General features: G+C 60.8%; 90 protein-coding genes and 6 tRNA genes. 47 read left to right on the forward strand and 49 right to left on the reverse strand.

The annotated features are described in order from the left end of the window. Nucleotides 1-415, reverse strand: a 415-nt coding sequence (locus ACYP2A_RS11385; protein WP_459745096.1) for a universal stress protein, incomplete at its 3' end; no start/stop codon positions are given. Between the two features lie 138 nt (nt 416-553). On the opposite strand from ACYP2A_RS11385, the gene ACYP2A_RS11390 reads away from it, so the two are divergent. From ACYP2A_RS11390 to ACYP2A_RS11420, 7 genes are all read left to right on the forward strand, one after another. Continuing rightward, nucleotides 554-994, forward strand: a complete 441-nt coding sequence (locus tag ACYP2A_RS11390; protein WP_459745097.1) for a hypothetical protein — start codon at nt 554-556, stop codon at nt 992-994. A gap of 551 nt (nt 995-1545) precedes the next feature. Further along, a complete protein-coding gene (gene fadB, locus ACYP2A_RS11395) occupies nt 1546-3702 on the forward strand; it encodes a fatty acid oxidation complex subunit alpha FadB (RefSeq protein WP_459745098.1) in 2157 nt (718 codons plus the stop codon). Nucleotides 3703-3706: 4 nt separating this feature from the next. Next, nucleotides 3707-4882, forward strand: coding sequence for an acetyl-CoA C-acyltransferase FadA (gene fadA, locus ACYP2A_RS11400; protein ID WP_459745099.1), 1176 nt, complete (start codon nt 3707-3709; stop codon nt 4880-4882). 120 nt (nt 4883-5002) lie between these two features. Next, the gene (locus ACYP2A_RS11405; RefSeq protein ID WP_459745100.1) at nt 5003-5239 is read left to right on the forward strand and encodes a DUF1653 domain-containing protein; all 237 of its coding nucleotides are present in this window, start codon (nt 5003-5005) and stop codon (nt 5237-5239) included. Between the two features lie 213 nt (nt 5240-5452). Next, nucleotides 5453-8065 carry a type I DNA topoisomerase gene (topA, locus tag ACYP2A_RS11410; RefSeq protein ID WP_459745101.1) on the forward strand — a complete coding sequence of 871 codons (2613 nt, stop codon included), beginning with the start codon at nt 5453-5455 and terminating at the stop codon, nt 8063-8065. Nucleotides 8066-8143: 78 nt separating this feature from the next. Further along, nucleotides 8144-8665: a DUF6586 family protein gene (locus tag ACYP2A_RS11415; RefSeq protein ID WP_459745102.1), complete on the forward strand. Its 522-nt coding sequence runs from the start codon at nt 8144-8146 to the stop codon at nt 8663-8665. Between the two features lie 209 nt (nt 8666-8874). Further along, nucleotides 8875-9111, forward strand: a complete 237-nt coding sequence (locus tag ACYP2A_RS11420) for a hypothetical protein (RefSeq protein ID WP_459745103.1) — start codon at nt 8875-8877, stop codon at nt 9109-9111. Between the two features lie 18 nt (nt 9112-9129). On the opposite strand, the gene sulA is transcribed toward ACYP2A_RS11420, so the two are convergent. Together sulA and lexA are read right to left on the reverse strand one after the other, a co-directional pair. Beyond that, on the reverse strand, nt 9130-9600 hold the full coding sequence (gene sulA, locus ACYP2A_RS11425) for an SOS-induced cell division inhibitor SulA (protein ID WP_459745104.1): 471 nt from the start codon (nt 9598-9600) through the stop codon (nt 9130-9132). A 14-nt stretch (nt 9601-9614) separates the two neighbouring features. Then, nucleotides 9615-10226, reverse strand: a complete 612-nt coding sequence (gene lexA / locus ACYP2A_RS11430; protein WP_459745105.1) for a transcriptional repressor LexA — start codon at nt 10224-10226, stop codon at nt 9615-9617. 230 nt (nt 10227-10456) lie between these two features. On the opposite strand from lexA, the gene ACYP2A_RS11435 reads away from it, so the two are divergent. Beyond that, entirely contained in the window at nt 10457-11182 is a 726-nt protein-coding gene (locus ACYP2A_RS11435) for a TetR/AcrR family transcriptional regulator (protein WP_459745106.1), read from the forward strand. Nucleotides 11183-11269: 87 nt separating this feature from the next. Further along, entirely contained in the window at nt 11270-12268 is a 999-nt protein-coding gene (gene nagZ, locus ACYP2A_RS11440; RefSeq protein ID WP_459745252.1) for a beta-N-acetylhexosaminidase, read from the forward strand. Nucleotides 12269-12274: 6 nt separating this feature from the next. Here nagZ and pssA read toward each other — a convergent pair whose 3' ends face one another. Together pssA and ACYP2A_RS11450 are read right to left on the reverse strand one after the other, a co-directional pair. Beyond that, nucleotides 12275-13618, reverse strand: coding sequence for a CDP-diacylglycerol--serine O-phosphatidyltransferase (pssA, locus tag ACYP2A_RS11445; RefSeq protein ID WP_459745107.1), 1344 nt, complete (start codon nt 13616-13618; stop codon nt 12275-12277). Nucleotides 13619-13694: 76 nt separating this feature from the next. Further along, entirely contained in the window at nt 13695-14840 is a 1146-nt protein-coding gene (locus tag ACYP2A_RS11450; protein WP_459745108.1) for a glycerophosphodiester phosphodiesterase, read from the reverse strand. A 167-nt stretch (nt 14841-15007) separates the two neighbouring features. Between ACYP2A_RS11450 and ACYP2A_RS11455 the strand changes: the two genes are divergently transcribed. The 6 genes from ACYP2A_RS11455 (at nt 15008) to ACYP2A_RS11480 (ending at nt 23233) form a co-directional block, all read left to right on the forward strand. Then, nucleotides 15008-16279, forward strand: coding sequence for a diguanylate cyclase domain-containing protein (locus tag ACYP2A_RS11455; protein ID WP_459745109.1), 1272 nt, complete (start codon nt 15008-15010; stop codon nt 16277-16279). A 52-nt stretch (nt 16280-16331) separates the two neighbouring features. Next, nucleotides 16332-17270: a 2-hydroxyacid dehydrogenase gene (locus tag ACYP2A_RS11460; protein ID WP_459745110.1), complete on the forward strand. Its 939-nt coding sequence runs from the start codon at nt 16332-16334 to the stop codon at nt 17268-17270. Nucleotides 17271-17390: 120 nt separating this feature from the next. After that, nucleotides 17391-19013 carry a methyl-accepting chemotaxis protein gene (locus ACYP2A_RS11465; RefSeq protein ID WP_459745111.1) on the forward strand — a complete coding sequence of 541 codons (1623 nt, stop codon included), beginning with the start codon at nt 17391-17393 and terminating at the stop codon, nt 19011-19013. 260 nt (nt 19014-19273) lie between these two features. After that, complete coding sequence (locus tag ACYP2A_RS11470) at nt 19274-19678, forward strand: TraR/DksA family transcriptional regulator (RefSeq protein WP_459745112.1); 405 nt, start codon at nt 19274-19276, stop codon at nt 19676-19678. A gap of 577 nt (nt 19679-20255) precedes the next feature. Next, complete coding sequence (locus ACYP2A_RS11475) at nt 20256-21476, forward strand: methyl-accepting chemotaxis protein (protein WP_459745253.1); 1221 nt, start codon at nt 20256-20258, stop codon at nt 21474-21476. A gap of 275 nt (nt 21477-21751) precedes the next feature. After that, nucleotides 21752-23233 carry a T6SS phospholipase effector Tle1-like catalytic domain-containing protein gene (locus tag ACYP2A_RS11480; protein WP_459745113.1) on the forward strand — a complete coding sequence of 494 codons (1482 nt, stop codon included), beginning with the start codon at nt 21752-21754 and terminating at the stop codon, nt 23231-23233. Between the two features lie 54 nt (nt 23234-23287). Here the strand turns inward: ACYP2A_RS11480 and ACYP2A_RS11485 are convergent, their stop codons facing one another. Continuing rightward, a complete protein-coding gene (locus tag ACYP2A_RS11485) occupies nt 23288-23530 on the reverse strand; it encodes a DUF2789 domain-containing protein (protein ID WP_459745114.1) in 243 nt (80 codons plus the stop codon). A gap of 283 nt (nt 23531-23813) precedes the next feature. On the opposite strand from ACYP2A_RS11485, the gene ACYP2A_RS11490 reads away from it, so the two are divergent. Then, nucleotides 23814-24281, forward strand: a complete 468-nt coding sequence (locus ACYP2A_RS11490; RefSeq protein ID WP_459745115.1) for a hypothetical protein — start codon at nt 23814-23816, stop codon at nt 24279-24281. A gap of 3 nt (nt 24282-24284) precedes the next feature. Here ACYP2A_RS11490 and ACYP2A_RS11495 read toward each other — a convergent pair whose 3' ends face one another. The 8 genes from ACYP2A_RS11495 to ACYP2A_RS11530 all read right to left on the reverse strand — a co-directional run bounded on the left by ACYP2A_RS11495 (nt 24285) and on the right by ACYP2A_RS11530 (nt 32772). Continuing rightward, a complete protein-coding gene (locus ACYP2A_RS11495; protein ID WP_459745116.1) occupies nt 24285-24662 on the reverse strand; it encodes a Na+/H+ antiporter subunit G in 378 nt (125 codons plus the stop codon). Next, complete coding sequence (locus tag ACYP2A_RS11500) at nt 24659-24937, reverse strand: K+/H+ antiporter subunit F (RefSeq protein WP_459745117.1); 279 nt, start codon at nt 24935-24937, stop codon at nt 24659-24661. The genes ACYP2A_RS11495 and ACYP2A_RS11500 overlap by 4 nt, the downstream gene beginning before the upstream one ends. Next, nucleotides 24934-25422: a Na+/H+ antiporter subunit E gene (locus ACYP2A_RS11505; protein ID WP_459745118.1), complete on the reverse strand. Its 489-nt coding sequence runs from the start codon at nt 25420-25422 to the stop codon at nt 24934-24936. Before ACYP2A_RS11505 ends, ACYP2A_RS11500 begins: the two co-directional genes overlap by 4 nt. Beyond that, nucleotides 25419-27101, reverse strand: coding sequence for a monovalent cation/H+ antiporter subunit D (locus ACYP2A_RS11510; protein WP_459745119.1), 1683 nt, complete (start codon nt 27099-27101; stop codon nt 25419-25421). The genes ACYP2A_RS11505 and ACYP2A_RS11510 overlap by 4 nt, the downstream gene beginning before the upstream one ends. After that, a complete protein-coding gene (locus ACYP2A_RS11515) occupies nt 27098-27442 on the reverse strand; it encodes a Na+/H+ antiporter subunit C (RefSeq protein WP_459745120.1) in 345 nt (114 codons plus the stop codon). Before ACYP2A_RS11515 ends, ACYP2A_RS11510 begins: the two co-directional genes overlap by 4 nt. Beyond that, nucleotides 27443-30397 (reverse strand): monovalent cation/H+ antiporter subunit A, encoded by a 2955-nt coding sequence (locus ACYP2A_RS11520; RefSeq protein WP_459745121.1) that lies wholly within the window; start codon nt 30395-30397, stop codon nt 27443-27445. It lies immediately after the preceding gene. Between the two features lie 229 nt (nt 30398-30626). Next, nucleotides 30627-31574, reverse strand: a complete 948-nt coding sequence (locus ACYP2A_RS11525) for a hypothetical protein (RefSeq protein WP_459745122.1) — start codon at nt 31572-31574, stop codon at nt 30627-30629. A 274-nt stretch (nt 31575-31848) separates the two neighbouring features. Then, nucleotides 31849-32772: a DMT family transporter gene (locus ACYP2A_RS11530; RefSeq protein ID WP_459745123.1), complete on the reverse strand. Its 924-nt coding sequence runs from the start codon at nt 32770-32772 to the stop codon at nt 31849-31851. 99 nt (nt 32773-32871) lie between these two features. Between ACYP2A_RS11530 and ACYP2A_RS11535 the strand changes: the two genes are divergently transcribed. Together ACYP2A_RS11535 and ACYP2A_RS11540 are read left to right on the forward strand one after the other, a co-directional pair. Next, on the forward strand, nt 32872-33438 hold the full coding sequence (locus tag ACYP2A_RS11535; RefSeq protein WP_459745124.1) for a helix-turn-helix domain-containing protein: 567 nt from the start codon (nt 32872-32874) through the stop codon (nt 33436-33438). A 31-nt stretch (nt 33439-33469) separates the two neighbouring features. Next, complete coding sequence (locus tag ACYP2A_RS11540; RefSeq protein WP_459745125.1) at nt 33470-34885, forward strand: FAD/NAD(P)-binding protein; 1416 nt, start codon at nt 33470-33472, stop codon at nt 34883-34885. Here the strand turns inward: ACYP2A_RS11540 and soxR are convergent. Further along, nucleotides 34876-35337: a redox-sensitive transcriptional activator SoxR gene (gene soxR, locus ACYP2A_RS11545; RefSeq protein WP_459745126.1), complete on the reverse strand. Its 462-nt coding sequence runs from the start codon at nt 35335-35337 to the stop codon at nt 34876-34878. The genes ACYP2A_RS11540 and soxR overlap by 10 nt on opposite strands. Before the next feature lie 96 nt (nt 35338-35433). Between soxR and ACYP2A_RS11550 the strand changes: the two genes are divergently transcribed. After that, nucleotides 35434-35748: an antibiotic biosynthesis monooxygenase gene (locus ACYP2A_RS11550; RefSeq protein WP_459745127.1), complete on the forward strand. Its 315-nt coding sequence runs from the start codon at nt 35434-35436 to the stop codon at nt 35746-35748. 11 nt (nt 35749-35759) lie between these two features. On the opposite strand, the gene ACYP2A_RS11555 is transcribed toward ACYP2A_RS11550, so the two are convergent. Beyond that, nucleotides 35760-36848, reverse strand: coding sequence for a sigma-54 interaction domain-containing protein (locus ACYP2A_RS11555; RefSeq protein ID WP_459745128.1), 1089 nt, complete (start codon nt 36846-36848; stop codon nt 35760-35762). Beyond that, complete coding sequence (gene ssuD / locus ACYP2A_RS11560; RefSeq protein ID WP_459745129.1) at nt 36848-37993, reverse strand: FMNH2-dependent alkanesulfonate monooxygenase; 1146 nt, start codon at nt 37991-37993, stop codon at nt 36848-36850. Before ssuD ends, ACYP2A_RS11555 begins: the two co-directional genes overlap by 1 nt. 321 nt (nt 37994-38314) lie before the next feature. Between ssuD and ku the strand changes: the two genes are divergently transcribed. The 3 genes from ku to ACYP2A_RS11575 all read left to right on the forward strand — a co-directional run bounded on the left by ku (nt 38315) and on the right by ACYP2A_RS11575 (nt 42669). Beyond that, entirely contained in the window at nt 38315-39181 is an 867-nt protein-coding gene (ku, locus tag ACYP2A_RS11565; protein ID WP_459745130.1) for a non-homologous end joining protein Ku, read from the forward strand. Nucleotides 39182-39205: 24 nt separating this feature from the next. Then, nucleotides 39206-41650 (forward strand): DNA ligase D, encoded by a 2445-nt coding sequence (ligD, locus tag ACYP2A_RS11570; RefSeq protein ID WP_459745131.1) that lies wholly within the window; start codon nt 39206-39208, stop codon nt 41648-41650. Nucleotides 41651-41850: 200 nt separating this feature from the next. Then, nucleotides 41851-42669, forward strand: a complete 819-nt coding sequence (locus ACYP2A_RS11575) for an aldo/keto reductase (RefSeq protein ID WP_459745254.1) — start codon at nt 41851-41853, stop codon at nt 42667-42669. Between the two features lie 9 nt (nt 42670-42678). Here the strand turns inward: ACYP2A_RS11575 and ACYP2A_RS11580 are convergent, their stop codons facing one another. The 3 genes from ACYP2A_RS11580 to mfd form a co-directional block, all read right to left on the reverse strand. Then, on the reverse strand, nt 42679-45393 hold the full coding sequence (locus ACYP2A_RS11580) for a DEAD/DEAH box helicase (RefSeq protein ID WP_459745132.1): 2715 nt from the start codon (nt 45391-45393) through the stop codon (nt 42679-42681). A gap of 74 nt (nt 45394-45467) precedes the next feature. Beyond that, a complete protein-coding gene (locus ACYP2A_RS11585) occupies nt 45468-46004 on the reverse strand; it encodes a CsiV family protein (protein WP_459745133.1) in 537 nt (178 codons plus the stop codon). Between the two features lie 11 nt (nt 46005-46015). Further along, entirely contained in the window at nt 46016-49468 is a 3453-nt protein-coding gene (gene mfd, locus ACYP2A_RS11590) for a transcription-repair coupling factor (protein ID WP_459745134.1), read from the reverse strand. Nucleotides 49469-49657: 189 nt separating this feature from the next. Here mfd and ACYP2A_RS11595 point away from each other — a divergent pair, with 189 nt between their 5' ends. After that, the gene (locus tag ACYP2A_RS11595) at nt 49658-51121 is read left to right on the forward strand and encodes a glyceraldehyde-3-phosphate dehydrogenase (RefSeq protein WP_459745135.1); all 1464 of its coding nucleotides are present in this window, start codon (nt 49658-49660) and stop codon (nt 51119-51121) included. Between the two features lie 100 nt (nt 51122-51221). Here ACYP2A_RS11595 and tcuC read toward each other — a convergent pair whose 3' ends face one another. Beyond that, nucleotides 51222-52505, reverse strand: coding sequence for a tricarballylate/proton symporter TcuC (gene tcuC / locus ACYP2A_RS11600; RefSeq protein ID WP_459745136.1), 1284 nt, complete (start codon nt 52503-52505; stop codon nt 51222-51224). Nucleotides 52506-52843: 338 nt separating this feature from the next. Between tcuC and sthA the strand changes: the two genes are divergently transcribed. Beyond that, nucleotides 52844-54238, forward strand: coding sequence for a Si-specific NAD(P)(+) transhydrogenase (gene sthA / locus ACYP2A_RS11605; protein ID WP_459745137.1), 1395 nt, complete (start codon nt 52844-52846; stop codon nt 54236-54238). Between the two features lie 42 nt (nt 54239-54280). Here sthA and ACYP2A_RS11610 read toward each other — a convergent pair whose 3' ends face one another. Then, a complete protein-coding gene (locus ACYP2A_RS11610) occupies nt 54281-55003 on the reverse strand; it encodes a glycerophosphodiester phosphodiesterase (RefSeq protein ID WP_459745138.1) in 723 nt (240 codons plus the stop codon). Nucleotides 55004-55024: 21 nt separating this feature from the next. Continuing rightward, a complete protein-coding gene (locus ACYP2A_RS11615) occupies nt 55025-55603 on the reverse strand; it encodes a PilZ domain-containing protein (protein WP_459745139.1) in 579 nt (192 codons plus the stop codon). Between the two features lie 101 nt (nt 55604-55704). On the opposite strand from ACYP2A_RS11615, the gene ACYP2A_RS11620 reads away from it, so the two are divergent. The 3 genes from ACYP2A_RS11620 (at nt 55705) to ACYP2A_RS11630 (ending at nt 58954) form a co-directional block, all read left to right on the forward strand. Continuing rightward, nucleotides 55705-56955 (forward strand): lipoprotein-releasing ABC transporter permease subunit, encoded by a 1251-nt coding sequence (locus tag ACYP2A_RS11620; protein WP_459745140.1) that lies wholly within the window; start codon nt 55705-55707, stop codon nt 56953-56955. Nucleotides 56956-56962: 7 nt separating this feature from the next. Then, entirely contained in the window at nt 56963-57646 is a 684-nt protein-coding gene (gene lolD / locus ACYP2A_RS11625) for a lipoprotein-releasing ABC transporter ATP-binding protein LolD (protein ID WP_459745141.1), read from the forward strand. 63 nt (nt 57647-57709) lie between these two features. Continuing rightward, nucleotides 57710-58954 carry a lipoprotein-releasing ABC transporter permease subunit gene (locus ACYP2A_RS11630; RefSeq protein WP_459745142.1) on the forward strand — a complete coding sequence of 415 codons (1245 nt, stop codon included), beginning with the start codon at nt 57710-57712 and terminating at the stop codon, nt 58952-58954. Nucleotides 58955-58958: 4 nt separating this feature from the next. Here the strand turns inward: ACYP2A_RS11630 and ACYP2A_RS11635 are convergent, their stop codons facing one another. Continuing rightward, a complete protein-coding gene (locus ACYP2A_RS11635; protein ID WP_459745143.1) occupies nt 58959-60296 on the reverse strand; it encodes a heavy metal sensor histidine kinase in 1338 nt (445 codons plus the stop codon). Continuing rightward, nucleotides 60293-60970, reverse strand: coding sequence for a heavy metal response regulator transcription factor (locus tag ACYP2A_RS11640; RefSeq protein ID WP_459745144.1), 678 nt, complete (start codon nt 60968-60970; stop codon nt 60293-60295). The genes ACYP2A_RS11635 and ACYP2A_RS11640 overlap by 4 nt, the downstream gene beginning before the upstream one ends. Nucleotides 60971-61126: 156 nt before the next feature. Here ACYP2A_RS11640 and queF point away from each other — a divergent pair, with 156 nt between their 5' ends. Continuing rightward, entirely contained in the window at nt 61127-61957 is an 831-nt protein-coding gene (gene queF, locus ACYP2A_RS11645; RefSeq protein ID WP_459745145.1) for an NADPH-dependent 7-cyano-7-deazaguanine reductase QueF, read from the forward strand. Nucleotides 61958-62018: 61 nt separating this feature from the next. Here queF and ACYP2A_RS11650 read toward each other — a convergent pair whose 3' ends face one another. Together ACYP2A_RS11650 and ACYP2A_RS11655 are read right to left on the reverse strand one after the other, a co-directional pair. Continuing rightward, complete coding sequence (locus ACYP2A_RS11650; RefSeq protein ID WP_459745146.1) at nt 62019-62288, reverse strand: DUF4404 family protein; 270 nt, start codon at nt 62286-62288, stop codon at nt 62019-62021. Between the two features lie 105 nt (nt 62289-62393). Beyond that, nucleotides 62394-63005: an HAD family phosphatase gene (locus ACYP2A_RS11655; RefSeq protein ID WP_459745147.1), complete on the reverse strand. Its 612-nt coding sequence runs from the start codon at nt 63003-63005 to the stop codon at nt 62394-62396. A gap of 179 nt (nt 63006-63184) precedes the next feature. On the opposite strand from ACYP2A_RS11655, the gene ACYP2A_RS11660 reads away from it, so the two are divergent. After that, nucleotides 63185-63886, forward strand: coding sequence for an MlaA family lipoprotein (locus tag ACYP2A_RS11660; protein WP_459745148.1), 702 nt, complete (start codon nt 63185-63187; stop codon nt 63884-63886). Between the two features lie 57 nt (nt 63887-63943). Here the strand turns inward: ACYP2A_RS11660 and ACYP2A_RS11665 are convergent, their stop codons facing one another. Next, nucleotides 63944-64423, reverse strand: coding sequence for an N-acetyltransferase family protein (locus tag ACYP2A_RS11665; protein WP_459745149.1), 480 nt, complete (start codon nt 64421-64423; stop codon nt 63944-63946). 89 nt (nt 64424-64512) lie between these two features. Here ACYP2A_RS11665 and ACYP2A_RS11670 point away from each other — a divergent pair, with 89 nt between their 5' ends. Next, nucleotides 64513-65442, forward strand: a complete 930-nt coding sequence (locus tag ACYP2A_RS11670; RefSeq protein ID WP_459745150.1) for a LysR family transcriptional regulator — start codon at nt 64513-64515, stop codon at nt 65440-65442. 4 nt (nt 65443-65446) lie between these two features. On the opposite strand, the gene ACYP2A_RS11675 is transcribed toward ACYP2A_RS11670, so the two are convergent. Further along, entirely contained in the window at nt 65447-65746 is a 300-nt protein-coding gene (locus tag ACYP2A_RS11675) for a PilZ domain-containing protein (RefSeq protein WP_459745151.1), read from the reverse strand. Nucleotides 65747-66017: 271 nt separating this feature from the next. Here ACYP2A_RS11675 and rssB point away from each other — a divergent pair, with 271 nt between their 5' ends. Both rssB and rssC read left to right on the forward strand, forming a co-directional pair. Beyond that, entirely contained in the window at nt 66018-67199 is a 1182-nt protein-coding gene (gene rssB, locus ACYP2A_RS11680; protein WP_459745152.1) for a two-component system response regulator RssB, read from the forward strand. Next, nucleotides 67199-67684 (forward strand): anti-sigma factor antagonist RssC, encoded by a 486-nt coding sequence (gene rssC / locus ACYP2A_RS11685; RefSeq protein ID WP_056840091.1) that lies wholly within the window; start codon nt 67199-67201, stop codon nt 67682-67684. The genes rssB and rssC overlap by 1 nt, the downstream gene beginning before the upstream one ends. 64 nt (nt 67685-67748) lie before the next feature. On the opposite strand, the gene tal is transcribed toward rssC, so the two are convergent. Then, nucleotides 67749-68675: a transaldolase gene (gene tal, locus ACYP2A_RS11690; protein WP_459745153.1), complete on the reverse strand. Its 927-nt coding sequence runs from the start codon at nt 68673-68675 to the stop codon at nt 67749-67751. Between the two features lie 200 nt (nt 68676-68875). Between tal and ACYP2A_RS11695 the strand changes: the two genes are divergently transcribed. Then, the gene (locus ACYP2A_RS11695) at nt 68876-69511 is read left to right on the forward strand and encodes a LysE family translocator (RefSeq protein WP_459745154.1); all 636 of its coding nucleotides are present in this window, start codon (nt 68876-68878) and stop codon (nt 69509-69511) included. A 6-nt stretch (nt 69512-69517) separates the two neighbouring features. Here the strand turns inward: ACYP2A_RS11695 and ACYP2A_RS11700 are convergent, their stop codons facing one another. The 4 genes from ACYP2A_RS11700 to ACYP2A_RS11715 form a co-directional block, all read right to left on the reverse strand. Beyond that, the gene (locus tag ACYP2A_RS11700) at nt 69518-69850 is read right to left on the reverse strand and encodes a type II toxin-antitoxin system RelE/ParE family toxin (RefSeq protein ID WP_459745155.1); all 333 of its coding nucleotides are present in this window, start codon (nt 69848-69850) and stop codon (nt 69518-69520) included. A gap of 2 nt (nt 69851-69852) precedes the next feature. Then, nucleotides 69853-70113 carry a type II toxin-antitoxin system Phd/YefM family antitoxin gene (locus ACYP2A_RS11705; RefSeq protein WP_459745156.1) on the reverse strand — a complete coding sequence of 87 codons (261 nt, stop codon included), beginning with the start codon at nt 70111-70113 and terminating at the stop codon, nt 69853-69855. An 88-nt stretch (nt 70114-70201) separates the two neighbouring features. Then, nucleotides 70202-70525: a type II toxin-antitoxin system RelE/ParE family toxin gene (locus ACYP2A_RS11710; RefSeq protein ID WP_459745255.1), complete on the reverse strand. Its 324-nt coding sequence runs from the start codon at nt 70523-70525 to the stop codon at nt 70202-70204. Between the two features lie 2 nt (nt 70526-70527). Further along, a complete protein-coding gene (locus tag ACYP2A_RS11715; RefSeq protein WP_459745157.1) occupies nt 70528-70992 on the reverse strand; it encodes an antitoxin PaaA2 family protein in 465 nt (154 codons plus the stop codon). A gap of 212 nt (nt 70993-71204) precedes the next feature. Between ACYP2A_RS11715 and relB the strand changes: the two genes are divergently transcribed. Continuing rightward, nucleotides 71205-71399 (forward strand): type II toxin-antitoxin system RelB family antitoxin, encoded by a 195-nt coding sequence (relB, locus tag ACYP2A_RS11720; RefSeq protein ID WP_459745158.1) that lies wholly within the window; start codon nt 71205-71207, stop codon nt 71397-71399. A gap of 344 nt (nt 71400-71743) precedes the next feature. Here the strand turns inward: relB and ACYP2A_RS11725 are convergent, their stop codons facing one another. Then, the gene (locus ACYP2A_RS11725) at nt 71744-72013 is read right to left on the reverse strand and encodes a pyocin activator PrtN family protein (protein WP_459745159.1); all 270 of its coding nucleotides are present in this window, start codon (nt 72011-72013) and stop codon (nt 71744-71746) included. A 439-nt stretch (nt 72014-72452) separates the two neighbouring features. On the opposite strand from ACYP2A_RS11725, the gene dusA reads away from it, so the two are divergent. Beyond that, on the forward strand, nt 72453-73451 hold the full coding sequence (gene dusA / locus ACYP2A_RS11730; protein ID WP_459745160.1) for a tRNA dihydrouridine(20/20a) synthase DusA: 999 nt from the start codon (nt 72453-72455) through the stop codon (nt 73449-73451). A 107-nt stretch (nt 73452-73558) separates the two neighbouring features. Next, nucleotides 73559-73990: a universal stress protein gene (locus ACYP2A_RS11735; RefSeq protein ID WP_459745161.1), complete on the forward strand. Its 432-nt coding sequence runs from the start codon at nt 73559-73561 to the stop codon at nt 73988-73990. Nucleotides 73991-73998: 8 nt separating this feature from the next. On the opposite strand, the gene ACYP2A_RS11740 is transcribed toward ACYP2A_RS11735, so the two are convergent. The 4 genes from ACYP2A_RS11740 to ACYP2A_RS11755 are packed head-to-tail and all read right to left on the reverse strand — an operon-like array spanning nt 73999 to nt 78627. After that, nucleotides 73999-74463, reverse strand: coding sequence for a response regulator (locus ACYP2A_RS11740; protein WP_459745162.1), 465 nt, complete (start codon nt 74461-74463; stop codon nt 73999-74001). Continuing rightward, a complete protein-coding gene (locus tag ACYP2A_RS11745) occupies nt 74460-76787 on the reverse strand; it encodes an ATP-binding protein (protein ID WP_459745163.1) in 2328 nt (775 codons plus the stop codon). The genes ACYP2A_RS11740 and ACYP2A_RS11745 overlap by 4 nt, the downstream gene beginning before the upstream one ends. Continuing rightward, nucleotides 76784-77443 (reverse strand): response regulator, encoded by a 660-nt coding sequence (locus ACYP2A_RS11750; protein ID WP_459745164.1) that lies wholly within the window; start codon nt 77441-77443, stop codon nt 76784-76786. Before ACYP2A_RS11750 ends, ACYP2A_RS11745 begins: the two co-directional genes overlap by 4 nt. Next, nucleotides 77440-78627: a sensor histidine kinase gene (locus ACYP2A_RS11755; protein ID WP_459745165.1), complete on the reverse strand. Its 1188-nt coding sequence runs from the start codon at nt 78625-78627 to the stop codon at nt 77440-77442. The genes ACYP2A_RS11750 and ACYP2A_RS11755 overlap by 4 nt, the downstream gene beginning before the upstream one ends. Before the next feature lie 177 nt (nt 78628-78804). Between ACYP2A_RS11755 and ACYP2A_RS11760 the strand changes: the two genes are divergently transcribed. Beyond that, nucleotides 78805-79344: an SgcJ/EcaC family oxidoreductase gene (locus ACYP2A_RS11760; RefSeq protein WP_459745166.1), complete on the forward strand. Its 540-nt coding sequence runs from the start codon at nt 78805-78807 to the stop codon at nt 79342-79344. Nucleotides 79345-79349: 5 nt separating this feature from the next. On the opposite strand, the gene ACYP2A_RS11765 is transcribed toward ACYP2A_RS11760, so the two are convergent. The 9 genes from ACYP2A_RS11765 to ACYP2A_RS11805 all read right to left on the reverse strand — a co-directional run bounded on the left by ACYP2A_RS11765 (nt 79350) and on the right by ACYP2A_RS11805 (nt 87005). Continuing rightward, on the reverse strand, nt 79350-80270 hold the full coding sequence (locus ACYP2A_RS11765) for a metal ABC transporter solute-binding protein, Zn/Mn family (protein ID WP_459745167.1): 921 nt from the start codon (nt 80268-80270) through the stop codon (nt 79350-79352). After that, entirely contained in the window at nt 80271-81170 is a 900-nt protein-coding gene (locus tag ACYP2A_RS11770; protein ID WP_459745168.1) for a metal ABC transporter permease, read from the reverse strand. Further along, nucleotides 81170-81922, reverse strand: a complete 753-nt coding sequence (locus ACYP2A_RS11775; RefSeq protein WP_459745169.1) for a metal ABC transporter ATP-binding protein — start codon at nt 81920-81922, stop codon at nt 81170-81172. The genes ACYP2A_RS11770 and ACYP2A_RS11775 overlap by 1 nt, the downstream gene beginning before the upstream one ends. Continuing rightward, a complete protein-coding gene (locus ACYP2A_RS11780) occupies nt 81919-82860 on the reverse strand; it encodes a metal ABC transporter substrate-binding protein (protein WP_459745170.1) in 942 nt (313 codons plus the stop codon). Before ACYP2A_RS11780 ends, ACYP2A_RS11775 begins: the two co-directional genes overlap by 4 nt. A 35-nt stretch (nt 82861-82895) precedes the next feature. Continuing rightward, nucleotides 82896-83480: a DUF6162 family protein gene (locus ACYP2A_RS11785; protein ID WP_459745171.1), complete on the reverse strand. Its 585-nt coding sequence runs from the start codon at nt 83478-83480 to the stop codon at nt 82896-82898. Beyond that, the gene (locus ACYP2A_RS11790) at nt 83477-83800 is read right to left on the reverse strand and encodes a hypothetical protein (protein ID WP_459745172.1); all 324 of its coding nucleotides are present in this window, start codon (nt 83798-83800) and stop codon (nt 83477-83479) included. The genes ACYP2A_RS11785 and ACYP2A_RS11790 overlap by 4 nt, the downstream gene beginning before the upstream one ends. Further along, on the reverse strand, nt 83797-84336 hold the full coding sequence (locus tag ACYP2A_RS11795) for a thiamine pyrophosphate-binding protein (RefSeq protein ID WP_459745173.1): 540 nt from the start codon (nt 84334-84336) through the stop codon (nt 83797-83799). Before ACYP2A_RS11795 ends, ACYP2A_RS11790 begins: the two co-directional genes overlap by 4 nt. Then, nucleotides 84333-85559: a PepSY-associated TM helix domain-containing protein gene (locus ACYP2A_RS11800; protein WP_459745174.1), complete on the reverse strand. Its 1227-nt coding sequence runs from the start codon at nt 85557-85559 to the stop codon at nt 84333-84335. The genes ACYP2A_RS11795 and ACYP2A_RS11800 overlap by 4 nt, the downstream gene beginning before the upstream one ends. Before the next feature lie 249 nt (nt 85560-85808). Next, nucleotides 85809-87005 (reverse strand): amino acid aminotransferase, encoded by a 1197-nt coding sequence (locus tag ACYP2A_RS11805; protein WP_459745175.1) that lies wholly within the window; start codon nt 87003-87005, stop codon nt 85809-85811. 310 nt (nt 87006-87315) lie between these two features. On the opposite strand from ACYP2A_RS11805, the gene uvrB reads away from it, so the two are divergent. From uvrB to ACYP2A_RS11855, 10 genes are all read left to right on the forward strand, one after another. Next, nucleotides 87316-89331, forward strand: coding sequence for an excinuclease ABC subunit UvrB (gene uvrB / locus ACYP2A_RS11810; protein WP_459745176.1), 2016 nt, complete (start codon nt 87316-87318; stop codon nt 89329-89331). Between the two features lie 159 nt (nt 89332-89490). After that, on the forward strand, nt 89491-90972 hold the full coding sequence (gene gltX, locus ACYP2A_RS11815; RefSeq protein ID WP_459745177.1) for a glutamate--tRNA ligase: 1482 nt from the start codon (nt 89491-89493) through the stop codon (nt 90970-90972). A gap of 178 nt (nt 90973-91150) precedes the next feature. After that, a tRNA-Ala gene (locus ACYP2A_RS11820) sits at nt 91151-91226 on the forward strand. A 67-nt stretch (nt 91227-91293) separates the two neighbouring features. Beyond that, nucleotides 91294-91369 (forward strand) — tRNA-Glu (locus ACYP2A_RS11825). A 52-nt stretch (nt 91370-91421) separates the two neighbouring features. Then, a tRNA-Ala gene (locus ACYP2A_RS11830) sits at nt 91422-91497 on the forward strand. A 44-nt stretch (nt 91498-91541) separates the two neighbouring features. After that, nucleotides 91542-91617, forward strand: a tRNA-Glu gene (locus ACYP2A_RS11835). A 52-nt stretch (nt 91618-91669) separates the two neighbouring features. Further along, a tRNA-Ala gene (locus tag ACYP2A_RS11840) sits at nt 91670-91745 on the forward strand. 44 nt (nt 91746-91789) lie between these two features. Continuing rightward, nucleotides 91790-91865: transfer RNA gene (locus ACYP2A_RS11845), tRNA-Glu, on the forward strand. Between the two features lie 171 nt (nt 91866-92036). After that, entirely contained in the window at nt 92037-92498 is a 462-nt protein-coding gene (locus tag ACYP2A_RS11850) for an acyl-CoA thioesterase (RefSeq protein WP_459745178.1), read from the forward strand. 29 nt (nt 92499-92527) lie between these two features. Next, the gene (locus ACYP2A_RS11855) at nt 92528-93490 is read left to right on the forward strand and encodes a tRNA dihydrouridine synthase (protein WP_459745179.1); all 963 of its coding nucleotides are present in this window, start codon (nt 92528-92530) and stop codon (nt 93488-93490) included. Nucleotide 93491: 1 nt separating this feature from the next. Here the strand turns inward: ACYP2A_RS11855 and ACYP2A_RS11860 are convergent. Further along, a partial coding sequence (locus ACYP2A_RS11860; protein WP_459745180.1) for a putative bifunctional diguanylate cyclase/phosphodiesterase occupies nt 93492-95482 on the reverse strand: 1991 nt, incomplete at its 5' end.

A 95482-nucleotide genomic window follows, 5' to 3' on the forward strand; every position in this document is an offset into this window, starting at 1 on the left:
CCAGCACATCGCAGGGCGCACCGTGCAACACATCGTTGGCAGTCGAACCCAACAGCAGCGCCAGGCCATGGCGGCCGTGGCTGCCGACCACGATCAGGTCGCAGTTCTGCTTCTTGGCCAGTTCGTGGATTTCCTGACGCGGTTGGCCGTAGACCAGATGGCTTTCGCCGGCCTGGATCTGCGGGTACTTGATTTTGATTTTCTCGAGCTTTTCCTTGGCCTGGTCGATCTGCTGCTGTTGCAGTTGCGACAGGTCCATCGGTACATCGCCGCCGAATGCCATGGCCATCGGCTCGACGATATGCACGGTCGACAGCTTGGCGTCGCTGGCCAGGGCAATCTCGCGAGCGCGACGGATCACCGGATCGCACTCATCGGTGAGGTCAATGGCGACCAGAATGTGTTGATACGGCATGAGGGTATCCTCCGGAACATTGCATGAGACCAGTATGACCCTTTCGCGCCCTTCTGGGCAGGCCGTTGTGGGCCGGCGTTTTAATGATTTTTGTAGTGGCTGTTTTTGTAGTGCCTGGGTAAGGCGGGGGCAAGAAATATGACGGGCTGGATCATTCTGTCAATCATTTGTGTGATGTTGAGCCCTTTGGTGTGGATGATGCCCTCGCGTCGGCAGAGCGGCAGAATGGCTCTGCGCCTTGAAGCACGGCGCCTGGGGCTGGGCATGCAGTTGAGTCGCGAGGAGTGGCCGCACTGGCTGTTGCGCGAGCCGCCGGGCTCCTGCGCGCAGTACCATCGCCCGCGTTCCGAGGGGCAGACGGTCTGCTGGGCCTACTGGCAGACAGAGCCTGGGGCGTGGGTCAACCGTTGGCGCGAGCCCTGCGTGGACGAACGGTTGATGAACCATTTCAGGGCGTTGCCAGCGGATGTCTACAAGGTCGAGGCCGACACGCAAATGGTCGCCCTGTACTGGGGGGAGCGTGGCGATGAAGAAGTGTTGCGCAATATTAACGAGGCGCTCAAGGCGCTATCGGTCTGAACGACGCGCATAAAAAAGCCCGATAACAACATCGGGCTTGGGGTGTGGCCAGGCAGGCCGGTAATTCCATGGGGTTTGACGGTGCAATGCCGTAAAACCGAAAATTTTCATGCTTGAAGCAATGGGCAGAACTCTAGCTGCTTTGCTCTTTTTTGTCGCTTTTTTTCTTCAATATTTCTGTTTGTGATCCGCCACGGTGCACGGCAGCGGACGTACTTTGACCCATACTTTGCATTGTCGTCGCAATCTGTGGCGCGGGTTTGAGCCTGCGCGTGCAGATTTTGCCGATAGAAAAGCGTCAGTGCCGACCCGGTTTCGCAGGTTTTTTCCGTGAATTGACAATTGTCCGGTTTTGGATGAAGGTGTGTGACCCAAATCAAACGGGCGTATGAAATGATCGTTTGGTGTCAGACGGCTCTGACAGAATCCTGACTACCACGTCGGCGGGTTTGCCTTTGATTTGGCGTGTTCATTGACGGCGACGTCGTAGTCTCGTCGGGCTTTCATGTCCGGCGTGTATTGTTCAGCTTCCATATCGTGGAGATCAGTTGATGATTTACGAAGGTAAAGCCATCACGCTTAAGGCTCTTGAAAGTGGCATCGTCGAATTGAATTTCGATCTCAAGGGTGAGTCCGTCAACAAGTTCAACCGCCTTACCCTCAACGAGTTGCGGCAGGCGGTCGACACTCTCAAGGCCGATGCGTCGGTCAAGGGCGTGATCGTTACCAGTGGCAAGGACGTGTTCATCGTCGGTGCCGACATCACCGAGTTCGTCGAGAACTTCAAGCTGCCCGATGCCGATCTGGTAGCCGGTAACCTGCAGGCCAATCGTATCTTCAGTGACTTTGAAGACCTTGAGGTGCCTACCGTCGTGGCAATCAACGGCATCGCCCTGGGTGGCGGTCTGGAGATGTGTCTGGCAGCGGATTATCGCGTCATGTCCAGTGCTGCGAAGATCGGCCTGCCCGAAGTCAAGCTGGGTATTTACCCCGGTTTTGGCGGTACGGTGCGCCTGCCACGCCTGATCGGTGCCGATAACGCCATCGAGTGGATTGCCTCCGGCAAGGAAAACGGCGCTGAAGATGCGCTGAAAGTCGGTGCGGTCGATGCCGTGGTCGAGCCCGGCAAGCTCCAGGCGGCCGCCCTTGACCTGGTCAAGCGTGCGATTGCCGGCGAGTTCGATCACAAGGCCAGGCGCCAGCCCAAGCTCGACAAGCTCAAACTCAATGCCATCGAACAGATGATGGCCTTCGAGACGGCCAAGGGTTTTGTTGCAGGCCAGGCGGGCCCGAACTATCCGGCCCCGGTCGAAGCGATCAAGACCATCCAGAAGGCGGCCAGCTTCGGTCGTGACAAGGCGCTGGAAGTGGAAGCTGCAGGTTTTGCCAAAATGGCCAAGACCTCGGCGGCACAAAGCCTGATCGGCCTGTTCCTCAACGATCAGGAGCTCAAGCGCAAGGCCAAGGCCTATGACGCCCAGGCGCGTGAAGTCAAACAGGCTGCCGTGCTCGGCGCCGGCATCATGGGCGGCGGCATTGCCTACCAGTCGGCGGTCAAGGGCACGCCGATCCTGATGAAGGATATCCGCGAAGAAGCCATTGAACTTGGTTTGAGCGAAGCGGCCAAGCTGCTTGGCAACCGCGTTGAAAAAGGTCGCCTGACCCCGGCCAAGATGGCCGAGGCGCTCAATACCATTCGTCCGACCCTGTCGTATGGCGATTTCGGCCATGTCGACCTGGTGGTCGAGGCGGTGGTGGAAAACCCCAAGGTCAAACAGGCCGTACTGGCCGAGGTTGAAGCGCAGGTGGGTGAAAACACCATTCTGGCGTCCAACACGTCGACGATTTCCATCAGCCTGCTGGCCCAGGCGCTCAAGCGCCCGGAAAATTTCGTCGGCATGCACTTCTTCAACCCGGTGCACATGATGCCGCTGGTCGAAGTCATTCGCGGTGAAAAATCCAGCGAAGAGGCGATCGCCACCACCGTTGCCTATGCCCGCAAAATGGGCAAGAACCCGATCGTCGTCAACGACTGCCCGGGCTTTCTGGTCAATCGCGTACTGTTCCCGTATTTCGGCGGCTTTGCCCGTCTGGTCAGTGCCGGTGTGGATTTTGTGCGCATCGACAAGGTCATGGAAAAATTCGGCTGGCCGATGGGCCCGGCCTACCTGATGGACGTGGTCGGCATCGACACTGGCCACCATGGCCGCGATGTCATGGCCGAAGGTTTCCCGGACCGCATGAAGGACGATCGTCGCTCGGCCATCGATGCCCTTTACGAGGCCAAGCGCCTGGGGCAGAAGAACGGCAAGGGCTTCTACGCCTACGAAACCGACAAGAAGGGCAAGCCGAAAAAGGTCACCGATGCCACCGTACTCGATGTCCTCAAGCCGGTCATCTACGAGCAGCGTGAGCTGAGCGACGATGACATCATCAACTGGATGATGATTCCGCTGTGCCTGGAGACCGTACGCTGCCTTGAAGACGGCATCGTCGAAACGGCTGCCGAGGCCGACATGGGCCTGATCTACGGTATCGGTTTCCCTCCGTTCCGTGGTGGTGCGCTGCGCTACATCGATTCCGTCGGCGTTGCCGAATTCGTCGCCCTGGCCGATCGCTATGCCGAGCTGGGTGCCCTGTATGAACCGACCGCGAAGCTGCGTGAAATGGCCCGTAACGGCCAGAGCTTCTTCGGCGCCAAGGAGTGAACCTATGAGCCTGAATCCGAGAGACGTGGTGATTGTCGACTTCGGTCGCACGCCCATGGGCCGCTCCAAAGGCGGCATGCACCGCAACACCCGCGCCGAAGACATGTCGGCGCACCTGATCAGCAAGCTGCTGGAGCGTAACGCCAAGGTCGATCCGGGCGAAGTCGAGGACGTGATCTGGGGCTGCGTCAACCAGACCCTGGAGCAGGGCTGGAACATCGCCCGCATGGCGTCCTTGCTGACCCAGATCCCGCATACGGCTGCTGCACAGACCGTCAGCCGCCTGTGCGGCTCGTCGATGAGTGCACTGCACACCGCAGCGCAAGCGATCATGACCGGCAACGGCGACGTGTTCGTGGTCGGCGGCGTCGAGCACATGGGCCATGTCGGCATGATGCACGGCGTCGACCCCAACCCGCACCTGTCGCTGCATGCTGCCAAGGCCTCGGGCATGATGGGCCTGACCGCCGAGCTGCTGGGCAAGATGCACGGCATTACCCGCGAACAACAGGATGCCTTCGCCCTGCGTTCTCATCAGTTGGCCCACAAGGCCACTGTCGAGGGGCGCTTCAAGGACGAGATCATCCCGATGCAGGGCTATGACGAAGACGGTTTCCTCAAGATGTTCCACGAGGACGAAACCATTCGTCCGGATACCACCCTTGAAGGCCTCGCTGCGCTCAAGCCGGCGTTCAACCCCAAGGGCGGCACCGTCACTGCCGGCACCAGTTCGCAGATCACCGACGGTGCCTCGTGCATGATCGTGATGTCTGCCCAGCGCGCCAAAGACCTGGGTCTTGAGCCGTTGGCGGTCATCCGCTCGATGGCGGTGGCAGGTGTCGATCCGGCCATCATGGGCTATGGTCCAGTACCGGCGACGCAAAAAGCCCTCAAGCGCGCCGGTCTGTCGGTGGCCGATATCGACTATTTCGAGCTTAACGAAGCCTTTGCTGCACAGGCCCTGCCAGTGCTCAAGGACCTGAAGGTGCTCGACAAGATGAACGAGAAGGTTAACCTGCACGGCGGCGCCATTGCTCTGGGGCATCCTTTCGGTTGCTCCGGTGCGCGGATCTCGGGCACGTTGCTCAATGTCATGAAGCAGCGTGAGGGCCGTCTGGGCGTGGCGACCATGTGTATCGGTCTGGGACAAGGTATCTCTACAGTGTTCGAACGCGTCTGATTTTTACGTGTCCGACACCGGCCGGGGCCTTGTGCCCCGGCTTTTGTATTTTCCAGAGACTGTATTTTCCGGATACGTTTTTTCAGGGGCGTGTATGCCCCGTTTTTCAAGGACAGCACCATGCAGTTGCAACCAGGTCTTTATCGCCACTACAAAGGCCCCGAATACCGGGTGTTCAGCGTTGCACGCCATTCGGAGACGGAGGAGTACGTGGTTTTCTACCAGGCGTTGTACGGTGACTACGGCATGTGGGTAAGGCCGCTGACAATGTTTGAAGAGACAGTCGAGGTTGACGGCAAGCCTGTGCCGCGCTTTGCTTTGGTCCAGGCCGAGGAAAGTCTTTTCTCGAGGCCGTGAGTCAAAAGGGCGCATGAGGCTGTCTTGAAAGTCGCCATTTTATGGGCGTAAAGCGCGAGCCAAGGCTGGTTTTGTGCATCAGGTGATCGACCCGGCAACGCTTTTGCGGCACAGTCCCGTGCTTGACCTCACCTTGTAGCCACTATATATAGCGGTGCCTTTACAGGTTCGCGTCTGTATTTCATTTTTCGTTTTTCAGGAATTTACTGATCCATGGGCAAATCGCTGGTCATCGTGGAATCCCCGGCTAAGGCCAAGACCATCAACAAGTATTTGGGCAACCAGTACGTGGTGAAGTCGAGTATCGGCCATATCCGTGACTTGCCCACCAGCGGTTCGGCCAGTGCCAGCAAAGAGCCGGCTGCCAAGCGTGGCAAGGCTGCTGCAGGCGATGCGCCGGCCCTGAGTCCGAAGGAAAAGGCCCGCCGTCAACTGGTGGCGCGCATGGGCGTCGACCCGGATCAGGGCTGGAAAGCCCAGTACGAGATCCTGCCGGGCAAGGAAAAGGTCATCGAAGAGCTGCGCAAGCTGGCCAAGGATGCCGACACCATCTACCTGGCAACGGACTTGGACCGCGAAGGGGAAGCCATTGCCTGGCACCTGCGCGAAGCCATCGGCGGCGACGACGATCGCTTCAAGCGCGTGGTCTTCAACGAGATCACCAAGAAAGCCATTCAGGAAGCCTTCTCCCAGCCGGGCGAGCTGGACATTGACCGCGTCAATGCCCAGCAGGCACGTCGCTTCCTCGACCGCGTCGTGGGTTACATGGTCTCGCCGCTGTTGTGGCAAAAAGTTGCCCGTGGCCTGTCTGCCGGTCGCGTACAGTCGGTCGCCGTGAAGCTGGTGGTCGAGCGTGAGCGTGAGATTCGTGCGTTCAATCCTGAAGAATACTGGGAAGTGCACGCCAATCTCGGCACCGCCAAAGGTGCCCAGGTGCGCTTCGAGGTTGCCCGCCACAAGGGTGAAGCGTTCAAGCCGCTGAATGAAGCCCAGGCCACTGCCGCGCTCGCCGCCCTCAAGGCCTCCAGCTACAGCATCGTCAAGCGTGAAGACAAGCCGACCAGCAGCAAGCCGTCGGCGCCGTTCATCACCTCGACCCTGCAGCAGGCTGCGAGCAACCGTCTGGGGTTCGGCGTGAAGAAGACCATGATGATGGCCCAGCGTCTGTACGAGGCCGGCTACATCACGTACATGCGTACCGACTCGACCAACCTGTCGGCCGATGCGGTCGAGATGGCGCGCAGCTTCATCCAGAGTGAATTCGGCAAGAAGTACCTGCCCGAGGCGCCGATCGTCTACAGCAGCAAAGAAGGCGCTCAGGAGGCGCACGAGGCGATCCGCCCTTCGGATGTCAATACCCATCCGAGCAAGCTGACCGGCATGGAGCGCGACGCAGAGCGCCTCTACGAGTTGATCTGGCGCCAGTTCGTGGCCTGCCAGATGCCACCGGCGCAGTACCTGTCGACCACGGTCAGCGTCAGTGCCAGCGATTACGAGCTGCGCGCCAAGGGCCGCATCCTCAAGTTCGACGGTTACACCAAGGTGCTGCCGCAGATCGCCAAACCGGGCGACGACAGCGTGCTGCCCGACATGGCCGAGGGCGAAGCGCTTGAGCTGCTGGCGCTGGAGCCAAGCCAGCATTTCACCAAGCCGCCTGCACGCTTCTCCGAAGCCAGCCTGGTCAAAGAGATGGAAAAGCGCGGTATCGGTCGTCCTTCGACCTATGCGGCGATCATTTCCACGATCCAGGACCGTGGCTATGTTGCCTTGCATAACCGCCGTTTCTATTCAGAGAAAATGGGCGACATCGTTACCGAGCGCCTGGCCGAGAGTTTCTCCAACCTGATGGACTACGGCTTCACTGCCGGCATGGAAGAGAACCTCGACGATGTGGCGCAAGGCGAGCGCGACTGGAAAAATGTGCTGGACGAGTTCTACGGTGATTTCCGCAAAAAGCTCGAAGTCGCCGAAGCGGCTGAAGGCGGCATGCGCGCCAACCAGCCGGTCATGACCGATATTCCGTGCAAGACCTGCGGGCGTCCGATGCAGATCCGTACAGCGTCTACCGGCGTGTTCCTCGGCTGCTCGGGCTACAGCCTGCCGCCCAAGGAGCGCTGCAAGGCGACCATCAACCTCACGCCCGGCGACGAAATTGCCGAGGACGACGAGGGCGAATCGGAATCTCGTGTACTGCGTGGCAAGCATCGCTGCCCGATCTGCAGCACGGCGATGGACGCTTACCTGCTCGATGAAAAGCACAAGCTGCACATCTGTGGTAATAACCCCGATTGCACCGGCTACGAGATCGAAGAGGGCACTTATCGCATCAAGGGCTACGAAGGTCCGAGCCTTGAATGCGACAAGTGCGGCAGCGAGATGCAGCTCAAGACCGGCCGGTTCGGCAAGTTCTTCGGTTGCACCAATCCTGACTGCAAGAACACCCGCAAGTTGCTCAAGAGCGGTGAGGCGGCCCCGCCGAAAATGGACCCGGTGAAGATGCCGGAGCTCAAGTGCGAAAAGGTCGATGACACCTACATCCTGCGCGACGGTGCCTCCGGGTTGTTCCTGGCTGCCAGCCAGTTTCCGAAAAACCGTGAAACCCGCGCACCGCTGGTAATCGAGCTGCAGCCGCACCGTGAAGAGATCGATCCCAAGTACCACTTCCTGTGCGATGCACCGGCAAAGGACGCCGAAGGCCGTCCGGCGGTTGTGCGTTACAGCCGCAAGACCAAAGAGCAATATGTGCAGACCGAGGTAGAAGGCAAACCCACTGGCTGGCGTGCGTTCTACGACGGCAAGGCGTGGAAGGTCGAAGACAAGCGTTGATCGGCTCAGCCCTTGCCTGAGGGTTCAGGCAGGGGCCTGGTCAGTGCCGGTCATTTGTGACTCAGGGGAGGTAGCAGCATGGCTCAAGAGCGTTACACCCGTACCAACCAGAAAATCTACTTCGCGGGCCTGGCCCTCGAAGCATTGGGCAAGGCCGAACAAGGTCAGGCCATCAATGCCCAGGCGCAAGTCCAGGCAGGTCGTGAGGCGGTGCTGTTTCATTTATATGGTGCGCTGCTGGGTTTGTGCCATGAAATCGCCGGTTACTATCGCTTGCCCCAGGCCAATGCGCCGCGTGCCGAGCAGTTGCTGACCCCGCAGGTGCTGGAAAGCGTGGCAATTCCTGAGCTGGGCGAGCTGATAGAGCTGGCGCAGAACTCCCACACCTGGGTAGCCCGGTTATTGGCGGCCTATGGTGCGTTGTTCGAGCCGCCACGCGAAGTTGCCAAGCCCAAGGGTGATGTCACTCAGCCGATGATCGTGGCGGTCAATCTGGACCATGAGCCTGAGCCGGAACTGAGTCGTGACGAGCTGGAAAGCTGGCGACAATCGCTTAAATTACTGGCCGTGCGGTTTCGCGAAGGCCTGAACGAGTTCTGAAGGGCGCCTCTAAAAACTACCTGCGTTGCCATCGCTGCGTTAAAAACAGGCTCGGAATGCTCATTTACAACCTGTAGACTCCGCTTCCTCGCCTGTTTTTGCCTTGCGCTGACTGCCTCGCCAACGTTTTTAGAGGCACCCTGAAACCTGTGATGTAAGCGACGGTGCGGACTGTTACACTGTCCGCCTTTCGCGGAGTATTTGTACTGATGCCTACTTCTTTTCTTGAAATTGTCGAACTTCCTGATGGCCGCATCGAGCTGCGCCGCGCCGATGACGAAGGTTCACTGGTCACTCTGAATTTTTCCGAGGACGCCAAGGTCTTCTTGCAAGGTCAGCATGTGGAAGTCGCCAAGGCCATGTTGAGCGTAGGCGTGCAGATGGCAGGACGCCTCGCAGAAGGCGTGCTGGAGAAAGAAGAAGATGGGCCTCGCGTTCTGCATTGAGACCCTGCTTCATCATCTTCAGCCCAATCGGATATTCAGGCTCTGCGCATCACCGATGCGTGCGGCAGCCGTCAATTGCTGACGTGCCGCCGGGCTGAGTGGATTGAACCAGCTCACCACCGTGTGGCTGTGCCCCAGGCGCAAGACTTCGCGGGCCAGTTGCAACGTGCTCTGGTTGCCACTGGGCTGCAACAACAGAATCCGCTCTCGATTCAATCCTGCATCGCGCAGCCAGGCTTGGGTCAGGCTGGCCGGCGGTGCGACCAGAGTCAGCCAGCGTGCGTTTGGCTCCTGGCTCAATTCCCTGAGCACCGGTGCCAACAGATTCAGGCAGTTCCCGGCCGCACCACGCAACGATAATTCGCTGAATACTTCCTGGGCAGGCTCCTGGAGCGCTACCGGCAACTGCTGAAAGGGCGTTGGCATAGGCTGCGCCAGGAACGCCTCGAACAGGTGTAATTGGGTATTGGGGGCCGATTGGAACTGCATGGTGATGTTCTCCCTTAGCGGCGAATCACGCCGACGCTCAAGCCTTCGATGACCAGCTCCTGCTCTTTGAGGTCGATTTCGATAGGGGCGAAATCGGGGTTCTCGGCAATCAGCCAGACCTTGCTGCCTTCACGCTTGAAGCGCTTGACCGTGACTTCATCACCGATACGTGCAACGACAATCTGCCCGTTACGCGCTTCACGTGTGGTGTGCACGGCCAGCAGATCGCCGTCGAGAATGCCGACGTTCTTCATGCTCATGCCGTGGACACGCAGCAGGTAATTGGCGCTGGGGTGGAAAAAGGCCGGGTTGATGTTGCACGACTCTTCAATGTGCTGCTGGGCGAGGATAGGTGCGCCCGCAGCGACCCGGCCGATGACCGGCAGGCTGTTGTTGTCGTCGGAGCGGGCTTCGAAGCCTGGGATGCGTATACCCCGTGAAGCACCGGGAGTCATCTCGATGGCCCCCTTGCGAGCCAGTGCCTTGAGATGCTCTTCGGCGGCGTTGGGTGACTTGAAGCCCAGCTTCTGGGCGATTTCCGCACGGGTAGGCGGGTAGCCGTTGTCTTCGAGGCATTGCTTGATGAAGCCCAGGATTTCGGCCTGGCGTGGCGTCAGTTTGATCATGATGGGCGCTCTGGATTCTTGTACAGTGACTGGGATTATATACAGTGAAGGCGTCTTGGCAATCATCCTGTTTATTTTTTCGCCAGATGGCCGTCTATATAACGTGCGGCAACACGCTGGTCGGACCCGCTTGAATACGTGACTGTTCGGCCACAAAATGAACCGCTTACTTGACAACCTACCTCCCTGAAACGTATGTTTCAAACGATTGTTTTGTCAGGCAGAGAGCCATGGCCCAGTCGGAAACCGTTGAACGTATTCTTGATGCTGCCGAGCAATTGTTTGCCGAGCGCGGCTTTGCCGAGACTTCGCTGCGGCTGATCACCAGCAAGGCGTCGGTCAACCTGGCGGCCGTGAACTACCATTTCGGCTCCAAGAAGGCTCTGATTCAGGCCGTGTTCTCGCGTTTTCTCGGGCCATTCTGTGCCAGTCTCGACCGTGAGCTGGAGCGCCGCCAGACCCGCCCCGAGCACAAACCGAGCCTTGAAGAACTACTCGAAATCCTCGTCGAGCAGGCCATGGCCGTGCAGCCGCGCAGCGGTAACGACCTTTCGATCTTCATGCGTCTGCTGGGCCTGGCCTTCAGTCAGAGTCAGGGGCACCTGCGCCGCTATATGGAAGACACCTACGGCAAGGTATTTCGTCGCTACATGGTGCTGGTCAATGAGGCCGCGCCGCGAATCCCGCCCATCGAGCTATTCTGGCGTGTGCACTTCATGCTCGGCGCTGCCGCGTTCAGCATGTCGGGTATCAAGGCGTTGCGCGCCATTGCCGAAAACGATTTTGGCGTACACACCTCGATCGAGCAGGTCATGCGCCTGATGGTGCCGTTCCTGGCAGCCGGCATGCGTGCCGACAGCGGGCTGACCGATTCGACGATGATCGCCGCCCAGCTCAAGCCGCGCCTCAAGTCCACTATCGCCGCTACCAGCTCGGCAGGCGCCGCCAAGGCCTGAGCGCCTGCATTGCGCCAGGCCTCAGGATCAAGCACCATGCCGCCCTGATCCACGGCAATGGTATGAAGGTTTCTTATGAGTTCTGGCCTGCAAGGCTCCTTGATGGTCGACGTCGCCGGTACCTGGCTGACCGCTGAAGACCGCAATTTCCTGCGCCATCCCGAAGTGGGTGGCCTGATTATCTTTGCACGCAATATCGAGCACCCGCGTCAGGTGCGTGAGCTGTGTGCGTCGATTCGTGCGATTCGTCCCGACCTGCTGCTGGCGGTCGATCAGGAGGGCGGGCGCGTGCAGCGCTTGCGCCAGGGCTTCACCCGCTTGCCGGCGATGCGCTCGATTGCCGAGTGCCCTGAAGCGCCAGCACTGGCCCGCCATTGCGGCTGGCTGATGGCGGCCGAAGTGCTGGCGGTGGGCCTGGACCTGAGCTTTGCTCCGGTGCTGGACCTTGACCACCAGCGCAGTGCAGTGGTCGGCACCCGTGCCTTCGAAGGCGACCCGGAGCGTGCCGCGCAATTGGCCGGTGCGTTTATCCAGGGCATGAACGAGGCGGGCATGGCGGCTACCGGCAAGCACTTTCCGGGGCACGGTTGGGCCGAAGCCGATTCACACGTGGCCATCCCTACCGACGAGCGTACGCTTGAGAGCATTCGTGCCCAGGACCTGGTGCCTTTCGCCCGCCTGAGCCAGCAACTGGCGGCGGTGATGCCGGCGCATGTCATTTACCCGCAGGTCGACGCTCAGCCGGCCGGCTTCTCGCGGCGCTGGTTGCAAGACATTCTGCGCGGCGAGTTGCAGTTCGATGGGGTTATTTTCAGCGATGACCTTTCCATGGCCGGTGCCCATGTGGTCGGCGATGCAGCCAGTCGCATTGAAGCGGCGCTCGGCGCCGGGTGCGACATGGGGCTGGTGTGCAACGACCGCGGTGCCGCAGAGCTGGCTCTGGGCGCCGCACAACGCTTGAAGGTAAAGCCGTCGCCACGCTTGGCGCGCATGCGCGGCCAAGCCCATGCCGCCACCGATTACCGTCAGCAGCCGCGCTGGCTGGAGGCGCTGCAGGCCTTGCGCGCAGCGCAGTTGATCGACTGATCCGGCTTAAAGAATCCGGTACAGCAATCGCTCAATGCGTACCCGACTGACCCGACGCAGGAATTTGTGCACACCTTCAGGGTAATCGGCCAGGGTCTGCAACTCTTCGAAGTTGCCGACCCGCTGAGTGTGTTGCATCAGTTGGGCAATTTCTGCTGTGCGGGTTTCGCTCCATTTGCCCTGCGGGTCGTCGATGAGCAGGGCATTTTCCAGATCAAGGTTGAATGCTCGCGGGTTGAGGTTATTGCCGGTCAGCAAGGTGTAGCGCTGATCGATCCACAGGCCCTTGAGGTGGAAGGTGTTGTCGCCGTCTTTCCACAGGTGCACGTTCAGGCGCTGGCGAGCGATGGCGGCCTGATGCTTGCGGGCAAAGCGACGCAGGCTGATCTCGTACAGGTATGGCAGTGCCGAAATGACCTTGAACGGCTCTTGCGGTGGAATGAAAAAGTCGTTGGCAGTCTTGTCGCCAATAATGATATCGACCTTGACCCCACGCTTGAGCGCCCGATTGATTTCGCGCGTCACGGCCACTGGCAGGTTGAAATACGGGGTGCAGATCGTCAGCTGGCTTTCGCTGCTGGCAATCAGTTCGCAGATCGTGCGGTTGAGGGTATTGCGCGGTCCGACCCCCAGCAGCGGGGTGATGCGCAGTTCGCCATTGTCGGCAACGCCCGTTGAGGTGTCATAGGCCGCCCGCTTGAGCTGCCCGCGAAACGCACGAATCTCGCCGCGCAGGCTGCGCGAACTGGGTGGTTGCGGCAGGTCGAGGCGGTGTACGGCAGGCGAGTCGATGATTTCGCGCTGCACCAGATCGACAAAGCTGTCGGCCAGTGCCGGACTGTGGATCAGGTGGTAGCGATCAAGCCGGTACTTGTCCTGTTTGTGCAAATAGACATTGTTGATGCTCGCGCCGGTGTACAGCACGTTGTCGTCGATCACGCTGCCCTTGAGGTGCAGCACGCCGAACAGCTCGCGGGTTTGCACCGGCACGCCATAGATCGGCACCTCTTGCTCGTATTCCAGATGCTGCGCTTGATACCAGGCACTGTTGCCAGGCTGGCGGCCAGCGCCGATCAGCCCGCGCTGGGCGCGAAACCAGTCGACCAGTACGCGGATATCCAGGTGCGGGCGCGCCTGTTTGGCCGCATACAGGGCATCGAGCACTTCCTGCCCGGCTTCATCCTGTTGCAGGTACAGGGCGATGATATAGATGCGCCGGGTGGCCGAGGCGATCTGCTCCAGCAGGCGTTGACGGTAGTTGGCGGCGTCAGGGATCAGGGTGATTGCCTGGTCTTGCAAGACAAAACCGCGAAGCGTGTCCAGGGTCGAGCGTCTGAAGGGGGACTGCATAAGCCTCTCGTGGGGTGTGCGCAACAGCTTGCGAGCTTACACCAGATTGGGCACCACAACAGGTGCCCGCCCATGTTCAATAACCGTGGCGCTTGAGAAGCGCGTCACTGCCTTCGCCGCCAGGGCGCTGGTAGAAGTGCAGCAGCTCGGCCGGTCGGTTGGTGAAGAAGCCGTCGACATCGGCGTCGCCAATGGTCTTGAAGTCCACCGCATCGTCCACGGTATAAGGATGAATGATCAAGCCTTGTTCATGCGTCAGGCGGTTCATCCACGGTTTGACCAGGTCTGCATAGCTTTGACTGCCGCCTTGGGCAAGCCGCGCAGAAGGGCCGGTGCCGATGGCGCCGTTGGCCTTGGCCCAGTCGATCCAGGCCTTGAAGTCGGCCTCGGACCTGACCTCCTGGGCGCCATAGTAACTGGCCCTGTCCTTGAACCCCGAGTCCTTGAACTCGACGTCGGACTTGGGGGGGATCGAGCCCTTGCCAATCCACAGCAGCAATACTTTGGGCACCTGCGGCATTTCCTTGTGCAGCAATTGCAGGCTGTTTTTCTCGAACGTTTGCAACACCACCCGGCCTGGCAGGTGCGCGACATTGACCTTGCCGGCTGCCGCCGCAGGTCGTTCGCTGAGCCAGCCGCGTTTATCCAGTGCCTTTTTCAGGTCGGCCTCGATGCCCGGAAACTGGCCGGGCGCCTTGGTTTCGATGTACAGCCCGGGCTTGTTCGCGCCGCCCTCGGCGATGTCGATCACCTCATCCAGGGTCAGGATCTTCAAGCCGGCGTAACCGTTGCGAGCGCGCTCCGGGTAAGCCTTGTTGAACCAACTGCCGGCGTCGAGCTGTTTGAGTTCGGCCAGGGTAAAGCGGTTGACCGGCTCATCGGCGCGAGTGGCAAATACCTCGGCAACGTTGGTGGTGCGTCGCAGGTTGTCGTCGTGCAGGGCGATCAATACGCCGTCCTTGGTACGCTGCAGGTCCAGCTCAAGATAGTCGGCGCCCAGATCGCGGGCCAACACATAGGCCGGCACGGTTTCTTCGGGAGCGTCGAACGATGCACCCCGATGCGCAATCACTGCAGGCCACGGGATGCCGGCTTTTTCACTCAAGGCCTTGCCGGTCGGCTCGCTGGCAATGGCAGGGTTGGCGGCCAGCATCAGGCCGGCCAGGACCGGTGTAAGCAGGTGCCTAGCCAATGGCAAACTACGTGCTAAAAATCCATGCATATCCAGGTTTCCTTTCAGTGTAAAAATGATGCTATCCGGCAAGCGGTGATGGCCTGAAGCCTTCAATGCATGCAATAGTAGAACCATGATGGGCAGTATCGTGCCCGCTCAGTTTGTGTGGCAAATGAGTCGAGCGCGTGAACGTCCCACTTTCCCAGGTATGTCCTATGGAAAACAACGCTTGCCGGGCTCTGGAAGGTTTCGTCGATATGCTCATGGACGCGATCTGCGTAGTAGACACAGAGGGACGCTATGTCTACGTCAGCGCCGCGTGCGAGCGCATCTTCGGTTATACCCCCCAGGAACTGATTGGTACCCAAATGTTGCGTCTGGTTCATCCCGACGATCGCCAGCGCACAGTGGCGGCCGCGCGGGAAATAATGTCGGGCCAGCCCAAGCTGCATTTCGAGAACCGCTACCTGCACAAGAACGGTCAGGTGGTGCACATCATGTGGTCGGCGCGCTGGTCGGAGGTCGATCACTTGCGCATTGCCGTGGCCCGCGACATCACCGAATTGAAGCGCGCCGATAACTTGCGTGTGAGCCTGTTGCAGATTTCCGAAGCGGCCAATGGCTGTGATGAGCTGCCGTGCCTGTTTCAGCGTATCCATCAGGTGCTGGAGGCTCTGCTGCCGGCGCGCAACCTGTCGATTTCGTTGTATGGGCCGCGCCGCGATGTGTTGACGTTCGCCTATCACGTCGATGAGCAGGACGATCATTCCAGTGTTCAGGCGTTGGCTTATGAAGTGGTGCGCAGCGGTGAGCCGTCGTTGTCCGGTGCCGATCAAACGCCGGCCTGGCTGGGTGTTCCTTTGCAGACGGCCGGCGGCATCATCGGTGCACTGATGGTCAAGGGTACGCCTGAGAGTCCGGCCTACACCGCGCACGATCAGGCGCTGCTGCAGTTCGTTTCCGGTCAGGTGGCGGCAGCTATCGAGCGCAATCAGTTGCACGAGCGGCTGCAATCGATGGCGCGCTACGACCAGCTCACCGGCCTGGCCAACCGCATGCTGCTACAGGAGCGCCTGCAAGGCGCGGTCGAGCATGCGCAGCGCCATGGCGACAAACTGGCGGTGCTGTATCTGGACCTCGACAAGTTCAAGCAGGTCAACGATACCCTCGGCCATGCTGCCGGCGATGCACTGCTGCAAGAAGTCGCCAGGCGTCTCAAGGCCAGCGTGCGCAGCAGCGATACGGTGGCGCGTATCGGCGGCGACGAGTTTGTGGTGTTGCTGGAGCGGGTGCAGGCCGACACCGATGCCGCACGCGTGGCGCAGACCATTCAGAGCGCCCTGCAAGTGCCGATGCAACTGGAGGGGCGGCGCTGGACTATTTCTTCGAGCATCGGCATTGCCCGCTATCCGCAAGACGCCACTGACCTTGCGCAGTTGTTCCGCCATGCCGATCAGGCGATGTACCGCGCCAAGCGCCAAGGCTGATCAGCATCAGTGGTATTGTCGGCGTTTTCTCAGGGCATAAGGACAACTCCCCATGACAACGACAGTGCTGGTGCTGGTCGAAAACCTCAACGAATACCTGCCGATTCTGGAAGACAGCGGGTTTCGCTTGCTGCGCGCACCGACCGCCGCCCTGCGCGCCGACACCATCGCCCGGCATGCCGATGAGATCGAGGCGGTGGTGACCCGTGGGCCGTTGGGTTTCTTTGCCGAAGAAATGGACGCTTTGCCAAAGCTGCGCATTATCTGTGTCAGCGGTGCCGGTTATGAAAAGGTCGATGTTCCGGCCGCCGAAGCACGTGGTATCCAGGTCACCAATGGTGCCGGGGTCAATGCGCCGACCGTGGCCGACCATGCGTTGGCCTTGTTGCTGGCCGTGGTGCGCGACATCCCGCAAGCTGATGCCTCAGTGCGCCGCAGCGAGTGGCGCAAGGCAATGTGCCCGTCACTGGCCGGCAAACGCCTGGGCATTGTCGGTCTGGGTGCGGTGGGGCTGGCGATTGCCCGGCGCGCCGCGGCCTTCGATATCCGTATCGGCTACCACAACCGCCGCCCGCGCCAGGACTGCGAATACGCCTGGTACGCCTCGGTGCTGGAACTGGCCCGAGACTCCGATTTCCTGTTGCTGGCCACGCCGGGTGGCGCCGATACCCGGCATCTGGTCGATGCCGAAGTGCTCAAGGCGCTCGGGGCGCAGGGTTATGTGGTGAATATCGCCCGCGCCAGCGTGGTCGATACCGCGGCGCTGCTCGATGCCTTGCAGGCGCGCAGCATTGCCGGTGCGGCGCTGGATGTGTTCGATGACGAGCCCTCGGTGCCCGATGCCTTCAAGATCCTCGATAACGTGGTGCTGACCCCGCATGTCGCCGGGCTTTCGCCGGAGGCGTCGCATGACTCGGTGCGCCTGGTGGCCGACAACCTGCTGGCGTTGTTCGCAGGCTTGCCGGTGCTGACGCCGGTGTCGTCCCGTTAAATTGCAGTACTGGGCGGTGTTCGCACAAAACCGCCTTTATACAGTCATCTCCTGTTAAAGCCCGGTCAGCCGCTCCCGATAATAAAGGCATCTTCCCTCTGTGCTTCACAAGGATCTGCCATGCGCCTCAACCACATGAGCATCGCTACCCGGGCGTGCCTGAGTTTCGGTCTTATCGCTGCCCTGGTCGTATTTCTCGGCCTGTTCGGTATGCACAATGCTTCAAGTATCCGCAGTGCGCTGGTGCATACCGAAGAGGTCACCCTGGCTGGTAGCCGTTCGCTGGCGCAGATTCGCGATAACCAGTTGGGGATCCGGGTCATTACCCTGCGCATGATGCTCAATCGCGAACCTGCGGTGCTGACCCCGACCCTGGCGCGTCTTGAGGTGCTGATCGGGCAACTGGACACCTCGATGCAGAATTACCAGAAGGTCGTGACCGAGCAGGGCAAGCCCGCGTTCAACGACATGCTGACCACGCTGGGCAACTACCGGCGTCTGCTCGACGAATACCGCAACCTGTCCAGCCAGAACCGCCTGGACGAGATGCGCAACCTGCTCAATGGCGGCATTCAGGATGCCTCGAACAAGACCGGCGAGCTGTTTTCCGAGCTGCTGCGGATCAATATCGAAGAAAGCGCAGCGTCCAATACCCAGGCCACCGAGCGTTACGAGAGCACCCGGCTGTGGTCTGCGCTGGTGCTCGGCCTGGCATTGGTGCTGACCTGCGTGCTGGCCTGGGGTTTGATCCGCAGTATCGTCAGGCCGCTGCGTGAGGCCATCGATCTGGCCCGCGCGGTGGCCGACGGCGATCTCACCCATCGCTTGCAGGCGCAAGGCAAGGACGAGCCGGCGCAACTGATCGAAGCGCTGGCGCGTATGCAGCACAATCTGCGTGAGGCCTTGGGCCTGATCAACCAGACTGCCGTGCAATTGGGCCAGTCGAGCAATGACGTCGGCCAGATTACCCAGCGCAGCCTGAGCGAAACGGCGCAGCAGCACGACGAGATCGAACAGGCCGCCACGGCGGTCAACGAGATGACCGCCGCGGTGGAAGAGGTGGCCAGCAATGCGGTGTCCACCTCGCAGGTCTCCGATGACTCGCAACGCATTGCCGAGCGCGGCAATCGGCAGGTGCAGCACACCCTGTCGACTATTCGTACGCTGGGCGAGGGCATGCAGCAAGCGTCCACCAACATCGGCGAGCTGGCTCAGGAGTCGCAAAAAATCGGCAAGGTGCTGGATGTGATTCGTGCCATTGCCGAGCAGACCAACCTGCTGGCGCTCAATGCTGCCATCGAGGCGGCGCGGGCCGGTGATGCCGGGCGTGGCTTTGCGGTGGTTGCCGATGAAGTTCGGGCACTGGCCGGGCGCACCCAGGCCTCGACCCTGGAAATCGAGCAGATGGTCTCGACCATCCAGAACGGCACGCAGCAGGCCGTGCAAGCCATGCAGGGCGGCACTCGCCAGGTGGATGACACGCTGCAAAGTGCGCAAGCCACCGGCCAGGCGCTGGAAGAGATCAACCTGGCCATCGTCGCCATTCATGAGCGTAATCTGGTGATCGCCAGTGCCGCCGAAGAACAGGCCCAGGTGGCGCGTGAAATCGACCGCAATCTGGTCAATATTCGTGATCTGTCGGTGAAAACCTCCGAGGCGTCCAGCGAAACCGGGCGCTCGGTCAATGCCTTGCGCGGTACGGTGGGCGCTTTGCAAGAGATGCTGGGGCGTTTTCATTTATAAGCGGGAACCGCATTGCCTTAATCGGGTCTGAGGCGTGCCTCCCGGTTTGGCAACGGCAAAAACCCTTTGTTTATTCGGGTTTTTGCCGTAATTGTTCGATATTCAGGCCTGCGGTGGGTTGCCGAGTCTTGAAGGCGGCCTTAGACTGCCGCCCCTCGTGAATAGAGTGCGCGGCAGCGCCTGACAGCCAGGGCGCTTGAAACGCTCGCGGCAAGCACTCTCCTTACCGGCTAAATGCACGTTTTTTATTAGAGAAATCAATGACAAAGGAACAGTTGCTGGCCATGCCGGCCGATGACTACATGAACGCCGAGCAGCAAGCTTTCTTCGTCAAGCTGTTGCAGTCCATGAAAGTCGACATCCACGAGCGCATCGAGAAGAGCCGTATCGCTATCGAGAGCCTGGACACCCCGGCGGACCCTGCCGATGCAGCTTCCGTCGAAGAAGAGCGTCACTGGCTGGTGAATTCCATCGACCGTGACCAGCGCATGCTGCCACAACTGGAAATGGCCCTGACGCGCATTACCGAAGACAGCTTTGGCTGGTGCGACGACAGTGGCGAGCCTATCGGCCTCAAGCGCCTGCTGATCAGCCCGACCACCCGCTACTGCATCGAAGCGCAAGAGCGCCACGAGCAGATCGACCGGCACCAGCGCCAGGTCTGATTTTTGTAGAGCGCGTCAGGCGGTGTGCGGTACTCCGACCGGGAGGCAAGCAATTGCCTCCCGGTTTTGTTGTGCCTGAAATTTGTCGACGGTTGATGCCCGTGTACGGCCAATGGCTGATAGCAAATAGCTGCTAGCTGGCGTTAAATGCCCCTGATAAAAAAAATATCAGCAGGGGTTAGGGATCATGACCGACAGCGTATCGTCTGCAGGGAAGCTGGCAATGTCCGGCGCGCAGGCTTCAGTTTCATCTTTCATGCATTGGGTTGCGCTTGGCCAGAGCCTGGGCATCGGCTTGTTACTGGCCGCTGTCGCTCTGGCAGGTCTGGCGATCTGGCTGGCTGTGCCCTTGGCACTGGCGCTGATCTGGTGGCCGCGCCTGGCGGCGCGCAAGCCTGTGACCACTCCCCTCGAGGCGAATGACGGCGATATCTCGCAATTGACCCGCGACCTGTCGTTTACCACCAGCCATAACGCCTTGTCGGCCGCCAGCGTAGCCTTTTCCGTGCGACAGTTGTCGGCCAGGGTTCAGTCGCAGCTTCAGGCGGCCGAACAGGTGGTCGGCAATGCCGAAGTGATGATCGCCACCGAGCAACAAACCGCCCAGCTGAGTCAGCAGGCGCTGTCGGCCGCCAGCCGGGCACGCCAAAGCAGCGAGGCGGGGCGCAGCGTGCTGGTCGAGTCCATCGAGCGCATGCACCGCCTGAGCAGGAGCGCGGTCGACAGCCGTCAGGTGATCGAAGCGTTGAGCCAGCGCAGCGAAGAAATTCAGCGTGTGGCCCAGGTCATTCAGTCGATTGCCAGCCAGACCAACCTGCTGGCGCTCAATGCCGCCATCGAAGCGGCGCGGGCCGGTGAGCACGGGCGTGGCTTTGCAGTGGTCGCCGATGAAGTGCGCAACCTGGCCAAGCGTACCGCCAGCGCCACTGATGAGGTCGGGCAGATGGTTGCCGATATCCAGCAGCGTACCGCTCAGGTGGTCGAGCAGATTCGTTCGCTCACCGACGACCTGAACAGCGGCGTGCAACAGGTCGAAGACACAGGCTCCCACCTTGAACAGATCGCCCGGCTGGCCGTCGGCGTCGAAAGCCAGGTCGGCGAGATTGCCCAGGGTGCGCAAATCAACCAGGAGCAACTGGCCAGCCTGTTCGTGGCAGTGGAGCAGATGCGCGGCGATCTTGCGGTCAGTGACCAGCAGACCCGGCACCTGGCCCAGGCCGCCGTGCAGATGGAGGGCCAGGCCGAAACCATCAGCCAGCGTCTGGCCGAAGTGGGGCTGGACGATTATCACCAGCGTATTTATGACCTGGCCCGCGAAGGCGCGCGGCAGATGAGTGCGCGCTTTGAGGCCGATATCGAGCAAGGTCGGGTCAGTCTCGACGATCTTTTCGATCGCCACTATCAGCCAATCGCCAATACCGTGCCGCCACGCTTCAATACCCGTTTTGACCGCTACACCGATCAGGTCTTGCCCGAGATTCAGGAACCGTTGCTCAAGCGCCACGAAGGCCTGGTGTTCGCCATTGCCTGCACCCAGCAGGGCTACGTGCCCACGCATAACAACGCGTTCAACCAGCCGTTGACCGGCGACCCTGTCATCGACACCGCCCACAACCGCAGCAAGCGCAAGTTCGACGACCGCACCGGTATTCGTTGCGGCAGCCACCAACAGCCGGTGCTGCTGCAGACCTACACCCGCGATACCGGCGAATTGATGCACGACCTGTCGGTGCCCGTGATGGTCAAGGGTCGGCATTGGGGTGGTTTGCGTCTGGGGTATCGGCCAGAGCAGGTGTAAGCCACTGATGGCTATAAGGCATTGGGACTACAAGGCAATGTGTACAATGTTTGCCAAAAGTTACGCCGGATCGCTATAACATGTTGATTAGTGGGTGTTATAGGCATTCATGGCTTTTTAAAAGTGAGTTTATATAATATTTCCTGCGCTGTAGGAAAAGTCTGAAATATCCATCGCCTATTGACTGTCGTCTTCGGTTGAGCAAGCTGTTTATAAAGCGCCTTGACAGCGCTTATCAATAGTCTGGAGTTTACGGCATCTAGGGATGGATAAGGATGAGCAAGAAAGAGCATAACAGGGCCGGTTCTGCGACCCCTGAAACCTTACAAAGACGGGTGATCGTGCGAGTCGGCCTGTTTTTCGACGGCACCGGTAATAACCGGATCAACACCCGGATCGGCAGCGAGTGCAGGGCGACCATGGCCAGCGGCGAGGCTGGGCACAGTCGTGAATGCGGCGGGCGCCATGCGCGTGCCGACAGCAGTTACAGCAATGATTTCAGTAATATCGCCTGGTTATCCGAGTTGTACCGCGAGCAAAAAGTGGCCTGCCTGGACAGCGGTATATGGCGCGCGAGTTGGCCGCTGTATGTCAGCGGTGTCGGCACTCATTCCGGCGGGCGCGATTCATTGTGGCCGGGTCTGAGTTTCGGGCGCGGCAATACCGGCGTGCTGGCCAAGGTCGAGCGTGCGCTGGACAAGCTCGGTGCCGGGCTCAAGGCATTTGCCGTTGATAACCCCGATTGCGTCATTGATGCCCTGGAGCTGGATGTCTTTGGCTTCAGTCGTGGCGCGGCTTCTGCCCGGCATTTGGTCAATGAAGTGCTCAAGCAGGCCAAGGGCGATCTGCAACCGTTGCTGGCCAGCCTGAAACAGAGCCTGAGCGCTGACTTTTCCTGGGCACGCGGCAGTGTGCGGGTCAAGGTGGTCGGCCTGTTCGATACCGTGACGGCCGTTGGCAGCCTGCGCGACCTGGGCAATCTGCGCGATGCCAATAATCGTCGGGTCAACCTTTACCTGCCGCCCGAATGTGCCCAGCAGGTATTGCACCTGGTGGCTCGCGATGAATCACGGCGCAACTTTGCCCTCAACAGCATCGCACCCGTGTGGTCGCGCGAGATCTTGCTGCCCGGCGCACACTCGGATATTGGCGGCGGCTACCCGGCGCACATGCTCGAAGACGTGCTGATTACCCGGCCGCGCACCAGTGTGATCGGCCGTGACGTGGCGTTTGAGGACTGTGCCGCCTGGCAGCAAGCCTCGGATGAGATGCTGGCCATGGACCGCGATGAATGGATCGATCCGCAGGACCCCGATGCCTGGCTGGGCGTAGAGGGTACTCAGGTGTCGCGCTCGGGGTGCGGCAGCGGGTTTGGCGGTCGACTGGTGATGGTCGCGGTCTGTTTGCGCCGCCCGGTGTCGGGGCATTTGTCTCGTGTGTATCTGCGCATCATGCATGCACTGGCGTGTGATGAGGGGGTACCGTTAGTACCGATCGAGACAATCGATGAGCTCGGGCTGGTACCGGAGCTTGCAGATATCGCACAGCGGCTGCTGGCACAGGCGCGTGGTGAAACTGTTGCCCTGACGACTGAGCAGGAGCGCCTGCTGCGCTGGCACTATATTCATCATTCAGCGCACTGGAATCCGATTGTCGGAACGCTCGGCAGTCTGGGCAAGGGCCTGTTCGTTCATGCACCCCAGCCTGGGGGAAGGACGGTACACGCCAATGTGGCACAAGCGGGTTATCCGCATTGAGCGCTGGGTTGAAACTGATCTGGCCGGCATCGCCACACGATGCCGGCCACAGGATCAAGAGGTGGGCTTTTCGTGCAGGCGCTCGTTCAGTTCATCGACGACAGGTGCCCATTCCGCGTCGAAGCGCAATTCTTCCTGAAGAAATTTTGCCTGCTGCGGGGTCCAGAATTCGGCATCGATCAGTTTGGTTTCATTGGGTAACCGATGTTTTTCAACGAACTCATCTATGCTCGCCTCATCCGACTCAAGGCCTAATTGATCAAACAGGTCTTTCAAGCTGTGATTGCCCGGTTCCATGTGATTTCCTCAGGTGGTGCAGTGGCTGTTGATTATCGGAGCGCAGGGGCCTGCGGGAGTTCGATCTATCTGCCGTCCGGTTGCAGAGTAGCCAATTGCTATGAACTGCCTGCAGGCTCAGGATGTCATTGCTTCACGGAGTCGGTAGAATCGCCGCCGGTATCATCAGAGGCCATGGCCTCGACCAGGAGTTTCAGCCGTCGCGCATCAGGAGTGATAACAACATCGTTGGCTGGTGGGTTCTATCCGGCCGGTCCATTTTCATTTGGTGAGGGTTTGTACTTTGGCTGTAAGTAACCTGGATACGCACGCTTTATTCGTGCTCGGTGATCTTCGTGCAAAGTTGGTAAAGCAATTTCAATCACGCTTCGTTTATATCGCCGAGCAATCGCCCGATGGCGTTTACATGGCCGAGATCGACACTGAAAGCAATCTGGTGGTCGACGACAAGCCGCGCCTGGAACTCAAGGTGGGCGATCATTTTCGGGCAGCCGTATTGCCCAGCCGTGAAGGTGGCAAGTTCGAGCTGCGTTTTCGCGATATTAAAGTGACGATTTACGGACTGGGCGAATATGCCTTTGTCGAAGTGCCCGAGGGGCGCGGCATTGTGTTCAAGCAAGGGCACGGTGTGCTGTTGGTGTTTGCGGCCAATGAGCAAGTGCAGACCGGCCTGTCGAAAGTGCTCAAGGCCGCCGTCGGCAAGGCCGCCAAGTGGCGCAAAGGCGAGTTGACCTTCCGCGCCAGCGAGTGAGGCTCAACGGTCTGCCGGCTGGTGCTCCGGCCGGTCGCCACTGACCTCGGGCGGGACGTCTTCACCTGCCATGCGCTTGCGAAACAGGCTGGTGCGTGCCAACAGCAAGGTGGTGACCGGCACCGTGATTGCCAGGAGGATGGGGATCAGCCAGGCATGCAGTACCGGCCCTTGCTTGAGGGCCGAGAAATACAGGATCGAGGCCAGCGCCACGCACCAGGCGCCGATGGTCGACGCCAGTGCTGTGGGGTGCATGCGCTGGAAGAAGTCCTTGAGGCGTAGCAGGCCCAGTGCACCGGTCAGGGTGAACAGGCTGCTGATCAGCAACAAGCCAGCGGTCAGAATCTCGACCCACAGGGGCAACTCTTGCAGGTTGGTCATTCGATCACCTCTCCGCGAAGCAGGAATTTGGCCAGGGCGAACGAGCCGACGAAGCCGAACAGGGCAATCAACAGTGCTGCCTCGAAATAGGTGTCGCTGGCATAACGAATGCCCAGCACCAGCATCATCAGCATGGCAATGATGTACAGATAGTCCAGCGCCAGTACCCGGTCCTGAGCCGAAGGGCCCTTGAACAGGCGCACCAGCGTCAGCACCATCGCCAGGGCGAAGATCGACAGGCTGATCAGAATGGCAAGGTTGAGCAGGGCACTCATTGGAAAATCTCCATCAAGGGGCGCTCATAGGTGTGCTTGAAGTGGTCGATGAATTGCGCTTCGTCTTCCAGATCGAACACATGCATCAGCAAAATACTGCGGTCCAGTGCCAGCTCCGACCACACGGTGCCGGGCACTACGGTGCAGACCATGGCTAGCGCCGCCAGGCCCTGGGCATCACGCATGTCCAGCGGCACGCTGACAAAGGCCGAGCGTGGCGGCCGGCTTTTCAGTGTCCACACCGAGCGGGCCACCTGCAGATTGGAGCGCAGTACATCCACGCCCACCTGCAGGATGAAGCGCACGATAGTGCCCGGCTTGCTGATGCGTACCGGCATGGGCCGCAATGAGGCGAACATCAGTGGTGCCAGAAAGCCCAGAAGCGCACCAAGCAGAATGTGCCCGGCGCTGAGCGACAGGTTCAGCACCAGCCACAATGCCCACAGGGCCAGAGAAAACCACGGGGCGGGGAAAAGGCGTTTCATGGCGTCACCCCCTGCGCGGTCTCGACCAGCGGGCCCGGTACCGGACGGGTCGCCATCACCGACTGTACGTATTGCAGCGGTTCATGCAGGGCCGCTGCAGTGTCCTGGGTGTAGCGCAGCAACGCTTCTGCCTTGAAGGTCAGGGCGATACACAGACCCAGCAGCACCACGATAGGCAGGTATTCGCTGTGGCGCAGCATCGGTGGCGAAACCTCGTACGGGGTCCAGAAGCGCTGTACACCAAGCCGCACGAACGACATCAGCGAGGCCAGCCCGGAGAAAATCAGTAGCGCGATCAGCATCCACGCCTGAATCGACAGCGGCTCGTCCTGCGCGACGTTCAGGCCCAGTGGGTTGAGCAGGGCGCTAAGCAGGGTCAACTTGCCGATAAAGCCCGACAGCGGCGGCATGCCGATCACCAGCAGGGCGCAGGCGACAAAGCACAAGCCCAGGAAGGCCATGGTCATCGGAATCACCTGGCCGACCACGATATTCTCTTCTTCGTCGAGGTTGCTGCCGCGTGGCGGGTGCAGGGATTCAAGGTTATGCGGTAGCTGGTCGGCTTCTTCGTCCTCACCGAACTGGTTGGCCGAGCGCGAGCGCTCGATCAGTTCGCCCAGCAAGAACAACGCGCTGAGCGCCAGGGTCGAGCTGACCATATAGAACAGCGCGCCGCTGGTCAGGCTCGGCTGGGCAAAGCCGATGGCCGACAGCAGGATGCCTGCCGAGACCAGAATGCTCAGGCTGGCCATGCGCTCCAGGCGCTGGGCGGCGATGACCGCAACGGCGGCCGTGAAAATGGTCGCCATGCCGCCGAAGATCAGCCAGTCACCGCCAAAGTACGCCGAGTCGTCGGCGTGGCTGGAAAACAGCAACGTCCACAGGCGCAGCAGGGTATAGATGCCGACCTTGGTCATGATCGCGAACATCGCCGCCACCGGTGCGCTGGCCGCCGAATAGGCAGGCACCAGCCAGAAATTCAGCGGCCACATGCCGGCCTTGGCCAGAAACGCCGTGGCCAGGATCGCCGCGCCCGCATGCAGCAGGCCGCGATCGGCCTCGGGCACTTGCGGAATCTTGATTGCCAGGTCCGCCATGTTCAGCGTGCCGGTGACGCCGTAGATCAGCGCGGCGCCGATCAGAAACAGTGAAGAGGCCAGCAGGTTGATCGCAATGTAATGCAGGCCTGCCGACACCCGTGCGCGTCCCGAGCCATGCAGCAGCAAACCGTAGGACGCGGCCAGCAGCACTTCGAAGAACACGAACAGGTTGAACAGGTCGGCAGTCAGGAACGCGCCGTACAAGCCCATCAACTGCATCTGGAACAAGGCATGAAAGCTGGCACCGGCCTTGTCCCAGCGCGCCAGGGCAAACAGCAGGGCGCAGACCGCGATGATGCCGGTGAGTACCAGCATCAGGGCCGACAGGTGATCGACCACCAGCACGATGCCGAACGGCGCTTCCCAGTTGCCCGGCATGTAGACGCCGATCGAGCCCATGCTGCCGGTGGCCTGGACCTCCATCAGCAGCCGGATCGCAACGCCCAGGCCGATCAGGGTCGACAACAGGTTGATGCGTGCCTTCAGCGGCCGGTGCTTTTCGCCCAGCCAGAGCATCAGACCGGCGGTCAGCAGCGGCAGCAGGATCGGGATGACGATCAGTTGGTTCAGCACACTCATGCCTTGGGCTCCCGACCGTCCACATGGTCAGTGCCGGTCAGGCCGCGCGAGGCCAGCAGCACCACCAGAAACAATGCGGTCATGGCAAAGCTGATGACAATGGCGGTCAGCACCAGCGCCTGGGGCAACGGATCGGTGTAATTGAGCAGGTCTTGCGGCACACCGTCCTTGATGATCGGCTCCTTGCCGATAAACAGGCTGCCCATACTGAAAATGAACAGGTTGACCCCGTACGACAGCAGGCACAGGCCCATGATTACCTGAAAGGTCCTTGGTCGCAGGATCAGCCAGACCCCTGAGGCGGCCAGCACGCCGATGGCTACGGCAATGACTTCTTCCATTTACAGGGCTCCCTCTGTCGGTGAAGCGGGTGTTGAAGGTGCAGGTTCTGATTTGGCAACCGGCTTGGGCAACAGCGTCGGGCGATGGCTGCGCACCGACTGGTGCGCCAGTGCGGTGAGGATCAACAGTGTCGAGCCAACCACCACGGCGTACACGCCGATGTCGAAGAACAGTGCGCTGGCGACATGAATCTCGCCCAGAATCGGCAGGTCCAGATGCGCGGTATGGGTGGTCATGAACGGATAACCCAAGGCCATCGCGCCCAGGCCGGTCAGTACCGAGCACAACAGGCCGGTGCCGATCCAGCGCTGTGGCCGCAGGCTCATGTGCGCCTCGACCCACTGGGTGCCGGCGACCATGTATTGCAGGATGAACGCCACCGACATCACCAGGCCGGCGACAAAACCGCCGCCCGGCTGGTTGTGGCCGCGCATGAACAGGTACATCGAGACCATGAAGGCCACCGGCAACAGCAAGCGCACCAAGGCTGCCGGTACCATCATGAAGCCCAGCGCGGTGTCGCTGGCGCTGCGCGGGTTGACCAGGTCGGTGACCACATCGCGAGCCAGCAGGCGCTGCTGGGCCGGCAGCGCGATGCTCTCTTTGGGTGGGCGGAAGCGGCGCAGCAGGGCGAACACGGTCAGTGCCACAACACCCAATACCGTAATTTCACCAAAGGTATCGAAGCCGCGGAAGTCGACCAGCATCACATTGACCACGTTGGTACCACCGCCCTCGGGCAAGGCGCGGCTCAGGTAGAACGACGAAATCATGTTGGGGGTCTGGCGGGTCAACATGGCATAGGACAACGTGGCCATGCCGGCACCGACCAGAATCGACAGGCTCAGGTCGCGCACCCGGCGGCCACGTGCGCGCAAGCGGGTACTGATGGCTGGCGGCACATCTTCGCTACGCCGTGGCAGCCAGCGCAGGCCGAGCAGAATCAGCACGGTGGTGACCACCTCGACCACCAGTTGGGTCAGGGCCAGGTCCGGCGCCGAGAACCAGACGAAGGTAATGCACGTCATCAGGCCGCAGACGCTGACCATGATCAGGGCTGCCAGCCGGTGATACTTGCCTTGCCAGGCCGCACCAAGGGCACAGGCAATCGCGATCAGCCACAGCGTGACGAACACCCCGGAGCCCGGAATCTTCGGTCGGTCACCCCAGCTCAGGCCACTGAAATACAGCGGCATGAAGCCCAGTGCCAGCGCGGCCAGTACCAGGGCAAACAACTGCGGTTGCAGGCGGCGTGTGCTCACCTGCCGCTCGAAGCGCCGCGCCCAGTGCATCAGCACCACCAGAATGCGCTCGAAAGAACGTTTGCCGTTAAGGCGGCCAATCACCGGAGGACCGTTGAAGCGCTCGTTACGCAATGGCTTGCGCAACAACAGATACAGAAGAATGCCACCGCCCATGGCCACCAGGCTCATGATCATCGGTAGGTTCAGGCCGTGCCAGATCGCCAGGCTGTACTCGGGCAACTCGCCACCGACTACAGGCTGCGCTGCGGCTGCCAGCAATGGCGCGACCGATTGAGCGGGGAAAATACCCACGACCAGGCAAGTCAGCACCAGAAACTCGACTGGCATGCGCATCCAGCGCGGTGGCTCGTGCGGGGTAATCGGCAGGTCCTTGGCAATCGGGCCGTAGAACACATCGACGGTAAAGCGCAGCGAGTAGGCGACACTGAATGCCCCGGCAATCGTCGCGACCACCGGCAGGGCGATTTCTACCCACAGGCTGGAGCTGATAAACACGGTTTCGGCGAAGAACATCTCTTTGGACAGAAAGCCGTTCATCAACGGCACGCCCGCCATCGCCGCGCTGGCGACCATGGCCAGCGTCGCGGTGTACGGAATCATCCTGACCAGGCCGCTGAGCCTGCGGATATCCCGGGTGCCGCTCTCGTGGTCAATGATGCCGGCGGCCATGAACAACGAGGCCTTGAAGGTCGCGTGGTTGAGAATATGGAACACCGCCGCCACTGCCGCCAACGGACTGTTCAGACCCAGCAACAGGGTAATCAGGCCCAGGTGGCTGATGGTCGAGTAGGCCAGCAGGCCTTTGAGGTCATTCTGGAAGATCGCCGCATAGGCGCCCAGTATCAGCGTGCAGGCACCGGCGCCGCTGACGATCCAGAACCATTGCTCGGTGCCCGACAGTGCCGGCCATAGCCGCGCCAGCAAAAACACACCGGCCTTGACCATGGTCGCCGAGTGCAGGTACGCCGACACCGGCGTCGGCGCCGCCATCGCGTGTGGCAGCCAGAAATGGAACGGGAACTGCGCGCTCTTGCTCAGTGCGCCGATCAGAATCAGGGTCAACAGCACTGGATACAGCGCATGCGCGCGAATCGCGTCACCAGCTTCCAGTACCCGGTCCAGGTCATAACTGCCGACCACATGACCGAGAATCAACATGCCCGCCAGCAAGGCCAGACCACCGGCGCCGGTGACCAGCAAGGCCATGTACGCGCCGCGTCGCGCATCGCTACGGTGATGCCAGTAGCCGATCAGTAGAAAGGAGAAGACGCTGGTCAGCTCCCAGAAAAATACGATTTGAATGATGTTGCCGGAAATAACCAGGCCGAGCATGGCGCCCATGAACGCCAGGAAAAACGCGAAAAATCGTGGTACCGGGTCATCTGGCGACATGTAGTAGCGGGCATACAACGACACCAGCGCACCGATGCCCAGCACCAGCATGGAAAACAGCCAGGCAAAGCCGTCCATGCGCAGCACAAAATTCAGGCCCAGGCTGGGCAGCCAGAAATACTCCTCGCGAATCACCCCGCCATCGACGATCTGCGGGTACCACAGCGCAACCTGTATGGCCCCGGTAAGAGCGATCAGGCCTGCGAGGATGGACTCGGCGTTACGGGCGTTGTGCGGCAGAAAAGCCGCTATACAGCTGCCAATGAACGGCAGAAGCAGTAGAACTATCAGGGTCATAGGCTTCTAGTCTGCGCGGAAATGTTAAGCATCATACGTGCCAGAGCGTGCATGTCCAAACGCGCTTTTGTCGAATTTTCCTACAAAACATGTCTGGAAAGTCGATTTATGTTTCGAAGTGCAAGGCCTTGGGTGGCTCTGGGCTATCAGCTACGACCCTGCGAGCGGCGCGAAGGTGCCGGGGATAGTAGAGAAATACTGCCTGTGACGTGCAGGCAGCGCTTGCAGGTCATGGGGCGTTTGGTTTCGACAGGTCTTTAAACAGCGCAGCGCTGGTTTGAGTGTTCGGGAGTGGGGTGGGGACTTTTATGAAGGGATGCTCGTTGTGGGTGGCGAGAGGTCGAAAGTTGGTGAACTTTGCGCTGCGGCTGCTGGGCAGGCGCTCATTCATGTCCGGTGACACACCCGCCAGCATGGAAAACAGCGTGGTCAGGCGCGGTTGTTTGGCACGCCATTCGCGGATCATGTCAAAGGTCGAGGGTTTGGATTTAGGTGCCTGCTTGCCCGCCAGACGCAGCGCTTCATCACGCTTGGCGATCAGATCCTTTTCATAATTCTCGGGGAACTGGGCTTTTTCGATCAGGGGTTGGGACTTGTAACGTTCAAGGACCTGGCCATAAATCTTGGTATGGCGCCCGGTGCGGTTGTATTCCTCGGTGGCCTCGGCAATGACCTTGAGGCCCCAGGCTTGGTGTTGGTCATAGGATTCGGACCAGGCGGCACGGCGTTCATTGACGGTAAATGTGCCGCTGTCATCGTAACTGATGGCGGTCAGCAGTTCGGCAGACATGCCTTTGAAAGGGTTAGGAGCCTTTCCATTTTCATAATCAGTGGCCTGTTTCGCGCGGGCCAGAATGTCAGGATTTTTGGTGTTGGGAAGCTCGGCATTATGCTGCGACTTCAACGCGTGGTAGTGAGGTCCGGTTATCTGGTCTAGTGCTGTTTTGGCATAGGCGCTTAATGCTGGGCGATCAAGTTTTTTATCGCGCTGCTCGGCACGCTGTAGCGCTTCACTTAATTGGCGGGAGGCGGGCGCGATTTTATTGACTTCGCCAGGTATGACGGTGTCTGAAGAGAGCGGTGTACTGGTTAAACGGTCCTTCTCTTGCTGCGCAGCCGTCTGGGCCAAAAACTTATCAACGAGCGACGTGCCGGAAATCTTCATGTCGATCATCATGGGCTCCACTCTATTTATGATAGGTCGCCCGGTTTCTATTTCATGTAGCCAGCAAGCGCCTACCGCTCAGCAATGAAGCAGATAGGGCCTGGCTATTTGTGGGAATGTTCGGGCTGACTGGAGAGTGGCGTTGCGCGGATAACTTGGCTGTCAGACTTTTTTGGTCTGCGTTGTAGGATGTTTCTTGAGACTTTATTAATGAGATGAATGTCTCGGATTTATCAGTCATCGCCTGACGACCCGGCACTTGCGTCCAGGCCGTCACAGGGATGTATCAATCAGGCCTATGCACAGCCTCCGGCGCTTCACTCTCATCTTTCAGCGCCACAGGCCGTCGCTTCATCTCGCTGACGATCACCCCGGCCACAATCAGCGCGCCACCCAGCAACGCCAGCCCCGGCAAGCGCTCACCGGCCAGACGCCCGACGATACCCGCCCAGACTGGTTCGCCGGCATAGATCACCGTGGCGCGGGTTGGCGAAACGCTTTTTTGTGCCCAGTTCATCGCCACCTGAATCACCGCGCTCATTGCACCCAGGCCCAGTGCGGTGGTTAACAGCAGCCAGGAAAAATCGGGCAGGCGTTCGCCGGTCGGTACGACCATCAGGAAGGCCAGCAGCGAGGCGGTGGCCAGTTGCACCACGGTGACGCGGCGCACGTCGACCTTGCCGGCGTAGGCGCTGATCATGATGATCTCGGCAGCAATCGCCACCGCGCTGATGATGGTGGCGATTTCGCCGGGGCTGAAATTCAGCGCGGCGCCTTCGGGGCCGGACAGCAGCATCAGCCCGGTGAACGCCAGGGCAATGCCCAGGCTGGGCATCAGGCCGGGACGTCGGCCCAGTACCAGCCATTGCAGCAAAGGCACGAAAGGCACATAAAGCGCGGTGATGAACGCCGACTGGCTACTGGGAATGGTTTGCAGACCGACGGTTTGCAAGCCGTAACCGAGCATGATCGACACGCCGATAAATACCCCGGCACGCAGTTCAAGCAAGGTCAGGCTGCGCAATACATTCATCGAGAACAGCGCGACAATGGCCGCCGCCGCCGCAAAGCGCAGGCCGACGAAAAACATCGGGCCACTGACGGTCATGGCATGCTGCACGAGCAGGAACGTACCGCCCCAGAGCATGGTGATAAAGATCAGTACAGCTTCTGCTTTACTGACGCGGGGCAGGCGGCGAGGAAAATTCATGGCGTTACCGAAGGGTGAGGCTTGCTGAGGCAGAAAAGGCGACACAGTGTGTCGCAAAGTGGGCAGTATAATGCGCAATCGCGTTGAGTGAGCACTATCATGCACAAAGAAACATCCCATCGCGCGCCAGTGCTGCAACACGTCAGCCTGAACGTGCGACGCCTGCGCAATGCCGCCGGCATCAGTCAGAGCGCCCTGGCCGACAAGTCCGGGGTCAGCCGGCGCATGCTGGTGGCCATCGAGGCCGGCGAGAACAATGTCAGCCTGGCGACGCTGGACCGGGTCGCCGAAGCGCTGGAAGTGGCGTTCAGCGACCTGATTCAGGCGCCGGACGTGCGCGACCACAGCCGTATCAACGAACTGGCCTGGGCCGGTACTCAGCCCGGCAGCAAGGCGGTGTTGCTGTCCAAGGCCACGGCCCGGCGTGAAGTCGAGTTGTGGGAGTTCAGTCTGGAACCAGGTGACCGTTACGAGTCCGAGCCCGACCCTGAAGGCTGGAGCGAGCAGGTGTATGTGATCGAGGGCCGTCTGAACCTGGTCCTGGGCGGGCGCGAGCCCCATCAGGTCGGTCCCGGCGAGTTCTATATGTTCCCCAGCAACCAGACGCACGTCTTCTGCAATGACGGCAACACGCTGCTGCGCTTTGTGCGCAACGTCGTGCTGTAACCCCACTCCAACCTGTTCAGAGCCTTGCCCGATGCATCAGGATTCAACCTTGACCGAAACGGCCGACGTGCTGATTGTGGGCGGCGGCCTGAGCGGTAGCTTGCTGGCCATGCAGTTGCTGCGCCTGCCGGGTGCGCGCCGGCTGGTGATTGTCGAGCCGCGTGCCGAGCTGGGCCGAGGCGAGGCCTACAGCGCCACGGAGCCTGGCCATACCCTGAATGGCAATGCGGCGCGCATGAGTGTCGAGCCGGACAACAGCGATGACCTGAGCCAGTGGTTGAGCGCGCACCTCGCAGCAGGCGGCTGGCCCGAGGCGCATGCCCAGGGCGTGCCCGTGGCCGAGCTTTTTCCGCCGCGCGGCCTGTTCGGTCAGTACGTGCAGCACAAGCTGGCGCAGGCACAAGCACTCGGCGTGCAGGAGGGCTCACGCCTTGTGCATATCCAGGCTGAGGTCGTCGACCTGCAAACCGATGCCGAAGGTGTCACGCTGACCCTGAGCGATGGCCGGCTGTTACGTGGCCACCAGGCGGTACTGGCCACCGGCATGTATGCGGCGGCACGCACGCCGCAGCGCACCTCGACCGGGCTCAATAGCGTATCGCTTGACCCCTGGAATGTGGCCGCCCTGCGCAGGCTCGATGCACAGGCGCGGGTGCTGATCATTGGCTCCGGCCTGACCATGGTCGATGCGCTGGTTTCGCTGCGCGAGGCCGGGCATCGCGGCCCTATCGAAGTGTTTTCCCGCCACGGGCTCTGGCCCCATGTGCGCCGTCAGCCGCCGCAGTGGATCGATTTTCTTGCCGAAGACTACGGTATTCGCAGCCCTCGGCAATTGCTGCGCGCCGTGCGTGAGCACTGCCGCCTGGCCATCGAACATGGCATCGACTGGCAAGCACCGCTGGACACGGTGCGTGCGCATATCGCAAGGTTGTGGAGCCAGGCCAGCGACCGCCAGCGCCGCCAGTTCGTGCGCCATGTGCGGCCGTGGTGGGAAAGTCATCACCACCGCTCACCCCCGCAAGGTGCGGCGTTGCTGGCGCAGTTGTGCGCGCAGGGCCGGCTGACGATTCAGGCGGCGACCTTGCAAGGCCTGGTCGCTGCTGACGGCGTAACGGTGCAGATTCGCGTGCGCCGACGCGGCGAGGTGCAACCGGTGGCTATCACCGGTGACGCACTGATCAACTCCACTGGCATCGAATACGACTGGCGCCGTGTCGACCGGCCGTTGCCTCAGCAGTTGCTGGCCCGCAGCCTGATCCGGCCGGGACCGCTGGCGCTGGGCATCGATGCCGACCCGGACGGCGCAGTACGTGATGCGCAAGGCGCGCCGGCCTCAAGACTGTTCGCCATGGGCCCGCCGTTACGCGGGTTGTGGTGGGAAAGCACGGCGGTTACCGATGTCGCCAGCCAGGCCAGGGCGCTGGCTTTGAGACTCACTCAAGACTGATCGAGCAACTGCGGCCCCGCACCTTTGTTGGCCAGCTCATCGCCCCAGTTACGCAGTGGGCAGGCTTTCATCGACAGGCAGCCGCAACCGATGCAACCCGTCAACTGGTCGCGCAACTCACTCAGGCGCTGGATACGCTCGTCCAGTTCAGCCTTCCAGTGCTTCGACAGGTTTTCCCAGTCCTCTGCGGTCGGTGTACGACCCTGCGGCAGCGCTGCAAGGGCTGCATGAATATTGGCCAGCGGAATGCCCAGGCGCTGGGCGACCTTGATCAATGCCACGCGGCGCAGCATCTCGCGTGCGTAGCGGCGCTGATTGCCGGCGTTGCGCTGGCTGCTGATCAAACCTTTGCTTTCATAAAAATGCAGCGCCGTGACCGCTACGCCACTTCGCGCCGCCAGTTGTCCGACGCTGAGCATTGGCTGGGTGCCGATCACCGGTGTTTTGTTCATAGGAGAAATTTCACGCTTGACCTCAAGTTAACTGGAGGTTTTACCCTTCGCAGCCATGACCTGCAACTGCCCGGATGCCAACCAGTGGAGAAGCCTATGCCTGCCTACAGTCAATCTGTCGAATTCAGCGTCGAGCCACGCCAGCAGTCGGGGTTGATCGCCGCACTGACGGCGGTGGATGAACAATTCACCTGCACCTGCCCCGGTTTCATCGGCGCCAGTGTGCAGGCCAGCGACGACGGATTGCGGGTGTTGCATCAGGTGATTTGGCGCTCGCGTGAGGATTGCGAGGCGGCGCTGCGCAATATCGAGGCCGGGGTGCAGGACGTACAAGCGCTGATTCGCCAGCATCGCGTACGCGCCGCGACTTTTGCCAGTTTTCAGGTCATGAGCCAGATTGCACCACGCTGATAAAGGCTCAATCAGACCGACAGATTAAGCACCCTGTCGCCTTGCAGATGTTCTCCGGCGCGGCGCTTGTTGACGTTCAGTTCGCCGATCCTGATCAGGTGGCTGCGTGTCACATGGCGGGTCAGGCCCAGCATATTGGCGGTGTGTACCTGATTGCGGTGGCAAAAATGATAGGCCGCGCGAATCAGCGCATCCTCGACCTTTTCATGCAGGGCGCCGGCCTGTTGCTCGAACAGTTTGCCAAAGGCCTGGGCCAGCAGGCTGTCGGCGGATTCATCGCTGCGTGCGGGCGCTTCATGACGCTCAAGGCGCAGATTCGACAGGCGCAGGTCACTGGCTTCGATCAGGTCATTGCGGCACAGCAACAGCGTGTGATGAATGACGTTTTCCAGTTCGCGGATATTGCCCGGCCAGTCGTAGGTCTTGAGCCGCAACTCGGCTTCGGCGCTGATGCGTACCGGGGCAAAGCCCAGCCGCTGACGATAGGCGTCGATGAAGTGCCGGGTCAGCGGCAGGATATCGCCGGGCCGTTCACGCAGCGGGCTGAGTGGCAAGCTCACCACGTTGAGGCGGTAAAACAGGTCTTCGCGAAAGTGCCCGGCATTGATGGCTTTTTCGAGGTGTACATTGGTGGCCGCCAACACCCGCACATCAATGGGCTGGCTCTTGCGTGAACCGAGGCGCACCACCTCGCGCTCCTGCAATACGCGCAACAGCTTGACCTGCATCGACATCGGCAGGTCGCCGATCTCGTCGAGAAACAGGGTGCCGCCATTGGCCGCCTCGAACCAGCCGGCCTTGGCGCAGTGGGCGCCGGTAAAGGCGCCTTTCTCGTGGCCGAACAGCTCGGCCTCGAACAGCGATTCGGAAAACGCCCCGCAGTTGACCGCCACAAACGGCGCGGCACGTCGGGCGCTAAGGTCGTGGATCTGCCGCGCCACCAGCTCCTTGCCGGTGCCGGTGTCGCCAATGATCAGCACGCTGGCCTCACTGGGCGCCACCTGACGAATATGCCCCAGCAATGCGCGAGACTTCGGGTCCTCGAACACTTGCGTGGCGACTGGCAGGGCAGCCGCAATGGCGGTCAACGGCAAGGCCATTACTTGGCCTGCTGCTGTGGCGGCAGATCGTTGGCGATCATTTCGCCGAACGGCCCGGTCAGGTTAGTGATGCCGCGTCCGGCGAGGCTCGCGTAGGGTTCTGGCAGCAGCGGGAACACCAGCTCGGCAAAACGATAGGCTTCTTCCAGGTGTGGGTAGCCAGAGAAGATAAAACTCTCGATGCCCAGATCGGCGTATTCCTTGATACGCGCCGCCACTTCCTGCGGGTTGCCGACCAGTGCCGTACCGGCACCGCCGCGCACCAGGCCGACGCCGGCCCACAGGTTCGGGGCGATTTCCAGATTGTCGCGGCGCCCGTCGTGCAGGGCGGCCATGCGCCGCTGGCCTTCGGAGTCGAAGCGGGCGAAGGACTTTTGCGCGGCGGCAATGGTGTCGTCGCTGATCGCGGCAATCAGGGTGTCGGCAGCTTTCCAGGCCTCTTCGCTGGTTTCACGCACGATCACATGCAGGCGAATGCCGAATTTCACGGTGCGGCCCTTGCGCGCTGCGCGCTCACGCACATCGGCGATTTTTGCCGCCACCGCTGCCGGTGGTTCGCCCCAGGTCAGATAAACATCGACCTGATCGGCTGCCAGCTCATGTGCTGCCTCCGAGGAACCGCCGAAATACAGCGGCGGGTAGGGTTTTTGCAGCGGCGGATACAGCGCCTTGGCGTTCTCGACGTGCAAGTGCTTGCCCTTGAAGTCTACGGCTTCGCCTTGCAGCACTCGACGCCAGATTTGCAGGAACTCGTCGGTGACCTCGTAGCGCTCGCTGTGGCTAAGGTGAATACCGTCGCCACGGTTCTCGTCCGGGTCACCGCCGGTGACCACGTTGATCAGCACGCGGCCGCCGGACAGCCGGTCAAGGGTTGCGGCCATGCGCGCCGAGACAGTGGGCGAAATGATCCCCGGACGAATCGCGACCAGATAGCGCAGGCGCTGGGTCAGCGGCGCCAGGGCCGAGGCCACCACCCACGAATCCTCGCAGGAGCGGCCGGTCGGGATCAGCACGCCGTAATAACCCAGATCGTCGGCGGCCTGGGCGACTTGCTTGAGGTAATTGAGAGTGACCGGGCGTGCGCCTTTGGTGGTGCCGAGCAGGTGACCATCGCCGTGCGTGGGGAGAAACCAGAAAACGTTCATGACAGATCCTTGGGCTGTAAGTGGCGCAACACCGGGTCGATTTATCAACTGTCGTCCAGGCGACAGTGGCGGCGCGTTGCATCAGTGACAGCCTTTATAAAGGGTCTGAAATATTCCGCAAAAGAACGTAAAACCATATTTTTAGACCTGAAATGAATATAAGAGACGCCACTGTCTGTGTTCTTACAGTGCCCCACTGTTGCTGTAGAAACAGTGTCCTCTCTGGCCAAGCCTTTCAGACCGGTCACGCCTGTCCGGGCAGCGAAACTTTTGCAAAATCTGCTCAGTCATCCGTGAACACCACCTGCAGGAATTAATGCAATGGCAAGGGCAATCTGGAAGGGCGCGATCAGTTTCGGGCTGGTACATATCCCGGTGGGGCTGATCTCGGCGACGGCGTCGCAGCGTGTCGATTTCGACTGGCTCGACAAGCGCAGCATGGACCCGGTGGGTTACAAGCGCGTCAACAAGACCACTGGCAAGGAAGTCAGCACCGAGAATATCGTCAAGGGCGTGGAGGTCGAGAAGGGTCGCTACATCGTCCTCAGCGAAGAAGAAATTCATGCGGCGCACCCCAAGGCGACACAGACCATCGAGATTTTCGGCTTTGTCGACAGCCGTCAGATTCCCCTGCAAAACATCGACACACCGTATTACCTGGCCCCCGACAAGCGCGGCGAAAAAGTCTACGCGCTACTGCGTGAAACCCTGCTCGACAGCAAGAAAGTCGCCTTGGCCAATGTCGTGCTGCACACCCGTGAGCACCTGGCTGCACTGATGCCGCTGGATTCGGCGCTGGTGCTGGTGATGCTGCGCTGGCCCAGCGAGGTGCGCGACCTGGCCGACACCCTGGAGCTTGATGAATCGGTGACCAGGGCCGAGCTGACCAAGCGCGAGCGCGACATGGCCAAGCGTCTGGTCAAGGACATGAGCATCGACTGGAAGCCGGACGACTACCGCGACACCTTTCAGGACAAGATCATGAAACTGGTCGAGACCAAAGCCCGCGACGGCAAGCTGCAAACCGTCGACGCTGACGAAACGGAGGTCGAACGGCAAGGCGCGGATGTTCTTGACCTGACCGACCTGTTGCGCCGCAGCCTGGCGGGCAAGGGCGGTGGTGCCAAGCGGACGGCGAGCAAAAAAGCCGGTAGCGACAAGCCTGAAAAAACGCGCAAGGCCTCATAGGGCGTTTGAAGGAGATCCATTGCAATGGCCAGCCCTGTCAGTGAGTACACCCGCAAGCGCCGTTTCGATATCACCTCGGAGCCGCCCGAATCACCCTCTGACCGCCGTCGTAAAGATAGCCAGGCGCTGGCGTTCGTCATTCAGAAGCATGATGCGCGCAACCTGCACTACGACTTTCGCCTGGAACTGGATGGCACCCTTAAAAGCTGGGCCGTGCCCAAGGGCCCGAGTCTTGACCCGGCGCAAAAACGCCTCGCGGTGCATGTTGAGGATCATCCGCTGGGCTATGCCTCTTTCGAGGGAACGATTCCGGCCGGTCAGTACGGCGCCGGTGACGTCATTGTCTGGGATCGCGGGGTCTGGCAGCCGCACGGCGACCCGCGCCAGGCCTATGCGGCGGGCAAGCTGGAATTCACCCTGGTGGGCGAGAAACTGAGCGGCGACTGGGCGCTGGTGCGCACCCGGCTCAAGGGCAGCGGCAGCAAGCAGCAATGGCTGCTGATCAAGGCAAAAGATGCCATGGCCCGGCCCGTCGATGAGTTCGATATCACCCGCGAGCAGCCCGACAGCGTGCTGGGTCGCGGACCGGCCGAGGACAAGGCGCAAGCATTTCCCGAAAGCCTGACTCCGCAACTGGCGACGCTGGTCGAGACCCCGCCCAGCGGCGAATGGCTGTACGAAATCAAGTTCGACGGCTACCGGATCATGACCCGCATTCAAGACGGCAAGGTGCGCCTGCTCAGCCGTAACGGCCACGACTGGACCCGGCGCATGCCAGGGCTGGCCAAGGCGCTGGCGGCGCTGAACCTGCAAGAAAGCTGGCTGGACGGCGAAGTGGTGGTGCTCAATGAGCAGGGCCTGCCGGACTTTCAGGCCTTGCAGCGCGCATTCGAAGAAGACCGCGACCAGCCGATCATTTATTACCTGTTCGATGCACCCTGGCTCGACGGCCGCGACCTGCGCCAGAAGCCGCTGGAAACGCGACGCGAAGCCCTGTCGCAGGCGCTAGCCGGGCATGATGGGCCGTTACTGCGCTTTTCCGATGCCTTTCGTTGCGGTCCCAGAGAGATCATCGAAAGTGCCAGCGCGCTGGGTCTGGAAGGCGTGATCGGCAAGCACAGCGGCAGCCCTTACGCCGGAAGGCGCAACAACGACTGGATCAAGCTCAAGTGCCGCTTGCGCCAGGAGTTCGTGATCATCGGATTTACCGCGCCACAAGGCAGCCGTCGCGGCTTTGGGGCGTTGTTGCTGGGGGTTTATCAAGGTGATGAGCTGATGTATGCCGGGCGCGTCGGTACGGGGTTTTCCGTGGCCGCACTCAAGCACCTGAGCGAGCAACTCAAGCCGCTGCACCGTGAGCGCTCGCCCTTGGCCAAGACGTTAAGCCCGGCCTTGAGCCGTGGTGTGCAGTGGGTAAAGCCGCAGTTGGTCGGCGAGGTGCAGTTTGCCGAATGGACCCGCGACGGCCTGTTGCGCCAGGCGTCTTTCGTCAGCGTGCGCAGCGACAAGGCGGCCCGTGACGTGGTGCGCGAATATCCGCAAAAGCCTGCCTCTGGCAAGCCGATGATCGCTGATGTGAAGATCACCCATCCCGAGCGGGTCATCGACCAGGACAGCGGTACGCAGAAACTGCAACTGGCGCAGTATTACGCGTCGATCGCCGACTGGCTGTTGCCCGAGCTGGCCAGGCGGCCGGTGGCTTTGTTGCGCTGCCCGGAAGGCGTGCAAGGCGAGTCGTTTTTCCAGAAGCATGCCGAGCACCTGGCCCTGCCGCACATCACCCGGCTCGACCCGGCGCTGGACCCAGGACATGCGCCGTTGTTGCAAATCGATAATCTGCCGGCACTGATCGGGACGGTGCAAATGGGCGCTGTCGAATTTCACACCTGGGGCGCCACCAGCGAGCATATAGAAACCCCCGACCGGCTGATTCTGGACCTGGACCCCGATCCGGCATTGCCGTGGCGCAGCATGATCGAAGCCACGCAAATGGTGCTGGCAGTGCTTGATGAACTGGGGCTGGCGGCGTTTCTCAAAACCAGTGGCGGCAAGGGCTTGCATGTGGTCGTGCCCTTGGCCCGGCATGCCGGTTGGGAAGAGGTTAAAGGTTTTGCCAAAGCCATCGCCGGTTTCATGGCCAGGCAATTGCCTGAGCGCTTCAGCGCCACCGCCGGTCCGAAAAACCGGGTCGGAAAAATCTTTATCGATTACCTGCGCAACACCCGTGGCGGCAGCACGGTGACGGCCTGGTCGGTGCGTGCGCGCCCCGGTTTGCCGGTGTCGGTGCCCATTGCCCGTGATGAGCTGGCAGGCCTGAAATCGGCGGCGCAGTGGCATATCGGCAATGTGCAGCAACGCTTGCAAACGCTGGGTGAAGATCCATGGGTCGGTTATCGGAACCGGCAGCGAATCACCCGCGCGATGTGGCGGCAATTGGGGGCGAGTCCTGTTGCGCGAGGCAAGTCTTGATCCTGTCCAGAGCCTGAATAGGGTCTAGGCTTGTTCTTTGTCGTTGTAGAAGGAGAACCCGCATGAACTCAACCCGCCTGACCCGTCGCCACCTGCTGACCCTGGCGGCCGGTGCCACGGCGGCGCTGGCCTTCGACTCGGCCGCCGGCAGTGACACCCCGGTGACCAGCATCAATTCCCCACCCTCAGGAGGCCACGCCATGCAGACCCGTGTCATTGCGTCGAGCAACGAATCTTTGCCGGTGATTGGTCTGGGCACCTATCGCGGTTTTGATGTCGAGATTGGCAGCGACGCCTACAAGCCGCTTCGTGCGGTGCTCGATGCCTTGTTTGCCGCCGGTGGCAGTATGATCGACAGCTCGCCCATGTATGGCCGCGCCGAAGCGGTTACCGGCGAACTGCTGTCGATCCACGAGCCGCGCTCGCCGGCTTTTCTGGCCACCAAAGTCTGGACCCGTGGGCGCGAAGAAGGCATCGCGCAGATGGAGGAATCGTTCCGGTTACTGCGCACCGATCGTATCGATCTGATGCAGATCCACAATCTGGTCGACTGGAAGAGCCATTTGCCGGTGCTGCGTGACTGGAAAGAGCAGGGCCGCATTCGTTACATCGGCATCAGTCATTACACGGCTTCGGCGTACGATCAGGTCGAGGCGGTGCTCAAGGCCGAGGCGCTGGATTTTCTGCAGATCAACTACGCCCTTGATGACCGTGAAGCCGAAAAACGCCTGCTGCCACTGTGCCGCGAGCGCGGTGTGGCGGTGATCTGCAACCGGCCGTTCGGTGGCGGCGGGCTGCTCTCGCGGCTCAAGAACAAGCCCTTGCCGGGGTGGGCGGGGCAGGTACAAGTCAGCAGCTGGCCGCAACTGGCCTTGAAGTTCTTGCTCGCACACCCGGCGGTGACCTGCGTAATCCCTGGCACCGGCAACCCGCGTTATATGGCCGAAAACGCTGGCGCCGGCAGTGGTCCGACCCTGACCGACGCCCAGCGCCAGCAGTTGATTGCGCTGGTGGGATGATGTCGCGTTTCAACCCCGGGCTTTTTTTGGCACCGGCGGCAACGGGGCGAACAACGCTTGCAGGTCTTCTTCGCCCAGCTTCCAGTCACCGCTGGTGCGCCCGTCCAGCACACCGGCGGCCAGCGCCGTCTTTTCCTGTTGCAGGCGCTGGATCTTTTCTTCCACCGTGCCGCGGGAAATCATCTTGTAGACGAACACCGGCTTGTCCTGGCCAATCCGGTAAGCGCGGTCGGTGGCCTGGTTTTCGGCGGCCGGGTTCCACCACGGGTCATAGTGGATCACGGTGTCGGCGGCGGTCAGGTTAAGGCCGGTGCCGCCGGCCTTGAGGCTGATCAGAAACACCGGCAAACGGCCTTCCTGAAACTCGCGGATCGGCGTGCGTCGGTCGCGGGTCGCGCCGGTCAGCAGGGCATAGGCGATGCCGCGTTGTTTCAGCTCTTGCTCGATCAGCGTCAGCATCGAGGTGAACTGCGAGAACAGCAGAATCCGTCGGCCTTCGGCCAGCAGTTCTTCGAACATCTCCATCAGGCTGCCGAGCTTGGCCGAGCTGCCGTGGCGCGGGTTGATCGGGTTGTCGTTGACCAGCCGCAGGTCGCAGCACACCTGGCGCAGCTTGAGCAGTGCCTCCAGAATCACGATCTGGCTGCGGGCCATGCCTTTTTTGCCGATTTCATCACGGACCTTCTTGTCCATGGCCAGGCGTACGGTTTCATACACGTCGCGCTGGCTGTCGTTGAGTTCGACCCAATGCACGATTTCGGTCTTGGACGGCAGCTCGGTGGCCACCTGTTCCTTGGTGCGGCGCAGCAAGAATGGCTTGATGCGCGCATTCAAGTGCAGCAGGCGGTCACGGTTGCCGTGCTTCTCGATGGCGGTGCGGTAGTTGCTGTTGAACTCCTTGCTGCTGCCCAGCCAGCCGGGCATCAAAAAGTGGAACAGCGACCACAGCTCGCCCAGATGGTTTTCCAGTGGCGTGCCCGACAGGCATAGACGCTGGCGTGCGGTGAGTTCGCGGGCGGCCTGGGCGGCCTTGCTCTTGGGGTTCTTGATGTACTGCGCTTCATCGAGAATCAGCACGTGCAGCGGCAGTTTTTCCAGGTGTTCAAGGTCGCGCGGCAGCAGGGCGTAGGTGGTCAGGATCAGGTCGTAGTCGCGCAGGTCGGCAACGTCCTGATGGCGCTGTGCGCCGTACAGGGCCAACACCTTGAGCTGTGGAGTGAAGTGCGCCGCTTCGTCGAGCCAGTTGCCGATCAGGCTGGTCGGCATCACCGCCAGCGCCGGCCGGTCGAGGCGCCCGGCCTGTTTTTCCAGCAGCAGGTGGGCGAGGGTTTGCAGGGTCTTGCCCAGGCCCATGTCGTCGGCCAGCACGCCGCCGACTTCCAGTTCGCGCAGCGACTGCATCCAGCTCAGGCCTTCGAGCTGATAGGGGCGCAGGCGTGCATTCAGGCCTTCGGGCAGATCGACCGGTGCGTCCTTGATATTGGCCAGCCGATCAGCGAACTGACGCAGCCGGTCGCCGCCTTGCCACGACAGCGGCAGGTCGTCGAGCTCGGTCAGGCGTGCGGCGTCGGCGGTGTTCAGGCGCAGTACATTGCTGTCGGTTTCACGCCAGTAGAAATCGCCCAGCGTCGCCAGCACCGGCTTGAGCCGGCCATAGGGCAGGGCGATCTGCACCGGTGCACCGCCGTCGAGGTCGCGCGGGGTGAGCTGTACCAGCAGTTGTTCTTCATCGCCACGCTTGGCCACCGCTGCCGGGCTGGTCAGCTCGGGGTGGCTGCGCAGCAGGTTGATCAGGATCGGCAGCAGGCTCAGGCGTTCGCCGTTGACGATGATGCCCAGTTCCAGGTCGAACCAGTTGCGGTCGGTCTGTTCGTCGATGACCGCGTACCAGTCATCGACCGGCGTAACGTTGAAGCCGAAGCTGTCCTGTTGCTGGATCTCCCAGCCTTGCTCGCGCAACGCGGGCAGTTCGTCGAGGACGAAATGCAGCCAGGCCTTGTCGTTGGGCAGCTCGTACATTTCGCCAGCGCTGTCGGGCAGGGCCTTGCTTTGCCGGGTGGCGATCTTGAAACCGAGGTTGGCCAGTTGCTGGCGGTACAGGCGCTCGTGCTCGCCCTGGCGGCGAATGCGCAGGGTTTCGGTGGCGGTGTGCTCGATGATGTCGCTTTTCTGGTTGACCAGATCGCTGCCCAGCGTGCTGGTCAGAATGCTCACATGGGTCGTGCCGACGGCGTAGTGCTTGCCATAGGCGAAGGCCAGGGCCGCACGGTGCTGGATCTGGCGTTGCATGCGCCCGTTACGCGGCTCGAAGGCACTGAATTCGACACTGGCCAGGATCAGTCGCGGCTTGGGCATCAAGTCGTCGATCAGTCTTTCAGGCAGCGTGGAACGCGGTTCGGGCGGCGCCTTGAGACCCAGGGTTTCGCGGTTGCGCGGGTCTTGCAGGTAGTACAGCGCGGCCACGCAATGCTTGCAGTCCTTGCGCACCGGGCAGGTGCAGGTGCACACCAGGTACTCGCTGAAGTGCTCGGGGTCTTTGAACACCAGCGTCTGGGTGTAGCGATCCAGCCCGCTGCCGCGACACTGAGTGCGGATCACCTGGTCACTGCTGTGGTCAAGCACGATCCGTTTTTGCAGGGCGTAGTCGCGCCCGCGCTCAAGCGTCTGGGGTTTGAACAGGTATTTCCAGGGGCGAGCCAGGACTTTTTCGAGAATGGATGACACCGGTGTGCAAAACCCTTGTGCTGCTCAAAAAAAGACGAGCGCCGCAGCGCTCGCCCCGTGGACGAATACGGTGGTCAGAGCGGCGAAACCTTGACCAGCAGTGCCAGGCTGCCGTAGTCGAGAAAGGTCAGTTCGCCGTTCTTGATGCGTGCGCTCTGCTTCAAGCGCTCGCTGCTGACCAGCACGCCGTGAGCGTCCATCTGGTTGACCCAGAAGTCGGCTTCGTAATCGGTAAAGCGTGCGATTGCAAGGCTCAAGGTGCCTTCGACCGGGTAATGCCCGAACTGCCCCTGGCCATCGGTGACCGCCATCACGCTGGGCTCACTGCCCAGTTGTTGCTGCCAGGCGCGGTGCAGCAGCACCTGATACTGGCCGCTGGCCTGTAGCTTGTCGACCAGCGCATTGAGCGCGGTGCTGCGCTGAATGTCCGCTGTCACACGGGCAGCGCCGGCATCCCAGTGTTCCGGGGCCAGTTGTGGCGTCGCGGCGGCTTCGCCGAGCTGGCGGAACAGGATGGTCTCGACCTGATACAACCCGTTGGCAAACGCGCTTGGCGTGGCCAGCGTCAGGGCCACGGTCAGCAGCAGGATCAGTGAACGAAACACGCGCATCGATACATCCTTCAAGCAGTTTTCGGGGTCAGGCGCTCCAGCAGCGCCTCGATCGTGTTGAAGCGCTCTTCAGGACGCTCCATCGGCACCATGAACTTGAACAGCGTGGCGCCTTCGAACTTGTAACGGTTGGGCTGGCCCTGGATCAGCTTGATCAGGGTCAGCGGCTCGACCGGCGTGGTCGCGGCAAACTCCAGACGACCGCCCTGGGGACCTGCATCGATCTTGGTGATGCCCAATTGTTCGGCGACCAGTTTCAGCTGTGTGATACGCACCAGGTTCTTGGTCGGCTCCGGCAACAGACCGAAGCGGTCGATCATCTCGACCTGCAGGTCCTTGAGCGCCTCTTCGTCGGCGGCGTTGGCGATACGCTTGTAGAGGATCAGCCGCGTATGCACATCCGGCAGATAGGCCTCGGGAATCAGCGCCGGCACCCGCAGGTTGATCTCCGGCCCGCCGCCCAGCGGCTGGTCGAGGTTGGGCTGCTCACCCTTGCGAATCGACTTGACCGCGCGTTCGAGCATTTCCATGTACAGGGTAAAGCCGACCGCCTGAATCTGCCCGCTTTGACCATCGCCTAGCAGTTCGCCGGCACCGCGAATTTCAAGGTCGTTGGTGGCCAGCACAAAGCCTGCACCCAGGTCCTGGGTATTGGCGATGGCCTCCAGGCGCTTCTCGGCGTCCGGGGTGATCTGCTTGCGTGGCGGGGTCAGCAGGTAGGCATAAGCCTGGTGGTGACTGCGCCCGACCCGGCCGCGCAACTGGTGCAACTGCGCCAGGCCGAACTTGTCGGCGCGCTCGATCAGAATAGTGTTGGCGCTGGGCACGTCGATGCCGGTCTCGATGATGGTCGAGGCCACCAGCACGTTGAAGCGCTTGTGGTAGAAGTCGCTCATCACCTGTTCGAGCTCGCGCTCGCGCATTTGCCCGTGGCCGATGCCGATACGTGCCTCGGGCACCAGTTCGGCCAGATCAGCGGCGCATTTTTCGATGGTCTTCACATCGTTGTGCAGGTAGTACACCTGGCCGCCGCGCAGCAGTTCGCGCAACAGCGCTTCCTTGACCGTGGGCTTGTTGTGCTCCATGACAAAGGTGCGCACCGACAGGCGCCGCGCCGGTGGCGTGGCAATGATCGACAGGTCGCGCATGCCCGACACGGCCATGTTCAGCGTGCGCGGAATCGGCGTGGCGGTCAGGGTGAGGATGTCGACCTCGCTGCGCAGGGTCTTGAGCTGTTCTTTCTGGCGCACCCCGAAGCGGTGCTCTTCGTCGATGATCACCAGGCCCAGATTCTTGAACTTGACGTCGTCCTGCAGCAACTTGTGCGTGCCGATGACGATGTCGAGCTTGCCCTCGGCCAGATCGGCCACCGCCGCGTTGACTTCCTTGGCCGACTTGAAGCGGCTCATCACCTCGACCTTGACCGGCCAGTCGGCGAAGCGGTCGCGGAAGCTGTTGTAGTGCTGCTGGGCGAGCAGGGTGGTCGGCACCAGCACCGCGACCTGACGGCCGCCGTGCACGGCAATGAACGCCGCGCGCATGGCCACTTCGGTCTTGCCGAAACCGACATCGCCGCACACCAGGCGGTCCATCGGTCTGGCGGCCAGCATGTCGGCGCGCACGGCATCGATGCTCGACTGCTGGTCGGGGGTTTCTTCGAACGGGAAGCCGGCGCTGAAGGTCGCGTAGTCGGCCTTCGGGTCTTCGAAGGCATAGCCTTCGCGGGCGGCGCGGCGGGCATAGATGTCGAGCAGTTCGGCGGCGACATCGCGCACTTGTTCGGCGGCCTTGCGCTTGGCTTTTTGCCAGACTTCCGAGCCTAGCCGGTGCAGCGGCGCCAGTTCGTCGTCGCTGCCGGTGTAGCGGGCGATCAGGTGCAGGTTGGCCACCGGCACATACAGCTTGGCGTCGTCGGCGTAGACCAGGGTCAGGAACTCGGCGACCTGGTTGTCGATTTCCAGGGTGGCAAGGCCCTGATAACGGCCCACGCCGTGATCGATGTGCACCACCGGCGCGCCTTCGCGCAGCTCGGTGAGGTTCTTGATCACCGCATCGTTGCTGCCTTGATCGCTGCGCTTTTCGCGACGCCGACGCTGCATGACCCGCTGGCCGAACAGCGGGCTTTCGGCGATCAGTGCCAGCGATGGCTGGTCGAGCACCAGGCCTTCGTCGAGCGGTGCAATGGTGATCGCCAGGCGGTCCTTGCCGTCGACGAAATCCTGCCAGCTGTCGACGGTCTTTGGTCGCAGCTTGAGGCGTTCGAGCAATTCGAGCAGCACTTCGCGGCGCCCGGCCGATTCGGCCGTAAACAACACGCGTCCGGCAAACTGCTCGAGAAAGTTCGACAGCGCCGCCAGGGGCTGGTTGGCCTTGGCTTCGATGGCCAGCTCCGGCAAGGGACGGGCCGGGAAGCGCTCGCGGCCGACACCGGTTTCGACGTCCTGCTGGCTGACCACGACGCGCGGGCAGCTTTTCAGGCGGGCAAAGCAGTCTTCGACCGGCAAAAACAGCTCGGCCGGCGGCAGCAAGGGCCGCGACAGGTCGCCCCGGCGCTCTTCATAACGGTTGCGTACGTCGTTCCAGAAGTTCTCCGCCGCTTGCTCGATGCCGGGCAGGGAAAACACCTGGGTGTCTTGTGGCAGGTAATCGAACAGGGTCGAGGTCTGTTCGAAGAACAGTGGAATGTAGTACTCGATGCCGGCCGGAGTAATGCCGCTGTTGAGGTCCTGAAAGATCGGGCTGCGGCGGAAGTCGACATCGAAGCGCTCGCGAAAGCGCGCCTTGAAGCGTACGACTTCATCTTTGTGCAGCGGGAACTCTTTGGCCGGCAGCAGGCGCACCGAATCGACCTTGTCGATCGAGCGCTGGGTGTCCGGGTCGAAGGTGCGCAGGGTTTCGATCTCGTCGTCGAACAGGTCGATGCGGTACGGCACCTTGCTGCCCATCGGGAACAGATCGATCAGCGCGCCGCGTACGGTGAATTCACCGTGTTCGTAGACCGTGTCGACATAGCGATAGCCGCTGGCCTCAAGACGGGTGCGCATGGCCTCGACATCCAGCTTCTGGCCGACATCGAGCACCAGGCTGCTGCCGAGCAGAAACGAAGTCGGCGCCAGACGATGCAGCGCGGTGGTTATCGGTACCACCAGCACGCCGTGGCTCAGCTCGGGCAGGCGATACAGGCTGGCGATGCGCTGGGAAATAATGTCCTGATGCGGCGAGAACAGATCGTAGGGCAGCGTTTCCCAGTCGGGGAAATGCAGCACCGGCAGATCAGGGGCAAAGAACTTGAGTTCCTGCTCCAGGCGTTCGGCGCCCTGGCTGTCGGCCGTCAGCAACAGGGTAAAACGCCGGGCGGCATTGGCGGCCTCGGCAATGGCCAGGCTCAGGGCGGCACCGGGGAGATTGCCCCAGTGTTGCTTGCCGGCAGCGGCAGGGAGATGCGGTAGACGCAGGACGGGCACGGAAGGTCGGGCTCCAGGCAGTGCGACAGGGGCGGCGATTGTAACGGGCGAAGGCGGTGGCTGTCAGTTTTCCAGCGCCATTGGCTGATTTTGAGGGCAAAATTTATGTAGTGCCAAAAGATCTGATCGCCGTGCATTGCTCAGAAACAAAGGCCCGGTCATAATGTAGCCCCTTTTTTCTGCCCCTACATGTGGAAGGTTCCCGTGACTCAGAAGCCCGACCAGTGTCTTGGTGAATGGATCGACCGTGAAGCCCTCGCCGAAGCTATGATCCCGCTTATCGGCCAGCTGTACCGCAATAACAATGTGGTCTCTTCGATCTACGGCCGCAGCCTGATCAACCGTTCAGTCATCGCGATTCTCAAAGCCCACCGTTTTGCCCGCCATCGCCAGGCCGATGCGAGCGAGCTGTCGGTGCACGAAACTTTCCCGCTGCTCAAGGCCATGAGCGAGCTCAAGCTGGGCGCCGCTTCGGTAGACCTGGGCCGTCTGGCCGTCAAGTACAAGACCGAAGGCAACGGCCGCAACGCCGAGCAGTTCGTACGTGACGAGCTGGCCAGCGTAGTGGGTCAGCAGAAGACCTCCGAGCGCAAGGGCACCGACGTCGTGCTGTACGGTTTCGGCCGTATCGGTCGCCTGCTGGCGCGTATCCTGGTCGAGAAGACCGGTGGTGGCGACGGCCTGCGCCTGCGTGCCATCGTGGTTCGCAAGGGCGCCGAAAACGACCTGGTCAAGCGCGCCAGCCTGCTGCGTCGCGACTCGGTACACGGCCCGTTCGATGGCACCATCACCATTGATGAAGCCAACAACACCCTGACCGCCAACGGCAACCTGATCCAGATCATCTACGCCAAGAACCCGACCGAGGTGGATTACACCCAGTACGGTATCCAGAACGCCCTGCTGGTGGACAACACCGGTGTATGGCGCGATGCCGACGGCCTGGGCCAGCACTTGGCCTGCCCGGGTGTCGGTCGTGTGGTCCTGACCGCACCTGGCAAAGGCAAGCTGAAGAACATCGTTCACGGCATCAACCACGGCCAGATCACCGATGACGACAAGATCGTTTCGGCCGCTTCTTGCACCACCAACGCCATCGTGCCGGTGCTCAAGGCTGTCAACGACAAGTACGGCATTATCAACGGTCACGTCGAAACCGTTCACTCGTACACCAACGACCAGAACCTGATCGACAACTTCCACAAGGGTTCGCGTCGTGGCCGCAGCGCCGCGCTGAACATGGTCATCACCGAGACCGGTGCTGCCACCGCTGCCGCCAAGGCCCTGCCTGAACTGGCCGGCAAGCTGACCGGCAACGCGATTCGCGTACCGACGCCAAACGTGTCGATGGCGATCCTGAACCTGAACCTGGAAAAAGCCACCACTCGCGAAGAGATCAACGAATACCTGCGCGACATCGCCCTGTATTCGGACCTGCACAAGCAGATCGACTACGTCAGCTCGCAAGAAGTGGTATCGACCGACTTCGTAGGTTCGCGTCACGCCGGTGTCGTCGACGCCGAAGCGACCATTGCCAACGATAACCGCGTTGTTCTGTACGTCTGGTACGACAACGAATTCGGTTACAGCTGCCAGGTTGTGCGCGTCATGGAAGACATGGCAGGCGTCAACCCACCGGCGTTTCCTGCGTAAACGCAGCGGCAAGTTTTAAGCTTCAAGCTGCAAGAAAAAACGGGTCGATTATTCGACCCGTTTTTTTATGCGCAGATTTCAGGTGCTACACGATCCGCTTCTAACTTGCCGCTTGAAGCTTGCCACTTGCCGCTTGAGTGCGGAACAGCACGAGTGTGGCGATGAGGCCCATGATGGCGGCGGCGGTGAGCCAGATGCCGGGCGCTGCCTTGTTGTCCAGGGCGTGGATCAGGTAGGTGCAGGCCGCAGGCGTAAAGCCGCCAAAGGTTGCAGTGGCCAGGCTGTAGGCCAGCGAGAAGCCTGTAGTACGCACATCGACCGGCATGATTTCGGTCAGGGCCACGACCATGGCGCCGTTGTAGGAGCCATACAGGAACGACAGCCACAGTTCGACCATCAGCAAGTGGCTGAAGCTTGGGTGTGCGACCAGCCATGACAGGGCCGGGTAGGCGGTGGCAATGGCCAGCACCGTCGCACCCACCAGCAGCGGCTTGCGGCCGATGCGGTCGGACAGCGCGCCCATCAGTGGCAGCCAGATAAAGTTGGACACCCCCACACAGACCGTCACCAGCAAGCTTTCCAGATCCGACAGGTTCAGTTCGTTCTTGCCGAAGGTCGGGGTGTAGGCGGTGATCAGGTAGAACGACACCGTGGTCATCACCACCAGTGCCATGCCGGCGATGACCAGGCCGAAGTTCTGGCGGATCGAGCGCATCACTTCACTGAGGGTGGGGCGGTGTTTGCGTGCCTCGAACTCTGGCGATTCTTCCAGTGAACGGCGAATGATGAATAGCGCCGGCACGATCATGCAGCCGATGAAAAACGGCAAGCGCCAGCCCCAATCGCCCATTTGCTGCGGGCTCAGCCAGTGGTTGAGGGCTACGCCCAACAAGCCTGCGAACACCACGGCGGCCTGTTGGCTGGCCGACTGCCAACTGACGAAAAAGCCTTTACGCCCCGGTGTGGCGATTTCTGCCAGGTAGACCGAGACGCCGCCCAGTTCCACGCCGGCCGAGAAGCCTTGCAGCAGGCGCCCGAGCAGCACCAGCAGCGGGGCGGCCAGGCCAATGCTGGCGTAACTCGGTACGCAGGCGATCAGCAAGGTGCCCATGGCCATCAGCGCCAGGGTGATCAGCAAGCCTTGTCGGCGACCGTGGCGGTCGATGTAGGCGCCGAGAAAGATCGCCCCCAGCGGGCGCATCAGAAAGCCTGCGCCGAAGGTGGCCAGCGACAGCATCAGCGAAGCGAATGCACTGTCTGCGGGGAAGAAGGTCTTGGCAATGGCCGTGGCGTAGAAGCCGTAGACCATGAAGTCGAACATCTCGAGGAAGTTGCCGCTGACAACGCGAAATATCGCCTTGCCTTTACTTGTTGTTGAGGTCATTGGGGCTGACTCTTCGGGCTGATTATCGGAGTGGTTGGTCAGTCTGTTGGCTGCGTGGGCAGCACTCCGGGTCTGCGCCCGGATGCGGGGGTTTTGTAACATTATGTTTAAAGAGTCGCGTAGACAACCGTTGTAGAGCGGTTGCGGCGTTGAAGGGCGAGTGGTTCAAGGTTTGTTCAGGTTCGTGTGAAGAGAGTCGAGGCCGTTTTCAGGAGAAAAATTGGCCTTCGACTCGACCAAGGGGTAATGTTCCCCGCTTCGACGCAGCGCTAGACTGCGCCGCGTGATTTAGCCAGAGATGCCAGAGTGGCGCCTCGGCCTGTTCTATAGGAGTACGCATGGCTGTCTACAACTACGATGTAGTGGTATTGGGGTCCGGTCCTGCCGGGGAAGGCGCGGCAATGAACGCCGCCAAGGCGGGGCGCAAGGTGGCCATGGTCGACAGCCGTCGTCAGGTCGGCGGCAACTGCACCCACCTGGGCACCATCCCTTCCAAGGCACTGCGTCACTCGGTCAAGCAGATCATCCAGTTCAACACCAACCCGATGTTCCGCGCCATCGGCGAGCCACGCTGGTTCTCGTTTCCCGATGTACTGAAAAACGCCGAAATCGTCATTTCCAAGCAAGTGGCCTCGCGCACCAGTTACTACGCCCGTAACCGGGTCGACGTGTTCTTCGGTACCGGCAGTTTCGCCGACGAAAACAGCATCAATGTGGTCTGCGCCAATGGCGTGGTCGAAAAGCTGGTCGCCAACCAGATCATCATCGCTACTGGCTCGCGGCCGTATCGCCCGTCCGATATCGACTTCTCGCACAAGCGTATCTACGACAGCGATACCATCCTCAGCCTGAGCCACACCCCGCGCAAACTGATCATTTACGGCGCTGGCGTGATCGGTTGTGAGTACGCTTCGATTTTCAGCGGTCTGGGCGTGCTGGTCGAACTGGTGGACAACCGCGACCAGTTGCTGAGTTTCCTCGACAAGGAGATTTCGCAGGCGCTGAGCTATCACTTCAGCAACAACAACGTGATGGTGCGTCACAACGAAGAGTACGAGCGGGTCGAAGGCCTGGAAAACGGCGTTGTCCTGCACCTCAAGTCCGGCAAGAAGATCAAGGCCGATGCCTTGCTGTGGTGCAACGGCCGGACCGGCAACACCGACAAGCTGGGCCTGGAAAACATCGGTCTGAAGGCCAATGGCCGTGGGCAGATCGAGGTCGACGAGAACTATCGCACCAAGCTGGGCAACATCTACGGTGCGGGCGATGTGATCGGCTGGCCGAGCTTGGCCAGTGCTGCTTATGACCAGGGGCGCTCGGCGGCCGGCAGCGTGGTCGAGAACGGCAGCTGGCGGTATGTCAACGATGTGCCGACCGGTATCTACACGATTCCGGAGATCAGCTCGATCGGCAAGAACGAGAGCGAGCTGACCGAAGCCCGTGTGCCGTACGAAGTGGGCAAGGCGTTCTTCAAGGGCATGGCGCGTGCGCAGATTTCCGGTGAGCGCGTCGGCATGCTGAAGATCCTGTTCCATCGTGAGACCCTGGAAGTGCTGGGCGTGCATTGCTTCGGCGACCAGGCTTCGGAGATCGTGCACATCGGCCAGGCGATCATGAACCAGCCGGGCGAGGCCAATACGCTCAAATACTTCGTCAACACCACCTTCAACTACCCGACCATGGCCGAAGCCTATCGGGTAGCGGCTTACGACGGTCTCAACCGGCTTTTTTGAGCGGCTCCGGCCGGTGGCCTGAGCCGGCCGGGGATACCGGTTTCAGCGATTCCCGAGAGTGGCGGTGGCCAAACCGGGAAAGTCTGTAATCAGGCTGTCTACGCCGAAGTCAGCGAGCCTGCGCATCAGCGCCGGTTCGTTGACTGTCCACACCGACACGTGCAGCCCCTGGCGCTGCGCCTTGATCAGGCGTTCGGGGGTGCACAGCGTCCAGTTCAACGCCAGAATCTCGCAGCCATAGCCCTGGGCGACCTTCAAAGGGTCCAGCCAGGCATATTCGGCCACCAGCCCGCGTGAAATGTCCGGTGTCAGTTCCAGGGCGGCGCGCAGCACTTCGCGGGAACTGGAGGTAATGGTGACTTTGTCCATCAAGCCATGACGCTGCACCAGTTCGCGAATGGCCAGTACCGTGCTGGCGGCGCGGGTGCGTGAAGCGCTTTTGACTTCGAGTTGCCAATGCTCGAAATCGCACTGTTCGAACAAGGTTTCCAGCGTCGGGATGGGGCAGGGTTGTGCCCAGCCCGGGCCGCCATGGCGGGCGTCATAGGTCACCAGGTCCTGGGCCAGATGCTCGTTGACCTTGCCGCCGCGCTGGGTAGTGCGCTTGAGGGTCGGGTCGTGGATAACCATCAGTTCGCCGTCGCGCGACAGGTGCAGGTCCAGCTCGCAGCGGCGCACGCCGTGTTGCAGGCATTGCTGGAAGCTGGTGAGGGTGTTTTCCGGTGCTTCGCCTTTGGCGCCGCGATGGCCGTAGATCAGGGTCACAATTACTCCTTGGTTAAAGCATCAAGACTCGGGTGGTGCAGCCTGCTCGCGGGCCAGGCGGCGTTGCTGGGCCTGGCGCTGCAACACATGCCGGGCCAGCAACTGGCGTTGCGCATCGGGCAGGTCGACAAATTCTGTATCGATTTCGTAAACGTCCTCGCCACGGGCCTCGCATCTCAGCACGCGGGCCTGAAGCATCATGCCTGCAGCTTGTGGCATTAATACCATTTTGAGTGACAGAAGCGCGTCCGGGCTATAGGGCTGGGCGGCATGAAACTGTATACCGGCTTCTGAGAGTAAAACCGGCTGCGGCGCGCCCAGTTCACCCAGTGCGGTGTGCGCCACGACCTGGCCGAGCAGGTCGATGCGCTTGCTCAGGGTCTTGAGAAAGCTGTTGAGCACGCGGTCGCGTTCGTCGAGCTGGCGCAGTAGATGCTGGGACTCGAACTCGCTGACATGCAGCTCGCTGAGTAACTGGAACAACACCGTAATACGCGGCATCGCGCAGCTGGCAGCCTCCGTCAGGGGGTTAATTTCCAGTGCGACGCTGTCCTCGATACGGTAGTATTCGCGGCGTCTTTCTTCATCTAATGTCGACATGGCGAACCCGTGCTAACGGCTGTGGTCAGAGAGCTTCGAGTGTAAGGCCGAGCGTTTCGGCCCGCCACACGGATGTCCCATTCCTGCGAACAATTCCCTACATGTTCAGACCTCTTTTTGCTTTCATCGGCACGCGTTATACCCGTGCCAAGCGACGTAATCATTTTGTCTCCTTCATTTCCCTGACCTCGATCATCGGCCTGGCCCTCGGGGTGGTAGTGATGATCGTGGTGCTGTCGGTCATGAACGGCTTCGATCACGAGATGCGTACTCGCGTGTTGGGTATGGTGCCGCATGCCACCCTTGAGTCCGACGAGCCGATCCGCGACTGGCAGGCGCTGGCTGAAAAAGTCAGCAGTCATACCGGGGTCGTGGCCGTCGCACCGTTCACCCAGATGCAGGGCCTGCTCAGTCATGCCGGCACCGTGCAGAAAGTGTTGCTCAATGGTATTGACCCGGCTCAGGAGAGCAAGGTTTCGATCATCGATCAATTCATTCGTCAGGGCGCGCTGAGCGCGCTGGCGCCGGGCGAATTCGGCATCATGATCGGTGACAAGGCCGCCACGAAACTGGGCGTTGCCATCGGCGACAAACTGACCTTCGTGGCCCCGGAAGTGGCGGTCACGCCGGCCGGCATGTTCCCGCGTATGAAGCGCTTTACCGTGGTCGGCATCTTTCATGTCGGTGCCGGTGAAATCGACGGCTTTCTGGGCCTGACCAATATCGAAGACCTGGGTCGCCTGCGTCGCTGGCAGCCCGATCAGGTGCAGGGCCTGCGCCTGAAGTTCGACGACCTGTTCCAGGCGCCGCGTACTTCGTGGGAAATCGCCCAGCAACTGGGCAGTGATCACTACTGGTCGCGTGACTGGATGCGTACTCACGGCAACCTCTACCAGGCCATCCGCATGGAAAAATCCATGATCGGCCTGCTGCTGTTGCTGATCGTCGCGGTGGCCGCGTTCAACATCATTTCCACGCTGGTAATGGTGGTCAACGACAAGAAGGGCGACATCGCGATCCTGCGCACACTGGGCGCCACACCGGGGCAGATCATGGCGATCTTCATGGTTCAGGGTACGGTGATCGGCGTGGTCGGTACGCTGATCGGCGCCGGCGTCGGTATTCTCGCGGCGCTCAATGTCAGTAGCGCGATTTCTGCGCTTGAAGGCCTGATGGGCCACAAGTTTCTCAATGCGGATGTCTACTTCATCGACTACCTGCCGTCGCAGTTGATGGCCCAGGACGTGTTCCAGATCTGTGGCGCCGCATTGGTTCTGAGTTTCTTCGCCACCCTGTACCCGGCCTGGCGCGCAGCGCGCACCCAGCCGGCGGAGGCGTTACGTTATGAGTGAGTCGGGCATGTCTGATAAAGCCGTATTGAGTTGCCGCAACCTGGGTAAATCCTACGAGGAGGGCCCGGAGTCGGTAGTAGTGCTGTCCAATCTGCAACTGGAGCTGTTCCCCGGAGAGCGGGTGGCCATCGTCGGCAGTTCCGGTTCCGGCAAGAGCACCTTGCTCAACCTGCTGGGCGGCCTGGACACGCCGTCCGAAGGCAGCGTCTGGCTGGCCGGTGAGCAATTATCGGCGCTGAACGAGAAGGCCCGCGGCCTGCTGCGCAACCGGGCGCTGGGCTTCGTGTACCAGTTTCACCACTTGCTGCCGGAGTTCACCGCGCTGGAGAACGTCTGCATGCCCCTGCTGATCGGCAAGACGCCGATCCCCGAGGCGCGCAAGCGCGCCACCGCCTTGCTGGAGCGGGTTGGTCTGGGGCACCGGCTGGCGCACAAGCCGGCCGAACTGTCCGGTGGCGAGCGCCAGCGGGTGGCCATCGCCCGCGCGCTGGTCAACGAGCCGGGGCTGGTGATGCTCGATGAGCCGACCGGCAACCTCGATCATCACACCGCACAAGGCATTCAGGACCTGATGCGCGAGCTGAGCACTGCATCGCGCACCGCGTTTCTGGTGGTCACCCATGATCTGAATCTGGCCAGGCAAATGGACCGTGTCCTGAGCCTGGAAGACGGCCGTCTGGTCGCCGTCTGATTCATCCGGCCCGGCGCGCCATCAAGGCGTGCGGGCCGATCTTTTTGCCAAGGTGCCCTGCGAATGTTCCGACCCTTATCCATCTTCATCGGCGCCCGCTACACCCGGGCCAAGCGCCGCAAGAATTTTATCTCGTTCATCTCGATGACTTCGATGATCGGCCTGGCGCTGGGTGTGCTGGCCATGATCGTGGTGCTTTCGGTGATGAACGGCTTCCAGCGTGAAATGAGCTCGCGCATTCTCGGCATGGTGCCGCATGCCGCCATTCTCGGCACCAAGCCGGTGGATGACTGGCAAAAGGTCGCCGATGCTGCCTTGCGCAATCCGCAAGTGGTCGCCGCCGCGCCGCTGACCGAAATGGAAGGCATGCTCTCCTATCGTGGCTTGATGCAGCCGATCCAGGTCAGCGGCATCGACCCTGCGCGTGAGCATGAAGTCTCTATCGTCACGCAGCACATCACCCGTGGCAGCCTGGAAAACCTCAAGCCAGGCGAGTTCGGCGTGGTGCTGGGCGAGATCACAGCACGGCGTTTTCGCGTGAATGTCGGCGATGCACTGACCCTGATCGTGCCGGAAATCAGCAACGCACCCGGCGGCATCACCCCGCGTCTGCAACGCCTGACCGTGGTCGGACTGTTCAAGGTCGGCGCCGAGCTGGACGGCTCCATGGCCCTGATGAACATCAGCGATGCCGGGCAGATGCAGCGCTGGCAGCCGGGGCAAGTGCAGGGCGTGCGTCTGGCGCTGAAAGACCTGTACCAGGCGCCCAAGGTCTCCACCGACATTGCCAGCGGACTGGGTCAGGGCTACCGCGCCGATGACTGGACCCACACCCAGGGCAGCCTGTTCAGCGCCATGAAAATGGAAAAGACCATGATCGGTCTGTTGCTGCTGATGATCGTCGCCGTGGCGGCGTTCAACATCATTGCCACGCTGATCATGGTGGTCAACGACAAGGGCGCCGACATCGCCATCCTGCGCACCATCGGCGCCACGCCCCGGCAGATCATGGGCATCTTCATCGTTCAGGGTTCGCTGATCGGCGTGGTGGGCACCTTGATCGGCGGCGTACTGGGTGTGATTGCTGCGCTGAATGTCAGTGCTCTGGTCGGCTGGTTCGAGCGCGTCAGTGGTCAGCACGTGTTCAGTGCCGACGTGTACTTCATCAGTAACCTGCCGTCGGAGCTGCAAGGCGGTGATGTGCTGCTGATCTGCGGTGCGGGTTTCGTGCTCAGCTTTCTGGCGACCATCTACCCGGCCTGGCGTGCCGCCAGGATCGAACCGGCCCACGCCCTGCGATACGAGTAAGCCATTACGCCGGCAGGCGAATCACAAAGCGGGTCAGCCCGGCGGCTGACTCGCAGTGAATCGTGCCGCCATGCGCCTCAATGATCGAGCGGCTGATCGCCAGGCCAAGGCCGGCGTGGGTCTGGCTGTCGGTACGCGCCGGGTCAGCCCGGTAGAAGCGGTCGAACAGGCGTGGCAAAACTGTCGGTTCAAGAGGCTGGCCGGGGTTTTCCACGCTCAGTTCCACGCCCTCGGCAGTCGCCTGCAATGTGACCTTTAGCTGGCCTCCAGTCGGTGTATAGCGCAGCGCATTGTCCAGCAGATTGGACAGTACCCGGCGCAGCAGGGTCCGATCCCCACGCACTTGTGCCTGACCCTCGCGATGCAGGGTAATGCCCGCGTCTTCGGCCAGTGGCGTGAAATACTCCAGTACCGTACCCACCTCGTCTTCAAGGCGCAGCGTGTCACGCGCCGGCGCCAGCAAGCCTTGTTCGGCCTTGGCCAGCAACAGCATGTCATTGACCATCTGTGCCAGACCTTGCAGTTCTTCCAGATTGCCCAGCAGCGCCTCGCGGTATTGCTCCAGCGAGCGCGGGCGGGTAAGGACCACCTGGGTCTGGGTCAACAGGTTGGACAGCGGCGTGCGCAGCTCATGAGCAATGTCGGCGCTGAAGGCCGACAGGCGCTGAAAGCCTTCGTCCAGGCGTGTGAGCATGGCATTGAAGGCGCGGGTCAGTTCGGCCAGTTCGACGGGCATTTCATGTTCGGGCAGGCGGGTGGTCAGCGAGCTGGCCGAAACGCCGGCTGCCACTGCGCTCATGCGTTGCAGCGGTCGTAGCCCGCTGCGTGCCGCCCAGGCACCGAGCAACGCGGTAGCGAGAGCGCAGAGGCCGACGGTCAGCCAGATCAGGTGTTGCATGCGTTGCAGAAAGTGCTGATGGTGAGTGATATCCAGCACCAGTGTGAGGGTGGGCGAGTTCGCTTGTTCGGGATGCAGGCGTGCGCTGAAGATGCGGTAGTCGGCCCGCGTATCGCTGAATGTCTGCAAGCCTGTGCCGGGCACGACGGCTGGCAGGGCAGGGGTGTTGTCGAACCACAACGTGCCTTGCGCATCGCTCAGGCGCAGCATCAGGTCTGAGTGGGGTTTGCTCAGTAATGGCTGGCGCGCCTTGAACGCCTCAAGGCTATCCACACCTTGCAGGTTGCTGCGCAGGCTGGCCAGTTGGTTGTCGAACAGTTGCTGGTCCAGTTCGATGAAGTGGCTGGCACTGGCCTGGCTGAACAGCAACCCGGCGATCAGCGACACCAGCGCCGTACAGCCGGCAAACAGCAGTGCCAGCCGGCTGCGCAGCGACAGCTTCATGGCGCGTGCTCCTGCAACACATAACCCATGCCGCGCACGGTGTGGATCAGCTTTACGGTGAAGTCATCGTCGACCTTCATGCGCAGGCGGCGGATCGCCACTTCGATGACGTTGGTGTCGCTGTCGAAATGCATGTCCCAGACCTGTGCGGCAATCAACGACTTGGGCAGCACTTCGCCCTGGCGGCGCATAAGCAGTTCCAGCAGAGCAAACTCCTTGGTGGTCAGGTCCAGACGTTTACCGCCGCGCTCGACCTTGCGTTGCAGCAAATCCAGGCGCAGCTCGCCCGATTGCAACTGAGTGTCCTGTTGAGTGTTAAGGCGCCGCAGCAAGGTACGTACCCGTGCGAGCAGTTCGGCGAAGGCAAAGGGTTTGACCAGATAATCGTCGGCGCCCAGCTCCAGTCCATGCACGCGGTCTTCGATGGCGTCGCGGGCGGTAAGAAACAGCACCGGGGTCGGCAAGCCTGCGCGGCGCACCTGTTCAAGAATCTGCCAGCCGCTGACACCGGGCAGCATCACATCGAGAATCAACAGGGCGTGTTCGCCGCTCAACGCCCGCTGCAGGCCTGTACTGCCGTCGCTGACCAGTTCGCTGTCGAAGCCTGCCTCGCTCAGCCCCTGGCACAGGTAATGGCCGGTCTTGGGTTGATCTTCGACGATCAGTAGTTTCATTGCTGGCTCGTTATTGGTCGCAAAAAGGGCTTTATAACCCGTTGTGGTGGGCAGTGGCGCAAGCTTACAGGGATGTAATGCCGCACGCTGCGGGCTGAAAGCGGCGCGCAAACCCGATAGACTTGCCGGGTTAATTCTTGAAGTTCAGGTATCACCATGCATCCCGCCGCCGAACACTCGCCACTGGGCAAGTCCAGTGAGTACATTTGCACCTACACGCCTTCGTTGCTGTTTCCGATTCCGCGCGCCGCGAAATGGGCCGAGCTGGGGCTGACCGCGCAGACCTTGCCGTATCAGGGTGTCGATGTCTGGAACTGCTACGAGCTGTCCTGGCTGTTACCGTCGGGCAAACCGGTGGTGGCCATTGCCGAGTTCAGCGTACCGGCCGACTCGCCGAATATCATCGAGTCCAAGTCGTTCAAGCTGTACCTCAACTCCCTCAACCAGAGCGTTTACGCCAGCCGCGAACAGTTGCAGGACGTGCTGATCGCCGACCTGTCGGCCGCTGCCGGCAAGCCGGTGGGTGTGATCATCCGCAGCCTGAGTGAAGTCGAGGCGCAAGGTGTCGCCGGCTTGCCGGGCGCTTGCATCGATGAACTGGAGATCGAGGTCAGTAGCTACGATCACCCGCGTCCCGAGCTGTTGCAGTGCGACCCGTCGCGTGTGGTCGAAGAAAGCCTGCACACGCATTTGCTCAAGTCCAACTGCCCTGTCACCCGCCAGCCCGACTGGGGCAGTGTGGTGGTCGAGTACCGGGGTGCGGCGCTGGACCACGCCAGCCTGCTGGCCTATATCGTCAGCTTCCGCCAGCACTCGGATTTTCATGAGCAATGCGTCGAGCGCATCTTTCTTGATTTGCAACGCCTGCTCAAGCCGCAGTCGCTCACCGTTTATGCACGTTATGTGCGCCGTGGCGGGCTGGACATCAACCCTTATCGCAGCACCGAAGCGGTGCCGGTCGATAACGGCCGTTTGGCCCGTCAGTAAGCCATCCTTATGAAAAAGGCCCGTCGGATGACGGGCCTTTTCGTGTCAGCGGGCAGAAAGGTCAGATGCCCATGCTGCCCAGCGTATTGACGATATTACGCAAGGTGGCCGCGATGCCGGGGTGTTCGACCTCGAAGCGCTCCACTGCCAGGTTGACGCCATCGGACAGGCTGGAATCCTGTTCTTGAGTTAGGTTTTCGAGTTCTATTTTGGTTTCAATTTGTTGCGCGAGCTCTCGCAGATGGATGCGCTCTTCTTCCAGAAGGGGCGGGTTCTGCTCCAGTTGCTCGCGCAGGGCGTTGAGTTGTTCTTGCAGTTCGCGGGCAGGCATGAGGTGCTCCTTGATCGATAAGTCTTTTTCATGGACTGCGCTGTGAGACGAAAGGTCCGTGATGTAAGACTACTCCATCGCAGGTGATCCTGCTTCTGACCGTGGTCAGGGTTTTTCGCCCTTGCTGCGCCGCAGGCTGATATCGGCCAGGCATGACTCCAGCTCGCCCAGATGATCGATCACCGAATGGGCGCCCAGCCCGTACAGTTGCAAGGTTGCCTGGGCGCGCAGGCGTTCGCGTTCGCTGTCTTGCAGCCCCTGCCATTGTGTCGGTGACAAGCCACACAGAGGCCCGCAAGAGGCCAGGCCGATGGTCCACAATCCAGCGTTAAGGCCCGATTGCAACAGGCGTGGCTCGCCACTGACCAGCACGCAGCCTTCAAGTGTATTGACCTTCAGTGCCATCAGCGCCAGCCAGCAGGCATCCGGCGCCGGCCATTGCACCTGGCTGCGCGACGTGGCGGTGATCAGGCTGCCCAGTGGCGCGCACAAGGTCTGGCTGATGCTGTCGGGCAAGTCGTCCAGCCAGGCACAGGGAATGCCTTGCTGACGCAGGCTTTGCAGATTCACCAGTGCGCCGGGCGTGAGCTGCGCATGGTCGGCAAGGGCCTGCGGCGAGGTGGCGTCTGCCTGTGCACCAAAGTCCACCAGGCAGCCACTGAGGCCGAACAGCAGGGCGGAAAAAGCGGGCATGGGCGTGGCAACCGGTGCGAGCATGACGGGGATCTCTGAAATACTGATGCACGCTACCGGTTCTGCATGACAGAAATATGAACGCGCAATGACTGAAGTGCGTTTGCGCGTGTCTGACTTATTTACCGATGAACACTTTATACTGGCCATCTTTGCCCGAAGCCTTATGCTCGGGGCATCACTTTCTGACAGGAGTTTGCGTTATGCCCTTACCGCGTAGCGGCTTTATCGAGCGATTGGCCCGGCTGTCTCTGTGCGCTGGCGTCGCGATGGCCCCGTTTGTTGCTCAGGCGGCCGAAGACGATCCGTGGGAAGGCGTCAACCGCGCCATTTTCCGTTTCAACGACACGGTCGACACTTACACGCTCAAGCCGATTGCCCAGGGCTATCAGTACATTGCGCCGCAGTTTGTCGAAGATGGCGTGCACAACTTCTTCAACAACATCGGCGATGTCGGCAACCTGGCCAACAACGTGCTGCAACTCAAGCCGGCCGACGCCGGCGTCGACAGCGCACGGCTGATCTTCAACACCACGTTCGGCCTGCTGGGCTTTATCGATGTCGGCACGCGCATGGGCCTGCAACGCAACGATGAAGACTTCGGTCAGACCCTCGGCCACTGGGGTGTAGGCAGCGGTCCGTACGTGGTGTTGCCGTTGTTCGGACCAAGCACTGTGCGTGATGCGCTGGCCCGCTACCCGGACACCTACACCTCGCCGTACCGCTACATCGACCATGTGCCGACCCGCAACACCGCACTGGGCGTCAACCTGATCGACACCCGCGCCAGCCTGCTGTCGGCCGAGCGTATGGTGACCGGCGACCGCTACACCTTCATTCGCAATGCCTATCTGCAGAATCGCGAATTCAAGGTCAAGGACGGTCAGGTCGAAGACGACTTCTGATCCCGCACAGGTCGACCCGTACGCAAGGTGCCGGGTCGACCTTGTCCTGCTGCCTGTTCAGCTTTCGGCAAACGCCTTCAGCGCGTCGCCTTCCATTCGATAGCGCACCCATTCGTTTTGCGGCTGTGCCCCGATCGACTCGTAAAAGCGAATCGCCGGCTCGTTCCAGTCCAGCACACTCCATTCGAAGCGCCCGCATTGTGCAGCGCAGGCTTCACGGGCCAGGTGCTTGAGCATCTGTTTGCCGGCGCCGGTGCCGCGATGTTCGGGGGTGATGTACAGGTCTTCCAGATACAGGCCATTGCGGCCCAGCCAGGTCGAGTAGCTGAAGAAATAGACGGCAAATCCGATTGGCTGGTCGTTGCAAGTGCAGATCAATGCCTTGGCGCTGGTTTGTGGCCCGAACAGCGTACGTTCGATGTCTACAAGGCTGGCAATGACTTCATGGCGGGCTTTTTCGTAGTCGGCCAGTTCGGTGATGAAGGTCAGGATCTGTGCCGCATCGTCTGGGCGGGCAGGGCGTATGTGCAGGTTCACGTTGGCGAATCCCTTAAAGAAAGAGCCTGCATGCTATGTGACGTCATAAACTGCATGTACTGCAATTTCTTCAGGACTTATTGAAAACCATGCATCCTGCCTTGCGCCGCCTCGATCTGAATCTGCTGTTGATCTTTGACGCGTTGTACCGCCACCGCAGCGTTGCCAGTGCAGCGTACGAATTGTCTGTCAGTGCCTCGGCTTTCAGTCATGCGCTGGGGCGTCTGCGTGAGGCGCTCAACGATGAGTTGTTCGTTCGCCAGGGCAATCGCATGCATCCCACCCAGCGTGCCGAAGTCCTGGCGTCGGCGGTCACGCACAGTCTCAAGGTGCTGTCCGATCAGTTGGGGCAGTGGCAGCCTTTCGATCCCGCATGCAGCGAGCGCACGTTTACCTTCGCGGCCACCGACTACACCGCCCTGCAACTGTTGCCGTCGCTGCTTGAGCAGTTGCAGCGGGTCGCGCCGCGGTTATGCGTAAAGGTGGTGCATTCAGAGCGCAAGGTCTGTATCGATGACCTGGCCAGCGGACGAATCGATTTTGCCCTGGGGTATGGCGAGGATCGCGACAGCCTGCCCTTGGGCGTGGAGAGCGAAGACTGGCTGAGTGGCCGTTACATCGTGGTTGCCCGACGTGATCATCCAAGGGTCAGGGGAGCACTGGATCTGCAGGGTTATCTGGCTGAGCGGCATGCCGTGGTCACGCCCTGGGGAGAGGCATGCGGTGTGGTGGATCTGGCTTTACAAGGCATGGGGCTGAAGCGCGATGTGGCCTTGCAACTGCCGTTCGTGATGGTATGCCCGTTCATTATCACGCGCAGCGAACTGCTCATGACCATGCCCGAGCAAGCGGCGCGTATGCTGAGCCCGTCGACGAACATTGCGTTCTACCCGCCACCTTTCGATCTTGCGCCCTATGCCTTGCGGCTCTACAGCCACCGCAAATATGCGCGCAGCGATGCCCATGTCTGGATGATTGGGCAACTGCGCGCGTTGTTCGGTCAGTTGCAATCGTGCTGACCGGTCATTTCATCGTGATGATCGACAGTCCCAGTTTTTGCCCGCCGTCGTCCTGATCGGCAATCCAGACCACCTCGGTGTCGGCTTCAAGGCCCGAGAGTGCCGGGTGATCCGAGTCGATGCGTACGCTGAGCTTGTCGCCTACCTGAAAGGCCTGCGGTGCCTGGACCTGCATGCCACTGCTGGACAGATCGAGACACACCGCCGAAATCACCTGGCCGGCGTGAATGATGCTGATGTCGGCCTCTACGCGCATGCGGATAAAGTCACGCTTTTCTGCGTAGTTCTGATCGATTCGGCTCATGGTTCGTCCTGTGTTTTGGTTGCTGATTTGTGCGTTCTTATAACTCCCGGTGATTTGCGATGTAAAGTCGCAAATCGAGCGGGGCAGCACGCTTGAAACGCCCGTCGGATGGGAGTACCGTCTGCGCCTTGAAGGGCACCTCTGAAGACCGACATCATGGCCGAACCTTACCGGCTTGTCCTCGCAGAGTGGCTAGAAAGCGAATCCAGTAAGCAGAACCCGGAACGCACCGGGTCGCCTACCTCAACCTGATCTGGCGCCGTTTGCCCACATGCCTAAAACCAGTGCAACGCTGCTGATTATCGATGACGACGACGTGGTGCGCGCGAGTATCGCGGCCTACCTGGAAGACAGCGGCTTCAATGTCCTGCAGGCAAATAATGGCCTGCAAGGCGTACAGATTTTCGAGCAGTCCCCCCCTGATCTGGTGATCTGCGACTTGCGCATGCCTCAGATGGGCGGGCTCGAACTGATTCGTCAGGTGACAGCCATTTCTCCGCAAGTGCCGGTGATCGTCGTTTCCGGCGCAGGCGTCATCAGTGATGTGGTCGAAGCCCTGCGCCTGGGCGCTGCCGATTACCTGATCAAGCCGCTTGAAGACCTCGCCGTGCTTGAGCACTCGGTCGGCCGGGCACTTGAACGTGCCCGTCTGGAGCAGGAAAACCAGCTCTACCGCCAGAAGCTTGAAGCCGCCAATCGCGAACTTGAAGCCAGCCTGCATCTTCTGCAAGAGGATCAGGACGCCGGTCGCCAGGTGCAGATCAACATGCTGCCGGTCAGCCCATGGTCCATCGAGCAGTTCAATTTCGCTCACGAAATTATTCCGTCGTTGTACCTGTCGGGTGATTTTGTCGATTATTTTCGGGTTGATGAGCGTCGCGTGGCGTTCTACCTGGCCGATGTATCGGGTCATGGCGCGTCGTCGGCGTTTATCACCGTACTGCTGAAGTTCATGACCACGCGGCTGCTGTTCGAGTCCAAGCGCGGCGGCACACTGCCGGAGTTCAAGCCTTCCGATGTGTTGGGTCACCTCAACCGTGGCCTGATCAGTTGCAAGCTGGGCAAGCATGTGACCATGGTCGGTGGCGTCATCGACGAGCAAGCCGGTACACTGACGTATGCGGTGGGTGGCCACCTGCCTCTGCCGGTCTTGTTCAGTGCTGGCAAGGCCAGCTATCTTGAAGGCCGTGGTCTGCCGGTTGGCTTGTTTCAGGAAGCGACCTATCAGAACTACGTGATCGAGTTGCCGGAGTCGTTCAGCCTGACCCTGTTGTCTGATGGCATACTGGATTTGCTGCCCGGTGATACACTCAAGGAAAAGGAAGCCGCTTTACCTGTTTTGGTCGAGACGGCGGGCGGCAGCCTGGATGGTCTGCGCGAGGTTTTTGAATTGGCTACGCTAGGGGAGATGCCGGATGATATCGCCTTGTTAGTGTTAAGCAGGAATCTTTAATGAGTACCGGTAGAATCCAGTTCGCCGAGCAGGAAGGCACCTTCGTTCTCAAGTTTGTGGGCGAAGTGCGATTGACGTTGTGCTCGGCCTTGGATGCGACGATCGAGCGGATCTTCACGGCGCTGAATTTTTCGGCTGTTGTGATCGACCTGACCGAGACACGCAGCATCGACAGCACAACACTTGGCCTGCTGGCCAAGCTCTCCATCCTGTCACGGCAGAAAGTCGGGCTTTTGCCCACGGTGGTCACCACCCATGAAGACATCACGCGGCTGTTGCAGTCGATGGGCTTCGATCAGGTGTTCAATATTGTCGATCACCCGGTGCCGTGCCCCGAGTGCCTGACCGACCTGCCATCTCAGGATCAGGGCGAAGAAGTGGTCAAGGCCAAGGTGCTCGAAGCGCACAAGATCCTGATGGGGCTCAATGAGTCCAATCGCGAGGCGTTCCACGATCTGGTCAATGCGCTGGAAGGTCAGCGCTGAGAGCTGACTAACGCTTCAGGCAGGAAAAAGGGCGATACCCCTGCGGGTATCGCCCTTTTTTGCATCAGGACTTTTTCGAAAGGAGGGCTTCGAGTTTTTCCTGGTCGCGGGCGAACTGGCGAATGCCTTCGGCCAGTTTTTCGGTGGCCATGGCGTCTTCATTCGACAGCCAGCGGAACTCACGCTCGCTGAGGCTCTGGCGCGGCTCGCCAGCCTGGCCGGGAATCAGTTTGCGCTCCAGGGTGCCCTGGTCTTCAGCCAGTTGTTTGAGCAGGTCAGGGCTGATGGTCAGGCGGTCGCAACCGGCCAGTTGCTCGATCTGGCCGATATTGCGGAAGCTGGCGCCCATGACCACGGTGTTGAAACCGTTGGCCTTGTAGTAGTTGTAGATGCGCGTCACCGACTGCACGCCCGGGTCTTCTGCGCTGGTGTATTCCTGGCCGGTCGACTTCTTGTACCAGTCATAGATACGACCTACGAACGGCGAGATGAGGAACACCCCAGCCTCGGCACAGGCCACGGCCTGAGCGAAGGAAAACAGCAGGGTCAGGTTGGTCTGGATGCCTTGCTTCTCAAGCACCTCGGCGGCGCGAATGCCTTCCCAGGTCGACGCCAGCTTGATCAGGATGCGCTCGCGACCGATGCCTGCTTCTTCATACAGGCCGATGAGGCGCTGACCGCGCTCGATCATGGCCGAGGTGTCGAACGACAGTCTTGCGTCGACCTCGGTCGATACCCGGCCTGGCACCACATCGAGAATCTTGCGGCCGATGGCCACGGCAAAGCGATCGCTCGCAAGGCCGATATCGCCCTTGCTGCCGCTGAAGGCTTCAGCCAGCAAGGCGGCGTTGCTTTCGCTGGACGCAGCCTTGAGCAGCAGGGAAGGGTTGGTGGTCGCATCCACTGGCTTGAGGCGGGCAATGGCGTCGAAATCGCCGGTATCGGCAACAACGGTAGTGATTTCTTTGAGTTGTTCCAGCTTGGAAGTCATGAGCGTGCTCTGTCCTGTGGTGGAGTGACATTACCCGAGCGTAGTCGAGCGCTCAAGGGCAGGGTCGTGACGGCGTGCAAACGCCATGCAGACTAGCTTGGAACCCGATGACGGCGGCTCGTTCCCGGTTATTGACGATTGGGGTGGGCAGGGCTTTACAGTAGACTGATCGCGCGAAAATTTACCAAGGAAGTGTACCCATGCCTGAACTCTCCAGCCTGCTGGCCTTCGCTCTCATTTGTCTGGGGATGGTACTGACGCCTGGCCCGAACATGGTCTACCTAATTTCGCGCTCGATCTGCCAGGGCCGTATGGCCGGGCTGATCTCCCTTGGCGGTGTGGCAATGGGCTTTGTCGTCTATATGCTCTGCGCCGCCGTCGGCATCACGGCCCTGGTCATGGCTGTGCCTTACGCCTACGACGCCCTGCGTCTGGGTGGCGCACTTTACCTGCTGTACCTGGCCTGGCAGGCGGTCAAACCCGGCGGCCGCTCGCCGTTTCAGGTACGCGACCTGCCCAAGGACAGCCCGCGCAAACTGCTGACGATGGGCTTTCTCACCAGCCTGCTGAATCCCAAGATCGCGGTCATGTATTTGTCATTGCTGCCGCAATTCATCCAGCCCGAAGGCCATGGCAGCGTGCTGCTGCAATCGCTGATCCTGGGGGCAACCCAGATCGTGGTCAGTGTAAGTGTCAACGCGTTGATTGCTGTGATGGCGGGTTCGATTGCGGCTTTTCTGGCGGGCAGACCTTTGTGGCAAGTGCTGCAGCGCTGGTTGATGGGCACGGTGTTGGCGGGGTTGGCTGTGCGGATGATTGTTGAGGGGCGGCGGTAGGGGGATTCAAATTTTCTGGGTCAGGACTCTTTTTGTCAGGTGCCGACTAAAGTCTCGTCTGGTATTGATGAGCATTCGGATGTAGACAATCGTGTCATCAAATTCATAGATAATTTTCGTCTGCCTGACAAGCCTGAATTTTACATTGGTAATGCCGAATTGCTTCAACTCTTCAATGTCGGTGCCATGTTCGGGATTTGCCTGAATGCTTCTGAAAGCTGCCTTGTACTCCGTGTTTACTGTTATCCAGGTTAATTGGCCAAACTGATTGGCCACATACCTCTTCATTTCTTTGAAGTCGTCCTTGGCACTGTCAAGGATGACGATTTCCCTCGCCATGTTCAGTCGTCCATTTCATCGAGAAAAGCGTGCGCGTCACTGAACTTCCCTTCTTTGATGTCCTTATTACCCAGCGCGAGTAGCTTTAGCAGAGCCAGCGTCTCTTGCTGTCTTTCATATTCATTGATGTCCATGACAACCATTTTTGCCTCGCCATTCTGAGTGATGATAATGGGCTCGGGGTTGACGGAGAACTCCTTGACTATCTCGGCTGCACTTGTCTTCAAATAGGTAATAGGTCTGATGTGGCTGGCCAGGGACATTTTGGGCTCTGCCTTGTAGAGTGGGGTGAAGGACAGAATGAGGCCTGAATTCTGTCCTGTCAAATGGGCTGCACCTCAGAAATTGTCCTTATGGCGTTTGCTGTGCCGCATGCTTCACTCGCAAGATCTCGACAATGCGCACGTCATCCAGTACGCGATAAAAAATAATATAGTTTCGATGGGCTACCAGTTCGCGTACATCCCCTGGCAAGCCAGGTCGTCCGGTGCGGCCACTATTAGGGTGCTCGGCGAGTGGTAGGGTTTTGTCGCGCAGTTCCCTGCCAAAACTGCTTGCCCGAACAGGGCTGTCTTTGCCGATGTACTGGATGATCGATCGCAGATCGTCTCGGGCCATCGGTCGCCATTCGATGCGGTAAGGAGAGGGGGCTTTCTCTACCGATCTATCCACCATGCTCAAGCACGACCCTTTTTGACCGGATCGTGATCGGCGGCGAGGGCGGCAATATCAGCCTCCATTTCAGCCATCACATCCTCGTGCGAAATATTGGGTCGTGTGTCCTCAATGGACGCCTGAATATCGGCTGCAAGCCATTTGTTATAGGCAGCCGACTGGTGAGCCTCGCGCAATGCAGCGGAGCGGCCTCGGATGCCCGCGGTCGGTTCCTTCTCGTCGGGGTTCCATTCGCTGGCATCGAACTGACCTACGGTGATACCGATATCGCGCAAGACATTCAAGGCAGCGGCCGGGTTGCCGAAGCGGCGAGGCTCGGTGCTACGCGCTTTTGCCAGGACAGCGCCGCCGCCACTGCGGGTTGCAATCTGGACCAGAAACGAGCCGCCTTGGCCTTTGAGTGTCACGCCAGCAACGCCGCCGGCATCGCTCGCTGCGCGTAACTGTTCAAGGGTCATGCTTTGCATGGTTCGCTCCGCTGTGGTGTTGTGAACTAGATTTAGGGTGTATGAAATTTAGATAACCTGCAATTTCTTTCTAGAATGTGTGTTGTCTCCTGTGCAAATCCTTCTTGGCTGCAGGCATGAACCTCATGCCAAGAGGCCTTGATGGGAGGAGAGTTGTAGCTGATTATCGTGGCACTGGGGCTAGACTGCGACTTTGTGATTTGGAGGTATTTATGAGCGTTCCGCTGTCTCCCATCGTTTCCGAATTTGAAACCCAAGAGCAAGCTGACAGCCACGATCGTTGGTTCCGTGCCAAGGTCGAGGTCTCAATGGCCAATCCTGGTCCGGGTGTGCCTCATGATGAGGTCATGGCCCGGATGGATGCCATCATTCAAGCTGCTGAAGCCCGACATAGGTCAGTTGACTGACACTGCCGGTTATGTGGCTGGATTCGGTCATGGCTGACCTGATTGAACTGATCACTTTAATTGCAACGACACTCTATCCGTGGCTCGCTGTGCCAAATTGCGGCTTGAGTCCGTATAGCTTTCTTTGGTTGATTATTCGTATTTATTTTCTATGAGGTGTAGGCGTGAGTCTCGATGGGTTATTCACGGACATGCTTGGACTTTGCTTCAAAACTAGCCAGCTCGAATGCAGCCTATCCGGATTATTATCCTGATGTGAGTGCTGTGTATTTAGATTTGACTTGTGTGTTTGTTTTGCTTGCTCCGTAAATGCCTGTGCGCTTTTTTAGCGCACAGGTTTATTGCTAAGCAACCCTCCCCATCAACTGATTCTGCTCTTTAACTGCCTTCGCCCTCTGCTTATCAATATAATCCGCCAGATCCTTCAAATAGATCCCCAGCCCCGCTTTCTGGCTATCCGCCCCCAGCCGCACCACCGGTATGTCAATCTCCCCGCCAAGCCGTTTTCGTTTGAACTGCTCAACCGACAGGTGCATGTAATCCTTACATACCCGATCCAGCGGTATCACCGCCTGGGCTTCATACTGGGCCATGAGCAAAAACAGCGTATTCATCGACGATCTCCATCAGGTCTTACTTTCTTGATCGGTTCCATTTCACTCTCGCTCCCGCAGGATGGTGAATGCTGCCGTTGCCACTCGACCCATCCCGGCTCGCGCCGCTGTTGCGGGTCAATGCATTCGGTGACGACCTTTTGGCCATTGAGGCGACTGGCGTGGGCCATAAGTCAGATGCGGTCGCGCTTATGGGGCGCTCGGCAATCAGCTGCTGAAAGACAACACCACTGCGCGTCATACCCCAGCGCTTCCTGATAAACTGCCCAGCCTTCGCGTTTGATCCCGATCTGTGCTGTTTGGCTGACCGAGCTGTCTTGCGCTCACATACGGTGATGCTCCTCCATTTTCGGTCGCTACATTTCCAGAGATAGCCCCGGAAACTATCAAAACCGCCCAGGAATTTGCTACAAATCGACTGATGACTATGTCCCAAGATATGACCCGAAACCCCCGTACCACAAGGCCTGCGCTGTCCCGCCGGTTCTCCGTTGCGCCGATGATGGACTGGACGGACCGCCACTGCCGGTACTTCCTGCGCCTGCTTTCGAAGAACGCCTTGCTCTATACCGAGATGGTCACCACCGGTGCGGTATTACATGGCGATCAGGAGCGTTTTCTGGGGCATAACGAAACCGAGCACCCTCTGGCTTTGCAACTGGGCGGCAGTAACCCGGCCGATCTGGCGACGTGCGCGCGGCTGGCCGAGGCGGCGGGGTATGACGAGGTCAATCTGAATGTCGGTTGCCCTAGTGATCGGGTGCAGAACAACATGATCGGCGCTTGCCTGATGGGGCATCCGGCGCTCGTCAGCGATTGCGTCAAGGCCATGCAGGATGCGGTGAGTGTGCCAGTCACGGTCAAGCACCGGATCGGCATCAACGGTCGTGACAGCTATGAGCAGCTGTGTGATTTCGTGGGCCAGGTACGTGAAGCGGGTTGCCGCAGTTTTACCGTACATGCCCGGATCGCGATTCTGGAGGGGCTGTCACCCAAGGAGAACCGTGATATTCCGCCACTGCGCTATGACGTGGCGGCGCAGTTGAAGGCGGACTTTCCGGACCTTGAGATCATTCTCAATGGCGGGATCAAGACCCTGGAGGAGTGCCGTGAGCATTTGCAGGTGTTTGACGGCGTGATGCTGGGACGTGAGGCTTACCACAACCCTTATTTGCTGGCTGAGGTCGATAGCCAGTTGTTTGGCTCGGAGAAGCCGCCAATCAGCCGCGCCGATACCATGGCGGCTTTGCGTCCTTACGTTGCCGATTACTTGGCGCAAGGCGGCAACATGCATCACATCACTCGCCATATTCTGGGGCTGGCCCAAGGTTTTCCAGGGGCTCGACGTTTTCGGCAAATGCTCTCGAATGATATTCACAAGGTCGAGCAACCGCTGGCGCTGTTCGATCAGGCGGCTCTGATGCTTGAAGGGCGCTAAATAATTCACAGCTCCTTGCCCTGGATCAATGGCTGAGAGGATCCCACTGGCCGCTCTTCTGCCAAGTGACTAATGTTCACTGCATACCCACTTGCAGGAGCGCTGTCATGCACAAGGTTCTGGTTCCTTTCGATGGTTCGGTTCATGCCAAACATGCACTGGACTATGTCATCGACCTGGCCGGGCAGATGGCCCGGCCGCTGGAAGTTCATGTACTTAATGTCCAGTCCAGCCCGTTGGTCTACAGCGACTATCTGGCGCCGGACATGATCGAAGGCGTCAAGGCCGGGTTGTTCAACTCGGCCCGCGGTGTGCTCGACCAGGCCAGCACGTTGCTCGCTGCCAGCGGCGTCGCTTATCAGGTCCATGTCGACCTGGGCAATGTTGCCGAACAGATTGCCGCCCAGGTAAGGACGCTGGGATGTGACACCGTGGTCATGGGCACACGCGGGCTGGGCAGTTTTGGCGGTCTGCTGCTGGGGTCGGTGGCCAATCGTGTGATTCATGATGTACCGGTGCCGGTCATCCTGATCAAGTAGCCGGCGGTTTATGGCTGCGCCGGTGTCGAATGCTGGCGCAGCAGCTCGATGGATTCGCTGGGCACCAGTTGTCGCAATTTCTTGTACAGGGCGCGGGTTTCCAGCAGGTTCCAGATGCGCAGCATGGTTTCCAGGGCATCCAGCGGTTTGCTGATGAAATCGCGTGCGCCCAGTGCCAGGGCGCGCAGGCGCGTGTCTCGGGTGGCGTCGGCGGTCAGCACCAGAATCGGCAGGTAGTCGTTGCCGGGGATGCGCCGGTTCAGTTGTTCGAGCACCGCAAAGCCGTCGAATTCGGGCATGTGCAGATCCAGAATCACCAGGTCCGGCTCAAAGCTGTTGAACAGATCGAGGGTTCGCAGCGGTTCGCTGCTGCTCAGCACATTGTGCAGTCCTTCGCGGGCCAGCAGTTTTTCCATCAGTTCCAGATTGGGGAGCTGATCGTCGATGATCAGGATGCGAAAGTCAGTATTCATGGCTGCTCCGGCAAATACTGGTCCAGATAAGCGAGAAAGCCCGGTACATGCAAGGGTTTGACGAGCACGCCCGTGGCGCCTGCCGCCTGCAAGGTACTGCGAGTCAGATCGCTGGCATCGGCGGTCAGGATCACCACCGGCGTGAGGGCGGTAACGGGCGATTGGCGCAGGCGGCTCAGCACGTCCAGGCCTTGCAGGTCTGGCAGGTCGATGTCGAGCACAATCAACTGCGGTGCATGCTGACGGGCCAGGTCCAGGCCAAGTTGACCGAGCATGCTCGACAACAGACGGATGCCCGGACGGCGTTGCAGCAGGGTCTCGATCAGGGCCATGCTCGACAGATTGTCTTCGATACACAGTAGCGTACCCCGGCTGGCTACCGCAGGCGGCGCTGTCGTCGGCAAGGCCGGTAAGGAGGTAGCGATTGCCGACGGTGATGTATGTGCCTGCGCGGCTGGCAGTTGCAGGGTAAAGCGGCTTCCCTGACCGTGCGTGCTTTGTACACTCAGACTGCCTTGCATGGCCTGCAGCAGGTTTTTGCTCAGGGCCAGCCCTAATCCGGTGCCTTCGACGCGCGGGTCGGCTTCAAGTCGTTCGAAAGGGGTAAACAGGCGTTCAAGCTTGTCCGCTGGAATGCCATGCCCGGTGTCGTTGACCGAAATACTCAGACGTCCTGCCTGTGGTTGCACTTCGATCCAGACCCGCCCGCCCGGCTGGTTGTATTTGATGGCGTTGGACAACAAGTTGAGCAACACCTGAATCAACCGCTGCCGGTCAGCGAGTACGCCGTGATGCGTGGCTTGCTCTGGCAATACGCTCAGTTCGATCCCGGCATCGCGGGCCATCGGCCAGACCAGTGTCAGGGCCTCTTGCAGCGCCGGAGCCACGGATACGGGCTCTGTATTCAAGGCCAGCCGACCGGATTCGATCCGGGCGATGTCCAGCACCTCGTTGATCAGCGTCAGTAAGTGCTGGCCGGCGCGCAGGATATGCCCGGCATGCGTCCTGTGGCCGGGCGCGGCATCCATGTCGAGCAATTGTGCAAAGCCCAGAATGGAGTTGAGCGGGGTGCGTAGCTCGTGGCTCATGCGCGACAGGAATTCACTCTTGGCCCGGCTGGCGCGCTCGGCCTGTTCGCGGGCCGTACGCAAATCTGTTTCGGCGGCTCGTCGATCGGTGATGTCGCGGGTGATCTTGGAAAAGCCGCGCAGGGCGCCGCTGGCGTCGTGTTGTGCGGTAATGACCACACTGGCCCAGAATCGGGTGCCATCCTTGCGACAGCGCCAGGCCTCTTCCATGTAATGGCCATCGCGAGTGGCGGCGGCCAGTGCCATGGCCGGATGCTGCGGGCACTCATCGAGCAGATAGAAGACCGAAAAGTGCCGACCAATGATCTCCTGTTCGGTGTAGCCCTTGATGCGTTCGGCGCCGACGTTCCAGCTGGTGACGTAGCCCTCGGTATCCAGGGCGAAGATGCCGTAATCCTTTACCCCGTCGATGATCAGCCGCAAGCGTTCTTCATTGTCGCGCAGTGCCCGTTCGCGCTCGGCGAGCAATTGGCCGGCCTCGACCAGACGGCTGCCCAACTGACCCACCTCGTCGCTTTCCGGTGCCTGGGGCAATAGCGGCTGGCCAAGCGCCAGGCGCTGAGCATTACCTTGAACCTGCTGAACGCGGAACACAATGCCGCGTGACAGCAACAACACCGCGATGATTGCGCCAAACAGTCCGCAGCCGGCGGCCAGCAGGGTCGAGAGCAGCAGACGCTGGCGGGTGGCGGCAGCGGCGGCGGTGCGTTCGGCCAGCAGGGTGTCTTCACGCAGGCGCATGGTATCGATGCGTTGGCGAAGCTCGTCAAGGATGTGCTTGTTTTCGACCAGAATGCTGGCAATCGACTCACGATCAGCCTCGCTGAGGCGGCGCAGGGATTCCAGGCCTTCCTGTTTTGTGTCGATCAGCGGGGCGATGGCTTGAAGATGCTCACGCATCTGGGGGTCGCGTACATTGCCGTTCAGGCGCTGCAAGGCGGCCTCGATCAGTGCGCCGGCTTGCAGCCATGCTGGCAGAAAGTCTTCGTTGCGCGTCAACAAATAGCCGCGCACGCTGGCAGCGGCTTCCGCCAATTGGGTGTGTACGGTCTGGATGTCGCCTTGTACCAGCAGCACCCGACGCACGTCCTCTTCGGCACGTGCCGTCTGGCGTTCGGTGATATAGATCAGCACTAAAGAGCCCATCAGCAGCACCAGTGGCAAGGAAATCGCCACCAGCGCCTTGCCGCGCAACGGCAGGTCGGCCCAGCGACTGGCCGGCGTGTCGGCGTTCATGACCACTGCCCGGGCACCAGGCCCAGCGCTATGCCGCGCACGGCCGCCTGAGTGCGATCGGATGCCCCGAGCTTGCCGATCACTCGCTCTACATGGGCTTTGGCAGTGCCGGTGGTGATGCCCAGGCGCTCACCGATCAGGCGATTGCTGCAGCCGCCGGCCACCAGTTCCAATACCTGGCGCTCGCGTGCGGTGAGCGTTTCAAGGGGCGGTGCCGCCGAGCCGCCGCGCTCGGCCATGCGCCGCAACAGGCGGGCGCTGACGGCACTGTTCAAAGCCTCTTCCCCGCGTGCCACACGTTGCAGGCTGTCGATCATCTCGTCACGCCGGGCGTCCTTGAGCAGGTAGCCTACGGCACCGGCACTGATGGCTGCTTCAAGATGGTCGGTGCTGTCATCCATGGTGAAAATCACCACTTTCAGTTCAGGCATGCGCTGTTGCAGCAACCGCGCCGCGCCCAGGCCATTGAGGACGGGCATACGGATGTCGAGGATGGCGATGTCCGGCCGCAGGGTTTCGCACATGGCTACGGCCTGCTGTCCGTCGCTGGCTTCACCGACCACGATGAATTCCGGGTGGCCGGCGAGCAGCGAGATAAAGCCGGTGCGGGTCACTTCATGGTCATCGGCCAGCACCAGGCGTATGGGAGTGGTCATGCACGGTGCTCCTGTAGCGGTGCAAGTGGCACAACGGTATGCAGGCGGGTTCCGCCGTCAGGCTGGCGACTGCAACTGAAATGCCCGCCCAGCAGGCTGGCGCGCTCTTGCATGGCCACCAGGCCAAGCGAGCGGGCCGGGTCATGCACTTGCGTGGTGTCGTTGTCGAACCCGCAACCGTCGTCGCTCAAGTGCAGCGAGATCTGATCGGAATGGTGTTGCAGGCCAAGCTCCACGCGCCGGGCGCCAGCATGCTTGAGTACATTGTTGATGCCTTCCTGAGCGATGCGAAACAGGGCGATTTCTACCGGGTCCGGCAGGCGCTCGTGCGAACGGGCTTGCCAGTACACTTCGATGCCTGCATCGCGCAGGCGGTCGGCTTCTTTATCGATGGCACGCAGCAGGCCGAAGTCGTCCAGCACACTGGGCCGCAGGCCACCGATCAACTGCCGCGCCTCGCCGACACAATGCCGGGCCAGGTCGAGAATATTATCAAGGTCGCCGTCCAGTGGCGCAGGCAGGGCAGGGCAGCGACCGGCAAAACCCTGCAGGCGCTGGTGCAACCCCACCAGAGTCTGGGCCAGGCCGTCATGCAGGTCGTAGGCCATGCGTTTGCGTTCGTCTTCCTGAGCGGTGAACAGGCGATGCACCAGCTCCGACATGCTGCGTTCGCGAGCGACCAGGGCTTGCAGCAGCCGGTCGTTTTCCAGGTGCGCGGCCAGTAAGGTCGCCAGCAGTTGCAGCGACTCGATGTCCTCGTTGTCCGGTGCGCTGACAGGCAGACTGTTGGCCAGTAACAGCAGGCCGAAAGGACGGTCGTCGGCACCGCGCAGTGGTAACTGCAACACTGTGCTCAAGGGGGCACCACGCTGTTCCAGCCATTGTGGTTCGTGCAGGGTGGTGTCGGCCTGGCTGCTCAGGCCGGCCAGACGCTCCTGGCTGCCGAGGCTGGCGGTGGCGTGTGCGGTTTGTCCGTGGGGCCATTCCAGCAGCAGGCCGTGGTCCATGGCTACGAAGGCGCAGGCACGCTGCAAGACCTTGCGGCGCATGGCATCGGGGTCCAGCCGGGTCAGTTGCTGGCCGGTATCGACCAACAGCCTCAGGCGCGCCGCCCGGCTTTGTGCCTGACGGTACTGAGCGCGGATGGCCAGAGCGCTGGCCGGGTCGTGCGGAGGGCTTGGCATGTCGAAGGTTCCTGCGGCTGATAGTCGCCCACGCGGGCAAACGTGCGCTATTAGAACCTGTCAGCCCCCAGGCTGCCTATCTGCCGAATGGCATAGGCAAAAAGCGCCGGTTGGCCGATGGCCCGGCGTGTCATGCCGGGCACAGTGACACCCTGATCAACTTGCAGGAGTGTCGTCATGAAAGTGAAAGTCGCCGTTGTCGCTTTGGCCCTGGCCATCAGTGCTCCCTGGGCTCAGGCCGTAGAAACCGCCCCGTACGTGTACCGCACGGTGGCCGAGTTGCCGAGCAATGCGAGCGAGCGTGAAATTGCCGGCCTGTTCGAGCAGTGGAATGCCGCGCTGAAAACCGGTAATGCCAAGGGCGTCACCAGCCTGTATGCCGCTAACGCTGTGCTGCAACCGACTGTGTCCAACGAGGTGCGCGCCACGCCTGCGCAAATCACCGACTACTTCGACCACTTTCTGGTGCTCAAGCCGGTCGGGCGGATCAACTACCGGGAAATCCGCCGTCTGGGCAGCGATGCGGCCATGGACAGTGGCGTCTACACCTTCACCCTGACCGCCGCCGACGGCAAGGTCAGCGAGGTTCAGGCGCGTTATACCTTCCTGTACACGCGAGTAGACGGGCAGTGGAAGATTCTCAACCATCACTCTTCAGCAATGCCGCAAGTGCAGCCGATGTTGCAGGCCAGCCATGCGGCGGCAAAAGCCCAGTGATCTGATCAGCCCTTGGTCAGCGCCTTGAGCAACTGATCGACATCCGCTTGCAGTCCGGTCAGCGGATCGTCGCTTTCGCTGCCCACCACCAGCAACTGGCTGCCGGCGGCGCTGATGGCCGCCTTGACCGGGGCTGGCGGGTCGCGGTGATCGAGTACCACAGCCACGTCATTGTCCTTGAGCGTGGTAGTCAGTTTTTGCAGCGCTTCAGGCGTCCACTGTTCATCGGTCAGCACCTGGCGCTCGACCAGCTCCAGGTTGAGCCCGCTGATCAAATAGTTAAGCCGGTCAGACAAACTGACCACGGCAACGTTGTCGGCCTGCGCCAAACGCTTTTCGCTGTCGGCGCTGAGCTTGAGCAACTGTTGCTTGAAGCTTGCCAGATTGGCCTCGATACGCGGCTTTGCGGCAGGCGCCAGACGCACCAGATCGGCCGCCAACACATCGGCCATACGCCCCAGATTGTGGCTGGCCAGCCAGGGCTGGCTGTTCAGGCCGTCGATACCTTGCTCGGGCTGCAAGGCAACCCCGGGCAGGGCACCGTCCACCGGACGTGCCGCATCTATTTCAACGATACGAATATTGCTGCGCCGGGCATTGGGGTACAGCGGGTCTTCGCTCCAGATCGAACGCAAACCGATCACTGCATCGGCGCTTGTGGCCAGTTTGTGCAGCGCTTCGGCACCGCGCCCGGTGAAGTAGGCGCTCTGCCGCGAGCCGGGCAGGTTGGCGGCGGCTGCACGCTCCAGTGCTACACCGCTGTCCTTGAGCAGAATTTGCCCAAGACCGTAAGTGATCGGCAGGCTGGCCAGAATACGCACCGGCTGGGCAGCTTCTATTTTTGCTTCGACGGCCATCACGCCAGGGCTGAACACGCCGCCAAGAGCGAGGGCGAAGGCGAGGCTACGCAGGTTTGAAGTGGGCATTTATCCGATATTCCCCTTGAGGCTGGGCAGTGTGCCGCGCGCGATGGCGGCCAAAGCGAAGGCGACGCCGCAGACCAGGATGATCGCTGCGCCCGAAGGCACCGGCAGATCGAAGACGATTGGCATCAGGATGCCGCACAGCGTGCTCACCGTGGCGATCAGCACCGAGGCCCAGAAAAAGCCCTTGAGCGACTGGCTCAGCAAGCGCGCGGCAGCGGCCGGGATCACCAGCAGTGCACCGACCAGAATGGCGCCGATGACTTTCACCGCCGCGACGGTGATCAGGGTCACCAGAATCACGAACAGATAATCCAGCACCTTGACCGCCACGCCGCGCACGGCGGCCAGTTGCGGGTTGAAGCTGGCCAGCATGATGCGGTTGTACAGCGGCAGGCTCAGGCCCATGACCAGCGCGCCGACGATGGCCAGCACCAGCAGGTCGTTACCGTTGACCGTCAGCACCGAGCCGAACAGCACGTTTTCGAGAATGTGCACGTTAATCTTGCCGGCCAGCACCAGCAGCAGGCTGGCGCCCAGCGCCAGCGACACCGAGAGGAACACGCCGATCAAGGTGTCCGGGGTCAGGCCGGTGCGGTTGCGCAAATAGTTGAGCACAATACCGAACAGCAGGCAGTAGCCGAACAGGCTGCCGTAAGGGCCGGTGTACGGCTCGCCGAGCAGAATGCCGATGGCTACACCCGTGAGTGCGGCGTGGCCGACGGCTTCGGAGAAAAACGCAAAGCGCTTGACCACCACCAGCGTGCCCAAACCACCGAGCACCGGGCCGATCAGCAGGCCGGCGAGCAGGGCGTTGACGACAAAACCGTAGGCCAGTGACTCGGGCAAATAGCCCGAGCTGGCCAGGTCCTGAATGAACAGGCGAAAACTCTCGTAGGACATTACCCGGCACTCCCTGCGCTGCGTGGGTGGGCGGAGAACAGCGTCAACAGCCGCTCCGGGGTCAGGGCCGTCTGCGCCGGCTCATCGAACAACACCCGGCGGTTCAAGCCGGTGACTTGATCGGCCAGGCGCTTGACTGCTTCCAGGTCGTGCTCGATCCACAACACTGTGATGCCGCTCTGGCGCCAGTCAACCAGCAGTCGCTCAAAGACTTGTATGCCCGGCTCATCAAGGGCCGACATCGGTTCATCGAGCACCAGCAATTGCGGCGCCGGAATCAAGCCTTGGGCCAACAGCACGCGCTGGCGTTCGCCGCCCGACAATGCGCCCATGCGCCGTTTGCGTTTGTCCTGCATGCCGACCCGCTCCAGCGCCTCACCGATAGGCTTGGCGTAATGCCGTGACAGGCCCAGAAAGGCTGGACGGCGCTGGCACATGGCGGCCATGAAATCCTCAACCGTCATCGGCAGGCCGCGATCGAACTCCAGCGCTTGCGGCACATAGCCGATCACGCCCGCAGCGCCCGGCCATTGCAGGCTAAGCTGGCCCTGATGCGGCATCTGCCCGAGCAGGGTCTTGATCAGCGAACTCTTGCCGCCGCCGTTGGGGCCGACCAGCGCATGCACGCTGCCGGCACGCACGTTAAAGCTGATGCGGTCCAGAATCGTGGTGCGGCCGAGGGTCAGGCTGACCTCGGCGAATTCGACGCTCGGTCCCTGGCTGTTCACCTGAATGTGTTCGGCAGCGGTCATGCGCCGCTCTCCTGAATGGCGCGGACCACGGTGTTGAGGTTGCCGGTCATGTCTTTCTCATACTTGTCGGCGGTGTACTCGCCGTAGGAAATATGCGACAGCGGATACAGCTTCACGCCGGACTCGCGCTGGATGGTGTCGACATAGCTGGACGGAAAGTCCATCTCCGAGAAAATCACTTTCACGTCCAGTTCACGCAGTTGGTCGATGGTCTTCTTCAACTGGCTCGGGCTGGGCTCGATGCCATGTGCGGGCTCGATCACGGCGGTCACTTCCAGGCCGAACTCGCGCAGCAGGTAATCGTAGGCGGCGTGGACGGTGGCGACGCGCAGCTCGGCGTTGGGCGCCTGGGTCAGCTTGGCCAGTGCGTCGGCGCGCATCTGGCGCAGGCGCTTGCCGTAGGCGCGGGCGTTGGCGGTGTAGGTCTTGGCGTTGTCCGGGTCGAGCTTGCCCAGCTCGCGGGCAATGTTATTGACCTGGGCAATCGAGGCGCTGATCGACAGGAAAGTGTGCGGGTTGACCACCTTGCCGGCGCCGCGTGCGGCAATCCCGGTGGCGGCCAGCAACGGCACATCGGCGTTGGCCTCGATGACTGGCACATCGGGTTTTTCGCTGGCCTGGATCATCCGGTCGGCAAAGTCGTCATGGCCAACGCCGTTGAGCACGATGACATCCAGCGAGCCGATACGCTTGATGTCTTCGGCGCGTGGCTCGTAAGCGTGCGGGTTGAAGCCTGCCGGAATCAGCGGTACCACTTCGGCCTTGTCACCGACGATATTGGCGACATAGCTGTAGTAGGGGTGCAGGGTGATGCCGATACGCAGGCGCTTGGCCGGGTCGGCACTGGCTACAGGGGTCAGCAGGGCAGCGAGCAGGGGCGCGAACAGGCCGGCCAGCAGCACGCGCAACACAGGGCGGCGTTTGAATGAGATGGGCATGGTCAGGCGATCTTCTGTGCGATGGATGCGTGGGTTCAGTGCCGATGCTGGCGGGTCACCCCGGCATCGAATTGGGCGACGACCTGTTTCCAGCCGGCAGCGATCAGCGCCTGGTCGCTCAGATCGATCGGGGTCGCGGGCGAGGCGTTGCGGTTGAGCCAGATATCCGCTTGCTCATCGTCATGCTTCTCAGCCTGCGGATGACCGCGCAGCAGGAACGAGCCGGCGATCTCCGGCGACCGGCTCAGGCCCAGATAAGACTGTTGCTGCAATTGCCAGGCATGCTCGCCGCGGGCGACCGAGCTGGCGTCCTGAGCAAAGGGCGCAAAACCCTCGTCGGCCAGTTGCTGCACGGTGATGGGCGATTGTTGCTCCTGCGCCAGCAGGCGGATTTCATCCAGGGTCACCCGCAGGTCGGCATAAATACCTTGCTCGGCCGCGTTCAGGTCACGGCGGGCGTCGAGCTGATGGCTGGCCACCGCTTCAGGCTCATGGCTTTGCCCACGCAGCCCGACCACCGAGCCCGCGACCGCAAGGATCAGCAGGCACAACAGCAGGACATAGAGGGTTTCATGCCCGGCGCCGGCCGGGCGGACGATTTGACGGGTAGGGGCGCTCATCGGGAGGCAATGTCCGCCTGGTCGATTTCCACGACGTGACCAGGACCTGCGTCGAACAGCACATAGAACTCGGCCGCCGGTTTCTTGAAGGTCAGGGTCGAATCCTCGCCCAGTTTGCCGGGCACCAGAATGGTCTCGTCATAGCCGATCACATCCAGCGTCACGCCAGCGGCGCCGCTGCCATCGGAAAAACCGCCGGTGCAACGAATGGTCTCGCTGTCGACCTGTTGACATTCGCAGATCGGGTTATGCGCCAGGGCGGTACCGCTCAGGCCCAGCAGGCCCAGCATTGCGAGGCGGCGTAAAGACGCGTTGATCATTTTTTGACTCCTTGCTTTTTCAACCAGGCGACCGTGGTCGGCGAGGCTTGCGCCAGCGGGATTGACGTCTGGTGGACGGCGCCATCCCAGCCTTCCATGGTGATCCACAGTTCGGCGTCGGGGGCGGTGGTTTCCGGGATCTGCATGAAGGCGCCCATGCGGTAGCCGGGGCCGAAGAAAATAAAGCCGGCGGTGCGCAGGCTGCGTGGCTTGCCGATGCGCAGGTAAGTGGCCTTGACCCGGTCGATGCACTCGGGGCACAGCGTGGCATTGAAGGTTTTGCTGGGGCCGGCACCGAATGAACGCGGCGCCTCGGCACTCTCTTCGGCCAGGCGCAGGCTCCATGGGCCGACCTGTATCTGACCGATATCGTGCTCACCCAGACCTTTGTCGCCGCGAAACAACGCGGCATCGGCAAAGTATTTAGGCATGAAGCCTAGCGGAATCAATAGCAACAGTACGTTGATGTGGAAGCGCCACTTGTACCAGAAACGGCTCAGGGGCGAGGACGGTTGAACAGTCGCAGCCTTGCTCACAGGGCGTTCTCCGCAGTTTCTTTGGCCAGGGCTGGGCGCATGCCTGCTTGTGGCTCGGGGCTGGGTTTGGGCCTGGCTGCCTTGGCTTCACGCTTGAGCGCGTTGAGAGTGGCCTGGGCGGTGCGCTTGGTCCAGATCAGCAGGCCGCTCAACACCATCATGCTCAGCACCAGGCCGAAGAATGCCCAGATCAGCTTGATCCAGATGCCGCCGAAATCGCCGGTGTGCAGTGGGCGCATGGATTCGGTGACGAACTCGATCTTGTTGCGGTCCGACAGCAGGTGTGTAGAGGCAACCTCGCCGGTATACGGGTTGATTTCAGCTGTTTGGAACATCAGCGGATACCAGCTGCGGCCAGCGATGTTCATATTGCTGTAGGCGTTGGAAGGCGGGCTGATAAAGCTGGCTTCCAGGCCTGGAATTTTTGATTGGGCAATCTCGATGGCCTTGTCCAGGCTGATGGTGGGAACCGGTTTGCCGTCGGCGGTCAGCGGTACTGCACTGTGCGGCAGGATCGAGGCCGCTGCCGCGCGGCTGGACAGGCTGATCTGGTTGTCGCCCAGAATCGCCTGAATCAGAAACCAGGTGCCGGTGATCGAGATCACCACGATAAACCAGATCGACCAGATACCGCTCAGGCGGTGAAAGTCGCCCCAGAAAATCCGCGAGCCATGGTTGAAACGCAGGGTCGGCTTGAAAAAGCCTTTCCAGAACTTCTTGTAGACCACCAGGCCCGTAATCAGGGATACCAGCATCGGGATACCCAGAAACGACACCAGGTACCAGCCCCACGAATAGCCATTGGTGAACGGCACCAGCCACCAGCCATGCAGTGCCCGGGTGAAAAAACGGAAGTCAAATGAGGGGGTGACGCCCTGGATAATCCCTGTATACGGGTTGACGTACGCCGCCACGGCGCGTCCGTCCGGGTAGGTCAGGCGGGCGCTGAGTGCGAAATAATCACCATCTGGCTGGGAAATCGACCCTACGTACACATCAGGCTCGTTCTGCTTGATGATCGTGCGCACCTGTTCGAAGCTCAGGCGCGGCGCATCGTCCGCCGGGGCGTTGGCGCGCATTTCGGGATTGGCCAGCCACATGATCTCCTTGCTGACCACGGCCAGGGTGCCGGTCACGCAGACGATCAGGACAAAGAACCAGATAGGCAAAGCCACCCAGCTGTGCACCAGGAACCAGAGTTTTGAGCGGGATTTCTTGGACATGAATAACGGTCTCGATTCACGGAGTGGAGTGGCCCTTTTGGGCAGACTCCGTTTGCTTCCATACGGCCGTGGCTAGAGCAGACGTAGCCGTCGTATCTAGATAAAGACGAACGAGAATGAAATACCTGTAAGGTCAGGCAGGGGAAAAGATGTAAAAAATTATTTCAAAGGCTGTATCAGCTCGAATGAATCGAGGCAATCGCCCGTAAGCACTGGGGTGTGCTTACGGGCGACCAGTACCGTGAGGTGTTACAGCACCTGGATGATGGCGTTGCACACCTGGTCGATATTTTTCTGGTTCAGTGCGGCTACACAGATACGGCCAGTGTCCAGCGCATAGATGCCGAACTCGTCACGCAGGCGCAGCACCTGCGGTGCAGTCAGGCCTGAATACGAGAACATGCCTTGCTGGCGGCTGACGAAGCTGAAGTCTTGACCGGCAGGATTATTCGCCAGGCGCTCGACCATGGCTTTGCGCATGCCGTGAATGCGCACGCGCATTTCGCCCAGTTCTTCTTCCCACACCTGGCGCAGGGCCGGATCGTTGAGCACGGCGGCGGAAATGATCGCGCCATGGGTCGGCGGGTTGGAATAGTTGGTGCGGATCACACGCTTGACCTGCGAGAGCACGCGGCCGGTTTCTTCTTTGGAGTCGGTGATGATCGACAGCGCGCCGACACGTTCGCCGTACAGCGACAGCGACTTGGAGAAGGAGCTTGAGGCAAAGAAGGTCAGGCCAGAATCGGCAAACAGGCGCACGGCAGCGGCGTCTTCGTCGATGCCCTTGCCGAAACCCTGGTAAGCCATGTCGAGGAACGGCACGTGGCCCTTGGCCTTGACCACTTCCAGCACCTTTTTCCAGTCTTCCAGATTAAGGTCGACGCCGGTCGGGTTATGGCAGCAGGCGTGCAGCACGATGATCGAGCCGGCGGGCAGGCTGTTGAGGTCTTCGAGCATGCCGGTGCGATCGACATCGTGGCTGGCAGCGTCGTAGTAGCGGTAGGTCTGCACCGGGAAACCGGCGGTCTCGAACAGGGCGCGGTGGTTTTCCCAGCTCGGGTCGCTGATGGCAACCACGGCGCCCGGCAACAGTTGCTTGAGGAAGTCGGCACCGATCTTCAGTGCGCCGGTGCCACCTACGGCTTGAGTGGTCAGCACCCGGCCAGAAGCGATCAGCGGCGAATCGGCGCCCAGCAGCAGCTTCTGCACGGCGAGGTCGTAGGCGGCAATGCCGTCGATCGGCAGGTAGCCACGCGGGGCGTGTTGAGCCACGCGGATCTTCTCGGCTTCGGCCACCGCGCGCAGCAGCGGGATGCGCCCGTCTTCGTCACAGTAGACACCCACGCCAAGGTTGATCTTGGTGGTGCGGGTATCGGCGTTGAATGCTTCGTTGAGGCCCAGGATAGGATCGCGTGGTGCCATTTCGACAGCGGAGAACAGGCTCATTGTTTGCGGCAGCTCTGAGTAGGGGAGGTGTAAGGAATGCACGCCCGGTCCGAATGCCCCAGAGCAGTGCACAAACGGGGAGTCAGTATAGTGAGCTGTGTGCGGCGCCGCGACTGTGCAGCCATGGTTTTTTCAAGGTATTTCAAATTTTTTCTCGAACGATGCGGCGTGTGTAACCTCAACTCTGTAATGGCAGGCTGTAGTACGGTCTTGAAAAGCCCGTTGCCCGGCTCCATCTGATCAGGTCAGGCGTCTTTCGAGAGCAGCGGATGCGGTCCGCTGTCGGCGCCCATCACCCAAGAGGCACGCTATGTCCGAGTTTCAGCTCGTCACCCGTTTTCAACCCGCTGGCGACCAGCCTGAAGCCATCCGGCAGATGGTCGAAGGCATCGAGGCGGGGCTGGCGCACCAGACCCTGCTGGGTGTGACAGGCTCAGGCAAGACATTCAGTATCGCCAACGTCATTGCCCAGGTGCAGCGCCCGACGCTGGTGCTGGCGCCGAACAAGACGTTGGCTGCGCAGTTGTATGGCGAGTTCAAGGCGTTTTTCCCGAATAACGCGGTGGAGTATTTCGTCTCGTACTACGACTACTACCAGCCTGAAGCCTATGTGCCGTCGTCGGACACCTTCATCGAGAAGGATGCCTCGATCAACGACCACATCGAGCAAATGCGCCTGTCGGCAACCAAGGCGCTGCTGGAGCGCAAGGACGCCATCATCGTTACCACGGTGTCGTGCATCTATGGTCTGGGCAGCCCGGAAACCTATCTGCGCATGGTCTTGCACATCGACCGGGGCGACAAGCTCGACCAGCGCGCCTTGCTGCGCCGCCTGGCCGACCTGCAATACACCCGCAACGACATGGATTTTGCTCGCGCCACCTTTCGCGTGCGCGGCGATGTGATCGACGTTTATCCGGCCGAATCGGACCTTGAGGCGATCCGTATCGAACTGTTCGACGACGAAGTCGAGAGCCTGTCGTCCTTTGATCCGCTGACCGGCGAGGTGATCAACAAGCTGCCGCGCTTTACCTTTTATCCCAAGAGTCACTATGTGACACCGCGGGAGACACTGCTGGACGCCATAGAGGGCATCAAGGTCGAGCTGCAAGAGCGGCTTGATTACCTGCGCGGTGCCAACAAGCTGCTGGAGGCCCAGCGCCTGGAGCAGCGCACCCGTTTCGATCTGGAAATGATGCTGGAGCTGGGCTACTGCAACGGCATCGAAAACTACTCGCGCTACTTGTCCGGCCGGCCTTCCGGTGCGCCGCCGCCGACCCTGTTCGACTACCTGCCGGCCGACGCGTTGCTGGTAATCGACGAATCCCACGTCAGCGTTTCCCAGGTTGGCGCTATGTACAAGGGGGACCGTTCGCGCAAGGAAACCCTGGTCGAATATGGCTTTCGCCTGCCCTCGGCGCTGGATAACCGGCCGATGCGTTTCGATGAATGGGAGGCGATCAGCCCGCAGACCATCTTTGTCTCGGCCACACCGGGCAATTACGAGGCCGAGCATGCCGGCCGGGTGATCGAGCAGGTGGTGCGGCCAACCGGCCTGGTCGATCCGCAGGTCGAGATTCGCCCGGCGCTGACCCAGGTCGATGACCTGTTGTCGGAAATCAAGAAGTGCGTGGCGGTCGACGAGCGCGTGCTGGTTACCACGCTGACCAAGCGCATGGCCGAAGACCTTACCGACTATCTGGGTGACCACGGCGCGCGGGTTCGCTACCTGCACTCGGATATCGACACCGTGGAGCGGGTCGAGATTATCCGTGACCTGCGGCTGGGCGCCTTCGATGTGCTGGTGGGCATCAACCTGCTGCGTGAAGGTCTGGACATGCCCGAGGTCGCGCTCGTGGCGATTCTGGATGCCGACAAGGAAGGCTTCCTGCGTTCCGAGCGCTCGCTGATCCAGACCATCGGTCGCGCCGCCCGTAACCTCAATGGCCGGGCCATCCTGTATGCCGACCAGATGACCGGGTCGATGGAGCGTGCCATCGGCGAGACCGAGCGCCGGCGTGACAAACAGATCGCCTTCAACGAGGCCAATGGCATCACCCCCAAAGGGGTGTCGCGCGATGTGGCCGACATTCTTGAAGGTGCCACCGTGCCCGGTGCGCGCAGCAAAAAGCGCAAGGGTGCCGCCAAGGCCGCCGAGGAACTGGCCCGCGCCGAGAACGAACTGCGCTCGCCAAGCGAAATCACCAAGCGTATCCGTCAGCTCGAAGAAAAGATGTACGAACTGGCCCGCGACCTGGAATTCGAAGCCGCCGCACAAATGCGCGACGAAATCACCAAGCTGCGCGAACGCCTGCTCAAGGTTTAAAGCAGTCGCAAGCCGCAAGTTTCAAGCAGCAAGCAAAAGCAGGCGTTTGCCCGGCCCCTGAGTGCACCGCTGCTTGCTTGCCGCTTGTTGCTTGAAGCTTACAGCTGCCGTTAGCTCCTGCTAAGATTCGTCGTTTGATCGACCTATCCGGGATTATCCATGACCACCGTTCGTACCCGCATCGCGCCATCGCCTACCGGCGATCCCCACGTCGGCACCGCGTATATCGCGCTGTTCAACTACTGCTTCGCCAAGCAGCACGGCGGCGAGTTCATTCTGCGGATCGAAGACACCGACCAGGTGCGTTCCACCCGCGAGTCCGAGCAGCAGATTTTCGACGCGCTGCGCTGGCTGGGCATCGAGTGGAACGAAGGCCCGGATGTCGGCGGTCCGCACGGCCCGTACCGGCAAAGCGAGCGGGGCGATATCTACCGCGAATACGCCCGCCAACTGGTGGAGATGGGCCATGCCTTCCCGTGCTTCTGCACTGCAGAAGAGCTGGATCAGATGCGCGCCGAACAACAGGCACGTGGTGAAACCCCGCGCTACGACGGTCGTGCGCTGTTGTTGTCGCCTGAAGAAGTACAGCGCCGCCTGGCCGCCGGCGAGCCGCATGTGATTCGCATGAAGGTGCCGAGCGAAGGCGTTTGTGTGGTGCCTGACCTGCTGCGTGGCGACGTGGAAATTCCGTGGGACCGCATGGACATGCAGGTTCTGATGAAGGCCGACGGCCTGCCGACCTACTTCCTGGCCAACGTGGTCGATGACCATCTGATGGGCATCACCCACGTGTTGCGCGGTGAAGAGTGGCTGCCCTCGGCGCCCAAGCTGATTCTGCTGTACGAATACTTTGGCTGGGACAAGCCGCAGCTGTGCTACATGCCGCTGCTGCGTAACCCGGACAAGAGCAAGCTGTCCAAGCGCAAGAACCCGACCTCGGTGACCTTCTACGAGCGCATGGGCTTCATGCCTGAGGCAATGCTCAATTACCTGGGGCGCATGGGCTGGTCGATGCCTGACGAGCGCGAGAAATTCACCTTGCAGGAAATGGTCGACAACTTCGACCTGTCGCGTATTTCCCTGGGCGGGCCGATCTTCGATATCGAGAAGCTGTCGTGGCTCAATGGCCAGTGGCTGCGTGAGTTGCCGGTCGAGCAGTTTGCCAGTCGTCTGCAGAAGTGGGCATTCAACCCTGAGTACCTGATGCAGATCGCTCCGCATGTGCAGGGCAGGGTAGAGACATTCAGCCAGGTTGCACCGCTGGCCGGCTTCTTCTTCGCCGGTGGCGTGAACCCCGACGCCGCGCTGTTCGAGCACAAGAAGCTCTCGCCTGAGCAAGTGCGTCAGTTGATGCAGTTGTTGCTGTGGAAGCTTGAGTCGTTGCGTCAATGGAACAAGGAGGCGATTACCGCCACCATCCAGGCGGTGGTCGATCATCTGCAGTTGAAGCTGCGCGATGCTATGCCATTGATGTTTGCGGCGATCACAGGGCAAGCCAGTTCGGTGTCGGTACTCGATGCCATGGAAATTCTCGGGCCGGACCTGACCCGTTTCCGTCTGCGCCAGGCGCTTGATCTGCTGGGCGGTGTGTCGAAGAAAGAAAACAAGGAATGGGAAAAGCTGCTGGGCGCCATCGGCTGATCCATTCAGAACGGCGGCCGGACCCCTGAAAACAGGGCTTCGACCGCCGTCCGGCTGCAGGTTTTTTCGGGTTGATACGGTAAGTGTTTGTTATATCGGAATTTTTTTTTGAAATTCCTCGAAAATAAATTTGACAGATATTCCAAACGCTCTTAACATGCGCCCCGTCCACTGATGTGGGGCTATAGCTCAGCTGGGAGAGCGCCTGCATGGCATGCAGGAGGTCAGCGGTTCGATCCCGCTTAGCTCCACCAAATTTCAGATTCAAAGCCTTCCAGCAAAGGGTTTGAATCGACCGGGTAACCGGTCAGAAGAAGGTTTGTCCCCTTCGTCTAGTGGCCTAGGACACCGCCCTTTCACGGCGGTAACAGGGGTTCGAGTCCCCTAGGGGACGCCAGTTTCACCCAGTGATGCCGCAAGGCTGATCTGCGCCGCAAGGCGTTAAATTCGGGGCTATAGCTCAGCTGGGAGAGCGCCTGCATGGCATGCAGGAGGTCAGCGGTTCGATCCCGCTTAGCTCCACCAATTTGCCAGGTTCGCCGAAAGGCGGGCCCGATAGAAGGTTTTGCGTCCCCTTCGTCTAGTGGCCTAGGACACCGCCCTTTCACGGCGGTAACAGGGGTTCGAGTCCCCTAGGGGACGCCAGTTTTACCCAGTGATGCCGTAAGGCTGATCTGCGCCGCAAGGCGTTAAATTCGGGGCTATAGCTCAGCTGGGAGAGCGCCTGCATGGCATGCAGGAGGTCAGCGGTTCGATCCCGCTTAGCTCCACCAATTTGCCAGATTCGCCGCAAGGCGGATTCGATAGAAGGTTTTGCGTCCCCTTCGTCTAGTGGCCTAGGACACCGCCCTTTCACGGCGGTAACAGGGGTTCGAGTCCCCTAGGGGACGCCACAATTTTCCGCGTATGCGGGCCCAAGGGTCATTCGTTTATTGAATGGCCCTTTTGTTTTTTAAGTGCTTGTTTTTCCAGCGCTTTATTTTCCTTGTCCTCACCCGCCATGCCCTGCACCTGCGCTTGCTACACTGCTTTGTCTAATGAAGCCGCCACCGCAAGGAGCACGCATGGTCTGGGACCTCGCAACGCCTTTCATCATCGATCTGACTGTCACAGCCGACGATATCGACGGGCTGGGCCACGCCAACAATGCGGTGTATGTCGCCTGGCTGGAGCGCTGTGCCTGGCGGCATTCGCAGCAGCTTGGGCTGGATCTGAGTGAATACCGACGTCTGGATCGGGCCATGGCGGTGATTCGTCATGAAATCGACTATTTGGCCAGCGCCTATGAAAACGACGAGCTGCAACTGGCTACCTGGATCGTTGATTGGGACAAACGTCTGAAAATGAGGCGGCGTTTTCAATTGCGTCGCGCTGCCGATGGTATGACTCTGCTGCGCGCGCAAACCACGTTTGTCTGTATCGAGCTATCCAGCGGCCGTCCCAAACGCATGCCCGATGAGTTCATCGACGGTTATGGTGCAGCAATCTGCCCAAGCGCCGTTTCCATTCCCGGTAGCGCCCAGTAAACTGCCGGACTTTTTTTCGAGTATCACCCATGCAAATTGCCCTGGCGCCCATGGAAGGCCTGGTTGACGACATTCTGCGCGATGTACTGACCCGGGTCGGTGGCATCGACTGGTGCGTGACCGAGTTCATCCGGGTGACCGACCGGCTGATGCCGGCCAGTTATTTCTACAAGCTGGCCTCCGAGCTGCCGAACGGTGCAAAAACCGCCGCTGGTGTACCGATGCACGTGCAGTTGCTCGGTTCCGATCCTGGATGTCTGGCAGAAAATGCCGCCTTTGCCTGCGAGTTGGGCGCGCCGGTGCTGGACCTCAACTTCGGCTGCCCGGCCAAGACCGTCAATCGCTCGCGTGGCGGTGCGATTTTGCTGCGCGAGCCTGACTTGCTGCATTCCATCGTCAGCCAGGTGCGCCGTGCGGTGCCTGCAGACATTCCAGTGACCGCCAAGATGCGTCTGGGTTATGAAAATACCGATCAGGCCCTTGATTGCGCCCGTGCGCTGGTCGATGGCGGCGCGGCCCGGATCGTCGTGCATGCGCGCACCAAGCTCGACGGCTACAAGCCGCCGGCACACTGGGAGTGGATTGCGCGGATTCAGGAAGTGGTCAAGGTGCCAGTGGTCGCCAATGGCGAGATCTGGAGCGTCGAAGACTGGCAGCGTTGCAAATCTGTCTGTGGCGCTAAAGACATCATGCTGGGTCGTGGGCTGGTCGCGAAACCTGACCTGGCGCGGCAGATCGCGGCAGCAGCGCGTGGCGAGACCGTCGAGCCCCTGACCTGGGCCGAGCTGCAGCCGATGCTGCGCCTGTTCTGGGCCGCGTGCCTGGTCAAGCTGACCGCGCTACAGGCGCCGGGCCGCCTCAAGCAGTGGCTGGTGCTGCTGACCAAGAGCTATCCCGAGGCCACTGTGATGTTCGACCTGTTGCGTCGTGAAACCGATTGCGAGCGGGTCGGCATGCTGTTGGGCTATGCGCCTGAGCCCTTGCCGGCTTGAGTCAAACAGGCGCTTTCGAGAAATCCTCCTGCAAATGTCCCTGCAGCCGCAGCAGGGCTTCAAAGGCTGGATCTTCCAGCGGTTCGCTGAACAGATAACCTTGATAGATATGACAGCCTGACTGCTGAAGAAACGCCAATTGTTCGGGCGTTTCCACGCCTTCGGCGACCACATGCAGGTTGAGGCTCTGGGCCATGGCCGCGATGGCACGGATGATTTCTGCGTCATTGGGATCGGAGCACGCGTCGCGCACGAATGACTGGTCGATCTTCAAGGTGTCGATCGGCAGGCGCTTGAGGTAGGTCAGCGACGAGTAACCCGTACCAAAATCGTCCATTGCGAAGCTGATGCCTATTTTTTTCAGGCGCAGCATCTTGGTAATGGTGTCATCCATGTTCTGAATGACCATGCTTTCAGTGATTTCGAGCTTGAGCATGCTGCCGGGCAACTGGCAGGTGCGTAGCGTGCGCTCGATACGTTCGACAAAGTCGTTCTGGTGAAACTGGCGCGGACTGATGTTGACGGCCATCTTGAAGTCGTCTCGTTCGATCAGTCCCTGGCGCAGTAACTGGCTGCACGCATGGCACGCCTGTTCAAGTACCCGGCTGCCGACTTCCAGAATCATCCCGCTTTCTTCCAGCACTGGCACAAATTGCGATGGGGCGAGCAAGCCGTGCTCAGGGTGCTGCCAGCGCAGCAGAGCTTCTGCGCCGACGATTCGTTGGTCGCGGGCGTCCACCTGGGCCTGATAGCACAGATAAAACTCGCTGCGCACCAGCGCCATGCGCAAATCGTTTTCCAGACGCAGACGGTCGCTGGCGGCTTTCTGCATGCTGTAGTGAAACAGCTGTGACGTGTTGCGCCCTGAGTCTTTGGCGCGATACAGGGCGATGTCGGCGCGCTTTAGCAGGTCGGCGGGGTTGGTGCCGTGGTCGGGGATCAGGGCGATGCCGATACTGGGGGTGACCTGCAAGCGGTGGCCGTCGAGAAACATCGGCTCGGAGAGCAGTTCGCGCAGGGTATCGGCCTGTTCGCGAACTTGCTCGGTGACCTGCTTGCGTGGGCCTTCCAGGCCGCTGATCAAGACCACGAACTCATCGCCGCCCAGCCGCGCTACCGTATCTTCCTGGCGCACGCTGGCCTCCAGGCGGGCAGTGACGATCTTCAGCACGCTGTCGCCCAGCGGATGGCCCAGCGAATCGTTGATGTGCTTGAAGTGATCCAGGTCGAGAAACATCAGCGCACCGCGCAGGTTGTGGTGCCTGAGTAGAGAAATCTGCTGGCTGAGCCGGTCGTTGAGCAGGGCGCGATTGGGCAGGTTGGTCAGTGGGTCGTGATAGGCCAGGTGTTGAATCTGGGCCTGGGCGCTCTTGAGTTGGGTGATATCCCGAGCCGTCATCAGCAGGCAGTCGATGTCGTGCAGGGTAATGGGCTCGACGCAGACATCCAGCACCAGCAAATCGCCTTGTTTATTGCGCCCGAGCATCTCGCGGTGATGGATGCGGCCATGCTGTTGCAGGAGTTCTACCATCTGCAGGCGTTGTTCGACGCTGCCCCAGATATTGATGTCGTGCGCCGTGCGCCCCAGCACCTCGTCGATGGCGTAGCCGGTCAGGCGACAGAAACCGTCGTTGACCTCCAGGTAGCGGCCGCTGATGCGTTCGGTAATGGTGATCGAGTCGGGGCTGGAGTGAAACGCTTTGGCGAATTTTTCGCGGGTGTCATCCAGCGCCGCCTGGGCTTGCTGGCTGGTGATGTCGAGCAGAGTGCCGAACAGGCGCAGCGGCGCACCATGCTCGTCGCGGTACAAGCGCGCACGGGTTTCCAGCAGGCGCGTGCTGCCGTCTGGCAGGTCAAGGCGATAGGTGGCGTGCAGCGTGTCGTCGTCAGCGTCGAGCCAGCCGCGATACAGGCTGAGCAGGCGCTGACGTTCATCCGCCGGCAAGCAACGGAAAAAAGCTTCGCTGGGCTGGCGCCAGCCCCAAGCCGGCA

It is taken from the genome of Pseudomonas sp. 3A(2025) (genome assembly GCF_054589175.1).

Coding starts and splice junctions, on each gene's coding strand:
- ACYP2A_RS11800 (WP_459745174.1), bottom strand. CDS start 85,559: ATGTCCAAGAAATCCCGCTCAAAACTCTGGTTCCTGGTGCACAGCTGG.
- ACYP2A_RS11655 (WP_459745147.1), bottom strand. CDS start 63,005: ATGCTCGCACCGGTTGCCACGCCCATGCCCGCTTTTTCCGCCCTGCTG.
- dusA (WP_459745160.1), top strand. CDS start 72,453: ATGACCCGAAACCCCCGTACCACAAGGCCTGCGCTGTCCCGCCGGTTC.
- ACYP2A_RS11585 (WP_459745133.1), bottom strand. CDS start 46,004: ATGCGCGTGTTTCGTTCACTGATCCTGCTGCTGACCGTGGCCCTGACG.
- ACYP2A_RS11670 (WP_459745150.1), top strand. CDS start 64,513: ATGCATCCTGCCTTGCGCCGCCTCGATCTGAATCTGCTGTTGATCTTT.
- ligD (WP_459745131.1), top strand. CDS start 39,206: ATGGCCAGCCCTGTCAGTGAGTACACCCGCAAGCGCCGTTTCGATATC.
- fadA (WP_459745099.1), top strand. CDS start 3,707: ATGAGCCTGAATCCGAGAGACGTGGTGATTGTCGACTTCGGTCGCACG.
- ACYP2A_RS11575 (WP_459745254.1), top strand. CDS start 41,851: ATGCAGACCCGTGTCATTGCGTCGAGCAACGAATCTTTGCCGGTGATT.
- ACYP2A_RS11745 (WP_459745163.1), bottom strand. CDS start 76,787: ATGAACGCCGACACGCCGGCCAGTCGCTGGGCCGACCTGCCGTTGCGC.
- tcuC (WP_459745136.1), bottom strand. CDS start 52,505: ATGACCTCAACAACAAGTAAAGGCAAGGCGATATTTCGCGTTGTCAGC.
- lolD (WP_459745141.1), top strand. CDS start 56,963: ATGTCTGATAAAGCCGTATTGAGTTGCCGCAACCTGGGTAAATCCTAC.
- ACYP2A_RS11770 (WP_459745168.1), bottom strand. CDS start 81,170: ATGTCCTACGAGAGTTTTCGCCTGTTCATTCAGGACCTGGCCAGCTCG.
- ACYP2A_RS11785 (WP_459745171.1), bottom strand. CDS start 83,480: ATGAGCGCCCCTACCCGTCAAATCGTCCGCCCGGCCGGCGCCGGGCAT.
- tal (WP_459745153.1), bottom strand. CDS start 68,675: ATGACTTCCAAGCTGGAACAACTCAAAGAAATCACTACCGTTGTTGCC.
- ACYP2A_RS11650 (WP_459745146.1), bottom strand. CDS start 62,288: ATGCCTGCCCGCGAACTGCAAGAACAACTCAACGCCCTGCGCGAGCAA.
- sulA (WP_459745104.1), bottom strand. CDS start 9,600: ATGCAGTTCCAATCGGCCCCCAATACCCAATTACACCTGTTCGAGGCG.
- uvrB (WP_459745176.1), top strand. CDS start 87,316: ATGTCCGAGTTTCAGCTCGTCACCCGTTTTCAACCCGCTGGCGACCAG.
- ACYP2A_RS11485 (WP_459745114.1), bottom strand. CDS start 23,530: ATGGAACCGGGCAATCACAGCTTGAAAGACCTGTTTGATCAATTAGGC.
- sthA (WP_459745137.1), top strand. CDS start 52,844: ATGGCTGTCTACAACTACGATGTAGTGGTATTGGGGTCCGGTCCTGCC.
- relB (WP_459745158.1), top strand. CDS start 71,205: ATGAGCGTTCCGCTGTCTCCCATCGTTTCCGAATTTGAAACCCAAGAG.
- ACYP2A_RS11500 (WP_459745117.1), bottom strand. CDS start 24,937: ATGAGTGCCCTGCTCAACCTTGCCATTCTGATCAGCCTGTCGATCTTC.
- ACYP2A_RS11805 (WP_459745175.1), bottom strand. CDS start 87,005: ATGAGCCTGTTCTCCGCTGTCGAAATGGCACCACGCGATCCTATCCTG.
- ACYP2A_RS11390 (WP_459745097.1), top strand. CDS start 554: ATGACGGGCTGGATCATTCTGTCAATCATTTGTGTGATGTTGAGCCCT.
- fadB (WP_459745098.1), top strand. CDS start 1,546: ATGATTTACGAAGGTAAAGCCATCACGCTTAAGGCTCTTGAAAGTGGC.
- ACYP2A_RS11615 (WP_459745139.1), bottom strand. CDS start 55,603: ATGTCGACATTAGATGAAGAAAGACGCCGCGAATACTACCGTATCGAG.
- pssA (WP_459745107.1), bottom strand. CDS start 13,618: ATGCAGTCCCCCTTCAGACGCTCGACCCTGGACACGCTTCGCGGTTTT.
- ku (WP_459745130.1), top strand. CDS start 38,315: ATGGCAAGGGCAATCTGGAAGGGCGCGATCAGTTTCGGGCTGGTACAT.
- ssuD (WP_459745129.1), bottom strand. CDS start 37,993: ATGAACGTTTTCTGGTTTCTCCCCACGCACGGCGATGGTCACCTGCTC.
- ACYP2A_RS11765 (WP_459745167.1), bottom strand. CDS start 80,270: ATGCCCACTTCAAACCTGCGTAGCCTCGCCTTCGCCCTCGCTCTTGGC.
- ACYP2A_RS11710 (WP_459745255.1), bottom strand. CDS start 70,525: ATGGTGGATAGATCGGTAGAGAAAGCCCCCTCTCCTTACCGCATCGAA.
- ACYP2A_RS11595 (WP_459745135.1), top strand. CDS start 49,658: ATGTGGAAGGTTCCCGTGACTCAGAAGCCCGACCAGTGTCTTGGTGAA.
- ACYP2A_RS11515 (WP_459745120.1), bottom strand. CDS start 27,442: ATGGAAGAAGTCATTGCCGTAGCCATCGGCGTGCTGGCCGCCTCAGGG.
- ACYP2A_RS11760 (WP_459745166.1), top strand. CDS start 78,805: ATGAAAGTGAAAGTCGCCGTTGTCGCTTTGGCCCTGGCCATCAGTGCT.
- ACYP2A_RS11740 (WP_459745162.1), bottom strand. CDS start 74,463: ATGAATACTGACTTTCGCATCCTGATCATCGACGATCAGCTCCCCAAT.
- ACYP2A_RS11555 (WP_459745128.1), bottom strand. CDS start 36,848: ATGGCCTTGCCGTTGACCGCCATTGCGGCTGCCCTGCCAGTCGCCACG.
- ACYP2A_RS11755 (WP_459745165.1), bottom strand. CDS start 78,627: ATGCCAAGCCCTCCGCACGACCCGGCCAGCGCTCTGGCCATCCGCGCT.
- ACYP2A_RS11450 (WP_459745108.1), bottom strand. CDS start 14,840: ATGCATGGATTTTTAGCACGTAGTTTGCCATTGGCTAGGCACCTGCTT.
- ACYP2A_RS11495 (WP_459745116.1), bottom strand. CDS start 24,662: ATGACCAACCTGCAAGAGTTGCCCCTGTGGGTCGAGATTCTGACCGCT.
- ACYP2A_RS11675 (WP_459745151.1), bottom strand. CDS start 65,746: ATGAGCCGAATCGATCAGAACTACGCAGAAAAGCGTGACTTTATCCGC.
- ACYP2A_RS11850 (WP_459745178.1), top strand. CDS start 92,037: ATGGTCTGGGACCTCGCAACGCCTTTCATCATCGATCTGACTGTCACA.
- ACYP2A_RS11535 (WP_459745124.1), top strand. CDS start 32,872: ATGCACAAAGAAACATCCCATCGCGCGCCAGTGCTGCAACACGTCAGC.
- ACYP2A_RS11525 (WP_459745122.1), bottom strand. CDS start 31,574: ATGATGATCGACATGAAGATTTCCGGCACGTCGCTCGTTGATAAGTTT.
- topA (WP_459745101.1), top strand. CDS start 5,453: ATGGGCAAATCGCTGGTCATCGTGGAATCCCCGGCTAAGGCCAAGACC.
- ACYP2A_RS11405 (WP_459745100.1), top strand. CDS start 5,003: ATGCAGTTGCAACCAGGTCTTTATCGCCACTACAAAGGCCCCGAATAC.
- rssC (WP_056840091.1), top strand. CDS start 67,199: ATGAGTACCGGTAGAATCCAGTTCGCCGAGCAGGAAGGCACCTTCGTT.
- ACYP2A_RS11715 (WP_459745157.1), bottom strand. CDS start 70,992: ATGCAAAGCATGACCCTTGAACAGTTACGCGCAGCGAGCGATGCCGGC.
- ACYP2A_RS11550 (WP_459745127.1), top strand. CDS start 35,434: ATGCCTGCCTACAGTCAATCTGTCGAATTCAGCGTCGAGCCACGCCAG.
- ACYP2A_RS11780 (WP_459745170.1), bottom strand. CDS start 82,860: ATGCCCATCTCATTCAAACGCCGCCCTGTGTTGCGCGTGCTGCTGGCC.
- soxR (WP_459745126.1), bottom strand. CDS start 35,337: ATGAACAAAACACCGGTGATCGGCACCCAGCCAATGCTCAGCGTCGGA.
- ACYP2A_RS11640 (WP_459745144.1), bottom strand. CDS start 60,970: ATGAAACTACTGATCGTCGAAGATCAACCCAAGACCGGCCATTACCTG.
- ACYP2A_RS11520 (WP_459745121.1), bottom strand. CDS start 30,397: ATGACCCTGATAGTTCTACTGCTTCTGCCGTTCATTGGCAGCTGTATA.
- ACYP2A_RS11480 (WP_459745113.1), top strand. CDS start 21,752: ATGAGCAAGAAAGAGCATAACAGGGCCGGTTCTGCGACCCCTGAAACC.
- ACYP2A_RS11695 (WP_459745154.1), top strand. CDS start 68,876: ATGCCTGAACTCTCCAGCCTGCTGGCCTTCGCTCTCATTTGTCTGGGG.
- ACYP2A_RS11635 (WP_459745143.1), bottom strand. CDS start 60,296: ATGAAGCTGTCGCTGCGCAGCCGGCTGGCACTGCTGTTTGCCGGCTGT.
- ACYP2A_RS11435 (WP_459745106.1), top strand. CDS start 10,457: ATGGCCCAGTCGGAAACCGTTGAACGTATTCTTGATGCTGCCGAGCAA.
- queF (WP_459745145.1), top strand. CDS start 61,127: ATGCATCCCGCCGCCGAACACTCGCCACTGGGCAAGTCCAGTGAGTAC.
- ACYP2A_RS11540 (WP_459745125.1), top strand. CDS start 33,470: ATGCATCAGGATTCAACCTTGACCGAAACGGCCGACGTGCTGATTGTG.
- ACYP2A_RS11705 (WP_459745156.1), bottom strand. CDS start 70,113: ATGTCCCTGGCCAGCCACATCAGACCTATTACCTATTTGAAGACAAGT.
- ACYP2A_RS11620 (WP_459745140.1), top strand. CDS start 55,705: ATGTTCAGACCTCTTTTTGCTTTCATCGGCACGCGTTATACCCGTGCC.
- ACYP2A_RS11420 (WP_459745103.1), top strand. CDS start 8,875: ATGCCTACTTCTTTTCTTGAAATTGTCGAACTTCCTGATGGCCGCATC.
- ACYP2A_RS11725 (WP_459745159.1), bottom strand. CDS start 72,013: ATGAATACGCTGTTTTTGCTCATGGCCCAGTATGAAGCCCAGGCGGTG.
- ACYP2A_RS11660 (WP_459745148.1), top strand. CDS start 63,185: ATGCCCTTACCGCGTAGCGGCTTTATCGAGCGATTGGCCCGGCTGTCT.
- rssB (WP_459745152.1), top strand. CDS start 66,018: ATGCCTAAAACCAGTGCAACGCTGCTGATTATCGATGACGACGACGTG.
- lexA (WP_459745105.1), bottom strand. CDS start 10,226: ATGATCAAACTGACGCCACGCCAGGCCGAAATCCTGGGCTTCATCAAG.
- ACYP2A_RS11750 (WP_459745164.1), bottom strand. CDS start 77,443: ATGACCACTCCCATACGCCTGGTGCTGGCCGATGACCATGAAGTGACC.
- ACYP2A_RS11775 (WP_459745169.1), bottom strand. CDS start 81,922: ATGACCGCTGCCGAACACATTCAGGTGAACAGCCAGGGACCGAGCGTC.
- ACYP2A_RS11460 (WP_459745110.1), top strand. CDS start 16,332: ATGACAACGACAGTGCTGGTGCTGGTCGAAAACCTCAACGAATACCTG.
- ACYP2A_RS11530 (WP_459745123.1), bottom strand. CDS start 32,772: ATGAATTTTCCTCGCCGCCTGCCCCGCGTCAGTAAAGCAGAAGCTGTA.
- ACYP2A_RS11510 (WP_459745119.1), bottom strand. CDS start 27,101: ATGAGTGTGCTGAACCAACTGATCGTCATCCCGATCCTGCTGCCGCTG.
- ACYP2A_RS11630 (WP_459745142.1), top strand. CDS start 57,710: ATGTTCCGACCCTTATCCATCTTCATCGGCGCCCGCTACACCCGGGCC.
- ACYP2A_RS11700 (WP_459745155.1), bottom strand. CDS start 69,850: ATGGCGAGGGAAATCGTCATCCTTGACAGTGCCAAGGACGACTTCAAA.
- ACYP2A_RS11415 (WP_459745102.1), top strand. CDS start 8,144: ATGGCTCAAGAGCGTTACACCCGTACCAACCAGAAAATCTACTTCGCG.
- ACYP2A_RS11735 (WP_459745161.1), top strand. CDS start 73,559: ATGCACAAGGTTCTGGTTCCTTTCGATGGTTCGGTTCATGCCAAACAT.
- ACYP2A_RS11855 (WP_459745179.1), top strand. CDS start 92,528: ATGCAAATTGCCCTGGCGCCCATGGAAGGCCTGGTTGACGACATTCTG.
- ACYP2A_RS11470 (WP_459745112.1), top strand. CDS start 19,274: ATGACAAAGGAACAGTTGCTGGCCATGCCGGCCGATGACTACATGAAC.
- ACYP2A_RS11465 (WP_459745111.1), top strand. CDS start 17,391: ATGCGCCTCAACCACATGAGCATCGCTACCCGGGCGTGCCTGAGTTTC.
- gltX (WP_459745177.1), top strand. CDS start 89,491: ATGACCACCGTTCGTACCCGCATCGCGCCATCGCCTACCGGCGATCCC.
- ACYP2A_RS11505 (WP_459745118.1), bottom strand. CDS start 25,422: ATGAAACGCCTTTTCCCCGCCCCGTGGTTTTCTCTGGCCCTGTGGGCA.
- ACYP2A_RS11790 (WP_459745172.1), bottom strand. CDS start 83,800: ATGATCAACGCGTCTTTACGCCGCCTCGCAATGCTGGGCCTGCTGGGC.
- ACYP2A_RS11455 (WP_459745109.1), top strand. CDS start 15,008: ATGGAAAACAACGCTTGCCGGGCTCTGGAAGGTTTCGTCGATATGCTC.
- ACYP2A_RS11475 (WP_459745253.1), top strand. CDS start 20,256: ATGATCGCCACCGAGCAACAAACCGCCCAGCTGAGTCAGCAGGCGCTG.